Consider the following 111283-nt stretch of genomic DNA (forward strand, 5'->3'; position numbering starts at 1 on the left):
GGATCAAGCTTTGGCCGCCTGACCTCGGCCGTCCGTCGGTAGCCCGGTGGCACCGAGAAGGTCATCATCTTCGCAACCGTGTCACGCGAGATGTTGAACACCCGCGCCGCTTCCCGCTGGCTCATGCCTTCCGCGCAAGCCTGGCGAACTCTCAGATATAGGTCCACGCTGTAAATCCTCACGCCCTCCCTGCCGCCGCAGAAAGGGAATAGGTGGACGACTTTTACGCCGCCCGCAGCAGCACCAAGCCACCGCTACCGTGGACGAATTTCTCACCGCCGTTCTCACCCTTTCCTCGAACTCGTCAATGTCAGGTATCAGAGGCATGGCAGCCCCACCTTCTCGACGATCTCGCGCTTCTGCTCATTGCTGATCCCGGCGGAGTAGATGCCGTAAGTCATCCTGTTCTCCGACCGTGCCGACTGGTGCCCGACGATGGATGCCGTGAAATGCTCCGGCACCCCTGCCCGCTCGCACTGCGTCACGAACCATTTCCGGGTGGAATGGAACACGACACCGGGCCGGTCCAGCGCCAGAGCTTTCCGCATGGTGGCGAACCGCTTGGTCACGACCGAAACCGTCAGATCAGGAAACAGCCGCCCCTGCCTCGGCAGCCTTTCCAGAACCGGAGTCAGGGCTGAATGCAGCGGGACAAAGCGTTCGGCAGCATCGGTTTTCAGGGTCCTCACCGCATTGGGCCTGACCCAGACGAAGCAGCCCAGATTGCCCTTCCAGACCAAATCCTCCCTGACCAGCCCAACAGCTTCACCGGCTCGCATCCCGGTCAACAGGCAGAACAGCAGGACGTCACCGATCCGGGAATCGTCTAAGCCCACCAGCTTCCCGACCTCGGCGTCCGTCAGTGCCGCGTAGCTGCGGTTTTTGCCCTTGGCCTCCACCCGCACGGTCTTGAAGGGATTCGCCACCAACTCGCCTTCGTACACCGCCCAGTCGAGAAAATGCGCGACCTGACTAACCGTCCGCCGCTGCGTCCGGGCAGAAATACGATCGCCACGACTGGCCTGAATGAGTTGGTCCAGCCCATAGCCACGGGTTCGCCACGACTTCCCGGCATGACAGCCGAGCAGCGCCACCTTCCGCACGAAGGCCACGGCATCGTCGCGTGTGACGGCCCCGATCTGCCTCGTCCCATAGGCCGACACGAACAGCCCGACCGAGAATCTGACTGACTTGAACCCGCCATGCCGAAGTTGCCGCGACCGTTGATTGAGATAAGTCTGGGCAAGTTCCTTGACTGTCCTGCGCCCTACCAGCACCACGGGCGAGAACACTGGCGGCGCCACCATCACGGGCACCGGCTTCTCCACCACCTGCCCCGCCCTCGCCTTCGCCAACACCTCCTCATACTTGGCATTGACCTCGGCGGCCCGTGCCTTGCGATGCGGGCATCCCCGGTCTTCAGCGACTGCTTCATGGCCTGCCCCAGAACAGGCTGGAGTTCCTTGGGGTAGTTCCTGCGATACAGCCAAGTCTGTTGCTTGAGATATGCGTATTTGATCCGCACAGACATGCGACCTCCATCTGGGGCATCCGCCCCATTCCTCTAGTGTTTCTGATTTTTCCGATTGGTTGCTTTGGCTTAGAGGGACTGCTGAGTTCCCAGCCGAGCCTCGTCGTTCTCAATGACCCTGCGAATCATCGAGACGTCTGGTTCTCTGTATTCCCCACCAGCGGACCAGTGAGGGCAATTCCTGTCACATGGTCTTCCAGCACCCGCTCGATCTGGAACAGGTGTTCCGGCACGTCATCGAGGGCGGCAATGACCACCACGTCACCGGGTTGCATCGTACCAGCCTGCCTTGAGCGCCTCGGTGTAGATTGCCATGGCGAGTTCACGACTGATCCGAGACGATACCCAAGAGATCAGCATAAGGGTCAACCAGCGTCTGACCGTGCGGAAGGCACGCTTGACAAGCTGCTGAAATGTAGTTCTGTTCATTAGATAAGCTCCTGTTTCTGCTTTCTATTTCAGATACAGGAAGTTTCTCAGTTCACCCCCTGACAGGCAGCAGGATCGTCGTGCACGGGCATCCCTGGAGGGGCAGACCGCACGTGATCCGGCCAGGGGAACTTAGCCGAAACTCCAACTGCAGACGATCCGGTGACCAAGCGGCAGAGCATCGGCCTGCGCTGTCATGCGCCTACCGTCTCCGTCGGGCCGCCCCACATGAGCGCCTTGCCCTTCCCGTTCGACTTGGCGTGATACAGCGCCGAATCCGCCATGTCGAACAGCAGATCGGGCCGGGGCTGGGACAGCAGGTCGGAAACCGCCACGCCGATGCTGGCAGAGACCCGGGCCGAGGACGGATGAAAGCGCATCGCCTCGATCCTTTCGATGATCCGCCGGCAGACCCGCAATATGTCCGCGCGCGCGCGATGCGAAAAGATCAGCAGCAGGAACTCGTCCCCGCCGACGCGGCAAACCTTGTCGCTGGCCCGGACCTCGGAGGACAGGACCGCCGCGACCTCGGTCAGCACACGGTCGCCCGCGGCATGGCCGAGACGATCGTTCACCTCCTTGAAATGGTCGAGATCCAGATGCACGAGCGCGAAGGGGTTGTCCTCGCGCTGCTCGAAGGCCCTCGCGAATTCGGCCTCGAACCCGCGCCGGTTCAAAAGGCCGGTCAGGGGGTCGGTAATCGACAGGATCTGCGCATTCTCCCGCGCCCGTTCCAGGCGGGCATTGACCCGGGACAATTCGGACAGCGCGGCGCGGTTGGCCTCATGCAGGAACAGGAATTCGATGGCCAGATCCGAGGGCGGGAAATCGGAATCCGTCAGCCCGAACTCGCGGACGGCCAGGGACAGCGCGATGCCGAATCCCAGGTTCAGGACGATCAGGTCGCACGACAGCGCGACCCCCTGGCCGCGCAGCGAAATGCCCTGATGGCGCTTCATCTGCAGAAACACCCGCTCTCCCGAGCCCAGCCGGGCGAATGCCCGATCAAAGCCGATGCTCTGGCCGATCTGGTCGGTGCAGGCGAAGACCTCGTCCAGCCTCGCGGCATTGCCCACCACCTTCTCCAGGGTCTTGCCCCGGGACAGGATGCGGCCGCGCCGGTCTATGGCCAGATGCATCGGCATGAGGGCCGCCACCTGCCGAAGAATATCGAGCCGGACCTCGATCAAGGCGCCACCTGCGGATGGGAAAGCGCGAAGCGGCGTTTCCCGGAATAGTCGGACAGGGCGACGTCGATGTCTATGCAGTCGCGCATCACGGAAATGATCGCCAGCGCGCCATAGTCATCCGCCATGCCGCGCAGCATGCCTGCGACCACGCGCAGCAGGCCAGGCTGATGCGCGCTTGCCGCGATGTGATAGCGCCCGGCCGTCGGCGAGGTGACCGCCAGGGCCGGGATCTGGAAATCCGGGATCACCAGCCTGATGCGACCGGGCAGTTCCCGCAGGGATTCGACGAATTCCTCGAAGGTCGAACCGCTGAAGCGGAGCAACCTGCGGATATCCTCCTGCCGGGTCAGCCAGGCCCCGATATCCTCGAGAAATTCGCCCACGGATTTTTCCAGCAATCGGGCCGAGGCGATCACGATCGAATAGGTGACCTTGTCGGGGCCGGTGCTCCAGGTCAGGAAGCCCTCCGGATCGACGCCGACCTCGCACGTGACCTTTTCCCAAAGGCCCGGACCGTAAGTGCCCCGCATGAACAATTCGATGCAACGATTGACGAGACCATGCATTTCTTCAGATCCGGTTGAAAATCCGCCATTGCGGCATGTCAGTGCCAAAGCCGTCCGCGCCCCGTTCCATCGGCCGAGACAAGCGCAAGCCCATCGGCGCCGAGAAATATCGCCGAGGCGCCGTGCCGCCGCAGATAGGCGGTGTCGAGAACCAGGCATGGCGGGGAACCGGCGCCTGTCGCGAGATTGCCGTCCGCCACCAGAATGCCGCCCGGAGGGCAATGGGTTTCGGCATCGCCCCGCGCAGCCTTGCCGGTCAGATGCCGGATCGGCACCCGCCCGTCGGGTCGCCCGAGCTCTGCCCAGCGGTCCGAGGCCGTGCCTTGCCAGAGCGGCCGCGCCGCCGCGGCGGCCTGGTCTGCGGCATCGCCATCGGCTTCGAGCCAGTTGGCAACCGCGAAGCTGCCCCCTCGCGGTTTCGAGGGCGCCCTGCCCGCCGGCGTCATCACCGCCACTGCGTCGCCCTCGGCCGAGATCAGGATGTCGGGCCGCTTCGCGCCCAGCCAGAGCAAAGCCGAGGCGACCAGCAGCACGCCGCCCGTTGCGCGCCGCAGCAGCAGGAACGCGCGCCGCCCGCCGCCGCCGACCGGCCCCAGCAGGATCATCGCTGCCCCGGCCGCCATCAGCGGCAGGACGAGCCGCGGCGCGGCCGGGACCAATGTGACCGAGCCCTCCAGCTCCGATATCCATTGCGCGACCGCCAGCATCCAGCGGGTGCCCAGCCCCATCAGCCACAGCGCCGGCTGTGCCAGGCCCAGCGGCGCCAGCAACGCGGCGAAGACGCCGCCGGGCATCACCAGCACCCCGACCACCGGCACGACCATCATGTTGGCCAGCAGGCCGTACTGCGTCATGCGGCCGAAATGCGCGGCCGCGATGGGCGCGGTCGCCATGCCGGCCACGAAGGAGGAGACGAAGAGCATCAGCGCCGGCCGTGTCCACCAGGGCAGCCGCGTGGAAAGCCGCATCCAGGGCTCCTGCATCAGGATCAGCGCCACCGTGGCGGCAAAGCTCATCTGGAAGCCGGGCTCGGTCAGCGCCTCGGGGGTCAGCACCAGCACGATGCCTGCGGCGACGGCGACGGTGCGCAGCGACACCGCGCGGCGGTCGGCGATGATCGCCAGCAGCATCACCGCCACCATGATGAAGGACCGCTCGGTCGCCACCCCGCCGCCCGAAAGCCAGAGATAGAGCGCCGAGGCGCCAAGCGCCCCCGCCGCTGCGAGCTTGTGCGCCGGCAGGGCGCGGGGGCCGCCGACCCCCTGCATCGCCACGCCCGAGAGCCGCAGCGCGGCATAGACGAATCCGGCCAGCATGCTCATGTGCAGGCCCGAGATCGACACGATGTGATAAAGATTCGAATCGCGCATGATCTGGTTGGTCCGCTCGGCGATGCCCGAGCGGTCGCCGGTCATCAGCGCCGCCGCGACCGCGCCGGCCTGGCCGCCGATCCGCTCGCGCATGGCCTCGGAAAGCGACATGCGGATGCGATGCAGCGCCAGGGTGCCACCCTCGGCGGGCCGCTCGACGGTCAGGACCGGCGTGCGGGCATAGCCCACCGCCCCCAGCCGCGCGAACCAGGCCAGGCGACGGAAATCGAACCCGCCCGGCTCGGATGGGCCGGAGGGCGGCCCGAGATGCGCGGTCAGCATCACGCGCTGGCCGGGAACCGGCAGGTCCCCCGGCTCAAGCAGCGAGATCCGCACCCGCGCCGGCGTCCGCCCGGGCGGCACCCGCTGCAGCTGCACCTGATCGAGCAGCAGGCGCATCCGGTCGCGCGCCGAGCGGTCGATGCCGATCACCCGCCCCTCGACCGGGCCGTAATAGCGGAATTCCAGCACCGGGGCGGCGACCATATGCGCCCGCAGCCCGGCAAGCCCGGCCCCGACGGCGACCACCAGCAGCGCCAGGGCCGCAAGCCGCAGCCGGTCGGTCCAGATCCAGCCGAGCCGTCCGGCATCGGCCAGCCGCATCGCCAAGGCCGGCAGCAGCAGGCACAGCCCGCCGACCAGCACCAGCGCCGAATAGAATCCGGCGCCGGGCTCGTCCGGCAGCAGGAACCAGCCGCCGATGCCCAGCGAAAGCCAGACGGGCATCCAGGGCAGAAGCCCGGCCCGGATGGTGACCGAAGGCCGGCGCGCCGCCGCCGCCCGCCGCCCGCCGCGAGCAGGCGATGCCGGCCGCCGTATCAGCGAGGCGTTCATCGATTCCGTCACCGAAACTTGTCCTTGTCGTGCCACTTGCGTATCTCTGGCGCCAAGATTGGCATGCCGTCCCTTTCGAAACGGTTAACGGCACAGCCAATGCCCCTGTTTTCTGGACTGACCGGACCCCCGATGACTGATTCCCGCCCCGTCGTGACCCGTTTCGCCCCCTCGCCCACCGGCTACCTGCATATCGGCGGGGCGCGGACGGCGCTGTTCAACTGGCTTTATGCCCGCGGCCGGGACGGAAAGTTCCTGCTGCGCATCGAGGATACCGACCGCGCCCGCTCGACCCCCGAGGCGACCGAGGCGATTCTGCAGGGCCTGCGCTGGCTCGGCCTCGACTGGGACGGCGAGCCGGTCAGCCAGTTCGCCGGGCGCGAGCGCCACGCCGAGGTCGCCCGGGCCATGCTGGAGAACGGCACGGCCTACAAATGCTTCTCGACCGCCGAGGAGATCGAGGCGTTTCGCGAACGGGCCAAGGCCGAGGGCCGCTCGACCCTGTTCCTGTCGCCCTGGCGCGACGCCGATCCGGCAAGCCTTCCCGATGCGCCCTATGCGATCCGGCTGAAGGCGCCGCGCGATGGCGAGACGGTGGTGCATGACGCGGTGCAGGGCGACGTGACCTTCGGCAATGCGCAGCTCGACGACATGGTGCTGCTGCGCTCGGACGGGACGCCGACCTACATGCTGGCGGTGGTGGTGGACGATCACGACATGGGCGTGACCCATGTGATCCGCGGCGACGACCACCTGACCAATGCCGCGCGGCAGACCCAGATCTATCAGGCGATGGGCTGGGAGATCCCGGTCTTTGCCCATATCCCGCTGATCCACGGCACCGACGGCAAGAAGCTGTCCAAGCGCCACGGCGCCGTGGGCCTGCACGAATATGCGGCGATGGGCTATCCGGCGGCGGCCATGCGCAACTATCTCGCGCGGCTGGGCTGGAGCCATGGCGACGACGAGCTCTTCGACGACGCACAGGCCCGGGCCTGGTTCGACCTCGACGGCATCGGGAAGGCCCCCGCCCGGCTGGACTTCAAGAAGCTGGAACATGTCAGCGGCTGGCATATCGCGCGGATGAGCGATGCCGAGCTGCTGGACGAAATCGCCGCCTTCCGCGTCGCAACCGGCGCCGAACCGCTGAACGACCGGCAGATCTCCTGGCTGCGCCCGGCGCTTGGGGCGCTGAAGGCCAAGGCGAAAACCCTGCCCGCGCTGCTGGATCAGGCGCATTTCGCGCTGATCGGCCGCCCGGTCCAGGTCGAGGAGAAGGCGGCAGCCGCGCTGGATATTGTATCCCGTCGTATACTGAACGAATTGACTGCCGCGGTGCAGAATGCTAGCTGGGAGCGCGACGAACTCGAGGCGGCGGCCAAGCGGATTGGCGAGTCGCACGGGCTGGGGCTGGGCAAGGTGGCGGCGCCGCTTCGTGCGGCCCTCGCGGGGCGCAGTTCGACCCCCAGCGTGTTCGATATGATGTTGGCGCTTGGCCGCGATGAAACGCTGGCCCGGCTGCAGGATCAGGCGGGCTGAGACCCGCGCCCATCACCCGGCCCGAGGGCCGGAGACAGGTGAAAGGAACTGGGAATGGCAGAACAGAAAGCCGCAAGACTGCATCTCGCGGGCAAGGACTACGAACTCGCGGTCCTGTCCCCGACTGCGGGACCGGATGTCCTCGACATCCGCAAGCTCTACAGCGAGGCGGACGTCTTCACCTACGACCCCGGCTTCACCTCGACCGCATCCTGCGATTCGACGATCACTTATATCGACGGCGACAAGGGCGAGCTGTGGTATCGCGGCTACCCGATCGAGCAGCTGGCCGACCAGTCCCATTACCTGGAAGTCTGCTATCTGCTGCTCTACGGCGAACTGCCCACCCAGGACCAGCTGGTGGATTTCGAGACCCGCGTCACGCGCCACACCATGGTGCATGAGCAGATGCACAACTTCTTCCGCGGCTTCCGCCGCGACAGCCACCCGATGGCGACCATGGTCGGCGTCGTCGGCGCCATGTCGGCCTTCTATCACGACTCGATCGACATCAACGACCCGGTGCAGCGCGAGATCGCCTCGATCCGGCTGATCGCCAAGGTGCCGACCATCGCCGCCATGGCCTACAAGTATTCGCTGGGCCAGCCCTTCGTCTATCCGCGGAACGAGCTGGATTATGCCAGCAACTTCCTGCACATGTGCTTCTCGGTCCCGGCCGAGCCCTATCATGTCGATCCGGCGCTGTCTCGCGCCATGGACCGCATCTTCACGCTGCACGCCGATCACGAGCAGAACGCCTCGACCTCGACCGTGCGGCTGGCCGGTTCCTCGGGCGCGAACCCGTTCGCCTGCATCGCCGCCGGCATCGCCTGCCTCTGGGGGCCGGCGCATGGCGGCGCCAACCAGGCCTGCCTGGAGATGCTGCGCGAGATCGGCTCGGTCGAGCGCATCCCGGAATTCATCGCCCGCGCCAAGGACAAGAACGATCCGTTCCGGCTGATGGGCTTCGGCCATCGGGTCTATAAGAACTTCGACCCGCGCGCCAAGGTGATGAAGGAATCGGCCGACGAGGTGCTGGACCTGCTGGGCGTCCAGAACAACCCGACGCTGCAGGTCGCCAAGGAGCTGGAGCGGATCGCGCTGGAAGACGAGTATTTCGTCTCGAAGAAGCTCTATCCGAACGTGGATTTCTACTCGGGCATCATCCTGGAAGCCATGGGCTTCCCGACCTCGATGTTCACGCCGATCTTTGCGCTGTCGCGCACCGTCGGCTGGATCTCGCAGTGGAAGGAGATGATCGCCGATCCGCAGAACAAGATCGGCCGGCCGCGCCAGCTCTACGTCGGCTCGCCGCGGCGGGACTACAAGCCGCTGGACGCCCGCTGAGCGAGCGGGAACAGGATCAGGACCGGCCCCGGAACAGTTCCGGGGCCGTTCTGCTGCGCCCGCATCACGTGCTTTGCGCGATCGGCTGGCGGGGCAGCGGCTATTCGCCGGAATTCACCGAGAACATGAACGCCATCGTGCTGGGGCGGCTGCGGGCTGATCCGCAGACGCCGGTGGTCTTCACCGTCATGGCCGATGCGATCTGCCGTCCCTGCCCGTCGCGGCGCGGCATGGGCTGCGCCGCGGACGACCGGATCGGCCGGCTCGACAGGCGCCATGCCGCCGCGCTCGGCATCCGTTCGGGCCAGCGCATGACCTGGGCCGAGGCGCAGGCCCGCGCCACCGCGCGGTTGCGGCCCGGGGATCTCGGCCGGATCTGCTCGGGCTGCCAATGGCTCGATCTGGGCATGTGCCAGTCGGCGCTGGCGGATCTGCAGCGGGCCGAGGCCGGCCGGGGAATTTTCCCGCCGGATCAGCCTGCTGCCCGGGACGGGCACGATGACGCACCCGCCGCGAAGGCCGCGCTTCGGGGCTTGCGCGACCGCTGCGCGGATGCGAAATCGGCGCCATGACCGAGCATGACAAAATCGCGCTGATCACCGGCGCCTCGCGCGGCCTTGGCGCCGCTTTGGCCGAAACCCTTGCCGGCCGGGGCTGGCACATCCTGGCCGTCGCCCGCACCACCGGCGCGCTGGAGGAACTGGACGACCGCATCCGCAAGGCCGGCGGCGCGGCGACGCTGGCGCCGATGGATGTCGGCCAGCCCGAGGCCATGGTGCAGATGGTGCAGGCCGTCATGGGCCGCTGGGGCGGGCTGGACCTTTGGGCGCATTGCGCGATCCATGCCGCCCCGCTGTCGCCGGCCGGGCATATCGACGGCAAGGATTTCCAGAAATCGGTCGATCTGAACCTCGTCGCCACGCGCGGGCTGATCGGGCTGATCGAGCCGCTGCTGCGCGCCCGCATGGGCACGGCGCTGTTCTTCGACGACAGGCGGGCGGGGCAGAAGTTCTTCGGCAGCTACGGCGCCACCAAGGCCGGGCAGATCGCGCTGGCCCGCAGCTGGCAGGCCGAGAACGAGACGCTCGGTCCCCGCGTGGTCATCGCCGAGCCTGCGCCGATGCCGACCGCGCTGCGCGCCCGCTTCTTCCCCGGCGAGGACCGCGCCCGCCTGACCCCCTGTCAGGTCGAGGCCGAGCGCATCCTGGCCGAGATCCTCTAGCGCGCCAGCGCGAAAAGCGCATCGATGTCCAGATGCGCTTCCAGATGCACGGCCAGCCGGTCCAGAACATCCTCGACGCCGGCGCCGTAATCCAGCGCCGAGGCGGCGCCGAACCCGGCCAGCCAGGCGGCGCGGAAGGCATCGCCGGAAAACAGCCCGTGCAGATAGGTGCCGGCGACGCGGCCGTCGGGGCTGGTGGCGCCGTCCGGCGCGGGGATATGGGCGAAGGGGCGGGCGCAATCAGGCCCCTCGGTGCGGCCCATATGGATCTCGTAGCCCTCGACCGGCTGGCCGAAGGCCGTGCCTGCGATCCGCGTCAGCCGCTTCTCGGACGCCATGCGGGTCTCGACCTCCAGCAGGCCCAGGCCGGGGGTGCTGCCGGGGTCGCCGTCATGGCCGCCGGGGTCGTGGACCCAGCGCCCCAGCATCTGATAGCCGCCGCAGATGCCCAAAACCCGGCCGCCGCGCCGCAGATGCGCGAAAAGATCGATGTCCCAGCCCTGCGCGCGCAGGAAGGCCAGGTCGCCGCGCGTCGATTTCGTGCCCGGCAGGATCACCAGATCGGCATCCCCCGGCAGGGCCCGACCGGGCGGCACCATGGTCAGCCGCACGCCCGGCTCGGCCGCGAGCGGGTCGAGATCGTCGAAATTGGCGATGCGCGACAGCATCGGGCAGGCGATATGCAGCCCGCCCATGCCCGAGATGCGGCGCAGGTCGACCGCATCCTCGGCCGGCAGAAGCGCGGCATCGGGGAACCAGGGCACAAGGCCGAGGTCCGGCCAGCCGGTGCGCTCGGCGATGAAGGCGCGGCCGGCATCGAAGAGGGACGGATCGCCGCGGAAGCGGTTGATCAGGAAGCCGCGGATCATCGCGGCATCCTCCGGGTCGATCACGGCCTGCGTGCCAACGACCTGCGCGATCACGCCGCCGCGATCGATGTCGCCGGCCAGCACCACCGGCACGCCGGCGGCACGGGCAAAACCCATGTTGGCGATGTCGCGGGCACGCAGGTTGACCTCGGCCGGGCTGCCCGCGCCCTCGACCAGCACCAGATCATGCGCGGCGCGCAGCCGGGCGAAACTGTCCAGCACCGCGCCCATCAGCTGCGCCTTCAGCGCGCCGTAATCCGCCGCCGCCGCCCGCGTCACGGCACGGCCCTGCACCACCACCTGCGCGGCCCGGTCGGTCTCGGGCTTCAGCAGCACCGGGTTCATGTGGACCGAGGGCGCCAGCCCCGCCGCCCGCGCCTGAAGGGCCTGCGCCCGGCCGATCTCGCCCCCGTCCGGGGTCACGGCGGCATTGTTCGACATGTTCTGCGGCTTGAAGGGCGCCACGGCGATTCCGCGCCGCCTTGCCGCCCGGCACAATCCCGCCACCAGCAGGGATTTTCCTACATTCGACCCGGTGCCCTGGATCATCAGCGCGCCCATGCCCGCCCCCGCTTGCCAATCCGTGCCTTGGTGACTAGATAGGCGCGTCGCTGAATGAAAGGCCCCGTGGTGGAAAACGTCGTTCTTACCGTGCATCTGATCCTCGCCGTGCTTCTGATCGGGGTGGTGCTGCTGCAGCGGTCCGAAGGTGGCGGCCTTGGCATGGGCAGCGGCGGAGGCAGCGGCGTGATGACCGGCCGCCAGGCAGCGAACGCGCTGTCGCGCCTGACCTGGATCTTTGCCATCGGCTTCATCATCACCTCGATGACGCTGACCCTGATCGCCGCGCAGAACGCCTCCAGCGGCTCGATCGTGGACCAGCTGAACCTCGGCGGCTCGCAGCCCGCGCCGGCGACCAGCCTGCCCGGCATCGGCGACTATGCCCCGCCGCCCGGCGCGGGCCAGCCCGTGGTTCCGGGCGCCGGCCAGCCGGTGACGCCGCCCACGCCCGCGACCGAGACCCCGGCCCAGACGCCCGCCGCGCCCGCCGAGGGCGAGGGCAGCGCGCCCGCGACCGCCCCGGTGACGCCGCCGGCGGCAGAGGCTCCGGCCGAGACGCCGACCCCGGACGCGCCAGCGGATGCGCCGGCCCCGGCCAATAACTGACACCACAACTTGGGGGCGCGACAGGCGCCCCTTACAACAACTTGCGGTCCGTTGCGGCCACGGGACAAATCGGATATGACTCGAGTCCCGTGATGCCGCCCAGATTCGGGCCGCGATCTTCTATTGGATTTCTCACGGGGGCCTCGATGGCGCGTTACATCTTCATCACCGGCGGTGTGGTTTCTTCGCTCGGCAAGGGGCTGGCATCGGCGGCGCTGGGGGCGCTGTTGCAGGCGCGCGGCTTCACCGTCCGGCTGCGTAAGCTCGACCCCTATCTGAACGTCGATCCCGGCACGATGAGCCCCTTCGAGCATGGCGAGGTCTTCGTCACCGACGACGGCGCCGAGACAGACCTGGACCTGGGCCATTACGAACGCTTCACCGGGGTCTCGGCGCGCAAGACCGACTCGGTCTCCTCCGGCCGCATCTATTCCAACGTGCTGGAGAAGGAGCGCCGCGGCGCCTATCTGGGCAAGACCATCCAGGTCATCCCGCACGTCACCAACGAGATCAAGGACTTCCTCGCCATCGGCGAGGACGAGGTCGATTTCATGCTCTGCGAGATCGGCGGCACGGTCGGCGACATCGAGGGCCTGCCCTTCTTCGAGGCGATCCGGCAATTCGCGCAGGACCGCCCGCGCGGGCGCTGCATCTTCATGCACCTGACGCTGCTGCCCTGGCTGGCCGCCAGCGGCGAGCTGAAGACCAAGCCGACCCAGCATTCGGTCAAGGAGCTGCGCTCGATCGGCATCGCCCCGGACGTGCTGGTCTGCCGCAGCGAGCAGCCGATCCCGGAAAAGGAACGCGCCAAGATCGCGCTGTTCTGCAACGTCCGCCCCGATGCGGTGATCCCGGCCTATGACCTGAAGTCGATCTACGAGGCGCCGCTGGCCTATCACCGCGCCGGCCTCGACCAGGCGGTGCTGGACGCCTTCCAGATCAGTCCCGCCCCGCGCCCCGACCTGAGCCGCTGGGAAGACGTGATGGACCGGCTGGAGAATGCCGAGGGCCAGGTCCGCATCGCTGTGGTCGGCAAATATACCCAGCTGGAAGATGCCTACAAATCCATCGCCGAGGCGCTGACCCATGGCGGCATGGCCAATCGCGTCCGGGTCAAGGCCGATTGGGTGGACAGCGAGAAGCTGGAGGGCGAGGGCGCGCATCTGTTGGACGGCTATCACGGCATCATCGTGCCCGGCGGCTTCGGCGAGCGCGGCACCGAAGGAATGATCGCCGCGGCCCGCTACGCGCGCGAGAAGAAGGTGCCCTATCTCGGCATCTGCCTGGGCATGCAGATGGCGGTGATCGAGGCGGCGCGGAACCTCGCCGACATGCCCGACGCGGGCTCCGAGGAATTCGACCACGAGGCCGGAAAGACCCGCTTCACGCCGGTCGTCTATCACCTCAAGGAATGGGTGCAGGGCAATTACACCGTGCAGCGCAAGCTGACCGACGACAAGGGCGGCACCATGCGGCTGGGCGCCTATACCGCCGTGCTGCAACCGGGCTCGAAGATCTCGGAGGTCTATGACGGCGCGCTGGAGATCGAGGACCGCCACCGCCACCGCTACGAGGTGGATGCGAAATACCGCGAGCAGCTCGAGGCGGCGGGCCTCAGCTTCTCGGGCATGTCGCCGGACGGGCGGCTGCCCGAGGTGGTGGAATACCGCGACCATCCCTGGTTCATCGGCGTGCAGTCGCATCCCGAGCTGAAGTCGAAGCCCTTCGAGCCCGCGCCGCTGTTCGCCGGCTTCGTCCGCGCGGCGATGGAGAACGAGCGGCTGGTCTGAGCCGCCGCGCCGCGCCATAATGCCGTGACCCAGACGAACGGTCCCGACATGCGCCTTGCCCTGCCGATCCTGATGCTTTGCGGCGCCCCCGCGCTTGCGGATGCGCCGCTGTTCCTGCTCGACCAGACGCGCCTGCCCTTCGACCTTGGCCCCGGCGCGCCGCAGAACCAGCCCGCGCGGCAATCGAACTCGCCGCATGCGGCGGCGAATTCTGCGGCCAGCTCGGCCAACAGCGGATCGAGCTATGCCAATTCGCCGCGCAACCCGGCCAATGAGAAGCGGGTGATCTTCACCTCGGACGGCACGGTGGTGGGCTATTACGCGCCGAACGGCGCGGGCACGCTGAACCTGTTCACCGTGACCGGCAAGCGCGTCGCCTACCGGCCCAGGGGCAGCAAGAGCCTGTTTTCCAGCGACGGGCGCTGGTGCGGCACGGTGGCGGATGCCAGCGGCGGCGGCTTCGCCTTCGGCATCATCCGCGACTGCGCCGGGCTGTTCTAGCCGGGCCGCGCGGCCATGACACCGGATTGTCACATTGCAAGGCTAGATCGCGGGCAAGCGCAGCAGGAGATCCCCATGCAGGACCAGACACCCAAGGATTGGCTCGAAGCCGAGCTTCAGGACACGCTCGACGAGGATTTCGAGATCGAGATGGAGGACGCCGTCCTGTCGCAGGAGATCGCGCGCATCTATCGCCAGACCCATCCCGACCAGATGCCGCGCGCCGATTATTTCCGCGAGCTGCTGCGGCTTCAGGCCGAGATGATCAAGCTTCAGGACTGGGTGGTGCATCACAAGGAAAAGGTCGTGGTCATCTTCGAGGGCCGCGACAGCGCCGGCAAGGGCGGCGCGATCAAGCGCATCACCCAGCGGCTGAACCCGCGCGTCGCCCGCGTGGTGGCGCTGCCCGCGCCCTCGGACCGCGAAAAGACACAATGGTATTTCCAGCGCTACGTGCCGCACCTGCCGGCGGGGGGCGAGATCGTGCTGTTCGACCGCAGCTGGTACAACCGCGCCGGGGTCGAGCGGGTGATGGGCTTCGCGACCGAGGACCAGGTGCAGCAATTCTTCGACGACGTGCCGGAATTCGAGCGCATGCTGGTGCGTTCCGGCATCCGGCTGGTGAAATACTGGTTCTCGATCACCGACGAGGAACAGCAGATGCGCTTCCTGATGCGCATCCACGACCCGCTGAAGCAGTGGAAGCTGTCGCCGATGGACCTGCAATCCCGCGTCCGCTGGGAGGATTACACCAAGGCCAAGGAAGAGATGTTCGAGCGCACCAACATCCCCGAGGCCCCTTGGTATATCGTGCCCGGCAACGACAAGAAGCGGGCGCGGCTGAACTGCATGGCGCATCTGCTGACCATGGTCCCCTATGAGCCGGTGCCGCATGAGGAGATCACCCTGCCCGACCGGGTCTTCAACCCGGATTACGAGCGCGAGGTGCTGCCGCCCGAGCTATACGTGCCGCAACGTTACTAGGGCGGGATCGGGCTTGCGGCTGCGCCCTTGCGCGGCATGATCGGCGCGCAACAGCCCCAAGGAGCCAGCCATGCCCAAAGCCTATTGGATCGGCCATGTCACGGTCGACGACCCCGCCGCATACGAGGCCTATCGCCAGGCCAATGCGGCGGCCTTCCAGAAATACGGCGCGCGCTTCCTGGTGCGCGGCGGCGCGCTGGAGGTGGTCGAGGGCCAGATGCGGCCCCGCACCGTGGTGGTCGAATTCGCCGACCTGGAGACCGCCCGCGCCTGCTATCACAGTCCGGAATACCAGGCGGCGCTGGCGCTGCGGCAGCCCTGCTCGGTCGCCGACCTCGCCATCGTCGAGGGCTGGGAACCTGCCTGACAAATTTCGCCCGCCATATTGTTGCGGCGCGAAAATGCCTTAATATCCGGCCATGTTCCGCAATCTTCTAAGCCGCCTTTTCATCGACGCCCCCGAATCCTCGCACCTGCACGGGCAGGATGCCGAGGTCGCCGTCGCATCCCTGCTGGTCCGCCTGGCCCGCGCCGACGATCACTACGGCAAGGCCGAGCAGCAGCGCATCGACCAGGTGCTGGCCCGGCGCCGGGGCCTTGGCGCCGCCGAGGCGGCCGAACGGCGCGCGGCGGCCGAGATGATCGAGGCCGAGGCCCCCGATACCGTGCGTTTCACCCGCATCATCAAGGAACGGGTGGACCTGCTGGACCGGCAGGAGATCATCGCCGCCATGTGGGAGGTCGCCTATGCCGACGGAAACCGCAACGCCGACGAGGAATCGCTCGTGCGGCTGGTCGCGGGGCTTCTGGGCGTGAACGACCGCGATTCGGCGCTGGCCCGGCAAAGGGCGCTGGTGGGGCTGGGCCTGTCCGAGGAATGAGCCCGCATCCCCGCCATCCGCCCGTCGCCGGCCCTCCCCGGGTCCCCCCGGCCCCGACAGGAAAGCCGGCGAGGAAAGCGTTGCAATCGCCCGGCAAATATCGCCTCATATCCGCATGAGCCAGACAGAACCGACCATGGCCGCCACCGATCCCGCCGCCCATCCGGCCCCCGCTTCGGCCCCCGCTTCGGCCCGCGTGCCGGTGATAGAAATCCGGGACCTGCACAAGGCCTATGGCCCGCTGCAGGTCATCAAGGGCGTCAGCCTGACCGCCCCGCGCGGCCATGTCATCAGCCTGATCGGCTCTTCCGGCTCGGGCAAGTCGACGCTCTTGCGCTGCTGCAACCTGCTCGAGGACAGCCAGCAGGGCGAGATCCTGTTCGAGGGCGAGGCTGTGCGCTGGCGCGGCACCGGGCTGGCGCGGGTGCCCGCCGACCGCGCCCAGGTCACGCGGCTGCGCACCAACCTGTCCATGGTGTTCCAGCAGTTCAACCTGTGGTCGCACATGACCATCCTGCAGAACGTGATGGAGGCGCCGGTCCATGTGCTGAAGCGCAGCCCGGCCGAGGTCGAGGTGCGGGCGCGCGAATTGCTGGCCAAGGTCGGCATCGGCGACAAGGCCGACGCCTGGCCCGCGCAGCTATCGGGCGGCCAGCAACAGCGCGCCGCCATCGCCCGCGCGCTCTGCATGGAGCCCAAGGCGCTGCTTCTGGACGAGCCGACCAGCGCGCTGGACCCGGAATTGCAGCAGGAGGTGGTGCGCGTCATCAAGGCGCTGGCTGCCGAGCATCGCACCATGCTGCTGGTCACCCATGACATGCGGCTGGCGGCCGATGTCAGCGACCACGTCGTCTTCCTGCATCAGGGCCGGATCGAGGAAGAGGGGCCGCCGGCGCAGCTTTTCGGCGCGCCGCGCTCCGAACGGCTGCGCCAGTTCCTGAGCGCGTCCATGGCCGAATGAAAAACCAACAGGAGAGTTGAAATGAAGAAGATCATGCTTGCAGCCGCGGCGCTGGCCCTGACCACGAGCATGGGCATGGCGCAGACGGTGCGCATCGCCACCGAGGGCGCCTATCCTCCCTACAACTTCATCAACGATCAGGGTCAGGTGGCCGGGTTCGAGGTCGAGCTGGGCAATGAGCTGTGCCAGCGCGCCGAACTGCAATGCACCTGGGTCAAGAACGACTGGGATTCGATCATCCCGAACCTCGTCTCGTCGAATTACGACGCGATCATGGCGGCGATGAGCATCAACGAAGAGCGCAAGCAGGCCATCGCCTTCACCGAGAACTATCTGCCCCCCGCGCCCTCGTCCTATGTCGCGCTTGAAGAGGGGGCCAATCTGGAAACCGGCATCGTCGCGGTCCAGATCGGGACGGTCCAGGCCTCTCATATCGCCGATACGCAGGCCACGATGCTGGAATATCCGAATATCGACCAGGTCTTCGCCGCCGTCCGCAATGGCGAGGCCGACGCGGCCTTCGGCGACCACGAGGTCATGCGCCCCTTCGTCGAGGACAGCGAGGACCTGATCTTCGTCGGCGAGCAGGTCCGGCTGGACGAGGGCATCGGCATCGGCGTGCGCCAGTCCGACAACGAGCTGCGCGAAAAGCTGAACGCGGCGATCGGTGCAATGAAGCAGGACGGCAGCCTGAACGAGCTGATCAAGAAGCATTTCGGCGAGGACGCGCAGACCTACGAATGACCTGACGCCGCCGCGGCAATCCCGCGGCGGCCCAACCGGCGGCACGATGTTTTCCTACTGCACCGACCCTTCCGCCCTGCAAGGGCTTGCCTGGTTGTCATGCTATCTGACGACCGGCAATCACATGCTGTTCTACCTGTCCTTCGGCACGGTGCTGCTGCTCCTGGCCGTCACCGCGCCGGCGGCGCTGCTTTTCGGGTTCGGCGGCGCGCTGGCCGCGCGCTCGCGCATGACGCCGCTGCGCTGGTTCGGGCGCATCTATACCTCGATGGTGCGCGGCGTGCCCGACATCATCTTCTTCCTTTTCGTGCCCATCGCGCTGGACCAGGGCCTGGAATGGCTGCGCTCGCGCGTCTATTGCGACCCTTCGGTGCCGGTGCGGCAGGGCAACGAGTTCATCGTCTGCGCGGCGGCCAAGCTGCCACTCTCGACCTCGCCGGAATGGGTGCATCAGCTCTATGGCATCTTCCTGGCGGTGATCGCCTTTTCGGTGGTCTTCGGGGCCTTCGCCGCCAATGTGCTGCATGGTGCGATGAACGCCGTGCCCCGCGCCCAGCTGGAAACCGCCGAGGCCTATGGCATGAGCCCGCGGCAGGTGAACCGGCGCATCCTGATCCCGCAGATGTGGACCTATGCCCTGCCCGGCCTCGCCAATCTGTGGATGATCCTGATCAAGGCCACGCCGCTGCTGTTCGTGCTGGGGGTCGAGGACATCGTCTACTGGGCGCGCGAGCTGGGCGGCGCCAAGACCCGCGCCTATGCCTATCCGCATCCCGACTGGCGGCTTTACTATTTCCTCGCCATCCTGGTGTTCTACCTGCTGATGACCTGGGGCTCGGAACGGATCTTCGACCGTATCCGGGCGCGGCTCTCGGCCGGCCAGGCCACCGCCGCCGGCGAGGCGATGCGAAAGGCCGCGACATGAGCCAGTGCCTGCAGACCATCCAGGATTACGGGCTGCGCGCCATCGGCATCGGCGAAAGGCTCTTGCCGCGCAGCGGGTTCACGCTTTGCGAGCAGGTCACGCTGATCGGCTCGGGGCTGATCTGGAACATCTATTTCGCGGCGCTGGCGCTGTTTTTCGGCTTCTTCCTCGCCAATCTGCTGGCCGTGGCCAAGGCCAGCGGCAATCGCTGGGTCCGCAAGCCGGCCGAGTGGTTCATCTTCCTGTTCCGCGGCAGCCCGCTCTTCATCCAGTTCTTCCTGGCCTATGAGCTGCTGGTGCAGCTGCCGCGCGCCGGCATCGACGTCTTCGGCATCACCGTGCAGACCAGCTGGATGACGCGCGCCTGGGCCGGGGCGCTGCTTGTGCTGGTGCTGAACACCGCCGCCTATTCGGCCGAGATCTTCTACGGAGCGCTGCGCAACCTGCCCAAGGGCGAGCTGGAGGCCGCCGACGCCTATGGCATGACCGGCTGGACCCGCTATCGCCGCGTGGTCTGGCCGACCGCGATGCGTCTGGCCTGGCCCGCCTATACCAACGAGGCGATCTTCCTGTTCCATGCCACGACGCTGGTGTTCTTTTCGGGTTTTCCGGCCTTTCAGCAGCGGGGCGACGCGCTTTATTACGCCAGCTATTTCGCTGACAAGACCTTCAATCCCTTCATCGCCTATCCGATCGTCGCGGCCTATTTCGTCCTGCTGACGATCGGCCTGATCGCGCTGTTCGGTCTCGCCAACCGCAGGCTGAACCGCCATCTTCCCGGCGCGGCGAAGAAGATCCGTTACAGGCCCAATCTCATCAGGTGATCCATGGACTGGCTGCGCGAGCATCCCGACGTCAAGACCATCCGCATCGCGGCCGCCGACCTCAACGGTGTGGCGCGCGGCAAGCGGGTTCCGGCACGTTTCGCCGACAAGGTTCTGACCGAGGGCACGAAATTTCCGTTCTCGGTGCTGAACATGGACATCTGGGGCGAGGATATCGAGGACAGCCCGCTGGTCTTCCAGGCCGGCGACCCCGACGGCTTGCTGCTGCCGACCGAGCGCGGCTTCATGCCCATGCCCTGGCTGGAGGCGCCGACCGGCCTTCTGCCGATCTGGATGTTCCACCTGGACGGCCGCCCCTATGAGGGCGACCCGCGTCAGGCGCTGGCCCGCGTCGTGGATCGCTACAAGGCCGCCGGCCTGACCCCGGTGGTGGCGACCGAGCTGGAATTCTTCCTGATCGACGATTCCGGCGGCCAGCTGCGCGTGCCGCCCAGCCCGCGCTCGGGCAAGCGCCGCACCGGGGCCGAGACGCTGAGCCTGCGGGCCCTCGACGCCTTCGACCGCTTCTTCACCGCGCTCTATGACGCCTGCGAGGCGATGGACATTCCCGCCGACACCGCGATCTCGGAAGCCGCTCCGGGCCAGTTCGAGATCAACCTGATGCACCAGCCCGACCCGCTGAAAGCCGCCGACGACGCCTGGCTGTTCAAGCTGCTGGTCAAGGGGCTGGCGCGGCAATACGGCTTTGCCGGCTCCTTCATGGCCAAGCCCTACGAGGAATGGAACGGTTCGGGCATGCACATGCATTTCTCGGTGCTGGACCGGCAGGGCCGCAACATCTTCGACAATGGCGGCGACGAGGGCTCGGAGGTGCTGCGCCATGCCGTCGCCGGCTGCCTGGCGGCCATGCCCGGCTCGACCCTGCTGTTCGCCCCGCACGAGAACAGCTATGACCGGCTGGTGCCCAACGCCCATGCGCCGACCGGCATCGGCTGGGCCTATGAGAACCGCACCTCGGCCATCCGCATCCCCTCCTCGGGCCCCAAGGCGCGGCGGATCGAGCATCGCGTGGCCGGCGGCGACGTGAATCCCTATCTGACCGTCGCGGCGGTGCTGGGCGCGGCGCTGAACGGCATCGAGGACAAGGCCGAGCCGCCGCCGCCGATCAAGGGCAATGCCTATGAGCTGGGACTGGAACAGCTTCCCGGCAGCTGGGGCGAGGCCATCGACGCCTTCGCCGCCTCGCCCGAGATCAAGCGCGTCTTTCCGGCGCATCTGATCGAGAATTTCGTCATGACCAAGCGGCAGGAACTGCGCTACATGGCCGAGCTTTCGGACGAGGAGACGGTCGAGCTTTATCTCGACACCGTCTGAAGACGGCTGCGGATCAAGCCGCAGCCAAGCCGGCCGTGGCCGCGTCAGGGATTCGAGCCTTCAGGGAACGAGGAAGCCGGGGCGCGACGCCCCGGCCTTCTCTGTTTTGCAAATACCCGAATCCCGAGGCGCGCTCAATGCGTCCAGGGCGCGCGGCGGTCGCTGGCGAAATTCTCGCCATAGCCGCGGGGCCGGATGTTCGGGGCGCGGGTATGCGGCTCGATCACCTCGTAGTCCAGGCCATGCTCGCGGGCATAGTCCTCGGCCTGCTTGCGGGTTTCGAAGCGCAGGCGAACCTGGCTCTGGGTGTCGTCGCTGCTGGTCCAGCCCATCAGCGGATCGATGGCGCGCGGATCGGCTGGCGGAAAGTCCAGAACCCAGTTCTTGCTGCGGGCCGTGCCGGATTGCATGGCGTTGCGGGCGGGCTTGTAGATGCGGACACGCATGGCGGGAACCCTCTGTTCTTGCTTGTCGCCTTATCCCCGATGCGGCGCGGGCGATCAAGATGCTCGTCACGCGATTCCAACCATGCCGGCCGGCCTGGCGCGGCGAAACTGCGCAATATTCGCGTCCCGGGGTTGCATCGCGGCGCGAATGCGCCAGATTCACCCGGGCAGGAACAAAGGTGAAACCATGGGTCACAACAACACCAACGCCCCCATCGCGCGCTTTCCCGAGGTGACCCGGCCCAAGCTCGAGGGCGGCAGGCGCTTCGTCATGCGTTCCGAATTCCAGCCCGCCGGCGACCAGCCCACCGCCATCGCCGAGCTGGCGCAGGGCGTGATGGCGGGCGAGCGCGATCAGGTGCTGCTGGGCGCCACCGGCACCGGCAAGACCTTCACCATGGCCAAGGTGATCGAAGAAACCCAGCGCCCCGCCATCATCCTGGCCCCGAACAAAACCCTGGCCGCGCAATTATACGGCGAATTCAAGGGCTTCTTTCCCGACAACGCCGTGGAATATTTCGTCAGCTACTATGACTATTACCAGCCCGAAGCCTATGTGCCGCGCTCCGACACCTATATCGAGAAGGAATCGCAGATCAACGAGGCCATCGACCGGATGCGCCATTCGGCCACCCGGGCGCTGCTGGAACGTGACGACGTGATCATCGTCGCCTCGGTCAGCTGCATCTACGGCATCGGCTCGGTCGAGACCTATTCGGCGATGACCCAGGACATGGTGGTCGGCCAGCTCTACGATCAGCGCGAATTCCTGGCCGAACTGGTGGCGCAGCAATACCGCCGCCTCGACGCCGCCTTCCAGCGCGGCGGCTTCCGGGTGCGCGGCGATGTGATCGAGGTCTGGCCGGCCCACCTGGAAGACCGGGCCTGGCGCTTCGACTTTTTCGGAAACGAGCTTGAATCGATTACCGAATTCGATCCGCTGACCGGCGCCAAGACCGACAGCTTCCAGCAGATCCGCATCTATGCCAACAGCCACTATGTCACCCCGCGCCCGACATTGCAGCAGGCAATCAAAGGGATACGCGCCGAACTTCAGGCACGGCTGAAACAGCTGACTGACGAGGGCAAGCTGCTGGAAGCCCAGCGGCTGGAGCAGCGCACGAATTTCGACCTGGAAATGCTTGAAGCGACAGGCGTTTGCAACGGGATCGAAAACTATTCCCGCTATCTGACCGGCCGCGCGCCGGGCGAGCCGCCGCCGACGCTGTTCGAGTTCATCCCCGACAACGCCATCGTCTTCGCGGACGAATCGCATGTCTCGGTGCCGCAGATCGGCGGCATGTATCGCGGCGACTTCCGGCGCAAGTTTACCCTGGCCGAGCATGGCTTCCGCCTGCCCAGCTGCATGGACAACCGGCCGCTGAAATTCGAGGAATGGGACGCGATGCGGCCGCAATCCGTCTTTGTCAGCGCCACGCCCGCGCAATGGGAGCTGGACCAGACCGGCGGCGTCTTCACCGAGCAGGTCATCCGCCCCACCGGCCTTCTGGATCCGCAGGTCGAGATCCGCCCGGTCGAGATGCAGGTGGACGATCTGCTGGACGAGGTGCGCAAGGTCGCGGCGCAAGGCTATCGCACGCTGGTCACCACGCTGACCAAGCGCATGGCCGAAGACCTGACCGAATACCTGCACGAACAGGGCATTCGCGTGCGCTACATGCACAGCGACATCGACACGATCGAGCGCATCGAGATCCTGCGCGACCTGCGGCTGGGGGCCTTCGACGTGCTGGTCGGCATCAACTTGTTGCGCGAGGGGCTGGATATTCCCGAATGCGGGCTGGTGGCGATCCTCGATGCCGACAAGGAGGGGTTCCTGCGCTCGGAAACCTCGCTGATCCAGACCATCGGCCGGGCGGCGCGCAACGCCGACGGCCGCGTCATCATGTATGCCGACCGCATCACCGGCAGCATGGAACGCGCCATGGCCGAGACCGAGCGCCGGCGCCAGAAGCAGATCGCCTATAACGAGGCGCATGGGATCACGCCGCAGACCGTGCGCAAGAATGTCGAGGACGTGCTGGCCGGGCTGTGGCAGGGCGATACCGATCAGGCGCGCATCACGACGCGGGTCGATAAGCCGCTGGTCGGCGCCAATCTGGCGGCGCATCTGGACGCGCTGCGGGCGCAGATGCGCAAGGCGGCCGAGAACCTGGAATTCGAGGAGGCCGCGCGGCTGCGCGACGAGGTCAAGCGGCTGGAGGCGGTGGAGCTGGCCGTGGCCGACGACCCGCTGGCCCGGCAATCCGCCATCGAGGAGGCGGCCGCGGCGGCGGTCAAATCCTCGGGACGCTCGACCGCCGGGCGGGCCGGCCAGCGCGGCGGCAACAAGCGGTCGCGCCGCCGCAGCTGATCCGCGGCCGCGTCGGGGCGGGCCTTTCCCGAACCCCGCTTCCGCCGGTCAAGGCACCGGAAGCTGGTCCGGCGGCGCAGGGCCGGTCAGCTGCAGCTGACCGAAAGCAGCTTGCCGCGGTTGTCCACGATGAAGGTCAGGCGATCCTGGATCATCTCCATGGTCATCGGCTGATCCTCGCGGGCGATGCGATACATCTGCCCTTCGGGCACGGTGATGGTGGGCGAGGTCTGGCCGATCAGGTGGCTGTAGCGCGCCGCGCCGCAGGGGTCGGCCGAGGCCAGCGGCGGCTCGGGCGGCGGGGCTTCCGGGGTGCAGGCGGCCAAAGCGAGCGGAGCTGCCAGAACGGCAAGGGAAAGCGGGAGTTTCATCTTGACCTCATGAGAGTCTGGACTTGCTGCCCCGCCAACGCCCAAGCGCAGCCTATGGTTTCCCGCCCCCGCCCCGGCCGGCGGATTTCCGCGGATGGCGGCCCAGGCTCAGCCCAGGCTCGCCAGCACCTCTTCGGCCAGCGCATCGATCTCGGCCCGGGCGGTGGCGTTGCGCGCCCGCTCGCCCGCACCCAGCCCCTGCCCCAGCGCCTCGGCATAGGCGACGCGGTTGGCGAGCTGCGCCGCCGCCACATCGGCCCCCAGAGCGGCGGCCCCCTCGGCCACCTCGCCGGTCAGCCGGGCATGCGAGCGGGTCCGGTTCAGCACGATCAGCGTGTCGCATTTCTCGCGCCGGGCCAGGTCCAGCACGCCCTCGGTCGCCCACAGGTCGACATGGCTGGTCGCCACCGGCACCAGCACCAGATCGGCCACGCGCAGCGCCGGGCGCAGGTCGCTGTCGATCTTGGGCGGCGTATCGATGATGACGAAATCGAAGCGTTTCTTCAGCTTGTCGGATTCGTAGCTGGCGCCCCAAGCCGAGGAGGTGGTGAATTCCAACGCCTCGTCTTCGCCAAGCCGCTCCAGCCGCTCCAGGAACCAGCGCCCCATGCTGCCCTGCGGATCGGTGTCCAGCAGGGCGACGGAATGGCCGCGCCCGCGCAGCGCCACCGCCAGGTTGACCGCGATGGTGGTCTTGCCCGAGCCGCCCTTCTGCTGGGCAATGGTAATGATGCGTCCCGCCATGAGCCCCTCCGTTCCGGCTTCCGCCCGACTGATTTCCGCCAGACTAGGGGGTAAGCCGGCGCAATGCACGGCTTTTTCGCAGCCGCAGCATCAGCCGTGGCCATGTACCTGCCAGGTATCGACCACCTCGTACATCACCGGCTCGAAATGGCGGCACATGCCGTGAATGGCGCGGTTGCGGCTGCGCATCTCGGGGTGGCGCAGCATGGCCTGATAGTCGCGCCGGTCGCGCCACTGCGAATAGGTGCAGATGCGGGTCTGGGCGTCGTTCAGATGCACCGCGCCCGAGACGTAGCCGGGCTGATGGCGGATCACCTGGTCATAGGCATCGTTCAGCGCGTCCAGCACGTCATGCGCGGTTCCGGGCGTCACCTCGAAGGTGCAGATCACGGTCTGGCCGGAGAATTCCTTGTCGATGCGGGTCATGGCTTTGGGCTCCTGCTTGCCTGGCTGTGGCCCCAGCTTACGGCGAAGCGCGGCAGGTTGCAGCGGTTTTCCGTTCGCGCCATGGTGGCGGCGCCCCAGCAAGAAGGAGATGCCATGATTCCGGTCTTCGACGGTCACAACGATTTCCTGCAGCGCATGGTGGCTGCGGGGCCCGGCCGCGACCGGCTCTGGCTTCAGGGTGACGGAGCCGGCCACCTGGACCTGCCACGAACGAAGGCGGGCGGCTTCGCCGGCGGCTTCTTCGCCATCTGGACGCCCTCGCCCGCCGGGCCCGACGACGCGGTGGCGGCAATGCTGAAGAAGAACCCGCCCTTCGCCCTGGACCTGCCGCCCGAGGTGCCGGCCGCCGAGGCCCTGCCCCATGCCATCGCCCAGGCCGGGCAGCTGATGGCGATGGCGCGGAGCGGCACGCTGGACATCTGCCGCACGGCCGCAGAACTGCGCGCCAGCATCGAGGCCGGCCGCATCGCCGCGATCCTGCATATCGAGGGGGCCGAGCCGATCCCCGACCTGGACGCGCTGCATGTCTGGCACGCGATGGGCCTGCGTTCGCTGGGGCCGGTCTGGTCGCGGCCGACGCGCTACGGCCATGGCGTGCCCTTCGCCTTCCCCGCCTCGCCCGATACCGGGCCGGGGCTGACCGAGGCGGGCAAGGATCTGGTGCGCGAATGCAACCGGCTGCGCATCATGCTGGACCTGTCGCATCTGAACGAAAAGGGCGTCGACGACGTGGCGCGGCTTTCGGATGCGCCGCTGGTCGCCAGCCACAGCTGCGCCCATGCCGTCGCGCCCAGCTCGCGCAACCTGACCGACCGCCAGCTGCGGATGATCGCCGAATCGGGCGGGCTGGTCGGGCTGAATTTCGCCGTCGGCTTCCTGCATCCCGAGGGGCGGCGCGAGCCGATGCAGGGGTTCGGGATCATGCTGCGCCATCTGGACCATCTCCTGTCCTTGCTGGGCGAGGACGGCGTCGCGCTCGGCTCGGATTTCGACGGCGCCGACATGCCCGAGGACCTGGCCGACGCCTCGGCGCTGCCGAAGCTTCTGCAGGCGATGCAGGCGCATGGCTACGGCCGCGACCTGGTCGAAAAGATCGCCTGGAGGAACTGGCTTTCGGTGCTGGAAAGGACCTGGGGCGCCTGAACGCCCCGCCCTCGTCACCGCCCTCGCCGGCCGGAAGTCGTCGGGGGCTGTCGATCCGAAACCAGACACTCGGCAACAACACCGGGATCGTCGCCCCCGTGAGCGCAGGAATGCCACGAGCGGCCGGTGCGGGGAAGTTGTCGGTTCGGACAGGATGGCGACCGCGAGAGGCCGGCCGGTCAGCCCTGCGTCACCACCGGCGCGACTCCCAGCGCCTCGGCCAGCGCGCGGAACCGCGCCTCGGCCACCTCGCCCAGCAGCGCCCGGCCGGTCCGGGTCAGCTTCAGCTCCAGCTGCTTCTTCCTGGGCTGCAGCTTCAGCGTCCCCGCCTCGGCCGGGTCCTTGACCGAGAACATGGCGCCGAAGCGCATCGCCTTGCCCAGAACCTCGGCCTCGCGGATCTCCTTCTCCGAGAGCAGCGCGAAAAGCGGCGCCATGGGCGAGTTGGCGCGGCTGTTCTTGTAGCGATGCAGCAGCGACAGGCCCAGGAACACCCGCTCGGGATGCGACAGCGCCGCCATGTTGGCCCGCGTCACATTGTCGAAACAGGCATCGGCGCGATAATCGGGATGCGTGCGCCAGGTGGTGTCGTGCAGCAGGCAGGCGGCCTTGACCAGCCGGTCGCGCTCGGCCGGCAGGTCGCCGAACAGCGGCTCGAGGAACTGATAGAGCCGCTTGCCGAAGCCCGGCATCCGCGCCATCTGCCGCTCGGCGAAGCGCGCCGCCTCGATCAGCGGATCGCGCGAGCGCAGCCCGGCCGGCATCTGCTCGTAGAGCAGCCCCTCGCGGATGCCATAGGACGAAACGGCCAGCGATTTCGGCTGCATGCTCTGCACCAGCTGGCGCAGCACCTGGCTGGCCAGCGGCACCAGCTCCATCCGGCTTTGCGAGATGCCGGTCATCGCCCGCATCTCGGATACGGATTTGCCGGCGATCCACTTCACCGTTTCGGCGACGGCATCGGGCGACATGCGATATTCGTGCAGCACCGTCATCGGATATTTCGCCCGCTCCATGTCCAGCCGGGCGATGGCGCGCCACGAGCCGCCAACCAGATAGATCTGGTCGTGCCCCCGGCCCAGCCGGGCGGCGGCCTTTTCGATGGTGTCGCGGATATGGTCGCGCAGGCCCGAGGCGCCGCCCTTGACCTGCTGCAGCCGGAACGGGCCCAGCGGCGTCGAGATGCGGCGGCCGACCTTGCCGTTCGCCACCTCGGCCAGCTCCATCGAGTTGCCGCCGATGTCGCAGACCAGGCCCCTGGCATCCGGCCAGCCCAGCAGCACGCCCTGGGCCGACAGCCGCGCCTCTTCCTCGCCGTCGATGACCAGCAGCTTCAGCCCCGTCTCCTTCTCGACCGCCTTGCGGAAGGCGGGGCCGTCCTCGGCCTCGCGGACGGCGGCGGTGGCGACGCAGGTCAGCGGCTTGATGCCCATGCTGTCGGCCAGCACGGCAAAGCGGCGCAGGGCCGCCATGCCGCGGCGCACGCCCTCGGGATTCAGCCGGCCGGTGCTGGCCAGCCCCTGCCCCAGCCCGGCCATGACCTTTTCGTTGTAGAAATAGGCAGGCGAGCGCGCCGCGCCGTCGAACACCACCATGCGGATCGAGTTCGAGCCGACATCGACCACGCCCACCCGGCTCAGCGCCCGTTCCGAGGCCCGCTCGAACAGCGAGCGCCCGAAGGGTTCGATGGTTTCTCCGCTTGCGGTCAAGATGCCGTTCATCGGGTTCCTCTCGATTCCGTTACCGCGCCGGGCGCGCGCCTTGGATGGGGCAATTGCCCCCTTCGCGTCAATCCGTCGAGTGCATCAAAGCCGGAACGTCACGGGCACCCGCGCTGCCGCGTCCCGACAATGAGGGGTTTTCCATGAAGAACCTGTGACAGCAGAACAGGTCGTCCCGCCCGGCCGGCAGATAGCGCAGATAGCGTCCGTCGGGTTGCAGAAGCCAGCTTTGCGCCTCGTCCGCCATGTTCGCGGCCATGACCTGGCTGGTGATCTGCGCCTTCACCGTCTCGTTGAAGCATTCGATCAGCGTCTCGACCCGGCGGTTCAGGTTGCGGCCCATCCAGTCGGCCGAGCTGATGAAGACCCGGGCGCGCTTGGAGGGCAGGCCGAAGCCGTTGCCGAAGCAGACGATCCGCGAATGTTCCAGAAAGCGTCCGACGATGGATTTCACCCGGATGTTTTCCGACAGGCCGGCGATGCCGGGCCGCAGCCCGCAGATGCCGCGGATCACCAGGTTGATCCGGACGCCCGCCTGGCTGGCGGCATAAAGCGCCTCGATCACGTCCTTTTCGATCAGGCTGTTCATCTTGGCCCAGATCTCGGCCTGCCGGCCGCGGCGGGCGAACTCGGCCTCGCGGGCGATCAGCTCCAGCAGGGTCTCCTTGAGATCGATGGGCGAGATCGCCATGTTCTCCAGCCCGTCCGGCTGCACATAGCCGGACAGGAAGTTGAACACCTTGGAGGCGTCGCGCCCCAGCGCCGGATCGCAGGTGAACAGCGACAGGTCGGTATAGATGCGCGCGGTGATCGGATGATAGTTGCCGGTGCCGAAATGGGTATAGGTCACCAGCTGGTCGCCCTCGCGCCGCACCACGGCGCTGATCTTGGCATGGGTCTTGTATTGCATGAAGCCATAGACGACATGCGCGCCCGAGCGTTCCAGCCGCCGCGACTGGCGGATGTTGGCGGCCTCGTCGAAGCGCGCCTTCAGCTCGACCAGCGCCGTCACCGACTTGCCCGATTCGGCCGCCTCGCAAAGCGCGTCGACGATCGGACTGTCGCGCGAGGTGCGGTAGAGCGTCTGCTTGATCGCCAGCACGTCCGGATCGCGCGCGGCCTGCGCCAGGAAGCGCACCACCATGTCGAAGGTCTCGTAGGGGTGATGCAGCAGCATGTCCTTTTGCCGGATGGCCGCGAACATGTCGCCGTCATGGTCCTGCACCCGTTCCGGCACCCGCGGGGTGAAGCTGGGCCATTGCAGGTCGCGGCGGCTGTCCAGCACCAGTTCGCGCAGGTCGGCCATGCCCAACAGGCCCTCGACCTCGACCACCTCCTCGGGATCGACGTCCAGTTCCTCCATGATCAGCCGGCGCAGCCGGTCGGGGGCGCCGGCGGTGATCTTCAGCCGGATGACGCTGCCGCGGCGGCGGCGCTTCAGCGCGGTCTCGAATTCGCGCACCAGGTCCTCGGCCTCTTCCTCGACCTCAAGATCGCTGTCGCGCAGCACGCGGAAGGCGCAATGGCCGATGTCGCGATAGCCGGGGAACAGGCTGGGCAGATGCATGAGCAGCAGGTCTTCCAGCCGCAGGAACCGCTTGCCGCCCGGCAGCGGGATGAAACGGGCGATCTGCTGCGGGATCGGCAGCAGCGCCTGCATCTGCTGGCCGTCGCTTTCCCGCGCCAGCTCCAGCGCCAGCGAAAAGCCCGCGTTCGGGATGAAGGGAAAGGGGTGCGCCGGGTCGATGGCCAGCGGCGACAGCACCGGGAACACCTGATCCATGAAATGCCGGCGCAGGAATTCCTCCTCGGCGCGGGTCACGCGGCCGCGCGACAGGATGGCGATGTCGGCTTGCTCCATCTCGCGGCGCAACCCGTTCCAGACCGCCTGCTGCGCGCCCATCAGCCGGCGCGCATCGGCATTGACCAGCGCCAGTTGCTCGGCCGCGGTCAGCCCGTCATCGGAAAGGGTGGTGTTGCCCTCGCGCACCAGTTCGCGCAGGCCGGCGACGCGGACGGTGTAGAACTCGTCCAGATTGGTGGCCGAGATCGACAGGAAGCGCAGCCGCTCCAGCAGCGGCACGCGCGGGTTGCGCGCCTCGTCCAGCACCCGCCAGTTGAAGGCGAGCCAGCTGATCTCGCGGTTGAAGAAGCGCGCCGACCCCTCGGGCGTGCCGTCGGGCAGCGCGCGCGGGGCGGGAAATGGGGATTTCAGGAAATCGGCTTGGGTCATGTCACTGCGGGCTAGGGAAATGCCGGCGGATCATGCGTCGGCAGGGGTGAGCTTGTCCAGAAGCTCGGCGGCCAGGCGCCGGGTGATGGCGCGGCGGTCGGCCAGCGATTCGCGGTCGATGGCGGCAACCAGGCGGCGGGCCAGGCCCAGGTCGCGCTCCATGCGCAGCGCCAGCCAGTCCACCACTTCGGGCGCGACCTGGATCTGGCGGTCCGCGAACAGCTTGACCAGCACCGCCGGCAGCAGCGCGTCGTCGGGCGGGCCGAGCACCGCCTGCGCCGCGGTTTCCAGCCGCGAGCGCAGGTCGGGCAGCGCCACGCCCCAGTCGCGCGGCGCCGTGCGCGCGGTGATCAGCAGCAGCGCCTGCCGCGCGCCGGCGAGGTTCCACAGATGGAACAGCCCCTGCTCGGCCGTGGCGTTGCCGCCGATCTCATGCGCGTCCTCGACGACCAGAGCGCCGCCCGGCCGGACCAGCTCGTCCACGGTGTCGGGCGACAGCGTCCAGCCGTGGCTGACGGGGGCACCATGTTCGGCCGCCCAGAAGCCGACCAGATGCGACTTGCCCGATCCGGGGCCCCCGATCAGCAGCAGACGCCCCTGCGGCCAGCGCTCGGGCGCGTCCAGCATGGCCAGCGCGTCGCGATTGGCGGCGGTGATCAGGAAATCGTCGCGCGACGAGGCCGGCGGCATCGTCAGGTCCAGGGTCAGCTGCCTTGCCACCGTTCAGCCGCCCTTGCCTTCCCGGCTCTCGCGGGCCTCGGCCCAGAGTTCCGAGGGCGAGGGCGGACCTTCGGCATCGGGGACCGCGCCGGCCTCCTGGCGATGCTGGTGCTCCTCCAGCAGATGCGCCAGATGCTCCTCGCGCTGGATCTCGGCCACCGCCACGTCGCGCGACATCTGCGCCAACTGGCGCGCGCGCTCGGAGGTGCCGCGCGGCACCAGTTCGACCAGCGTCGGCGGCGGGGGCGGCGAGGGGACCTCGCGCCCGGTGTAAAGCGCGCTTTCCTTGTAGCGACCGACGCCGAAGCGCACCAGCACGCCAAGCGCCGCCGCCGCCGGCACCGCGACCAGAAGGCCGACGAAGCCGAAAAGCGTGCCGAAGACGGTCAGGGCCAGCATCAGCCAGACCGGATGCAGCCCGACATGGCCGCCGACGATCTTGGGCTGCAGGTAGTTGCCCTCGACGATCTGGCCCAGGACGAAGACCGCGATCACTGCGCCGATCCAGACCGGCTCGCCCCAGAAGGAAAACAGCGCCACGCCGATGGCGGTCACGCCGCCGATCACCACGCCGACATAGGGGATGAACGAGAGCGAGGCGGCGATCACCCCGATCGCCACCCCGAAGGGCAGACCGATCAGGCCCAGGCAGACCGAATAGAAGGTGCCCAGGATCAGGATCACCATGCCCTGCCCGCGCACGAAACCCGACAGCGCCGCATCGATCTCATGCCCCAGGCGGCGGATGGTGCCGGCATGCTCGCGCGGCAGCAGCTCGTCCAGCCGGTCCACCATGTTGTCCCAGTCGAGCAGCAGGTAGAAGGCCACGACCGGCACGATCACCACCAGCATGACCATGCTGACCACGCCCATGACCGAGCCCAGCACGGTGCTGACCAGCTGACCGCCGCGCTCGCTGATCTGCTGGCCCATGTTGGTCAGCGCGGTGTTGACCGGGCTGCCCTCGGTGAAGATCTCGGGAAAGCGGGTCATCAGGAACCGCTGCAGCTGCTGGAACATCTGCGGCGCCGTCTCGATCAGCGCCGTGGTCTGGCGCACCAGCACCGGCACCAGCAGCAAAAACAGCGCCACCACCAGCAGCAGGCCGCAAAGCGTGATGATGACGACCGCGGCGGTGCGCGACAGGCCCAGCCGCTCCAGCCGGTCGGCCAGCGGGTCGAAGAGATAGGCCACCGCCGCGCCCATGATGAAGGGCATGATGGCATTGCCCAGCCCCCAGAGCGCCAGCAGCAGGACGGCCAGCGCCCCGCCCCAATACAGGATCTGTTTCTGCACCGGCAATTGCATGGGTCTTGTCGCTCCCGTCCTCGCGTCCGCGTTCCTATGTGGACGGTCCCGCCGCCGCTTGCAAGGAAGGGCGTTGCCCCGCCGGACGCTCTGCGCTAACCCGTGCCGGCCATATCGAGGATTTCGCCATGCGTCTCACGCGCTATTTCATGCCCGTCCTGAAGGAAGACCCCAAAGAGGCCCAGATCGTCAGCCACCGGCTGATGCTGCGCGCCGGCATGATCAAGCAGCAGGCGGCGGGCATCTATTCCTGGCTGCCGCTGGGCTTCAAGGTGCTCAGGCGCATCGAGCAGATCGTGCATGAGGAACAGGCCCGCGCCGGCCATATCGCCATGCTGATGCCGACCCTGCAGGCGGCCGACCTGTGGCGCGAGAGCGGCCGCTATGACGATTACGGCGAGGAGATGCTGCGCATCAAGGACCGCCACAAGCGCGACCTGCTCTATGGCCCCACGAACGAGGAGATGATCACCGACATCTTCCGGTCGCATGTGAACAGCTACAAGGACCTGCCGCTGACGCTGTATCACATCCAGTGGAAGTTCCGCGACGAGATCCGCCCGCGCTTCGGCGTCATGCGCGGCCGCGAATTCCTGATGAAGGACGGCTACAATTTCGACCTGACGAAAGAGGACGCGCTGCACGCCTATAACCGCCACCTGGTCAGCTATCTGCGCACCTATGAGCGCATGGGGCTGCAGGCCATCCCGATGCGCGCGGACGGCGGCCCGATCGGCGGCGACTATACCCATGAATTCCTGGTGCTGGCCGAGACCGGCGAATCCGAGGTCTTCTACGACAGCGAGATCACCGACCTGAAATTCGGCGACCGCACCATCGACTACGACGATGTCGCGCAATGCCAGGCGGTGCTTGAGGAATTCACCAGCCGCTACGCCCGCACCGACGAGACCCACGACCCGGCGCTGTTCGAGCAGGTTCCCGAGGCCCGCCGCCGCCAGGCGCGCGGCATCGAGGTCGGGCAGATCTTCTATTTCGGCACCAAGTATTCCGAGCCGATGGGCGCCACGGTGGTCGGCCCGGACGGCCAGCGCGTGCCGGTGCATATGGGTTCGCACGGCATCGGCGTCAGCCGCCTGCTGGGCGCGATCATCGAGGCCAGCCATGACGACAAGGGCATCGTCTGGCCCGAGGGCGTGACACCCTTCCATGTCGGCATCGTCAACCTCAAGCAGGGCGACGCCTCGACCGACGGGGCCTGCGAGGCGCTTTACGCCGAGCTGAAGGCGCAGGGGCTGGACCCGCTTTATGACGACCGCGACGAGCGCGCAGGGGCGAAATTCGCCACCATGGACCTGATCGGCCTGCCCTGGCGGATCACCGTCGGGCCGCGCGGCCTGGCTGCGAACAAGGTCGAGCTGACCGCGCGCCGCACCGGCGAGTCGATCGAGATGTCGCCGCAGGAGGCGGTGGCGCGGCTGAAGGAGATCTACCGGCCGGTCTTCGACGCGGCGCTATGAAGATCGGGCGGCCGTGCCGGTGGTGCGGCCGCGGGAGTATTTGAAAAACGGTGAAAGCGGGCGCCGGGCAGAAGGATCTTGGGGCCGCGCCTGTGTCTTCTTTGCTCTGAAAATACCCGGAGGACAGCGAAGCTTGCGCGGTCGCATGGGTATTTGAAGAGCAAAGAAGCCCGGCCAGGAGGATGGATGGTGAAGAAGGCGCTCATCACCGGGGTGACCGGGCAGGACGGCTCCTATCTGGCCGAGTTCCTGCTGGAAAAGGGCTATGAGGTGCATGGCATCAAGCGCCGCGCCTCGTCCTTCAACACCCAGCGCATCGATCACATCTTCCAGGACCCGCATGAGGCCGCGCCGCGCTTCTTCCTGCATTACGGGGATCTGACCGACAGCTCCAGCCTGACCCGGATCATGGCCGAGGTGCGGCCCGACGAGGTCTATAACCTGGGCGCGCAGTCCCATGTCGCGGTCAGTTTCGAGGCGCCGGAATATACCGCCGACGTGGATGGGCTGGGGGCGCTGCGGCTTCTGGAGGCGATCCGCTTCCTGGGGCTGGAGGGGGTGACGCGCTATTACCAGGCCTCGAGCTCGGAGCTTTACGGGCTGGTGCGCGAGACGCCGCAGACCGAGCGCACGCCCTTCCATCCCCGCAGCCCCTATGCCGTGGCCAAGCTTTATGCCTATTGGATCACGGTGAACTATCGCGAGGCCTACGGGCTTTTCGCCTGCAACGGCATCCTGTTCAACCACGAAAGCCCGCGCCGCGGCGAGACCTTCGTCACCCGCAAGATCACCCGCGGGCTGGCGAATATCGCGCAAGGGGTGGAAAGCTGCCTCTACATGGGCAACCTGGACGCGCTGCGCGACTGGGGCCATGCCCGCGACTATGTGCGGATGCAATGGCTGATGCTGCAATGCGACGCGCCCGACGATTACGTCATCGCCACCGGCGAGCAGCATTCCGTGCGCCAGTTCCTGATCTGGGCCGCGGAAGAGCTGGGCATCGCGCTGGAGTTCCGCGGAGCGGGCGTGGACGAGGTTGCCGTGGTCGCCTCGGTTTCCGGCGACCTCGCGCCGGCGGTCGGGCCGGGCGACGTGGTGATGCGGGTCGATCCGAAATATTTCCGCCCCGCCGAGGTGGCGAGCCTGCTGGGCGACGCGGCCAAGGCGCATCAGCGGCTGGGCTGGCGGCCCGAGACCGGCCTGCGCGAGATGATCGCCGAGATGGTCGCCGCCGATCTGCAGGTGGCGCGCCGCCATGCGCTGCTGAAGCGTCACGGGCTGGGCCTGCCGGTCTCGGCCGGGGGGCGCTAGATGGCACGGCTGTTCGTCACCGGCGGAAACGGCATGGTCGGGCGCAACCTGCGCGCCCATCCGGGCATCGCCGCCTGGGAGCTGCTGGCGCCCTCGCGGGCCGAGTTGGACCTGTGCGACGACCGCGCCCTGCGCGACTGGCTGGCGCGGCATCGCCCCGACGCGGTGGTCCATGCCGCGGGCGTGGTCGGCGGCATCCAGGCCAACATGGCCGAGCCGGTGCGGTTCCTGGCCGAGAACGCCCGGATCGGCCTGAACCTCATCACCGCCTGCCGCGAAGCAGGGGTGCCGGTGCTGATCAACCTGAGTTCGAGCTGCGTCTATCCGCGCGAACTGGGCCGCGACCTGTCCGAGGAACAGATCCTGACCGGCGCGCTGGAGCCCACCAACGAGGGCTATGCGCTGGCCAAGATCCTGACGATGCGGCTGGTGGACTATGCCTGCCGCGAGGATCGCGGCCTGCAATGGCGCACGCTGATCCCCTGCAACCTCTATGGCCCGCATGACAAGTTCGACCCCCGGCAGTCGCATCTGCTGCCGGCGATCATCCACAAGATCCACCGTGCCCGGGTCGAGGGCCATGAGACGGTCGAGATCTGGGGCGATGGCACGGCGCGGCGCGAATTCATGTATGCCGGCGACCTGGCCGAGGCGATCCTGCGGGCGCTGGCCGATCCCTCGGCGCTGCCGCCGGTGATAAATGTCGGGCCGGGGGACGATCACGCCATCGCCGATTATTACCGCATCGTGGCCGAGGTGATCGGCTGGCAGGGCCGCTTCACCCACGACCTGGGCAAGCCGGTGGGCATGCGGCGCAAGCTCCTGTCCGTGGCACGGCAGGCGGAATGGGGCTGGGCGCCGCGGACCGGGCTGCGCGAGGGCATCGCCGCCACCTATGCCTGGTATCTGGAGCAGCAGCCATGAGCCGTTTTCCCCTTGCCACCTCCAGCTGGGACGAGGCGGAACGGGCGGCGCTGCAGCGGGTGATCGATTCGGACCGCTTTTCCATGGGGGGCGAGGTGGCGGCCTTCGAGGCAGAATTCGCCCGCTTTACCGGCAGCCGTTACGCGGTGATGGTGAATTCGGGTTCCTCGGCCAATCTCGCCATGGTGGCGGCGCTGCGCCATACCCAGAACCCCGCCCTGCGGCTGGCGCCGGGGGACGAGGTGATCGTGCCGGCGGTCTCCTGGTCCACGACCTTCTTTCCGCTGCACCAATACGGGCTGCATCTGAAATTCGTCGATATCGACCGCGAGACGCTGAATTATGACCTGGCCGCGCTGGCCGGGGCGATCACCGAGCGCACCCGCGCCGTCATGGCGGTGAACCTGCTGGGCAATCCCAACGACTTCGACACGATCCGCGCCCTTATCCGCGGGCGCAGCATCGTGCTGATCGAGGACAATTGCGAATCGATGGGCGCCACCTTCGGTGGCCGGCAATGCGGCACATTCGGGGTGATGGGGACGTTTTCCACCTTCTTCTCGCACCATATCTCCACCATGGAGGGCGGGCTGGTCGTCACCGACGACGAGGAGCTTTACCATATCCTGCTGGCGCTGCGGGCGCATGGCTGGACGCGCAACCTGCCGAAATTCAACCGCGTCACCGGCGAGAAGAGCGACGATCCCTTCGAGGAAAGCTTCCGCTTCGTCCTGCCCGGCTACAACCTGCGCCCGCTGGAGATGTCGGGGGCGCTGGGGCGGGCGCAGCTGGCCAAGCTGCCGCGGCTGATCGAGGGGCGGCGCGCGAACGGCGCGCTGTGGCAGCAGGCGATGGCGGATCATCCGCTGTTCCGCATCCAGCGCGAGACCGGCGAAAGCAGCTGGTTCGGATTTTCGCTGGTGCTGCGGCCGGAAACGGGCCTTGCGCGGCGCGAGGTTCTGGGCCGACTCGAGGCGCTGGGATTCGAGACCCGGCCCATCGTCAGCGGCAATTTTACGAAAAATCCCGTGCTGCGGATGATGGATCACAGCCTGCACGGGCCGATGACCCATGCCGAGGAGATCGACCTTAACGGTTTCTTCATCGGCAATCATCATTATGACATCCGGGACGCGGTCGGGATTCTGGCCGGGTTCCGCGCCTGACCGGGCGCTGGACTTGCCGGCAGGGCCTGGTCAGGATCGTGAATGCGGGCGGCGGATGGGTGGTCATGAGTGCGGGACGGATGAAACGGATCGGCGCCGGGGTTTTCGGCCTGGGGCTCGCCGCGCTGGTCGCGTTTGTCCCCTGGCCAGAACCGCCGCGCCCGGCGACGCCGGTGCCGCAGCTCCTCCTCGCCGAAGGCCTGGGCTTCCAGGCGCGGCTGGTCGCGCCACAGCCCCGGTTGACCGCCCTGCCTGCCCAGGTGACGGGCCGCGTGGCGGCCGATTCCTCGGGCGAAGGCTATCGCCACGAATGGCCGGGGTTCCACGCCTCGGCCCGGTTCGCGGGGACGGGAATCACCCTGCGCTTCGACGATGCGGTCAATCGCTGGCGGGTGATCCTGGACGGCGAGGCGGTCGAGCTTTCGCGCCCGGGCCGGCAGGACTTGCGCATCGAGGGGCTGGCCCCCGGCCCGCATGTGATCCGCGCCGAAAAGATCAGCGAATCCTGGGAACCGGCGCTGTTCGGCGGCTTCTTCCTGGAGGGCTCGGCCGCGGCGCTGCCTCCGCCCGAGCCCGCCCCGAGGCTGATCGAGTTCATTGGCGATTCCGACACGCTGGGCTTCGCCAATACCGCCGAGCGCCGCGATTGCAGCGAGGAGGAGGTCTATGCCGCCACCGATACCAGCCGCAGTTTCGGCCCGCAGGTGGCGGCGGCGCTGGATGCGGATTACCGGATGGTCGCCCGCTCGGGCATCGGGCTCTTGCGCAACTATGGCGGCGCCGACCCCGAGCGCACCATGGAGCGGCTCTATCCGCTGGCGCTGCCGGGGGATGCCGAAGCGACCGCCCTGCCCCAGCGCCAGGCCGATATCGTCGTCATCGCGCTCGGCTCGAATGTCTTCGGCTCGTCGCTCGCTCCGGGCGAACGCTGGAGCGACCCGAGCCAGCTGCGCCGTGATTTCGCCCCGGCGCTGGCCGATTTCGCCGCCGCCCGCATGCAGGAAAATCCCGGTGCGCAGATCGTCCTGCTTGCCTTCGGCGAATACGGGCCCGAACTGGTCGAGGCGCATCGCAGCGCCTCGGACCTGCTGACCGCCGGGGGCATCGCCAACCGGCTGGTCGTTCTGGGCGACCCGAAACGCAATGCCTGCCTGTGGCATCCTTCCGCCGCAGACCATGCCATGATCGCCAGGACGCTGATCCAGGCGTTGACGGCGCCGGATTCTGGCGGAAGCGGCTGATCCCGCTTGCACGCGCCGCCTTGCGACCTCAAACTCGTCCCGAACCTGCCCAGCCGAGCCGCCATGCATTCCCTCAGACCGATCCATAACCGCCTGCGTCGTCTTTTCGGTCTGGGCCAGGCGGATTTCTTCGACACCGCCGTCGAACGCTGGGAGATCTGCCCCGCCGAGGTGGTCGAGATCACGCCGGGCATCTGGCTGCCCGACCAGATCGACCATATCGCGCGCACCGAATTCGGCGCCCTGCCCGACATTCTGGCGCAGATGCAGGGCGACCCCGCCGAGCGCACGCCGCCGACCATGGGCTACCGCTTTCGCGACGTCGATTTCGTCGACGGCGTGCTGCATGCCCTGGGGGGCGAGCGTCACCTGCGCCAGCGCAGGCATTCCGGCCTGACCTATGCCCGCCCGCGCGAAAGCCTGTCGGGCGCGCTTTACGAAAGCTGGATCGGCAACCGCTGGTTCGGCAACTGGCTCTTGAACGACTGCCTCGCCTATCGCCTGGCCGAGGCGGCCGGCGCGCCCGCGACCTCTGCCCCTGCCCGCGGCGGCCATATCGCGCGTTACGAGGAATTGCTGGACATGACGCCCCGGCGCATCGGCGATGCGCATTTCGACGAATTGATCCTGTTCGACGACCTGCACAACAACAGCCACCGCCGCGCCCGCGCGCAAGAGAATCGCGCCCGCATCCTCAAGGACCGCGCGCTGAAGCCCCTGCCCGGCGTCTTCATCTTCCGCGGCGCCAGCGGCGATGCCCGCATCCTGGAGAACGAGGCCGAGATCGCCGAGCGGCTGGAGGCCGAATACGGTTTCCGCACGCTCTATATCGACCGCCACGACGCCGACCAGATGGCCGAGGCGGCGGGCGCCGCCCGGCTGGTGGTGGGCGTCGAGGGCAGCCAGCTCGCCCATGGCGTGATCGCCATGGCCCCGGGCGGCACGGTGCTGACGCTGCAGCCGGCAGACCGGGTGACGACCTCGCTGAAGCTGCTGACGGATTGCTGGCAGCAACGCTACGCCATGGTGGTCGGCGAGGGAACGGCGGGCGGCTACCGGGTCGAATGGGACCAGATTCGGCGCACCCTCGACCTGATCGCCGTCGAAAACCCCTGAAACCCGTCCTAACAGTCAGGTTGAGTTTGCGGCGAGACATCGGAATATGGGGCCGGGCGAGCTTATTTCCCGCCGAAGTCATTAAACAAGTGTATGGTGATGTTTGAAACTCTCCGGGACGACTACAGACGACACGGCCGTTCGCTGACCGAACCCGCCTTCGTCTCGCTTGCCGTCTATCGCTACGGCCGTTGGGCCATCGGGCTGAAGAATCCGCTGCTGCGCTGGCTGGCCAGCAAGCCCTACGCGCTGATGAAGGTACTGATCCTGAACGTGACCAAGGTCTGGATCCCGCCGCAGGTGCGGCTGGGCAAGGATTTCCACATCATCCATGCCGAGGGCTCGCTGTCCATCCATCCCGACGTGGTCATCGGCGACCGCTGCGGGGTGATGCACAACGTCACCATCGGCACCAACATGGGCCCGGGCGCGCCGGTGATCGGCGATGACGTGTTCATCGGCGTGAATTCCTGCGTGCTGGGCCCGATCACCATCGGGGACCGGGTGCGGATCGGCGCCAATACCGCGGTGACGACCAATGTGCCGCCGGATTCGGTGGTGATCGGCTCTCCCGCCAAGATCTATCCCAGCCTGCCGATCTTTGCCGCCAGGAAGAAGGCCCCCGCCCATGAGTGACGATTTCGACCGCAGCATGTGGCGCCTGCTGGCCGACAACCTGCCCGCCCGCCCGGGCAAGACCGCCGCCGTGGATCAGGGCCGCGCGGTCACCTATGCCGAATTGGCGGCCGAGGCCGGGCGCGTCGCCGACTGGCTGGTCCGGCGCGGCATCCTGCCCGGCGACCGGGTGATCGTGCATCTGCGCAAGGGCATCGACGAGGTCGCGGCCATGTTCGGCGCCTGGAAGATGGGCGCCGTGGTCGTCAACGTGAACATCCGCTGGACACCCGCGCAGCTGGCCTATGTCGCCCGCGACAGCCGGGCGCGCGCGGTGATCCTGCCCCGCAACGCGCTGGAGGCGCTCGTGGGCGAACATGCCTTGCCAAAGGGCACGGCCTATCTTGTTCAGGGCAAGGCCGAGGGCCTTGTCCAGGGCGCGGACCCCTGGGGGGCGCTTGCCGCCGACCAGGCTTCCGCGCCCGACGAACCCGACCCGCGCGGATTGGCGATGATCATCTACACCTCGGGCTCGACCGGCGCGCCCAAGGGGGTGATGCTCAGCCACCGCAACATCCGCGTGGGCGCCATCTCGGTCGCGGACTATCTGGGGCTGGACGAAAGCGACCGGCTGCTTTCGGTGCTGCCCTACAGTTTCGACGCCGGGCTGAACCAGCTGACCACCATGCTGCTGACGGGCGGGACGGTGGTGCACCAGCCGCTGACCATGCCGGCCGAGATCATCCGCATGGCCCAGGCCGAATCGGTGACGGGAATCGCCGGCGTGCCGCCCCTGTGGAACCAGATCGTGCGGCTGCTGGTGGACCGCCCGACCGACCTGCCGGCGCTGCGGCGCATCACCAATACCGGCGGCAAGATCCCCCCGAACATCCTGGAGCTGCTGCCGCAGGTATTCCCGGGCGTCGACATCTACCTGATGTATGGGCTGACCGAAGCCTTCCGCTCGACCTATCTGCCGCCCGAGAAATTCGCGGCCAAGATGGGCTCGATCGGCCGCCAGATCCCGAACGCGCAGGTCTTCGCCGTCAAGCATGGCGAGGGCGTGGCCGGTCCCGGCGAACAGGGCGAGCTGGTCCATGCCGGCCCGCTGGTCAGCATGGGCTATTGGGAAAAGCCCGAGGTGACGGCACAGAAGATCCGCCCCTGCCCCGAACTGGCGCATCTGCTGGGCGACGAACCGGTGGTCTGGTCGGGCGATCTGGTGCGCGTCGACGAGGATGGCGACCTGTGGTTCGTCAGCCGCATGGACGAGATGATCAAGACGCTCGGCTTTCGCCTGTCGCCGACCGAGGTCGAGGATGCGATCTCGCAAAGCGGGCTGGTGACCGACGTGGTGGCCTTCGGGGTCGAGGATGCCGATCTGGGCCAGGCGGTTCACGCGGTCGTGACCTATCTGCCGCAGGCCGACGAAACCGCGCTGGCCGCGCATTGCGCCCGGGCGATGCCGCATTACATGCGTCCGCAGCGATACCATCCCTGGCAGGGCGCCATGCCGCGCACCGCCAGCGGCAAGCTGGACCGCCCCGCCATCATTTCCGCCGCCAAGGCCGCATTGCAGAACTGACCAGAAAGGCATTGAATCCATGAGCCTGAGCAAGGACGAGCTGATCCGCTACATCCGCAGCGAGCTGAACATCGACACGCCGCTGGAGGGCGATACCGAACTCTTCTCGACCGGGATGCTGGATTCGGTGGCGATGGTCGGGCTGATTTCCTTCGTCGAGCAGCATGCCGGCGTGCGGGTGCAGCCCGGCGACGTGACGCTGGACAATTTCGACACGGTCGACGCCATCCTCGCCTATGTGCAATCCCTTGACTGATGCGGCGACTGATCCGGCGACCGATCCGGCCGCGCTGGACCGGCAGCTGGCCGAGGCCGCCGCGCGTTTCGGCACCCCCGCCTATGTCTATGCCACCGACGAGATCGAGGCCCGGCTCGCGCATCTGCGCGCGCATCTGGGGCGCTGGTTCGCCGTCAGCTTCGCGGTCAAGAGCAACCCGAACCCGGCCCTGCTGGACTGGATGCGGGGCCGGCTGGACTATCTCGACATCTCCTCGGGCGGCGAATTCGCGCTGAGCCAGGAGGCGGGCTGGGATGCGGCGAAGGTCAGCTTCACCGGCCCGGCCAAGCGCGATGCCGAGCTGCGCCCCGCCATCGGGGCGGGCCTGGGCGAGCTGGTGCTGGAAAGCCTGCGCGAGGCGCGGCTGGCCGATGCCATCGCCGCCGAGCTGGGCCGCGTCCAGCCGGTGCTGATCCGCCTCGCGCCGGCGCGGGTGCCCAAGGGCTTCGGCGACCAGATGGCCGGCCGGCCCAGCCCCTTCGGCATCGATGTCGAGGACGCGGCCGAGATCCTGCCGCAGATCGCCGCCCTGCCGAACCTGCGCATCATCGGGCTGCACATCTATTCCGGCACGCAATGCCTCAAGCCCGAGGCGATCTGCGAGAACTGGCGCATCTTCATGCAGGTGTTTTCTGACACCTGCGCGGCGCTGGACCTGAACCCCGAGAAGCTGATCTTCGGCGCCGGGCTGGGCATCCCCTACCACCCCGGCGACAGCGCGCTGGACCTCGCCGCCATCGCGGCCGAGATCGGCCCCGAACTCGACGCCTTCGCCGCGCATTTTCCCGCGACCCGGCTGGTGCTGGAACTGGGCCGCTACCTGGTCGGGCCGGCGGGCCGGTTCCTGACCCGCGTGGTCTCGGTCAAGCAATCGCGCGGCACGCGAATCGCCATCTGCGACGGCGGGCTGAACGGCAACCTGGCGGCTTCGGGCAATTTCGGCATGGTGCTGCGGCGCAATTACGTCATGCACCGGGTGGGCGGCGACGAGAACGGCGCGCGGCCCGAGGAGAAGCAGGATATTTCCGGCCCGCTCTGCACCTCGATCGACAAGCTGGGCGGCAGCGTCACGCTGCCGCGGCTGGAGGAAGGCGACCTGATCGCCATCCATGCCTGCGGCGCCTATGGGCCGACCGCCAGCCCGCTGCATTTCATCAGCCATCCCACACCCGTCGAGGTGCTGGTCACCGGCGGGCAGATGCGCGACGTGACGCGAATCCGGGACCGCTAGGCCCCGGCGCGGCGCCTCGCGCGGCAGCGCGATAAAATATTCCTGATCTTGGATTTTTGCGTCGTTTTTCTCGACCCGGTCGGTTGTGTTTTCCGGGCCTGCGCGTCTATTATCTGCGCGCACCCCGAACCGGAAAAGGAACACGATGGTCGAACAGAACCTGTTGCTCTTGCTTGTTCTGACGCCATTCGTGTCGGCCGCCCTGGCGGCCACGCTTCCCATAGGGGCACGCAACGCCGAAGCCTGGCTGGCCGGGCTGACGATGATCGTCGTCCTAGTGATCCTGGGCGTGCTCTATCCCGCCGTGACCGAGGGGCAGCACATCACCGGCACCTTCCACTGGGTCAGCTCGATCGGGCTGGACCTGACCTTCCGGATCGACGGCTTTTCCTGGCTGTTCATGGTGCTGGTGGCGGGGATCGGCTTTCTCGTCATCCTCTACGCGCGCTATTACATGTCTCCCGACGACCCGGTGCCGCGGCTTTATTCCTGCCTGCTGGCCTTTTCCGGCGCCATGTCGGGGCTTCTGCTGTCGGGCAACATCATCATGCTGGTGGTGTTCTGGGAACTGACCAGCATCGTGTCCTTCCTGCTGATCGGCTACTGGTTCCAGCGGCAGGACGCCCGCGACGGGGCGCGGATGTCGCTGATCGTGACCGCCTCGGGCGGGCTGTGCCTGATGGTGGCGATGATCATCCTGGGCCAGATCGCCGGCAGCTACGACCTGGACGCGGTGCTGGCCGCGGGGCCGCAGATCACCAGCCACCGGCTTTATCCCGCGGTGCTGATCCTGTTCGTGCTGGGCGCCTTCACCAAATCGGCGCAGTTCCCGTTCCATTTCTGGCTGCCCAACGCCATGGCGGCGCCGACTCCGGTCTCGGCCTATCTGCATTCGGCGACCATGGTGAAGGCCGGGGTCTTCGTGCTGCTGCGCTTCCATCCGGCGCTGGGGGGCACGGATGCCTGGTTCCAGATCGTCACCGGCATCGGCATGACCACGCTGCTGCTGGGCGCGGTGGTGGCGCTGTTCCGCCACGATCTCAAGGGACTGCTGGCCTATTCGACCATCAGTCACCTGGGCCTGATCACCGCGCTGGCCGGGATCGGCAGCCCCTTCGCGCTGATCGCGGCGGTGTTCCACATCGTCAACCATGCGGTCTTCAAGGCCTCGCTGTTCATGGCCGCAGGCATCATCGACCACGAGACCGGCACCCGCGACATGCGCCGCCTGTCGGGCCTGGCCCGGGTGATGCCGGTCACGGCGACGCTGGCGATCATCGCCTCGGGCGCCATGGCCGGGGTGCCGCTGCTCAACGGCTTCCTGTCGAAGGAGATGTTCTTCGAGGCGACCTATGTCTGGAACAACGGCGGCTCGCTCGACAATTTCGCGCCCTATGTCGCGGTGCTGGCCGGGGCGTTCAGCGCCGCCTATTCGCTGCGCTTCATCGTCACCGTGTTCTTCGGCCCCACCGCCACCGACCTGCCGCGGGAACCGCACGAGCCGCCGCTGCTGATGCGCCTGCCGGTGGCGATCCTGGTGGCGATCTGCCTTGCGGTCGGCATGTTCCCGCAGCAGGTGCTGGGCATCTGGCTGCAGACCGCCAGCATGGCCGTGGTCGGCCCGGAACTGCCGCATTTCAGCCTGAAGGTCTGGCACGGCGTCACCCCGCCCCTGATCATGAGCCTGATCGCCATGTCGCTGGGCGCGCTGCTCTATCTGCTGCCGCGCCGGCTGATCGATTCGGGCGAGGACGGCACGCGGCTGATGCGGCGGCTGGACTTCGCGCGCGGCTTCGACTGGCTGCTGCAGGTCTTCACCATCCGCCTGCCGCGATTCGCGTTGCGGGTGCTGTCCACCAACACGCTGCAGACGCAGCTGCGGGTCATGGTGCTGCTGTCGCTGGCCGGGTCCTGGTTCGTGCTGCGCCTGCTGGACTGGAACGTGCCGATGCCCGAGATCGGCGCCAGCGAGCTGGTCTTTGCCCTGTTGTGGCTGGTCGGCGGCACCTGCGCCGTCGGCGCCGCCTGGCAGGCCAAGTATCACCGTTTCGCGGCCCTGGTGCTGATGGGCGGCGCCGGGCTGGTGACCTGCGCCACCTTCGTCTGGCTTTCGGCCCCCGACCTGGCCGTGACCCAGCTGCTGGTCGAGATCGCCACCACCACGCTCTTGCTGCTGGGCCTGCGCTGGCTGCCCAAGCGCGACGAGGAGATCCCCGGCGACAACACGCTGGTCGCCCGGGCACGCCGCAGCCGCGACCTGCTGATCGCGCTGGCCTGCGGCACCGGCATGACGGCGCTGGCGCTGGCGGTGCTGCTGACCCCGCCCGGCGCCTCGGTCGGCGACTGGTTCCTGCGCAACGCCTATGTCGAGGGGGGCGGCACCAATGTCGTCAACGTCATCCTGGTCGATTTCCGCGCCTTCGACACCTTCGGCGAGATCACCGTGCTCGCCATCGTCGGGCTGACGGTCTATGCGCTCTTGCGCCGCTTCCGCCCGGCGCCGGAAAGCGTCGAGCGCCCGCGCCCGCAGCTTGACGCCGAGGAACAGGCGCTGGAGGCCTATCTCTTCGTGCCCTCGGTGCTGATGCAATGGATGTTCGCGCCGATTATCGCGCTGTCGGCCTATCTGTTCTTCCGCGGCCATGACCTGCCGGGCGGAGGCTTCGCCGCCGGCGTCACCCTGGCGGTGGGCCTGCTGCTGCAATATGTGGCCGCCAATGTGCGCTGGGTCGAGGCGCGGATCACCGTGCTGCCGGTGCGCTGGATGGCCTCGGGCCTGACCATCTCGGCGGCGGTGGGGGCCGGGTCCTGGATCTTCGGCTATCCCTTCCTCAGCGCGCATGCGCAGTATCTGGACATCCCGGTGATCGGCAAGGTGCCGTTCTCGACCGCGATGCTGTTCGATTTCGGGGTGTTCTCGCTGGTGCTGGGCGCCATCGTGCTGATGCTGATCGCCATCGCCCACCAGTCGCTGCGCGTCGCCCCCCGCGCCCGCACGGCCGAAGCCAGCGAGGAGACGAGCGAATGGAACTGATCCTGGCCCTTGCCATCGGCGTGCTGGTCGGCTCCGGCGTCTGGCTGCTGCTGCGCCCGCGCTCCTATCAGGTCATCGTCGGGCTGTGCCTGCTGGCCTATGGCGTGAACCTGTTCATCTTCGCCATGGGCCGGCTCTATGTCGGCGCCGCGCCGATCATGCCCAAGGGCGGCTTTGTCGATCCGACCGCCTATGCCGACCCGTTGCCGCAGGCGCTGGTGCTGACCGCCATCGTCATCAGCTTCGCCACCACCGCGCTGTTTCTCGTCCTGATGATCGCCTCGCGCGGGGTAAGCGGCACCGACCATGTCGACGGCAGGGAGCGCGAATGATGAACAACGGCACCACGCCCGACCATCTGATGATCGCGCCGATCCTGATCCCGCTGGTGGCGGGGGCGATCATGCTGTTCTACAGCGACCGCAACCGGCAGACCAAGCTGATCATGGGGCTCGTGGCGGTCGGGCTGACCTTCCTCGCCTCGGTCGAGCTGATGGCCGACGTGAAATCCGCCACCGAACAGGGCGGCACCGTGGTCGGGCTCTACCGGCTGGGCGACTGGCCGGTGCCCATCGGCATCGTGCTGGTGCTGGACCGGCTGTCGGCGATGATGGTGATGCTGACGGCGCTGCTGGCTGCGCCCTCGCTGATCTATGCCGCCGCCGGCTGGCACGGCAAGGGCCAGCATTACCACAGCATGTTCCAGTTCCTGCTGGCCGGGGTCAACGGTTCGTTCCTGACCGGGGACCTGTTCAACCTCTTCGTCTTCTTCGAGGTGATGCTGGCCGCCTCCTACGGTCTGATGCTGCACGGCTCGGGCCCCGAGCGGATCAAGGCCGGGCTGCATTACCTGGCGGTGAACCTCGCGGCCTCGCTGTTCTTCCTGATCGGGGTGGCGCTGGTCTACGGCACCACCGGCACGCTGAACATGGCCGATATCGGCCGGGCCCTCTACTGGCTCAACGATGCCGAGCGGCTGCTGTTCCATGCCGCCGCCACCTTTCTGGGGCTGGCCTTCCTGATCAAGGCGGCCGCCTGGCCGCTGTGCTTCTGGCTGCCCTCGACCTATGGCTCGGCTTCGCCGCCCGCGGCGGCGATCATGGCGATCATGACCAAGGTCGGGATCTATGTCATCCTGCGGCTGTCGCTGCTGGTGCTGGGGCCGGATGCGGGACCCTCGGCGGGGTTCGGCGCGCCGGTGCTGATGATCGGCGGCGTGCTGACCATGGGCTTCGGCATGATCGGCATCCTCGGCACCCCGGACCTGTCGCGCAAGGGCGGCTATCTGGCGATCATCTCCTCGGGCACGGTGCTGGCCTCGATCGGCTTCGCCCAGGCCGGCGGCGGCAGCTCGATGCTGGGGGGCGCGCTTTACTACATGGTCGGCTCGACCGCGGCGATCTCGGCCTTCTTCCTGATCGCCGAGCCGGTCAGCCGCAACGACGAGGGCGACGACGACGCCCCAACCGAGGGGGACGGCTTCGACCCGCTCAGCGAACGCTGGGCGCCGATGGGCCTGGACACGGTCGAGGACGCCCCGGCCCCGGCCAGCCATCGCACGGTTAGCTGGCTGACCATGGCCATCTGCTTCAGCCTGGTGGCGGCGATGATCGCCGGCCTGCCGCCGATGCCCGGCTTCATCGGCAAGTTCGCCATCCTGCGCGGTGCGGTGCAGGACAACCTGCCCGCCGCCGGCCATCTGCCGCTGATCCTGTGGACCTATGCCGCCATGCTGATCCTGTCCGGCCTCGGGGCGCTGATCTCGCTGATGCGCTTCGGCATCCGGCGCTTCTGGGCCGAAGAGGGTCCGACGCCGCGCATCCTGGCGCTCGAGGTCGTGCCGGTGGTCATGCTCTTGGGCATGATCGCGGTGCAGACCGTGCGGTCCGAGGCGCTGCTGGGCTATACCAGCGCCACCGCCAGCGCGCTGCTCGAGCCCGGCGTCTATCGCAAGGCGGTTCTGGCCGAGGCGCAGGACATTCGCTCGGCCCCCGCGCAGAACCTTGCCCCCGATCCGCAGCCCGGCAACGACGGGGAGGAGACGGAATGAGCCGGCTCGTTCCCCATCCCCTGCTCTCGGCCGCGCTGGTGGTGATGTGGCTGTTCCTGACCGCCTTCACCCTGGGCCATCTGCTGCTCGGCACGCTGATCGCGCTGGGGGCGGGCTGGTCGGTCGAGCATCTGCACCCGCCGAAGCCGGCATTCCGGCGCTGGCTGGCGATCCCGAAGCTGATGGCGATCGTGGCGGTGGACATCCTGCGCTCGAACATCACCGTGGCGCGGGTGCTGCTCCTGGGGCCCGACCATCCGAAATACAACTCGGGCTTCGTCGAGCTGACCCTGGCCCTGCGCGACCCCAATGCCATCGCGGTGCTGGCGATCATCCTGACCGGCACGCCCGGCACCGCCTGGATCGAGTTCGACCAGGAGGAAGGCCGGCTGCTGCTGCATGTCCTCGACCTGCGCAGCGACGCCGACTGGCAGAGCCTGATCCACGACCGCTACGAGACGCTGCTGATGGAGATATTCGAATGACCGCCGAGATCCTGCGTTTCGCCCTGGGCTATGCCCAGATCGCCCTGATCCTGGCGCTGGCGCTGGCCTGCTGGCGCATGCTTTGCGGCCCGCGCGCCCAGGATCGCGTGCTGGGGCTGGATACCATGTATATCAACGCCATGCTGCTGTTTCTGGTCATCGGCATGGTCAACGGCAATGTCTTCTTCTTCGAGGGCGCGCTGGTCATCGCCGTGCTGGGCTTCGTCACCACGGTCTGCGCGGCCAAGTTCCTGATGCGCGGCGAGGTGATCGAATGACGCATCTGCACCAGCTGCCGCCCTGGGCCGCGCTTGTCGTGGCGCTGTTCGTGGTGATCGGGGCCACGCTGACCCTGCTGGGCGGGGTCGGGCTGGTGCGGCTGAAAAGCTTCTACCAGCGGCTACACGCACCGACGCTGGGCTACAGCTACGGCACGCTGCTGATCATCCTCGCCTCGATGCTGATGTTCTCGCTGGCCGAGGGGCGGGCGGTGGTGCACGAGCTGATGATCGGTATCTTCATCATGGCCACCACCCCGATCACCCTGCTGATGCTGGGCCGCGCCGCGCTGCGCCGGGACCGCGACCGCAAACTGGGCCATAACGAGGCGGTGCCGCCCCGCCGCCGCACCGAACCGCCGCCCCTCGACGATATCGAGGCCGAAGCCGAGGCGGGAACCGATGCGGAGGCCGAGGCCGAGACCGGAGAGCCGCGCCCCTAGCGCGAGTCCGCCAGGACCTGCCGCAGCAGCGCCGGCTGGACCGCATCGGTGACGAAGGCCTGGCCGATGCCGCGCGCCAGGACGAAGCGCAGCTTTCCGTCCTGCACCTTCTTGTCCTGCGCCATCAGCGCGATCAGCGCCTCGTCATCCGGCAACTCGCCCGGAATGTCGCGGATGCGCGCCGGCAGGCCCATGGCGGCGAAATGCGCGGCGACGCGCGACGGCGCCTCCTGGCTGCACAGGCCCATCCGCGCGGACAGCTCGAAGGCCAGGGTGCAGCCGATGGCCACGCCTTCGCCATGCAGCAGCCGGTCGGAATAGCCGGTCGCCGATTCCAGCGCATGGCCGAAGGTATGGCCCAGATTCAGCAGCGCGCGCTCGCCCTGCTCGGTCTCGTCGCGCTGGACGATGCCGGCCTTCATCGCCACCGAATGGCGCACGGCGCACTGGCGCAACGCCGGATCGCGGGCCAGCGCCGTGGCATTGGCCTCGAGCCAGCCGAAGAAATCCTCGTCGCCCAGAAGCCCGTATTTCGCCACCTCGCCATAGCCGGCGCGGAAATCGCGCGGCGCCAGCGTGCCCAGCACGTCGATATCGGCCAGGACCAGCGCCGGCTGGTGGAAGGCGCCGATCAGGTTCTTGCCCTGCGGGCTGTTGATGCCGGTCTTGCCGCCCACCGAGCTGTCAACCTGCGCCAGCAGCGTGGTCGGAATTTGCACGAAGCGCACGCCGCGGCGCAGGATCGCGGCGGCGAATCCGGCCAGATCGCCGATCACCCCGCCGCCAAGCGCGATGACCAGATCCTTGCGCTCGACCTTCTGCGCCAGCAGCCATTCCACGGCGCGGCCCAGCTCGGCCCAGGATTTCGTGGCCTCGCCCGCGGGCAAGGCCAGCGCCGGCGCGGCGATGCCGTGCCGGGCCAGCGCCTCGCGCAGCGCCGGCAGGTGCAGGCCGGCGACCGTCTCGTCGGTCAGGATGGCGACGCGGCGCTTGCCGGCCAGCGCGACGATCTCGTCGCCGGCGCGCGCCAGCAGGCCCTGGCCGATGCGCACGTCATAGGAACGCGCACCCAGATCCACGTGAACGGTGTCGATGCTCATTTATCCTCCAGGATCGCCGGATCATGCGCGCCGATGGCGGCCAGCACGCGATTTGCCGTCTGCTCGATGCTGTCGCCGCGTTGCGCGGGGACGCGGATATCGGCCAGCGCATAGACCGGGCTGCGCTCGGCCAGCAGCCGCTCGAGCGTGCCGCGCGGGTCGGGAGTCTGCAGCAGGGGCCGGGTCGGCCGGTGCCGGACCCGGTGCCAGAGCGTCTCGAGATCGCAGTCCAGCCAGACCGAGACGCCTTCGCCGCCGATGCGGGCACGGTTCTCGGGGCGCAGCCAGGCGCCGCCGCCGGTCGAGACGATGCCGGGGCCCGAGGCCAGCACCCGGCCCAGCACCTCCGATTCGCGGGCGCGGAAGAACTCCTCGCCGTCGCGGGCAAAGATTTCCGGGATGGTCATTGCGGCGGCGCGCTCGATCTCGGCGTCGGTGTCGTGGAACGGCCGGCGCAGGCGGCGCGCAAGCTCGCCCCCGATCGCGGTCTTTCCCGCCCCCATCATCCCGATCAGCACGATGTTACGCCGCATCACCACCCGCATCCCGCCTTTTGCAACCGGAGTGACTGATGGCGTGATCTTTCGGGAAATGCCATATATATTTCGCGCGAGCCGGCAGCAGACCGGCATTCCTGATCGAGGCGGAAGGGGCATTTCATGCGGCTTTTGAAGGTGGTGGTGGTTCTGGTCATCCTGATTCTGGCGGGCCTGGCCGGCTATGCCTATTTCGGCGACATGAGCTCGGACCCGCGCGAGATGCGGATGCCGGTCGAGCTGGACCTGGGCGCCGAGACCCCGGCCCCGGCCGCCGAGCCCGCCGCCGGCAATCCTGCCGGAGCCGCAACCGCCGCGGCGACCGGCGATGCCGGCCCGTCCGGGGCCGATGCGGGGGCTGGGCAAGATGACCTCGACTGACAGCTCCGGCCTGGCCCGCGCCCTGATCTGCGCCGTGGCGGCGGGGCTGGCGCTGGCCCAGCCGGCCGGGGCCAAACCGCCGCTTTCGGCCAGCGACTGGCTGTCGGGCAGCGTGCAGGAGCCGGGCAGCATCTCCTCATGGCGGCCCGGCGATCCGCGGCCGCCCGAGCTCAAGCGCCGGTCCAAGCGCGACATTGCCCCGACCGGCGCGGTCGAGCCGGTCGGGGTGACCCGGCTGGGCGAGGGCAATCCCGACGGCAAGGGCACCGTCTCGCCCCGGGCGGCGGGACTGCCGGCGGATCTCTGGGGCGACAGCGACGCGGCGGTGCTGGTGCGGCTGATCCGCAGCTCGAACCCGCGCCTGCCGGCGCTGCGGCGGCTGGAGCGGCGGCTGCTGGCCGCACAGCTGCGCCCGCCCCGGACCGAGGCCGGGCAGGAAGGCGCGCTGTTCCTGGCGCGGGTGGACAAGCTTCTGGACATGGGCGCGACCGGCGCCGCCAAGGAGCTGCTGAAGGCGGCCGGTCCCGGCGATCCGGAACGCTTCCGGCGCCTTTTCGACATCGCGCTGCTGTCCGGCGACGAGGCGCATGCCTGCGAGATCATGGACCGCACCCCCGGGGTCGCCCCCAGCTTCCCGGCACGGATCTTCTGCCTGGCGCTCGGCGGCGACTGGACCGCCGCCGCGCTGGTCTTTCACGGCGCCGAAACCATGGGCCGGATCGACCCGCAGATGGCGGCGCTGCTGGCGCAATATCTCGACGACGGCTATTCCGACAGCAGCGAGGAACTGGTGCCGCCGCAGGTGGTGACGCCGCTGGAGCTGCGCCTGCACGAGGCGATCGGCCAGCCCCTGCCCTCGTCCAGCCTGCCGCTGGCCTTCGCCCTGGCCGACCTGGACCAGAACGAAGGCTGGAAGGCCCGGCTGGACGCGGCCGAGCGGCTGGCGCGGGCCGGCGCCATCCCGGCCTCGCAGCTGCGCATGATCTATCTGGAGCAGAAGCCCGCCGCCTCGGGCGGGGTCTGGGACCGCGCCGCGGCCGTGCAGGCGCTGGCCGATGCGCTGCTGCTGCGCGACGCGGATGCGGTGGCGCGGACCCTGCCCGCCGCCTTCGACGCCATGGTCCAGGCCGGCCTCGGCCCGGCGCTGGCCGATATGGTCGGGGCCGAGGTCGGGGCGCTGGGGCTGGACGGCAGGCCCGGGCAGATCGCGCTCTGGCTGGCGCTGCAGGCCGCGCAGCCGCAGGTGGCGCAGAACCCGCCCGCCGATGCCGAGCCCTTCGACCTGTGGCTCTTGCGCTTTGCCGAGGGCGAGCCCGAATCCGCGCCGCCCCCGGGCGAGGGCGAGCCGCGCGCGGCGCAGCTTTTCCCCGCCTTTCTGGGCCCTTCGGAACAGGACCTGCCGCAGGGCGCGGCGCAGCTGATCCTGGCAAACCGCCGGGGCGAGGCGCTGCTGGCCGCCCTTGCCGACGTGGATGCCGGGCTTGACGGCGACCTGCCGCGCGCGGCGCAGGGCCTGCGCGTGCTGCGGGTGCTGGGCCAGCAGGAGATCGCGCGTCAGGCCGCGGTCGAGCTGGTCCTGGCCCCGGTGATGACGCCCGGACCGGGCGGCGGCGCACCGTGAGCGGCGGCCGGCTTGGCGATCAGGGCCGGATCTCGGCCTTTCTCGACGCGCAGGCGGCCGAGGCGGGGGCGGCGCGCAACACGCTGCTGGCCTATGGCCGCGACCTGAAGGATTTCGCCGGCTGGCTTGCGGCGCGCGGCGGCAGCCTGCTGACCGTCACCCGCGACGGGATCGAGGACTACCTGCTTCATTGCGACGCCCAGGGCCTGTCGCGGGCGACGCGGGCGCGGCGGCTGTCGGCGATCCGGCAGCTGTTCCGCTTCGCGCTCGAAGAAGATTGGCGCGAGGACGATCCGGCCTGCCGCATCAGCGGGCCGGGCCGGATGCAGCGCCTGCCCAAGGTGCTGGACCGCGCCGAGGTGCAGGCCATGCTGGACGCCCTGCCCCGCATCGGCCGCAACGAGACCGAGCGCGCGCGCAACCTGGCGCTGGTCGAGCTGATCTATGCCACCGGCATGCGGGTGAGCGAGCTGGTGTCGCTGCCGGTCGGCGCCTGCCGGGGCGATCCGGCGCTGCTGCTCATCCGGGGCAAGGGCGGCAAGGAGCGCATGGTGCCGCTGAGCGATCCGGCCCGCCGGGCGCTCGCCGCCTGGCTGAAGCGCCGCGACGAGGCCCCCGCCGAAAGCCCGCTGGGCCGGCTGGTCGCCGGCAAGGGCGCGCGCTGGCTGTTCCCCGCCGCCAGCCGCGAAGGGCACATGACCCGGCAGGCGATGAACAACCTGCTGGGCCAGCTGGCGCTGGCGGCCGGGATCGACCCGGCCCGCGTCTCGCCGCATGTGATCCGCCACGCCTTCGCCACGCATCTTCTGGAAGGCGGCGCCGACCTGCGCGCCATCCAGACGCTGCTGGGCCATGCCGATCTGGGCACGACCGAGATCTATACCCATGTCATGGACGGGCGGATGCGCGATCTGGTGCTGAACCACCATCCGCTGGCGCGGCGCGGCCGCAACGGGAAAGCGCCATGATCGCCCTGGCCACGGCAGCGGCCGCCGCCGTCCCTGCGCCTGCCGCCGGGTCGGCGTATTACGACCTGGCCTTCTGGCTGACCGGCGCGGCGATCCTGGTGCTGCTGGCCCTCTCGGCCTTCTTCTCGGGCTCCGAGACCGCTTTGACCGCCTCGAGCCGCAGCAAGCTGCGGGCGCGCGCCGACAAGGGCGATGCGGGCGCGCAAAAGGCGCTGGACGTGACCGAGGACAGCGAAAGCCTGATCGGCTCGATCCTGCTGGGCAACAATGTCGTCAACATCCTGGCCGCCAGCCTGGCGACGGCGCTGTTCACCCGGCTGCTGGGCTCGGGCGGCGTGGCGGCGGCGACGCTGGTGATGACCGCGCTGGTGCTGGTCTTTTCCGAGGTGCTGCCCAAGACCTATGCCATCCTGGCGCCCGAGGACCTGGCCAGCCGGGTCGCCCGCCCGATCGGCATCAGCACCCGCATCCTCGCCCCCGTGGTCATGGTGGTGCGGCTGGTGGTGCGCGGCATCCTGGCGCTGTTCGGGGTGCGCGCCGACGATTCCGGCCCCGTCTTTTCCGTCCAGGAAGAGATCGCCGGTGCGCTGGCCATCGCCCAGTCCAGCGGCGCCGTGCAGAAGGAGGAACGCGACCGGCTGATGGGCGCGCTGGACCTTGGCGACCGCTCGGTCGAGGAGATCATGCTGCACCGGTCGCGGATCGAGATGATCGACGCCGACCTTTCCGCCGATGAGGTGCTGGACCGGGTGCTGAAAAGCCCGCATACCCGCCTGCCCGTCTATCGCGGCGAGCGCGAGAACGTCGTCGGCGTGATCCATGCCAAGGACCTGTTGCGCGGGGTGCGCAAGGCGCTGCAGGACAGCGGCCCCGAGGCGCTGCGCAACTTCGACGTGCTCAGCACCGCCATGCCGCCCTATTTCGTGCCCGACACCACCTCGCTGGACGAGCAGATGCGCGAATTCCTGAAACGGCGCACGCATTTCGCGCTGGTGGTGGACGAATACGGCAGCCTGCGCGGGCTGATCACGCTGGAAGACATCCTCGAGGAGATCGTGGGCGAGATCACCGACGAGCATGACATGGAGGCCGCGCAGTCGCTGGTGCCGAACGCCCAGGGCGACTATCTGGTCGACGGCGCCATGACCATCCGCGACCTGAACCGGGCGCTGGACTGGTCGCTGCCCGACGACGAGGCCAATACCGTCGCCGGCCTGGTGATCCACATGGCCCAGTCGATCCCGACGCCGGGCCAGGTGTTCTCGTTCCAGGGCTACCGTTTCGAAGTCGTTGCGCGGCGCGAGAACCGCGTCACCCGGCTGCGCATCCGGCCGCTGGCCGAGACGGCCCCGACCGGCGAGCCCGCCGCCGATCAGTGATCGGCCATGCTGGCGGCGCGCTTGGCGTCCTCGACATCGCCGCCGGTGCCGTTGAAGAAGGCATTCAGCGCCACCGCCGCGATGGTGGCCAGCAGGATGCCCGATTCGACCAGCGGGTGGATGGCATGCGGCATCCATTGCTTGAAATCGGGCGCGATCAGCGGGATCATCCCGAAGCCAAGCGCCACCGCCACCACGAACAGGTTGTTGCGGTTGCCGGCGAAATCCACCGTCGAGAGGATGCGGATCCCCGTCGCCGCCACCATGCCGAACATGACGAGCCCCGCCCCGCCCAGCACCGGGGTCGGCAGCGATTCCACCGCCGCGCCCATCTTGGGCACCAGCCCGAACAGGATCAGGATCAGCCCGCCGGCGACGCAGATATAGCGGCTCTTGATGCCGGTGACGCCGACAAGGCCGACGTTCTGGCTGAAGGAGGTATAGGGGAAGGTGTTGAAGATGCCGCCGATCAGCGTGCCGAGGCCGTCGGTGCGCAGCCCGGCGCTCAGCCGCTGCGGGGTGATCTCGCGGCCGGTCATGTCGCCGAGCGCCAGGAACATGCCCGTCGATTCGATCATCACCACGATCATCACCAGAACCATGGTCACGATCAGCACCGGATCGAAGATCGGCGTGCCGAAATGGAAGGGGGTGACGATGCCGAACCAATGCGCCTCGGCGACCTTCTCGAAGGTCATCTGGCCCAGGGCGATGGTCAGCGCCGCGCCGATCAGCATGCCCAGCAGCACCGCGATATTGGCGACGAAACCGCGGCCGAAGCGCGCGATCAGCAGGATCGCCACCAGCACCACCCCGGAGATGACGATGTTGACGGGCTGGGCGTAAAGCGGGTTCTGCACGCTGGGCGCCGGGGCAAAGCCGTCCGGCAGGGCCGGGACGGCGCCGGTCCCGGCCAGCTCCTTCAGCTGGTTCAGCCAGCCCATGGCGACCGGGTCCACGACCTTGGGTGCGGTCGGCCCGACCGGGTTGCCAAAGATCCAGTTGATCCCCACCCGCATCAGCGTCACGCCGATCACCAGGATGATCGTGCCGGTGACCAGCGGCGGAAAGAATTTCAGCATCCGGCCGACGAAGGGCGCCAGGATCATGGCGACGATCCCCGCGCCGATGATGGCGCCGAAGATCATCCGCGCGCCCTCCGGTCCCGGATAGGCATTCGCCATCGCCACCATCGGCCCGACCGAGGCGAAGGTCACCCCCATCATCACCGGCAGCTGGATGCCGAACCAGCGCGTCATGCCCAGCGACTGGATGATGGTGGCGATGCCGCAGCAGAACAGGTCGGCCGAGATCAGGAAGGCCACGTCCTCGGGCGAGAGCTTCAGCGCCCGGCCGACGATCAGCGGCACGGCCACCGCGCCGGCATACATCACCAAGACGTGCTGCAGGCCCAATGTCGCCATGCGGACCGGCGGCAGGATCTCGTCGACCGGGTCGACCGCGGATGTCGCAACTCGTGCCATCATTTCCCCCTGTTGCCGAAAGGCATTGCTTTTTCTGCCAGATTGCTTGGCCAGCGGGGTTTTGGCAAATCCTTTGTGACGCAGACGCGGTCAGCCCGGCGTCGCGCCGGGTTCTGCGGCGCAGGCGGGCGCGCCGGCAGGCATCTGCCTGCGCAGCGCGCGGCCCAGGGTCTCGGTCAGGCCCAGCCCGGGCCAGGCCGCCCGGGCCGCCTGCAGATGCGCCTCGGCGCGCGCGCCGTCCTGCGCCTTGGCGGCGCGCAGGGCGGCGGACAGGCGCAGCAGCGGCTGGTCGGGCGCCAGCGCCAGCGCCGAGCCCAGCCAGCGGTCGCCGGCCTTGCGATTGCCGGCGGCGAAGCAGGCATCGGCCAACCGCTTGTGGGTCAGCATCTGCGCGGGCCGCGCCGCATCCAGCCAGTGCAGCAGCGCGAAGGCCCGGTTCAGCCGGCCATGCAGCCGCAGGACCGAGGCGCAAAAGCCCAGCCAGGCCGCATCCCTTTCGTCAAGCCCAGGGTTTTCGCCCCGGGCCAGCGCCGCCTCGATCTGCTGCAGCTTTTCCGCCCCCGGCGCGATCTTGCGCCACAGGTCGGGCCAAAGCAGCAATTCGCGCTGCGGGCCGGGGTCGCGGACGAATTCCGACCAGTCGATGCGCAGCGTCCAGAGCGGCAGCAGCCTTCCCTTGCCGTCCTCCGGATCCGGCTGGGCATGGATGGGCAGCAGGTCGGGCGCATAGCACAGCGCCCGGGCGGCGGGGCCGCCGCCGCGGATCAGCCGATGCGCCAGCGCCGGCATGATCGGGCCCTCGGCCGCGCGGCCGGTGAAAAGCATGCCAAGAAAGTCGGCCTCGAGCTCCGGCCCCTGCTCGCCGGTCACCAGCAGCACCTGCCGGCATTGCGGCTTGTCGCGGTTGCGCATCAAGGGCGCGTCAAGGCCCTGCTGCGCCAACCGCCGCGCCTTCTGCCTGCGCCGCGCCGACCAGGCGGCCAGGGCCAGCTCCCTGTAAAGAAACGGGAACCGCTCCAGCAGGTCGCGGCGCCCGGCCAGCGCGTCGACCAGTTCGCCGCCGCGCCCGCAGCTTGCGGCATGGCGCGCGGCATAGCTGACGCTCTGCGCCAGATCGCCGGGCGCGAAGAAAGTGTCGGGCCGCGCGATCACCCGGTCCAGAAGCGCATCATAGGCCGCAAGCCGCGGCCCGGCCTGCAGCGCGGCCGGCAGGGCCACGATGCGGCAATGCCCGATCATCGCCGCCGCACGCGAGAATGCGCTGTGGCTGGGCGCCCCGACCTCGGCGCAGCCGGCCATCAGCAAGAGCTCAAGCAGGTCGCGCTCGGCCGCGGACAGGGCGCCGGCCTTCAGCAGCTCGTGCACGGGCACCAGGCGCGGATCGCCCTGGCGCAGATGCTCGACCGCCGCAGGCGTGTCGGAAAACGCGATGACCGGCCCTTCGGCGCGGGCGACGAAGGCGCGGAAGAACTCGTCGGGCACATATTTCGACGCCCAGGAGGAATAGGACCAGGGATCGCCGTCCAGGATGTCGCCGCGCCGCACATGGATGGCGGCGGGCTGGCCGCCGCCGGCCTGCGCCAGGATGCGCCGGGCCCGCGCCAAGGCACGCGTCAGCCGCGGCGACAGGGCAAGCTCCGCCGCGGCCGCGCGCAGGCCCTCTGCGGCTTCCGCCTCGGTTTCGTCCATGAAGCGGATGATCTCGGACATGGCGTCGCATTCATAGCGCCGTCCCTCGGCCAGGCTGCGGGCGAAGCCGGCGCTGTTCATGCCCGGCGCCACGGCGGGAAGGTTGCGCAGGCCCGTCCGGCCGGGCGGGCGCGCGACGATGTCGATATGCGCGGCCACGAAATCGGGGGCCAGGAAATCGCGGGGATCGGCCAGTTCGGGATAGGGACCCTCGGGCTGCGAGAGCCAGAGATAGCGGCCGGGGACGCCGAACTTGCGCGACAGGCGCATGACATTGAGCAGGCAGATCAGCCGCGCGCCGATCCGATCCTGCCGGAAACCGATGATGGCATGGTCCTTCGTCATGCGAAACCGCCCCTTCGCCGCCCTTGCGGCTTGCAACCGCCCGCCCTCCTGCCTATCAGGGCGTGCCGCCACACAACAGCACGGAATCCCGATATGGACATCGCCGCCCGCCGCAAGGCCGATCCCGCTCACTGGCGCCTCGCAAACGCCATCCGCGCCCTCTCGATGGACGCCGTCGAGGCCGCGAATTCGGGCCATCCCGGCATGCCGATGGGCATGGCCGACGTCGCCACGGTCCTGTTCCGCAACCACCTGAAGTTCGACGCCGCCGCGCCGAACTGGTTCGACCGCGACCGCTTCGTGCTGTCGGCCGGCCACGGTTCGATGCTGATCTATTCGCTGCTCCATCTGACCGGATACGAGCAGATGTCGATCGACCAGATCCGCAATTTCCGGCAATGGGGCTCGATCACCGCCGGCCATCCGGAATTCGGCCATGCCGAGGGCGTCGAGACGACGACCGGCCCGCTGGGCCAGGGCATCGCCACCGCCGTCGGCTTCGCCATCGCCGAAGAGGCGATGCGCGCCCAGTTCGGCGAGGCGCTGTGCAGCCACAAGACATGGGTCATCGCCGGCGACGGCTGCCTGATGGAGGGCATCAGCCAGGAAGCCGTCGGCCTGGCCGGCCACCAGAAGCTGAAGAACCTGATCGTGCTCTGGGACAATAACGACATCACCATCGACGGCCGGGTGTCGCTGTCGGATTCGACGGACCAACTGAAACGCTTCGAAGCCTCGGGCTGGCGCACGCTTTCCTGCGACGGCCACGACCCCGCCGATATCGAGCGCGCGCTGGCCGATGCCGCCAGCGGCAAGGACGACCGCCCGGTCCTCGTCGCCTGCAAGACCATCATCGGCTACGGCGCGCCGAACAAGCAGGACAGCTCGGGCGTGCACGGCTCGGCCCTCGGCGCGTCCGAGATCTCCGCCGCGCGCGAGGTGCTGGGCTGGGATTCGCCCGCCTTCACCGTGCCCGAGGACATCCTGGCCGACTGGCGCGCCATCGGCGCCCGCGGCCGGGCCGAGCGCGAGGCCTGGGCGGCCCGCGTCGATGCGGCCGAGAACCGCGACGAATTCGCCCGCCGCATCTCGGGCGGCGTCAGCGACCGGCTGGCGCCCACCATCGCGGCGCTCAAGGAACAGGCGCTGGCCAGCAAGCCCAAGGTCGCGACCCGCAAGGCCAGCGAGATGGTGCTCGAGGTGGTGAACCCCGAACTGCCCGAGACGCTGGGCGGCTCGGCCGACCTGACCGGCTCGAACAACACCAAGACCAAGGATCTGGGCATCTTCACCCCGGAAAACCGCAAGGGCCGCTATGTCCATTACGGCATCCGCGAACACGGCATGGCCGCGGCGATGAACGGCATCTGGCTGCATGGCGGGCTGCGCCCCTATGGCGGCACCTTCATGTGCTTCACCGACTATGCGCGCGGCGCCATGCGGCTTTCGGCGCTGATGGGCCTGCCGGTGACCTATGTCATGACCCATGACAGCATCGGCCTGGGCGAGGACGGCCCGACCCACCAGCCGGTCGAGCATCTGGCGATCTGCCGCGCCACGCCCAACACGCTGACCCTGCGCCCCTGCGACCTGATCGAGACCGCCGAGGCCTGGGAAATCGCGCTGTCGAGCGAATCGACCCCGACGGTCATGGCGCTGTCGCGCCAGAACCTGCCGCTGCTGCGCGAGGATGCGGGCGAGAACCTGACCGCCAGGGGCGCCTATGTGCTGCGCGAGGCCAGCGCCGCGCCCCGGGTGATCCTGATGGCCTCGGGCTCCGAGGTGGAAATCGCCGTGGCCGCGCGCGAGACGCTCGAGGCCGAGGGCGTGCCGACCCGCGTGGTCTCGGTGCCGTCGATGGAGCTCTTCCGCGACCAGGAGGCTGAATATCGCCAGCAGGTGCTGCCCGCCGGCACCGTGCGCATCGCCATCGAGGCCGCGGTGCGCCAGCCCTGGGACTGGCTGCTTCTGGGCGAGCGCGGGCGCGAGGAGACCTCGGGCTTCATCGGCATGACCGGTTTCGGCGCCTCGGCCCCGGCGCCCACGCTCTACAAGGAGTTCGGCATCACCGCCGAGGCCGCCGTCGCCGAGGCTCGCCGCCTGCTCGGCTAAGCACTTACAGGCCGCGCCCGCCCCGGCGCGGCCCCCTCCCATCCCGCCGGCCCCGTCCCATCCCGCCGGCTTCTTCGTTCCCCCGAATACCCATGCCCCCGGCGCTCCGGGAAAGCCGCCGCGGCTGCCTTTCACCGTTTCCCAAATACTCATGGGACGGCGCGGCCCGGCCCTCGCGCCGCCCCCCATGGACCCTGCCGCCGCCCGCGGGCATAACCCCGGGGACAAGAGGGACCCGCCATGACACCGCCCCAACCCAGCCCCGGCGCCTTGCCGCCGATCCTCGCGCCCGCGGGCGATCCCGCGCGGTCCACGCAGCTGCGCGGCATCCTGCTCCTGCTGCTGGCGATCTTCCTGTTCACGCTGATGGATGCGACCGGCAAGCATCTCTCGACGCTCTACCATCCGGTGCAGGTGGTCTGGGTGCGCTTCGTCACCAACCTGGCCATCGTCGCGGTCATCTTCGCGCCGCGGCTGCGCAGCGCCCTGGCCACCCGGCGCACGGTGGTGCAGTTCTTCCGCGGCGTGACGCAGCTCGGCTCGATCCTGCTGTTCTTCAGCGCCTTGCAATTCATCGGCCTGGCCGAGGCCACCGCGATCATGGACATCAACCCGGTGCTGATCACGCTGGGCGCCGCGATCTTCCTGGGCGAATCCATCGGCATCCGGCGCATCCTCGGCATCCTTGCCGCGCTTTGCGGCGCGCTGATCATCATCCGCCCCGGCGCCGGGGTCTTCCATCCCGCGGCGCTGCTGGCGCTGGTCGCGGCCTTCACCTATGCCGCCGGCGCGATCCTGACCCGCATCGCGCGCAGCGATTCCACCGCGACCTCGGTCCTCTGGTCGGCGCTGGTCGGCTCGATCCTCACTACCCTGGCGGTGCCGTTCTTCTGGCAGCCCATCGCGGCGGGCGACATCTGGGCCTTCCTGCTGCTCGGCGGGCTCGGCACCGCGGCGCAGACGCTGCTGATCCGGGCCTTCTCGCTGGCCGAGGCCGCCGCCATCGCCCCCTTCGGCTATACCGGGCTGATCTGGGCCGGGCTCTGGGGCTGGCTGGTCTGGGGCACCCTGCCCGACCTTTGGACCCTTGTCGGCGCGTTGATCATCGTGGCCGCTGGCATATATGTCTGGATGCGCGAGGCCCGCGCCATGCACCGGCCCGCGTGAATCGAAGCCCAGAAGGCAGGACCGCGATGAGCGAGACCGAAACCCCCGAGCCCATCAGCCTGCGCGACCGCATCGCCAACGGCGCCTTTCTGGCGCTGATGGGCCTGGCCCGCATCCTGCCCTACGAACGGCGCATCCCGGTCATGGGCTGGTTCTTCGCCCATGTCCTGGGCCCGCTTGCCGGCTGGCGCAGGCGCATCCGCGCCAATCTCGCCATGGCCTGCCCCGACCTGCCCCCGGCCGAGATCCGCCGCCTGACCCGCGCCGTGCCGGACAATGCCGGCCGCTCGCTGGCCGAGACCTATTCGGGCGAGGAGTTCACCGACCGCATCCGCGCCTCGGATCCGCTGACCGGGCCCGGGCTTCCGGCGCTGGAGCAGGCGGCCGCGGCGGGCCGGCCCGTCATCCTGGCCGCCGCGCATTTCGGCAATTACGACGCCATGCGCGCGGCGCTGGCCGGGCGCGGCTGGCCGGTCGGCGCGCTCTACCGGCCGATGAACAACGAGGCCTTCAACCGCCATTACATCCCGGCGCTGAACGCCATCTCGCAGCCGATGTTCCCGCGCGGCCGCGCCGGGCTGGCCGCGATGCTGCGTTTTCTGAAGGGCGGCGGCTGGCTGGCCCTGGGCTTCGACCAGTTCGACGATCACGGCGCCGAGCTGCGCTTCTTCGGCCTGCCGTCCAGGACCGTGCTGACCCCGGCCGAGCTGGCGCTGCGCTATGACGCGCTGATCCTGCCCATCGCCGGGGTGCGCCAGCCCGACGGGCTGAGCTTCCGGGTCGAGGTCGGCGCGCCGGTGCCGCATGGCGAAGCCGCGGCCATGATGCAGGCGCTGAACGACGATCTGGAGCGGCTGGTCCGCGCCCATATGGAGCAATGGTTCTGGGTGCACCGGCGCTGGAAACGCAGGGGCTAGGCGGCGAATCCCTTTCCCTTGGGTTGTCCACCGGTCTATAAGAACGCCCAAATCCGCCGCGCAAGCAGAACGCGGGCCCCGACAACGACATCCAGAGGACGGCATGAGCGACGAATCCAAGAACGCTGGTCACGAGAAGCGCCATCACGAGGGCGATGTCGCCTTCATCCAGGCCCTGGCCGAACTGCTCAATCGCAACGAGCTGACCGAGCTGACCGTCAAGCGCGAATATGACGAGAACGACCGGCTGACCGTCAGCCTCTCCAAGCAGAACAAGCAGATCATCCAGGCCATGGCCGCGCCCGCCGCCGCCCCGGCGCCCGCCGCTCCGGCCGCCCCCGCAGCCGCCGCCGCCCCGGCCCCGACCGGCAACGAGGACCCGGCCAGCCTGCCCGGCGTCGTCACCTCGCCCATGGTCGGCACCGCCTATCTGGCGCCCGAGCCCGGCGCGACGCCCTTCGTCAGCATCGGCCAGCAGGTCAAGGAGGGCGAGACGCTGATGATCGTCGAGGCGATGAAGACCATGAATCACATCCCCTCGCCCCGCTCGGGCACGGTCAAGCGCATCCTGGTCGACGACGGCAGCCCGGTCGAATTCGGCGCCCCCCTGATGGTCGTCGAGTGAGGCCGGGATGTTCGACAAGATCCTGATCGCCAACCGCGGCGAGATCGCGCTTCGCGTGATCCGCGCCTGCCGCGAGATGGGCATCGCCTCGGTCGCGGTGCATTCCACCGCCGATGCCGATGCCATGCATGTGCGCATGGCCGACGAATCGGTCTGCATCGGTCCGCCGCCCTCCACCGACAGCTACCTGTCGCAGCCGGCCATCATCTCGGCCTGCGAGATCACCGGTGCCCAGGCCATCCATCCCGGCTATGGCTTCCTCTCCGAGAATGCCGGCTTCGTGCAGATGGTCGAGGATCACGGCATCACCTTCATCGGCCCTTCGGCGGAACATATCCGCATCATGGGCGACAAGATCACCGCCAAGGAAACCGCGAAATCGCTGGGCATTCCGGTGGTGCCCGGCTCGGACGGCGGGGTGGCGGACGTGGCCGCGGCCCGGCAGATCGCCGCCCGGATCGGCTATCCGGTCATCATCAAGGCCACCGCCGGCGGCGGCGGGCGCGGCATGAAGGTCGCCCATGACGAGGCCGCGCTGGAAAACGCCTTCCGCACCGCCCGCGCCGAGGCCAAGGCGGCCTTCGGCAATGACGAGGTCTATATCGAGAAATACCTGCAGCGCCCGCGCCATATCGAGATCCAGGTCTTCGGCGACGGTCGCGGCCGCGCGGTGCATCTGGGCGAGCGCGACTGTTCGCTGCAGCGCCGCCACCAGAAGGTGCTGGAGGAAGCCCCCGGCCCGGTCATCACCGCCGAGCAGCGCGCCCGGATCGGCGGCATCTGCGCCAATGCCATGGCCAAGATCGGCTATCGCGGCGCCGGCACCATCGAGTTCCTGTTCGAGGACGGCGAATTCTATTTCATCGAGATGAACACCCGCCTGCAGGTCGAGCATCCGGTGACCGAGGCGATCTTCGGCGTCGATCTGGTGCGCCAGCAGATCCTGGTCGCCGCCGGCGAAGAGATGGAGTTCCGCCAGGAGGATCTGAAGATCTCCGGCCATGCCATCGAGGTGCGGATCAATGCCGAGAAACTGCCGAACTTCACCCCCTCGCCCGGCACCATCTCGCAATATCACGCGCCCGGGGGGCTGGGCGTGCGGATGGATTCGGCGATCTATGACGGCTATCGCATCCCGCCCTTCTACGACAGCCTGATCGGCAAGCTGATCGTGCACGGCCGCGACCGGGAGGAGGCGCTGGCGCGGCTGAACCGGGCGCTCGGCGAGCTGATCGTGGACGGGATCGACACCACCGTGCCGCTGTTCCGGGCGCTGATCGAGAATCCCGACATCCAGCGCGGCGATTATTCGATCCACTGGCTGGAACGCTGGCTGGCCGAGATGGCCGCCGCCTGACCGATGCGGCTGCCGGCGCGACAGAGGCCCTGCGCATGAGCGGGGGCCTGACCGCCGAACGGATGCTGGCCGCCTATGCCCAGGGCGTGTTCCCGATGGCGCAATCCGCCACGGATTCGCAACTCTACTGGTTCGAGCCGGCGCTGCGCGGCATCCTGCCGGTGGGCGGGGTGCATGTCTCGCGCTCGATGCGGCGCTTTCTGCGGCGCTGCGACTGGCGGGCGACCATCGACCAGGACTTCGCGGGCGTCGTCGAGGGCTGCGCCGACCGGGCCGAGACCTGGATCAACGCGCCGCTCTTCGCGCTCTACCAAGACCTGTTCCGCATGGGACACGCGCATTCGCTGGAGATCCGCGCCGGCGACGCGCTGATCGGCGGCATGTTCGGGCTGACGCTGGGCGGGGCCTTCTTTGCCGAAAGCATGTTCTCGCGCCGGACCAATGCATCGAAGGCGGCGCTGATCTGGATGTCCTCGCATCTGGCGCGCTGCGGCTTCACGCTGTGGGACACGCAATATCCCAGCCCGCACCTGGCCTCGATGGGCGGGCAGACCATCATGCGGATGGATTATCGCCGGCGGCTGGCGGCGGCGCTGCAGGTCCGGGCGGATTTCACCGCGCATGCGCTGCCCGGGCTTCAGGCCCTGGTGCAGGAAATCACCCAGACATCGTAACGCGAATCGTCCAGCGCCGAGAGCGCCGGGGACGAGGCGATCATCCAGCCGGCGAACAGCCGCGCATTGGCCCGGCTGTCGGTGATCGTCAGCTCGGCATAGGCGTCCGAGGTCGGGTCGGCGGCCGGATAGCGGCATTCGGCCAGGCTGACCTCGAGCCGGCCGAAGGCGACCGATTCCCCCACGGTCAGGGTGAAATCCTCGGTCCTGCCGGTGATCTTGTCGAGCCCGCGCAGTTGCGCGCCGCTGCCGCGCGCGGTTTCCGGGCCGCGGGCCTGCTCGGCCGCCCGCTGGCGCTCGGCTGCCGAGGGTTCGGCCGGGACCACCGCCTCGGGGTCGTCGCTGAAGGCCGGATCGACCATCAGCTGCTGATCCTCGGCCAGGTCCTCCTCCTCCGGAGACTGGGCCAGGGCGGGGCCGGCGGCCAGCAGCAGGCACAGGCAGGCGCGGGTCAGGATATGCGTCATTGGCCGTCCTCCGAACTTTGCGAATCCACGAATTTCATCATCAGCGAGATCAGGCTGACCGCGCCCTGCACATCCTCGATCTCGGCGCCGGGCTCGAGGTCCTCGGGCGCCCCGCCGGGCTGCAGCTCGATATAGGCGCCGCCCAACAGCCCGTCCGACTGGATCAGCGCGGCGCTGTCGGCGGGCAGCCGGATGGATTCGGGCAGGCGCAGCCGCGCCTCGGCCAGATAGGTCTGCGGGTTCAGGTCGACGGCGACGACCCGCCCGACCCGGACGCCCGCCACCCGCACATCGGTGCCGACCTCGATGCCGTCGACATTGGGAAAGGCCGCGCGCAGCTCATAGCCGCCGCCCAGCTGCGCGGCGAGCCGGCTGCCGCCCGAGGTGGACCAGACCAGAAAGCCGGCCGCCACGGCCAGAACGGCCGCGCCAACCCAAAGCTCGGCTCGTTCCGCGGCGCTGTTCATGGGCTTACTCGGGCTGCCAGGCGTCGTAGTCGCGGCGCTCGACCGGCTGGGCACGATAGAGCGAGCCGGCCGGATGATAGGCCGCCGGCGTGCCGGTCTGGTTCGGCTCATGCGGCTTTTCCCAGGGCTTGTGGGCCAGCGGCTCGCTGGTCGGTGGCTCCTGGAAGGTGTGGTGCAGCCAGCCGTGCCATTCCGGCGACACCCGGCTCGCCTCGGCTTCGCCGTTATAGATTACCCAGCGCCGCTTGCCGTCGCGGGACTGGTAATAGATGTTGCCCTGATCGTCCTCTCCGACCTTTGCGCCGTAAAGCTTGGTCCAGACCTGGGTGTTCAGGGTCTGGCTGTTCCACCAGGTCAGAAAGCGAAGCAGAAACGACATGGGTGCGAACCTCTTCATAGGGTGTCGGCCGAGATATGGCGCAAGTTGCGGCCAAGGTCCAGAGAGGCTTGGACCGCCAGCCGCCGGCGGACGGATCGCCGCAGGGCCTCGCCGGCCGCGAGCCCCGACAAGCGGTGCCCGCCCTGCCCGTTACGGCGCCGAGGCGTTTCGCCTGTCCCAATCCCGAAACGCGGCCGCGCCGCCACAGTAAACCCCGAAGCGGCAGCCGACCGCGCGGCGCCGCGAGCGGCAAAGCGATCCTGACCCAAGACCGGTCGCATCCTTCATCGGCGGCGCGGCGGCTGCGGTTTCTCGGCAAGCTCAGCACCCCGCCCACAGCCTGCGGCCGCGACATGCGGCGCCTGCCGTGCTGACCATCCACGCGATCGACACGCTTGCGCGAACAGCCGGCAATGCGGGCGGCACGGCCGATGATGGCGCGGGCCCTCCCGGCGCCCTGGCAAAGACCGTTGCCGCACCTCGGCCGCGCCCTGCCGGCCAGCCCGTCTGGCCCGTTGCTGCGCCTTGCGCGTCAGCCCGCGGTCGCGGTTTCCTTTTTCGCATCCGTGTGGATCAGCAGCGGCTTGGCCGTGGGATTGTCCACCGCCTCCTCGTTGACCACCACCTCCTCGACGCTGTCCATGCCGGGCAGGTCGAACATGGTGTCGAGCAGGATGTCCTCCATGATCGAGCGCAGCCCGCGGGCGCCGGTCTTGCGCTTGATGGCGCGGCGGGCGATGGCGGTCAACGCGTCCTCGGTAAAGGTCAGCTTCACGCCCTCCAGATCGAAGAGCCGCTGATACTGCTTGACCAGCGCGTTCTTGGGCTGGGTCAGGATGGTGATCAGCGCCGATTCGTCCAGGTCGCCCAGGGTGGCGATGACCGGCAGGCGGCCGACGAATTCCGGGATCAGGCCGAATTTCAGCAGATCCTCGGGTTCGAGCTGCTTGAAGAGCTCGCCCACGCCCTTGTCGTCGTCTTCCTTGACCGCGGCACCGAAGCCCATCGCCGTGCCCTTGTTGCGCTGCGCGATGATGCGGTCCAGCCCGGCGAAGGCGCCGCCGCAGATGAACAGGATGTTGGTCGTGTCCACCTGCAGGAATTCCTGCTGCGGATGCTTGCGCCCGCCCTGGGGCGGCACCGAGGCGACCGTGCCCTCCATGATCTTCAGCAGCGCCTGCTGCACGCCCTCGCCCGAAACGTCGCGGGTGATCGAGGGATTGTCGGACTTGCGGGTGATCTTGTCGACCTCGTCGATATAGACGATGCCGCGCTGCGCCCGCTCGACGTTGTATTCGCTGGCCTGCAGCAGCTTCAGGATGATGTTTTCCACATCCTCGCCGACATAGCCTGCCTCGGTCAGCGTGGTGGCGTCGGCCATGGTGAAGGGCACGTCCAGGATGCGCGCCAGCGTCTGGGCCAGCAGCGTCTTGCCGCAGCCGGTCGGGCCGATCAGCAGGATGTTCGACTTCGCCAGCTCGATATCGCTCTTGGAGCTGTGGTTCAGCCGCTTGTAGTGGTTGTGCACCGCGACCGAGAGCACGCGCTTGGCATGTTCCTGGCCGATGACGTAATCGTCCAGCACGTTGCAGATCTCGCGCGGGCTGGGCACGCCGTCGCCGGACTTCAACGCCGAAGTCTTGGTCTCTTCGCGGATGATGTCCATGCAAAGCTCGACGCATTCATCGCAGATGAACACGGTCGGACCGGCAATCAGCTTGCGCACCTCATGCTGGCTCTTGCCGCAGAAGCTGCAGTAGAGCGTGTTCTTGCTGTCGCCGCCGGTCGGATTGGCCATCAGTTCATCCTCGTATTGCCCCGGAGGCCCGGCAAAAGCGCCGGACGACCGCCTGTTTCGGACGTGGTCGGACCACGTCCCGCGTCGCCATCATGTTACGAGCCACCCCGGCCCGTCACAATCCCCAAAACGCCAGCCCCGGCAGCTTCCCGAAGCCGTGATCACTTGTCCGGCTCGGCCTTGCCGCGCGCCGTCAGGATCTCGTCGATCAGACCCCAGTCCTTGGCTTCCTGGGGCGACATGAAGCGGTCGCGCTCCAGCGCCTCCTCGACCTCCTCCAGGGTGCGGCCGGTATGGGCGACATAGATCTCGTTCAGGCGGCGCTTGAGCTTTTCGGTCTCGCGCGCGTGGATCAGGATGTCGGTGGCCTGGCCCTGGAAGCCGCCCGAGGGCTGGTGCACCATGATGCGGCTGTTCGGAAGCGAGAAGCGATGCCCCGGCTGGCCGGCGCACAGAAGCAGCGAGCCCATCGAGGCGGCCTGCCCGACCACCAGGGTCGAGACGCGCGGCTTGATGTATTGCATCGTGTCATAGATCGACAGGCCCGCGGTCACCACGCCGCCGGGGCTGTTGATATACATGCTGATGTCCTTGGTCGGGTTCTCCGCCTCGAGGAACAGGAGCTGCGCCGAGATCAGCGTCGCCATGCCGTCATGCACCGGGCCGGACAGGAAGATGATCCGTTCCTTCAGCAGGCGCGAGAAGATGTCATAGGCGCGTTCGCCGCGGCTGGTCTGTTCGACGACCATGGGGACGAGCGTGTTCATGTAGAATTCTGCCGGATCGTGCATGTCTGTCCTTGCTTTTGTCCCTGCCTGGCCTGCCCGTTTCGCGATTCGTCCCAAGGGCCTTGCCCCCTGGGACCGCTCTTAGACGCGAAAGGTTGACAGAGTCTTAGTAACGCCGGGCCGCGAGGACAAGAGAGCGATAAAATTTGCCCCTTTCCGGCCAGCCCGGTAATCTGGCGCCCGAGCGACGGAGAGACGCATGAAACTGATCGTCGGCCTGGGCAATCCGGGCGCGAAATACGCAGCCAACCGGCACAATGTGGGCTTCATGGCGGTGGAGCGCATCGCCTCGGACCACGGCTTCACCCCCTGGCGCAGCCGCTTCCAGGGCGAGGTTTGCGAGGGCCGGCTGGGCGAGGAGCGGGTCGCCCTGCTCAAGCCCGGCACCTTCATGAACCTGTCCGGCCAGTCGGTCGGCGAGGCGATGGGCTATCTGAAGCTCGCGCCCCAGGACGTGATCGTGCTGCATGACGAGCTGGACCTCGCGCCGGGCAAGGTGCGGCTGAAGACCGGCGGCGGACATGCCGGGCATAACGGGCTGCGCTCTCTGCACCAGCATATCGGCGAGGGCTATCGCCGGCTGCGCATCGGCATCGGCCATCCCGGCGACAAGGACCGCGTCGCCGGCTATGTGCTGTCGGATTTCGCCAAGGCCGAGCAGGCCGGGCTGGACGACCTGCTGCGCGGCATCTCGGACGGGGCGGCGGCGCTGGCCGCCGGCGAGGATGCGCGCTTCATGAACGCGGTCGCGGCGCGGGTGGCGCCGGCGCGCAACAGCGGCACGCGGCCTGACCTTCCCGGCAAGGCGTCGCCGGCCAAGCCCGCGGCGAAACCCGCCAACGATTCCGCCGCCGAGCCGCCCAGCCTTTCCGACCGCCTGAGGGCGCTGACCGAGCGGTTCCGGTGACCGCCTGGCGCGCGGCATTCGCCCTGCAGGCCGAAGCCTGCCGCGCGCTCGGCTCTCCCCTGACGGCGCGGGTCTGCGAGCAGCTGGCGCTGATCCTGGCCGGGGATGACGGGGCGCTGGCGCGCCGGGTGCGGACATGGCCCGGCGATGCCAGCCACCGCGCCGACTCGGTGCCGCTGCGGCTTTGCGGGGCGCTGCACGCGCTGGTCCTGACCGGACGCGACCCGGAACTCGCCCAGGCCTATGCCGAACCCGACGATGACCGGCTGCATGACAGGATTTCACAGGCAATTCATCACGATGAAGCGCATATGCTCGAATGGGTCGAGCATGCGCCGCAGACCAACGAGGTCGCCCGGGCCGCGGCGCTGATCGCGGCCTGCTGGTTTATCGGCGCCCTGCTGCCCGGGCGCCGCTTCGACCTGCTGGAGCTGGGCGCCAGCGCGGGACTCAACCTGAACTTTCCACGATACCGGCTTGGGGATGCAGAGGAATACGCCCCGTCCCTGCTGGCCGACGAGGGGGAGTCCGTCTGGCTGAACCCGCAATGGCGCGGCGCGGCCCCGCCCCCTGCGGCGCTGGCGATCGGCGCGGCCCGCGGCGTGGACCTGAACCCGCTGGACCCGGCGCGGGACGGGCTGCGGCTGCTGGCCTATGTCTGGGCGGATCAGCGGGCGCGGCTGGAGCGGATGCAGGCGGCGCTGGCGCTGGCCGGGCGGCATCCGCCGCGGGTGGATCGCGGCGATGCCGGCGCATGGCTCGCGGCCCGGCTTGCCGAGCCTTGCGCGCATGGCAGGCTTGTCTATCATACCGTGGCGGCGCAGTATTTTCCCGCCCCCACGCGGGCGCTCGTCGAATCCGCGCTGCGGGCCGCCGGGGACGGGGCAAGTCCCGACCGGCCGCTGGCGCATCTGTCGATGGAGGCCGATGGCGGCGAGGGCGCGGCGCTGGTCCTGCGACTCTGGAGCGGCGGCGGGATGCGCGAATGGAGCCTCGGCCGGGCGGATTTCCACGGCCGCTGGATCGGCTGGCAGCCGAAGGAGACCCTGTGATGGACCCCGCGCTCAACGTTCTTGGCGGCAGGCTCGAGACCTGCTCGACCGCGCCGCTGACCGGATTCTTCCGCGACGGCTGCTGCAATACCGGCCCCGAGGATCGCGGCCGGCACACGGTCTGCGTCATCGTCACCGCCGAGTTCCTGGCGCTGTCGAAATACCTGGGCAACGACCTGAGCACGCCGCGGCCCGAATTCCGCTTTCCGGGGCTGAAGCCGGGCGACCGCTGGTGTCTTTGCGCGGCCCGCTTCCTGCAGGCGGCGCAGGAATTCGCCGCGCCCGAGGTGGTGCTGGAGGCCACCCATGCCCGCACGCTGGAGATCGTGCCGCTGGAGCTGCTGCAGGCCCATGCGGTCGGACGCGAAGGCTAGCGCCCGCTTTGCGCCAGATAATGCCGCACCGCATCGACGACGTGGCGAAAGCGGTCGCCGCCCAGATGCTTGCCGCCATACCAGCGCGTCACGATCACCACATGGTCGGTCAGCCCGGCGCGTTCCAGCATCTGCAGGATGATCTGGCCGGCGCCGCTTTCGCCGTCGTCGTCGCGCAGCGCCTCGCCCGACAGGATCGCGGCCCAGCTGTTATGCGTGGCCTTGGCGAAACGCTTGTTGCGCTTCAGCTCGGCCAGCAGCGCCTCGGCCTCGGCCCGGGTCCGCGCCGGCCCGCCCGACACCGCATAGCGCGAGCCACGATCCGAGATGATCTTGTCGAAGACCGTCAGGCTCATCGGCGGCGCCGGACGTAAAGCTCCAGCCGGTGGCGGACGATCTCGTAGCCCATCTCGGCGGCGATCTCGGCCTGCAGCCGCTCGATGCGCTCGTTGACGAATTCCATCACCTCGCCGGTCTCGACGTCGATCATGTGGTCGTGATGGGTGCCGTCGGCGGGCTCGAACCGCGCCGGCTCGCCCTCGAATTCCAGCTTCTGGATCACGCCCTGCGCCTCAAGCGCGGAAAGCGTGCGATAGACCGTCGCCAGCGACACCCCTGCCCCGGCGGCCGTCGCCCGCTGATGCAGCTGCGTCGCGTCGGGATGATCCTCGGCCGCCGCCAGCACCCGCAGCAGCGCGGCGCGCTGACGGGTGATGCGCACGCCGGCACGGCGCAGCGCGTCCTCGAAGGCTTGGGCACGGGTCTCGATCTCCATGCGGTTTTCTGGCCCAGATGCGAAGAAATTGCAACTGGCTTGACAGTTGAGAATCATTCGCAGATAACAGCGGCAGAACGAGGCCCAGAGCAGAAGAATCGGATCATGAAACGCAGAACATTCCTGACCACGGCCCTTGCCGGGCTTGCCGCCCCCGCCATCCTTCCCGCCCCGGCGCTGGCGCAGGCAGGCCGGCTCAAGGTGGCGACCACCTTCACCATCATCGCCGACATGGCGCGCAACGTGGCGGGCGACCGGGCCGAGGTGGTCTCGATCACCAAGCCGGGGGCCGAGATCCACAATTACGAACCGACGCCCAGCGACCTGATCGGCGCCCGCGACGCCCGCCTGATCCTGCGCAACGGGCTGAACCTCGAGCTGTGGTTCGAGCAGTTCCTGCGCAACCTGGGCGACCTGCCCTCGGCCACGCTGACCGAGGGGATCGAGCCGATGCCGATCTCGGGCGGGCAATACGACGGCAAGCCCAACCCGCATGCCTGGATGGCGCTGGATACGGCGCTGGTCTATGTGGACAACATCGCCGCCGCCCTGTCCCAGGTCGATCCCGAGGGCGAGGGCAGCTATCGCGCCAACGCCGGCCGCTACAAGGGCGAGATCGCGCGCACCATCGGTCCGCTGCGCGACGCCGCCCGCGCCCTGCCCGAGGAGCGGCGCTGGCTGGTGACATCGGAGGGCGCCTTCTCTTACCTTGCGCGCGATTTCCACCTGAACGAGCTGTTCCTGTGGCCGATCAACGCCGATGCCCAGGGCACACCCCAGCAGGTGCGCCGCGTCGTCGATGCGATCAAGCAGCACCGGATCCCGGTGGTGTTCTCGGAAAGCACCGTCTCGGACCGCCCGGCCCGGCAGATCGCCGCCGAGACCGGGGCGCGCTATGGCGGCGTGCTTTACGTCGACAGCCTGTCCGATCCGGACGGGCCGGTGCCGACCTATCTGGACCTGCTGCGCGTGACGTCCGAGACCATCGTCAAGGGGCTGTCCGATGGATGACGCCCCCGGCATCGCGGTATCCAACCTGACGGTGGCCTATCGCAACGGCTTCACCGCCTTGCGCGATGCCAGCTTTTCGGTGCCGCAAGCCTCGGTCACGGCGCTGGTGGGGGTGAACGGCTCGGGGAAATCCACGCTGTTCAAGGCGCTGATGGGCTTCGTGCCGGCCGCCGCCGGCAAGGTGCGGGTGCTGGGCCTGACCGTGCCGCAGGCGCTGCGCCGGAACCTGATCGCCTATGTCCCGCAGGCCGAGGAGGTGGACTGGACCTTCCCGGTGCTGGTCGAGGATGTGGTGATGATGGGCCGCTACGGCCATATGGGCTTCCTGCGCCGCGCGCGGCCCGAGGACCGCCGCGCCGTGGACGAGGCGCTGGCGCGCGTGAACATGCAGGATTTCCGCCACCGCCAGATCGGCGAGCTTTCGGGCGGGCAGAAGAAGCGCGTCTTCCTGGCCCGGGCCTTGGCGCAGGGCGCCCGGGTCATCCTGCTGGACGAGCCCTTCACCGGCGTGGACGTCAAGACCGAATCCGCCATCATCGCGCTGTTGCAGCAGATGCGGGAGGAGGGACGGGTCATGCTGGTCTCGACCCACGACCTCGGCTCGGTGCCGGAATATTGCGACCGGGTGGTTCTGGTGAAGAACACCGTGCTGGCCTATGGGCCGACGGCCGAGGTCTTTACCCCCGACAACCTGCGCCTGGCCTTTGGCGGCGTGCTGCGGCATTTCGTGCTGGGCGGGCGGCGCCTGCATGACGACGACGATCCGCGCGCGCTGACCGTGCTGTCGGACGACGAGCGGCCGCTGGTCTTCTACGACGACAGGCAGCGCAGCGCGCGCGAGGAAGAGGCGGCCTCGAAATGATCCGCACGCTGCTGGTGCCCTTCGAATACGGCTACATGACCAATGCGATCTGGGTCTCGGCCCTGGTCGGCGGGGTCTGCGCCTTCCTCTCGGCCTATCTGATGCTCAAGGGCTGGTCGCTGATCGGCGACGCGCTGTCGCATTCCATCGTGCCGGGCGTCGCCGGGGCCTACATGCTGGGCCTGCCCTTCGCGCTGGGGGCGTTCCTGTCGGGTGGGCTTGCCGCGCTGACCATGCTGTTCCTGAACAAGCGCAGCGGATTGCGCGAGGACGCGATCATCGGGCTGATCTTCACCGGCTTCTTCGGGCTGGGGCTGTTCATGGTCTCGCTTAATCCGATGGCGGTCAGCGTGCAGACCATCACCATGGGCAACATCCTGGCGATCACCCCCGGCGATACGCTGCAGCTGGCGCTGATCGGCGGCCTTTCGCTGCTGATCCTGGCGGCGAAATGGCGCGACCTGATGGTGGTGTTCTTCGACGAGAGCCATGCCCGCACCGTCGGGCTGAATCCGCAGGCGCTGAAGGTGCTGTTCTTCACCCTGCTTTCGGCCTGCACGGTGGCGGCGATGCAGACCGTCGGCGCCTTCCTGGTCGTGGCGCTGGTGGTGACGCCGGGCGCGACCGCCTATCTGCTGACCGACCGCTTTCCGCGGCTGATCCTGATCTCGGTGGCCATCGGCTCGACCACCTCGGCGCTGGGGGCCTATGTCTCGTTCTTCCTCGACGGCGCGACCGGCGGGGTGATCGTCTGCCTGCAGACGCTGATCTTCCTGGCCGTCTTCCTGCTGGCGCCCAAGCACGGCCTGCTCGCCGCCCGCCGCCGGGCCCGCGCGGCGCTGGAGGAGGCCGCATGATGGACTGGCTGCTGCCGTTTTCCTTTCCCTTCATGCGCGACGCGGCGCTGATCGGGCTGATGATCGCCCTGCCCGCCGGGCTTCTGTCCTGCTTCCTGGTGCTCAAGGGCTGGTCGCTAATGGGCGATGCCGTCAGCCATGCGGTGCTGCCGGGCGTGGTGCTGGCCCATGTCGCCGGCCTGCCGCTGATCCTTGGCGCCTTCCTGGCCGGGCTGGGCTGCGCCATGCTGTCGGGCTGGCTGCAGGGCAACAGCCGGGTCAAGGCCGACACGGTGCTGGGCGTGGTCATGTCGGGCATGTTCGGGCTGGGGGTGGTGCTTTACACCGCCATCCGGACCGACCTGCACCTGGATCACATCCTGTTCGGCAACATGCTGGGCGTCGGCCCCGAAGACCTGCGGCTGGCCGGCGGCATCTCGGCCGTGGTCGGGCTGGTGCTGGTGCTGAAATGGCGGGACTTCGCGCTTCTGGCCTTCGACCCGGTGCAGGCGCGGGTCTCGGGGCTGGCGCTGGCCGTGCTGAATTACGGGCTGCTTGCCATGATCTCGGCCACCGTCGTCGCCATGCTCAGCGCGGTCGGCATCATCCTGGCGGTGGCGCTGCTGATCGCGCCGGGGGCGGTGGCCTTCCTGGTCACGCGGCGGCTGCCGGCCATGCTGGCCACCGCGGTCGGCGTCGCGGCCTTCGCGGCGGTCAGCGGGGTCTGGGCCAGCTTCTGGCTGAACAGCGCGCCTGCACCGACCATCGTGCTGGTGCTGACGGCGCTGTTCGTGCTGGCCTTCCTGTGGCGCAGCATCGCCACGCGGCGCGCGCAGGCAGCGGGCTAGACCGTCCGCCCGCCATCGACCTCGAGGATGACGCCGGTGATGAAATCGGCCTCGTCCGAGGCGAGGTAAAGCGCCGCGTTGGCGATGTCGCGCGGCGTCGACAGCCGGCCCAGCGGGATGGTGGCAAGGAAGCGGGCGCGGTTCTCGGGCGTGTCCTCGCAGCCCATGAACCGCTCCAGCATCCCGGTCTCGCCCATCACCGGGGCGATGGCGTTCACCCGGATGCCCTCGGGCGCCAGTTCCGCCGCCAGGCTGCGGGTCAGGGTGTTCACCGCGCCTTTCGAGGAGTTGTACCAGCTCAGCCCCGGACGCGGCCGGATGCCGGCGGTCGAGCTGACATTGATCATCACCCCCTGCCCGCGCGCCCGCCAATGCGGCAGCACGGCATGGGTCATGTGAAAGATCGACAGCACGTTGATGTCGTAGATCTTGCGGAACGCCGCCTCGTCCGTGTCGAGCAGCGGGCCGTTCGGCGTGGTCCAGCCGGCATTGTTCACCACGATGTCGAGGCTGCCGAAGCTTTCGCGCGCCTTCTCCACCGCCGCCCGGACCTGATCGCCTTGGCTCACGTCGCAGGAGATGGCGAGGCCCTCGATGCCCGAGGCCACCGCCCCGGCGGTGTCGGCGTTGATGTCCAGCACCGCCACCCGCGCCCCCTCGCGCGCGAAACGCTCGGCAATGCCGCGCCCGAAGCCCGAACCGCCGCCGGTCACCAATGCCGTCTTGCCCTGAAGCCGCATGATCTCTTCCCCTTTTTTATGCGAAACGATGAACGACGGTTTTCAGCCGCGAGAATTCGTAAAGCGCGACGAAGCCCTTTTCGCGCCCATGGCCGGATTTGCGCACCCCGCCGAAAGGCAGTTCGATCCCGCCCCCGGCGCCGTAGCCGTTGATGAAGACCTGCCCGCAGCGCATGGCGCGGGCCATGCGCGCCTGCCGGTCGCCGTCGCGCGTCCAGATGCCGGCGACCAGCCCGTATTCGGTGCCGTTGGCGATGGCCACCGCCTCGGCCTCGGTGTCGAAGGGGATGGCGGCCAGCACCGGGCCGAAGATCTCTTCCTGCGCCAGCGGGCTTTGGGGATCGACCGGCCCGAACAGCGCCGGCGCGACATAGAAGCCCGCCGCCGGCGCGTCCGCGGCCACGGCACCGCGCGCGATCAGCGGGGCTGCGGCCTCGGCGATGTAACGTTCGACCCGCGCCTTCTGCCGGGCCGAGATCAGCGGGCCCAGCAGCGCGCCCTCGGCCGGCCCGGCCACGACCGCGGCGAAGCGTTCGGCCAGCATCGCCATCAGCCGGTCCCAGATGCCGCGCTGGATCAGCACGCGCGAGCCGGCCGAGCAGGTCTGGCCGCCGTTCTGCACGATGGCATTGACGATGACCGGGGCCGCGGCCTCAAGATCGGCATCCTCGAAGACGATCTGCGGCGACTTGCCGCCCAGTTCCAGCGTGCAGGGAATGTGGTTGCGCGCCGCCGCGATCTGGATGGCCTGCCCGGCCTCGGGCGACCCGGTGAAGCTGATGAAATCGACGCCGGGATGCTCGGCCAGCGCCTGGCCCGCCACCGCGCCGCGCCCGGTGACGATGTTGATGGCGCCGGGCGGAAAGCCGGTTTCGGCCGCCAATTCGCCGATGCGCAGGATGGTCAGGCAGGCATCCTCGGCCGGCTTGGTCACCGTCGCGTTGCCCATGGCCAGCGCCGCCCCGACCGAGCGGCCGAAGATCTGCACCGGATAGTTCCAGGGGATGATATGACCGGTGACGCCATGCGGCTCGCGCAGCGCCGTCACGTCATAGCCGTTCAGGAACGGGATCACCTCACCATGCAGCTTGTCCGCCGCACCGCCGTAATATTCGAAATAGCGCGCCAGCGCCGCCATGTCGGCGCGGGACTGGGCGACGGGCTTGCCGTTGTCGTGGGTTTCCAGCCGGGCAAGCGCCTCGGCCTCGGCCTCGATGCGCAGGGCCAGGCGCAGCATCAGCCGGCCGCGCTCGGCGGCGGTCAGCCGGCCCCAATCGCCCTCGAAGGCGGCGCGGGCGGCGCGGATCGCGACGTCGACATCCTCCGGCCCGGAATCGGCGATGGTGGCGAAGGGCCGGCCGTCGATGGGCGAGATCATCGGCATCTCGCGTCCCGAGGCGGCCGGCAGCCAGGCGCCGCCGATCAGGTTCCGCGCGGGCGGCAGGGTCGGGCCGTGCTGCATTCTTGCCTCCTTTTCGGCGGGATTCGTCCGCCGCCAGCGTGACGGCGCCGGTCGCGGGACGCAAGGCTGGCAAATGCGGTCCGGGCCGTTAAGCTGGCCCGAAACAGCAATAGCCGAGGACCCCGATGACCCAGCCGAGCGCCCATCCCGACGATCCGCATTACGTCAGCCGCATGGGCTGGCTGCGCGCCTCGGTGCTGGGGGCGAATGACGGCATCGTCTCGGTGGGGGCGCTGATCGTCGGGGTGGCGGCGGCCGATCCGGGGCCCGAGGCGATCCTGATCGCCGGGCTGGCCGGGCTGGTCGCCGGGGCGATGTCCATGGCCATGGGCGAATATGTCTCGGTCAGCTCGCAATCGGATACCGAGCGCGCCGATATCGCCCGCGAGCATGCAGCCCTGCGCGAGATGCCCGAGGAAGAGCTGCACGAGTTGGCCGCGATCTACGAATCGCGGGGCATGACGCCCGGCACCGCCCTGCAGGCCGCGCGCGAGGTGACCGAGCATGACGGGCTGGCTGCGCATGTGCGCGACGAGCTGGGGCTCAGCGAGGCCTCGAACGCCAATCCGCTGCAGGCGGCGCTGGCCTCGGCCGCGACCTTCAGCATCGCGGCGGCGGTGCCGCTGCTGGCGGCGATCCTGGCGCCGGGCGGCGCGGTCATCGCCAGCGTGCTGGTCGCCGTGGTGGCGGCGCTGGGGGTGCTGGGCGCGCTGGGGGCCTGGGCCGGCGGCGCACCGCCCGGCCGGGCGGTGCTGCGGGTGATCCTGGGCGGCATCGTGGCGCTGGCGGTCACCGCCGGGATCGGCAAGCTGGTCGGGGTGGCGGTCTAGGCGTCGCGGCTGTAGCCGGTGCTGGCGGCGATCAGCGCCCGGGCGTAATCGCCCTGCGCCCGCTGGGCGCGCAGGGCGGCGGCATCCATCTCTTCGACGATCCGGCCTTCGCGCATCACCGCCAGCCGGTCGCACATATGCGCCACCACCGCCAGGTCGTGGCTGACCATCACATAGGTCAGCCCGCGTTCGGCCCGGATATCGCAGAGCAGGTTCAGGATCTCGGCCTGCACGCTGACATCCAGCGCCGAGGTCGGCTCGTCCAGCAGCAGAAGCTGCGGCTCCGCCGCCAGCGCCCGGGCGATCGCGACGCGCTGGCGCTGGCCGCCGGAAAGCTGATGCGGATAGCGGAAGCGAAAGCCCTGCCCCAGCCCGACCTGGTCCAGAAGCCGGGCGATGCGCCGGTCGATGCCGTCCATGCCCTGCAGGCGCAGGGTTTCCGACAGGACCCGGTCCACGGAATGGCGCGGATGCAGGCTGGCATAGGGATCCTGGAACACCATCTGCACCGTCTTGTGGAAGCCGCGCGAGCGGCGGCGGCCGGCGATGACCTCTCCCGCCACCTCGATGCGGCCGGACCAGCTGTCGATCAGCCCGGCGACGGCGCGCAGGATGGTCGACTTGCCCGAGCCGCTTTCGCCGACGAGGCCGAAGCTTTCGCCCCGCGCGACGGTAAAGCTGGCGGATCGGACCGCATCGACGCGCTCGGGCGCATGGCCGAACCAGACGTCCAGATTCTCGACCGTCAGCATGGGCGGCACCGGTGCGGATGAGTATTTGGAAAACGGTGAAGGGCCATCACGGGGCTCCCGCCGGCGGGGCGTCGCGCCAGTCCTGTTGCCTTTGCAGGACCGCGAGCCGGTCCACCGGCCGGTCAAGCCGCGGCAGGCTGTTCAGGAGGCCCTGGGTATAGGGGTGTTTCGCGGCATGCAGATCGCGGGCGGGCAGTTCCTCGACCACGCGGCCCGCATACATGATGAGGACGCGGTCGCAGAACTGCGCCACCAGGTTCAGGTCGTGGCTGATGAAGATCAGCCCCATGCCGCGGGCAGAGACCAGCCGGTCCAGGATGCGCAGCACCTCGTTCCTGACCGAGACGTCCAGCGCCGAGGTCGGCTCGTCCGCGATCAGGATCTCGGGGTCCGGGGCCAGCATCATCGCGATCATGATGCGCTGGCCCATGCCGCCCGAGACCTCGTGCGGATAGGCGTGAAAGACTCGCTCGGGATCGCGGATCTGCACGGCGCGCAGCATTTCCAGCGCCTTGTCGCGGGCCGCGGCGCGGCTTTCGCCGCTATGCAGCCGGTAGCCCTCCATGATCTGCCGGCCCACGGTCATCACCGGGTTCAGGCTGAACTTGGGGTCCTGCATCACCATGCTGATGCGCGCGCCGCGCAACCGGCGCATGCGCCGCTCGGGCAGGTTCAGGATCGATTGGCCGCCAAGCTCCATGCGCCCGGCCGCGACCGTGCCCGGCGGGCGCACCAAGCCGAGGATGGCGCGGCCGGTCATCGACTTGCCCGAGCCGCTTTCGCCGACCACGCCCAGCCTTTCGCGGCCAAGGTCGAAGCTGACGCCGCGCACCGCCTCGAAACGGCCCGAGCGGGTCGGGAAGCTGACGCGCAGGTCCCGGACGGAAAGCAGCGGGGTCATTCCCGGCCCCCCTTGGGGTCCAGCACGTCGCGCAAGCCGTCGCCGAGCAGGTTGAAGGCCAGGCTGACGACGAAGATCGCCATGCCGGGCATGGCCGCGACCCACCAGAAGTCCAGGATATAGGTGCGCCCGTCCGAGATCATCGCGCCCCATTCCGGCATCGGCGGCTGCGCGCCGAGGCCGAGGAAGCCTAGCCCGGCGGCGGAGAGGATGATCCCCGCCATGTCCAGCGCCACCCGTACGATCAGCGAGCTGACGCAGAGCGGCCAGACATGGCCGATCAGCAGCCGCAGCGGCCCTGCGCCCTGCAGCCGGGCGGCGGCGATATAGTCGGTATTGCGGATGGTCAGCGTCTCGGCCCGCGCCAGGCGCGCATAGGGCGGCCATGAGGTGATCGCCAAGGCCAGCACCGCGTTGCCGATGCCGGGGCCGAGCGCCGCGACGAAGGCCAGCGCCAGGATCAGCTTGGGAAAGGCCAGGAAGATGTCGGTGATGCGCATCAGCACCTGATCGACCCAGCCGCCGGCGAAACCCGCCACCGTGCCGACGAAAAGCCCGATCACCGGCGCGATCAGCGCCACCGTGCCGACGATGAACAGCGTCACGCGCGAGCCGTGGATCAGCCGCGACAGGATGTCCCGCCCCAGCGCGTCCGTGCCCAGCCAGTGCTGCGCCGAAGGCGGCTTCAGCCGCTCGGCCAGGTTCTGGGCATAGGGATTCTGCGGCGCGATCCAGGGCGCGAAGGCGGCGACCAGCACCAGCAGGACCAGGATCGCCAGCCCGACCATGGCCAGCCGGTTGGCGCGAAAGGTCAGCCAGCCCTGGTAGATCGCCCCCAGACGCGCCTGCCGCCGGGTCTGCGGCGCGTCGGACAGAAGCCATGCGCGGGTCGTCTCGGTCATGTCGCCCTCGGGTCCAGCAGGCGGTAGAGGATGTCGGACAGCAGGTTCAGCGCCACGAAGCAGGTGCCGACCACCACCGTGCCGCCCAGCACCGCGTTCATGTCGCCGGCCAGCAGCGCCTTGGTGATGTATTGGCCGATGCCGGGCCAGGAGAACACGATCTCGGTCAGCACCGACCCTTCCAGAAGCGAGCCGAAGCTGAGCGCGATCACCGTGATCAGCGGCACAAGGATGTTGCGGAAGGCATGGCCCCAGACCACCCGCCGCTCGGACAGGCCCTTGACGCGGGCGGTGACGACATATTCCGCCGAAAGCTGCTCCAGCATGAAGCTGCGCGTCATGCGGCTGATATAGGCGAGGCTGAAATAGCCGAGCAGACTGGCCGGCAGCACGATATGGCTGAAGGCGTCGCGGAAGGCGGCCCAGTCGCCGGCGACTAGGCTGTCGACCAGGATCAGCCCGGTGACCGTCGGCACCATGCCGTCGTATATGATGCCCTGCCGGCCCGGCCCGCCGACCCAGCCGAGGATGCCGTAGAACAGCAGAAGCCCCATCAGCCCCAGCCAGAAGATCGGCATGGAATAGCCCACTAGCGCCACCACGCGGGCGATCTGGTCGATCCAGCCGCCCCGGCGCGCCGCGGCGACCACGCCCAAGGGCACGCCCACGCAGACGCCGATCAGCGTGCCCAGCGTCGCCAACTCGACCGTCGCCGGGAACACCCGCCGCAGGTCCTGCGCCACCGGATGCCCGGTCGAGATCGAGCGGCCGAAATCGCCCTGCAGCACCTCGGCCATGTAGCGCAGGAACTGCTGCCAGATCGGCTTGTCCAGTCCCATGGCCTGGAAGGCCGCGTCATATTGCGCCTGTGTCGCGCGCTCGCCCACCACCTTCAGCACCGGGTCGATCGGCATGACCCGGCCGATGACGAAGGTGACCAGCAACAGGCCGAGCAGCGTCAGCGCCAGCGACAGCAGGATGCCGCCCAGGCTTCGCGCCCGGCGCCGCAGCCGCGCGCCCGGGCCGGGGGTTGCGCCGCCCGCCGGGGGCGGCGCGCCCTGTCCCGGCGGATCGGTCAGGTCGGGATGGACCACGACTTATTCCTTCGTCACCTGCCGATAGTTGACCGAGGTGACCGAACCGCCCGAGGTCCAGTTCTGCACGTTCTGCTGCATCGCCACCTGCTCGATCTTCTGGAACATCGGGATGATCGGTGCGATCTCTCGATACTGGCTCTGGATGTCCAGATACATCTGCACGCGCTTGTCGGTGTCGCCCTCCAGCGTGGCGGCCTCGACGGCGCGATTCATCTCCTCGGGCACCGCCCAGCTGTTGCGCCAGGCCAGCTGCGACAGGCCGGCATCGTCGGCATTGTTGGGATTATGGGCGAAGGTCGAGGCATTGGTGTTCGGGTCGGCGTAATCCGGGCCCCATTCGCCGATGAAGATCGGCACCTGCCGGGCGCGATAGGCGTCGAGCACCTGCGCCCCGGTCATCTGCTGGATCTCCAGCGTCAGGCCGACCTGCGCCATGGCCGCCTGCAGGGTCTGGGCCGCGTCGACATATTCGCGGATGTCGCGCACGATGGTCTTGACCGTGCCCGAGGTGATGCCGGCATCGGTCAGGATCTGGCGGGCCTTCTCGATGTCATGGGTCCAGGGGTTCTCGTCCGAGGCGCCCAGATAGCCCTCGGGCAGGAAGTTCTGGTGCACCTTCCACTGGCCCTTGAGGAAACTCGACTCCATGCCCGCGTAGTCGATCAGGTATTTCATCGCCTCGACCATCTCGGGCCGGGACAGCAGCGGATCCTTCTGGCTCAGCCCCATGTAGAGGATGCGGCCGCGCAGCTCGTCCGCGACCTTCAGCCTGTCGTTGCCGGCGATGCCATCGACATCCGTCGGGGTCAGGTTGCGGGCCACGTCGATATCGCCCTGTTCCAGCAGCAGCCGCTGGGCGCTGCTCTCCTGCACATGGCGCACGATCACTCGCTTCATCACCGGCGCGCCCTGCCAGTATTCCTCGTTGGCGGCCAGCTGCACCGCCTCGTTCGGCCGCCAGGCGGTCAGGGTGTAGGGCCCCGACCCCGCGCCGTTGGTGGACAGCCAGGCATTGCCGAAATCCTCGCCCTCGGCATGGCTCATCGCGGTTTCCTTGTCGATGACCGAGCCGACCTCGGAGGCCAGGCAGTTCAGCACGAAGCTTTGCGCATAGGGCTGGTCCAGCTGCAGGATCAGCCTGTTGCCGTCGAAGGTCACGCGCTCGTCCACGTTCTCGGCGGTGAAGCCGAACTGGTTCAGGATGAAGGCCGGCGACTTGTTCAGCTTGACGGCGCGCTGCAGCGACCAGGCGGCGTCCTCGGCCCGCACCGGGTTGCCGGAATGGAACTTCACCCCCTCGCGCATGGTCAGGGTGATGGTCTTGCCGTCCTCGCTGACCTCCCAGCTTTCCGCGAGGCTGGGCTTGATGCCGGCATTCAGGTCCAGCGGGTCGAAATCGACCAGCCGGTCATAGAGGCTGTGAACCACGTCCTGCCCCGAGAATTCGAAGCTCTGCCCGGGATCGAGGCTGATGATGTCGTCGATCTGATGGGCGATGACCAGCGTGTCGGCGGGGGTCTCGGCCCAGGCGGCCGGCGCCGCCACCCCCAGAGACATGGCCGAAGCCAGAAGCAGCGCGCGAAGCGGGAAACGGTTCTGCATGATGGATCATCCCTGTTGTCGCGCCCCGTCGCTCGCGGGGCTGGAATGGTAGCAGATTGGCGCGAAGCCCGGCCTGCCGCAAGCCCCGCGTGCCGGTGCCGAGATTTTCCCGCGCCGCGCCGCCACCGCCGTCCGGCGCGCTTCCGGTCCCGACGGGCCGGCGCTGGCCGGGTCCGGCCGCGGGCGGAGGCCGCGACGGATAACCGCCCCGCCTCGCGGCGCCTTGCCGCGCCGGCCGCCGGGCCCGCGTCGGCGGACCGCGCCCGAAAATCGCCATGCGGGGTTGCGCCCGCCCGGCCCACCGCCCTATCTCGGGCGGAAGGAGAGACCATGGAAAAACGCACCCTTCCCGAACGGCCCGGCTGGCGCGACGAGGCCAAGGAGCTCGGCTTCACCTTCGCCGACATGGGCGGCGAGCCCTATTGGGACGAGACCAGCGCCTATCGCTTCACCCTGCGCCAGATCGAGGAGGATATCGAGGCCCCCGCCACCGAGCTGCATGCGCTGTGCCGCGAGGCGGTGGACCGCGCCGTCCGCGACGAGGCCTGGCTGACCCGGCTGGACATCCCGCGCCAGCACTGGGACCTGATCGCATCGAGCTGGGCGCGCGGCGAACCCGAACTCTATGGCCGCATGGACCTCGCCTATGACGGCAGCGGCCCGGCGAAGCTACTGGAATACAATGCCGACACGCCGACCTCGCTTTACGAATCCGCCAGCTTCCAGTGGCTCTGGTTCGAACAGCAACAGGCGGCGGGGGTGCTGGGCGAGGATTGCGACCAGTTCAACAGCATCCACGAGGCGATCGTGGCGCGCTGGACGCAGATCTGCGCCGACGGCGAGGAGGTGCATTTCGCCGCCGATCCCGACAACCCCGAGGATTACGCCACCGTCGAGACCCTGGCCTGGGCCGCGCGCGAGGCGGGCCTGGGCGCGCATTTCACCGCGCTCCGGCAGATCGGCCTGACCGAGGAGGGCCAGTTCGCCGACGAGCAATCCCGGGTCATCGGCACGCTCTTCAAGCTCTACCCCTGGGAGGACATGCTGCGCGACGATTTCGCCGCGCATCTGCAAAGCTCGGGCACCCGCTTCATCGAGCCGCCCTGGAAGGCGATCCTGTCGAACAAGGCCATCCTGCCGCTGCTCTGGCAGATGTTCCCCGGCCATCCGAACCTGCTGCCGGCCTTCTTCCTCGCGGATGTGCAGGACGCGCTGTCCGGCGGCAGCCCCGCCCCCGCCGTGGCCCAGGCCTTCGAGGCGGCGCGCGACGCGCTGGCGCGCGGCCATGTGACCAAGCCGATCTTCTCGCGCGAGGGCGCGGGGGTCGTCATCCACGAACAGGGCCGCGAAACGGCGCGCACCGGCGACGACAGCTATTCGCACCACCCGATGATCCTGCAGGGCCTGGCGCCCCTGCCGGATTTCGGCGGCTTCCACCCGGTGCTCGGCGCCTGGATCGTCGGCGAAAACTGCTGCGGCCTCGGCCTGCGCGAGGATCGCTCGCGCATCACCCACAACCTGTCGCGCTTCAAGCCGCATTTCATCGAGGGCTGATCCATGACCGACGCATTTTCCCGTTCCAACCCCGTCCCCCGCCCCGCCCGCAGCCACAGCCTTCGCAAGCGCGGCCGCCATGTCGCGCTGGTGCTGGCCGGAACCGCCACCCTGGCGCTGGCCGGCTGCGAGGACGACCGCATGGACGCGCAAAGCTTTCCCGACCTGGAAAGCTGCATCGCCGCCAGCAAGCAGGAAACCCTGTGGTTCACCGAGGAGGACTGCCGCCAGAACTTCGCCGCCGCCCGGCAGGAATTCCTGGAAACCGCGCCGCGCTACGAATCGAAGGAACTGTGCGAGCAGGAGCATGGCGCCGGCAATTGCGGCGGCGACCCAACGCAGACGCAGGAGGCGCAGAATTCCGGCGGCGGCTTTTCCTTCATGCCGCTGCTGGTCGGCTACATGATGGGCTCGATGCTGTCGCGCGGCGGCGGCATCTCCTCGCAGCCGATGGTGAACACCGCCGACGGGCGCTATTCGACCCCCAAGGGCGACCAGAGCTTCGCCAGCAACCGCGGCGCCGGCAAGGTGCCGGCCACGACCTTCCAGCGCGCGCCCTCGACCATCGGCAAGCCGCCGATGAGCGCGGCCCAGGTCAGCCAGCGCGGCGGCTTCGGCGCCTCGGCCACCGCACGCTCGGGCGGGCGCAGCAGTTTCGGCGGCTGAGGGTTTCTTTCTTGCCGAAATATCCTCGGGGGTGAATTGCGGCGCCAGCCGCAAGAGGGGGCGGACAGCCCCCTTCCCCGGCAAAGCCGCCGACCAGGACGGCAGTTAACGCTAACACGAGCCCTTGCGCAACCGCGCGGAAAAGCGCAACCTGCCGGCAGTTTCCGCAAGAACGAGGCCCGCCATGACCCCCGAGACCCAGTCCCAGAACACCCGCGCGCTTTGCGAACTCGCCCCGGTGATCCCGGTCCTGGTCGTGGGCGATGCCGGCCGCGCCGAGGGGCTGGCCACGGCCCTGGTGGCCGGCGGCCTGCCGGTGCTCGAGGTGACCCTGCGCACCCCCGCCGCGCTCGACGTCATCCGCGAAATGGCCAAGGTCCAGGGCGGCCATGTCGGCGCCGGCACGGTGCTGACCCCCGAGGACGCAAGGCGCGCCAAGGATGCCGGGGCCAGCTTCGCCGTCTCGCCCGGCCTGACCGAGCGGCTGGCCCGGGCCTGCGAGGAGATCGGCCTGCCGCTGCTGCCCGGCGCCGTCACCGCCTCCGAGGTGATGCGGGCGATGGAACTGGGCTATTCCATGCTGAAATTCTTCCCGGCCGAGGCGGCGGGCGGGGCGAAATCGCTGAAATCCCTGGCCGGGCCGCTGCCGCAGGTCAGCTTCTGCCCGACCGGCGGCGTGACCCCGCAGAACGCCCCGGACTACCTGGCGCTGCCGAACGTGGTCTGCGTCGGCGGCAGCTGGATCGCGCCGGATGCCGATGTCGCCGCCGGCGATTGGGCGGCCATCGAAACCCGCGCCCGCGAGGCTTTCGGGCTGAGATGAGCCTGCGATGACCGCCCCCGACGCGACCACCCCCGGCGATGGCCAGCCGGTCCTGACCGGTTCAGACGCCATGCGCCGCGCCCGGCGCAATGTCGTCGTGCTGCTGCTGGCCCAGGCGCTTTTGGGGGCGCAGATGTCGATGATCTTCATCGTCGGCGGGCTGGCGGGCCAGATGCTCAGCCCCAACCCCTGCATCGCCACCCTGCCCCTGTCGATGATGATCCTGGGCTCGGCGCTGTCGGCCCGGCCGCTTTCGGGCTTCATGCGCCGGCATGGGCGGCGGGCGGGGTTCCTGCTCTCCTGCGGCTCGGCGGCGCTGGGGGCGGGTATCGCCGCCTATGCGCTGTCGGCGGGCAATTTCTGGCTTTTCACCGCCAGCGCGCTGTTCACCGGGGTCTATATGGCGGCGCAGGGCTTCTTCCGCTTTGCCGCCACCGATTGCGCCCCGCCCGAGTTCCAGTCGCGTGCCATCTCCTGGGTGCTGGCCGGGGGGCTTGCCGCCGCCTTCACCGGCCCGGTCCTGGTGCGCCTGACCGCCGAGCTGACTGCCATCCCCTTCCTGGCCACCTATGCCGCGATCATCGGGCTGAACCTGCTCGGGCCGGTGATCTTCGCCTTTCTCGACATCCCGCGCCCGCCGGCGCCCGCCAGGGGCCGCGCCCAGGGCCGGCCGCTGGGCGCGCTGCTGCGCGTGCCGCAGATCGCCGTGGCGATGATCTGCGGTATGGTCTCCTATGCGCTGATGAACCTGGTGATGACCTCGGCGCCGCTGGCGGTGGTCGGCTGCGGCTTCGCCACGGCGGACGCGGCGAACATCGTCTCGGGCCATGTGCTGGCGATGTTCGCGCCCTCGTTCTTCACCGGCCATCTGATCGCCCGTTTCGGCGCCACGCGCATCGTCATGCTGGGCCTGGCGATCCTGGCAGGCGCCGGCGCGGTGGCACTGTCGGGGGTGGAGCTCTCGCATTTCTTCCTGGCCATGATCCTGCTCGGGCTGGGCTGGAACTTCGGCTATATCGGCGCCACCGCCATGCTGACCCGCGCCTATCGCCCCGAGGAGCGCGAGCGGGTGCAGGGCCTGAACGACGCCGTGGTATTTTCCGGCGTGTTCCTGGCCTCGCTGTCCTCGGGCGGGCTGATGAACTGCATGGGCGGCTCGGCCCAGGCGGGCTGGAGCGCGGTCAACCTGGCCATGCTGCCCTTCCTGGTGCTGGCCGGCGGGGCGCTGCTCTGGCTGATGCTGCGGCCGCGGGAGGTCGCGCGGTAAGGGGGGCTCTGCCCCCCGCGCCTGCCGCACCCCTCGACGGGGTGCGCCAGGCGCTCCCCCCGGGATATTTGGGCAAGAAAGAAGCTAGAACAGGGATTTCTGGTCCCTGGGCTGCCTTGGCCTGCGGGCCGGCTTGGCCGGGGGCGCGTCGGGGCGCGCCGCCATGCGGCCATCGAGGAACTCGATCTCGAAGCGCGGGGTTTGCGCCGCCTCGGCAGCGGCGGTGATCAGGCCCGCGGGGCCGTGGACGACCGCGAAGCCGCGGCGCAGGGTCTCGCGATAGCCCAGCGTCTGGCGTAGGCGGTCCAGCCGCTCCAGCGCCTCGCGCCGCGGCGGCAGGAGGCGCGCGGCGCCGGCGGCAAGCCGCGCCGCGAACTGGTCAAGCGCCGCGCGGTCGCGGGCGAGCTGGCGGGCGCTGTCGGCCAGCATCCGCGACCGGGCGCGTTCCAGCCGCTGGCCCCGATCGGCCAGGCGCTCGGCCTTGCGCTGCCGCAGCCGGGCCAGGCAGAGCGGCAGGCGCTGCCGATGGGCCTGCAGCGCCTCGCGCCGGTTGCGCAGCATGGCGCGCAATGCCGAGAGCGACAGCGGCAGCGCGTTCAGCCGGTCGCGGCGGGCGCGCACGAAGCCGCGCAGCGCCGGTTCCAGCCGTTCGGCGAACAGGTCGAAGCGCTGCCGCGCCGGATCGGTCAGCGCCTGCGGCCGGCCGAGCGCCCGGCCCAGGTCGGCCAGCCGCTGGCGCTGGCGCTGGTTGCCGGTCTGGGCGGCGCGCATGATCCGCGCCCGCATCTCGGCCAGCCGGGCGGCCAGTTCGGCGCGCACCGGCACCGCCATCTCGGCGGCCGCGGTCGGCGTCGGCGCCCGGCGGTCCGCGGCGAAGTCGATCAGCGTGGTGTCGGTCTCGTGCCCCACCGCCGAGATCAGCGGGATGTCGCTGGCCGCCGCGGCGCGGACCACGGCTTCCTCGTTGAAGCCCCAGAGATCCTCGAGGCTGCCGCCGCCGCGCGCGACGATGATCAGCTCGGGGCGCGGGATCGGCCCTTCCCCGGGCAGCGCGTTGAAGCCCTGGATCGCGGCGGCGACCTGCGGCGCGCAGCCCTCGCCCTGCACCGCCACCGGCCAGATCAGCACCCGCGTCGGGAAACGGTCCCGCAACCTGTGCAGGATGTCGCGGATCACCGCGCCCGAGGGCGAGGTCACGACGCCGATCACCCGCGGCAGGTAGGGCAGCGGGCGCTTGCGCGATTCGTCGAACAGCCCCTCGGCCGCCAGCGCCTTGCGGCGCTTTTCCAGCATCATCATCAGCGCGCCGGCGCCGGCGGGCTCGATCTCCTCGACGATCAGCTGATATTTCGACTGGCCGGGAAAGGTGGTCAGCCGGCCGGTGGCGATGACCTCGATCCCCTCCTCGGGGCGGGTCGAGAGACGCGCGGCCTGGCCCTTCCAGGTGACGGCGGCGATGCAGGCGCGTTCGTCCTTGAGGTCGAAATAGAGATGCCCCGAGGAGGGGCGCGAGACGCGGCCGATCTCGCCGCGCACGCGGACGCGGCCGAACTCGCCCTCGATCACGCGCTTCACCGCGCCCGAGATTTCCGAGACGGTGAATTCATGGGCGTTGCTGGCGGGCGTGTCTTCGAAAAGCTCCATGGCCCGGTTGTGGCGCGGGGCGCGGGCGGGATCAAGGGGCTTGGGGGATTGATCCGGGCCGGGCCAGTTCCTAGAAGGCGCGGGACCATTCGCAAAGGGGCCTTTCCGCATGAACATCCTGATCCTCGGCAGCGGCGGGCGCGAACATGCGCTGGCCTGGGCGATCCGGCAGAATCCGAAATGCGACCGGCTGTTCGTCGCGCCGGGCAATGCCGGAATGGAGCCGCTGGCGCGGCTGGCGGATCTGGACATCCTGTCCGGCCCCGCCGTGATCGGCTTTTGCGAGGAGAACGCCATCGACCTGGTGGTGATCGGCCCCGAGGCGCCCCTGGCAGCGGGCGTCGCCGACGAGCTGCGGGCGGCGGGCATCCCGGTCTTCGGCCCGTCCAGGGCGGCGGCGATGCTGGAAGCCTCGAAAGCCTTCACCAAGGAGGTTTGCGACGCCTGCGGCGCGCCGACCGCCGCCTGGGCGCGCTTCGACGCCGCCGAGCCGGCGCGGGCCTATATCCGCGCGCAGGGTGCGCCCATCGTCGTCAAGGCCGACGGGCTGGCCGCCGGCAAGGGCGTGACCGTGGCCATGACCGAGGCCGAGGCCATCGCCGCCGTCGATGACGCCTTCGGCGGCGCCTTCGGCGCGGCCGGGGCCGAGGTGGTGATCGAGGAATTCATGGAAGGCGAGGAGGCGAGCTTCTTCGTGCTTTGCGACGGGGTGGACTGCCTGCCGATCGGCACGGCGCAGGACCACAAGCGCGTGGGCGACGGCGATACCGGACCGAATACCGGCGGCATGGGCGCCTATTCCCCGGCCCCGGTGCTGACGGCGGAGATCCAGGATGCGGTCATGGCCGAGATCGTGCGCCCGACCGTGGCCGAGATGGCGCGGCGCGGCACGCCGTTCCAGGGCGTGCTTTATGCCGGGCTGATGATCCGGGACGGGCGGGCGCGGCTGGTGGAATACAATGTCCGCTTCGGCGACCCGGAATGCCAGGTGCTGATGATGCGGCTGGGCGCCCAGGCGCTGGACCTGATCCTGGCCTGCGCCGAGGGCCGGCTGGGCACGGCCTCGGTCAGCTGGGCCGACGACCATGCCCTGACCGTGGTGCTGGCCGCGAAGGGCTATCCCGGCAGCCATGAGAAGGGCAGCGCCATCCGCGGGCTCGACGCGCTGGCCGAGGACAGTTTCCGCATGGTCTTCCATGCCGGCACCGCGCGCCGCGACGGGCAGATCGTCGCCACGGGCGGCCGGGTGCTGGCGGCAACCGGGCGCGGCGCCACCCTGGCCGAGGCGCATGCGCGCGCCTATGCGCTGGCCGATGCCATCGACTGGCCGGGGGGCTTCTGCCGCCGCGACATCGGCTGGCGCGCGCTTTGAGCTGCCGCACCGGCGGCACGGGCGCAGGAGTATTTGGAAAACGGTGAAGCAGGCGGCGGTGCGGGGCGGCAACGCCCGTGCCGGCTGCGGGGCGGGAAATTGCTGCGGCAGCGTGTTTTTCGTCTTTTCAAGCCGGTGGCGCGGGTCTTATAGTTCGCGCCATGACTCGGATGCAGCAGATCATTGCCACGGCCCCGCACGCGCATGATGGCGCGCGTATTGCCGTGAACCTCCGCGGTCTGCTTCTTCTTACGCTGCGCTGAGCGGGTCTTCCGGGCCGCCGCTCAGTCTGGTTCGCGCCCGGCTTGGCTTCTGAACCCCGAATTCCCGCGTAAGAAAGAACCGACATGACCGATCCGAACCGCGTCTTGATCTTTGACACCACCCTGCGCGACGGCGAGCAATCGCCCGGCGCCACCATGACCCATGCCGAGAAGCTGGAAATCGCCCAGATGCTGGACGAGATGGGCGTGGACATCATCGAGGCGGGCTTTCCCATCGCCTCGGAGGGCGATTTCGCCGCCGTGAGCGAGATCGCCAAGCAGGCGCAGAACAGTGTGATCTGCGGCCTGGCCCGCGCCCAGTTCCCCGATATCGACCGCTGCTGGGAGGCGGTGAGGCACGCCAAGCGCCCGCGCATCCACACCTTCATCGGCACCTCGCCCCTGCACCGGGCCATCCCGAACCTGGACATGGACCAGATGGCCGAGCGGATCGAGCAGACCGTGAGCCATGCCCGCAACCTGTGCGACGACGTGCAATGGTCGCCGATGGACGCCACCCGGACCGAGCACGACTACCTGTGCCGGGTGGTCGAGATCGCCATCAAGGCCGGCGCCACCACCATCAACATCCCCGACACCGTGGGCTATACCGCGCCGCGCGAATCGGCCGCGCTGATCCGCATGCTGCTGGAACGGGTGCCGGGCGCCGACGGGGTGGTCTTCGCCACGCATTGCCACAACGACCTGGGCATGGCGACCGCCAATGCCCTGGCCGCCGTCGAGGCCGGCGCGCGCCAGATCGAATGCACCATCAACGGGCTGGGCGAGCGGGCCGGCAACACCGCGCTGGAAGAGGTGGTGATGGCGCTGAAGGTGCGCCACGACATCATGCCCTATACGACCGGCATCGACACGACGAAGATCATGGGCATCTCGCGTCGGGTCAGCCAGGTCTCGGGCTTTCCGGTGCAGTTCAACAAGGCCATCGTCGGCAAGAACGCCTTCCTGCACGAATCCGGCATCCACCAGGACGGCGTGCTGAAGAATGTCGAGACCTTCGAGATCATGCGCCCCGCCGATATCGGCCTGAACGAGGCCAATATCGCCATGGGCAAGCATTCGGGCCGCGCTGCGCTGCGCTCGAAGCTGCGCGACCTGGGCTATGAGCTGGGCGACAACCAGCTGAAGGACATCTTCGTGCGCTTCAAGGCCCTGGCCGACCGCAAGAAGGAGATCTACGACGACGACCTGGTGGCGCTGATGCAGGACAGCGCCGCCAATACCGAGCACGATTACCTGCAGGTGAAGCACCTGCGCGTGGTCTGCGGCACGGACGGGCAGTCGGCCGACCTGACCATGACGGTCGGCGGCGAGGAGAAGACCGTCCATGCCACCGGCGACGGCCCGGTCGATGCCTGCTTCAACGCCGTCAAGGCGATCTGGCCGCACAAGGCGCATCTGCAGCTGTATCAGGTCCATGCGGTGACCGAGGGCACCGATGCCCAGGCCACCGTCAGCGTGCGCATGGAGGAGGAAGGCCGGATCGCCACCGGCCAGGCCTCGGATACCGACACCATCCTGGCCAGCGTGAAGGCCTATGTCGGCGCGCTGAACCGGCTGAAGGTGCGCCGCGACATGGTCGGCGAAGGTGCGGACGCCAAGCAGGTCAGCATGTATTCGCACTGATCCGCCGCGGAATGGCGTAAGAGGGGGCGGCTGTCAGGCCGCCCCCTTGCGTTCCACGAAGCCCAGGTCGACGCCCTGCAGGAAGGGGAAATCCTCGGCCAGCGCCTGCTGGAAGGCGTCCGGGTCCAGCCGCTGGAACCATTTCGGGAATTTCGCGACGATCGTGGCGACGGAATCGCCCTCGTCCCAGCGGGTCTGCAGATAGCCGAGCCCGCCGATATCGGTGAAGGCCGGGAAATGCTTGGGCAACTGGAAATGGTTGTAGGCATAGATGCAGCGGCCCGCGCCGCGCATCCGCACCGCCGCGCCGGCGCCCAGGAAGGGCTGATGCGCGCGCCAGTAGCTGATCGGCTCGCCCTCGTAGCTGCCCATGACCAGGCCCTGCGGATAGCTGATTGCGAAGGCCGGCAGGTCTGAAAAGCGCCTTGCATGGCCGCGGATGCGGGCGACATGGTGGCGGCTGAAGGCGTCGTCGTCGTCGACGCGGAACTGGATCACCGGCCGGCCGGCCGCATCGGCCGCCTCGCGCAGCGGCTCGCGCAGCGCGTTCACCGTCTCGCGCTTGTCCGAGACGATCAGCCGGATCTGCGGCAGGCCTGCGCAAAGATCGCGCAGCCGCTCCAGCCATTCGCGCGGCATCTCGGGCGAGGTCAGGATCCAGAAGCGGAAATCCGCGTCGGTCTGCGCCCTGACCGAGGGCAGGCAGAGCGTCTCGAAGGCGGCGAAGCGGCGCGCCAGCCGCTCGGGCGCGTAGAGCATGGCGCGGCGCCGCGCCATCAGCGCGGGGGCGTTGCCGCCCTGCCCGGCAGTCTCGGCCCAGTCGCATTTCCCCAGGAAGGAAAAGCGGCAGATCCCCACGATATCGTCCCGCAAACCCTGCCCCTTCCTGGCGACCAGAACCGGCGGCAGCCTAGCAGGCGGCGCTGCCCGGTCAAGCGGCGCGGCAGGGCCCGCGGATCGCCGCCACGACATCGGCGGAATGGAATTTTCTGGTTTTCCCCAGCCCGGCCCCGGCCTATATGTCCAACACCTTGGCGGGGGCGACTCGCCGGGGCAATCGGGCAATGTCCGTTCGCAAAGAACGGCGAAAACGGCCGTCATGGCAGGGACGGCAGAAGGGGTAGTCACATGGCCTTTGGCGGGTTGTTTTCCACCGATATCGCGATCGACCTGGGGACCGCGAACACGCTGGTCTATGTCAAGGGCAAGGGCATCATCCTGAACGAGCCTTCGGTCGTCGCCTATCACGTCAAGGACGGCAAGAAGCAGGTGCTGGCCGTGGGCGAGGACGCCAAGCTGATGCTGGGCCGCACTCCGGGCAGCATCGAGGCCATCCGGCCGATGCGCGAGGGCGTGATTGCCGATTTCGACAGCGCCGAGGAAATGATCAAGCATTTCATCAAGAAGGTGTTCAAGCGCACCACCTTCTCGAAGCCGAAGATCATCGTCTGCGTGCCGCATGGCGCCACCCCGGTCGAGAAGCGCGCCATCCGCCAGTCGGTGCTCTCGGCCGGTGCCCGCCGCGCCGGGCTGATCGCGGAACCCATCGCCGCCGCCATCGGCGCCGGCATGCCGATCACCGAGCCGACCGGCAGCATGGTCGTGGATATCGGCGGCGGCACCACCGAGGTCGCCGTGCTGTCCCTGGGCGACGTGGTCTATGCCCGTTCGGTCCGCATCGGCGGCGACCGCATGGATGACGCGCTGATCAACTACCTGCGCCGCAACCACAACCTGCTGATCGGCGAATCGACGGCCGAGCGGGTCAAGACCCAGATCGGCACCGCCCGCATGCCCGACGACGGGCGCGGTGCCACGATCATGGTGCGCGGCCGCGACCTTCTGAACGGCATCCCCAAGGAGATGGAGATCACCCAGGCCATGGTCGCCGAGGCGCTGGCCGAGCCGGTGCAGCAGATCTGCGAATCGGTGATGGTGGCGCTGGAGGCGACGCCGCCGGATCTTGCCGCCGACATCGTGGACCGCGGCGTGATGCTGACCGGCGGCGGCGCCATGCTGGGCGAGCTGGATCTGGCGCTGCGCGAACAGACCGGGCTGATGATCAGCCTGGCCGACCAGCCGATGAGCTGCGTGGCGCTGGGCACCGGCAAGGCCCTTGAATTCGAGAAGCAGCTGCGCCACGTGATCGATTACGACAGCTGAGCGGGTTCGGCCCATGGCGCGCAAGGGCCCTGATTACGCGGCTCCGGTCCGCCGCATCCTGGTTTCGCTGCTGGTGCTGTTCCTGCTGGCGGTGTTCCTGTTCTGGCAGATCGACAGTCCCAGGGCCGAACGCATGCGCGCGGCCTTCATCGACCGCTTCGTGCCCAGCTTCGACTGGGTGATGGCGCCGGTGACCCGGGTCTCGCGCATGGTGGCGGGTTTCCAGTCCTATGCCCGGCTCTACGAGCAGAATCAGGAATTGCGCCGCGAGCTGCAAAAGATGTCGGCCTGGAAAGAGGCCGCCGTGCAGCTGGAGCAGGAAAACGCCAAGCTGCTGGCGCAGAACAGCGTGCGGATCGACCCGGCCCTGACCTCGGTCTCGGGGGTGGTGCTGACCGACAGCGGCACGGCCTTCCGGCAATCGGTGCTGCTGAACGTCGGCGCGCGCGACGGCATCCTGGACGGCTGGGCGACCATGGACGGGCTGGGGCTCGTCGGGCGCATCTCGGGCGTCGGGCAGACCACCAGCCGGGTCATGCTGCTGACCGATCCCTCCAGCCGCATCCCGGTGACCATCCTGCCCTCGGGCCAGCACGCGCTGCTGACCGGCGACAACACGGCCTTGCCGGCGCTGGACTTCATCGAAAGCCCCGAGAACCTGCGCCCCGGCGACCGGGTGGTCAGCTCGGGCGACGGCGGCGTGTTCCCGCCCGGCCTGCCGGTCGGCCAGGTGGCGCTGGCCAACGACGGCCGGCTGCGGGTGCGGCTGGCCGCCGATTACGGGCGGCTGGAATTCCTGCGAGTGCTGCGCAGCCACCCGGCCGAGCAGCTCTCGGATACCGGACTGCTGATCCCGCCGCCGAGCGCGGATTTCATCGGCCCGCCGCTGCCGCCGCTGTCCGACCTGCAAGCGGCCACCGCCGAGGCCGAGGCCGCGGATGATTGAGCCGGCCCGCCGCCAGCGGCTGCTGGGACAGGCGCTGTTCGTGGCGCTGTTCCTGGCGATCCTGTTCTGGCGGCTGCTGCCGCTGGCGCCGGGCCGCATCGGCTGGCCGGGGCCGGACCTGGGGCTGTGCCTGGCGCTGGTCTGGGTGCTGCGCCGCCCCGAACAGGTCCCGGTGCTGACCATCGCCGTCCTGTTCCTGATCGAGGACATCCTGCTGCTTCACCCCATCGGGCTGGGCGCCGCGCTGGCCGTGATCGGCACCGAGGCCGCCCGCAAGCGCGAGCAGCGTTGGCGAGAGCTGCCTTTCATGGTTGAATGGTTGCGCGTGGCGATGCTTCTGGCCTTGATAATGGTGGCGAACCGCTTCCTGCTGGCGATCTTCTTCCTGCCCCTGCCGCCCTTCGGGCAGGTGATCCTGCAATACATCGCCACGGTCGCGGCCTATCCGCTGGTCGCGGGGCTTGCCGGCTGGGTGCTGGGCCTGCCGCGCGGCCGCGCCGAACGAGACACGAGGCATCGCTGAGCCATGCGCAAGTCGGAACGCGAAATCGCCGAAAGCAGCCGCCTCATCACCCGCCGGGTGCTGATGCTGGGGGCGATCCAGGCGGCGGTGGTCTCGGCGCTGGGGCTGAAGCTGCGCTCGATGCAGATCGAGCATGCCGACCAGTATCGCATGCTGTCGGACGGCAATTCGATCAAGATCCGGCTGCTGCCGCCGGCGCGCGGGCTGATCCTGGACCGCAACGGCACGATCATCGCCGGGAACGAGCAGAACTACCGCGTCACCCTGACCCGCGAGGAGGCCGGCGACGTCTCGACCGTGATCGCCCGGCTGCGCCACATCATCCCGATGTCCGACCGCCAGGCCGCCGAGATCCTGGAAGAGATCCGCAAGCGCAGCGCCGTCACCCCGGTGCTGGTCGCCGACCGGCTGAGCTGGGCCGAGTTTTCCTCGATCGCGCTCAACGCCCCCGCCCTGCCCGGCGTCACGCCCGAGGCGGGCCTGTCGCGCAGCTATCCGCGCGCCGGCGATTTCGCGCATGTGCTGGGCTATGTCGGCCCGGTCTCGGATTACGACCTGTCGAAGATCGAGGATCCGGACCCGGTGCTGCGCCTGCCCGAGTTCCAGCTGGGCAAGGTCGGCATGGAGGCCAAGCTGGAGGAGTCGCTGCGCGGCAAGGCCGGCTCGCGCCGGGTCGAGGTGAACAGCGCCGGGCGCGAGATGCGCGAGCTGTCGCGGCAGGAAGGCCAGCAGGGCGCCACGGTGCAGACCACGCTGGACGCCGGGCTGCAGAATTACGCCACCCAGCGGCTGGGCAACGAAAGCGCCGCCGCCGTGGTGATGGACGTGACCAATGGCGACATCCTGGCCATCTCGTCCTCGCCGGTCTTCGACCCGAACAAGTTCGTGCGCGGCATCTCGGGGCCGGATTACCGGGCGCTGATGAACCACGACCACCGGCCGCTGGCCGACAAGACCGTGCAGGGCGTCTATCCGCCCGGCTCGACCTTCAAGATGGTGACGCTGCTGGCCGGGCTGGAATCCGGGGTGATCAATCCCGGCTCGCGCTTCTTCTGCCCGGGCTATACCCAGGTCGCCGGCCGCCGCTTCCATTGCTGGAGCCGGGGCGGCCACGGCACCATCGATGCGGTGCGCAGCCTCGAACAGTCCTGCGACGTCTATTACTACGAGCTGGCGCAGCGCGTCGGCATCGACCGCATCGCCGCCATGGCGCGCAAGCTGGGCATCGGCGTGCGCCACGAGCTGCCGATGTCCGCCATCGCCGAGGGCATCGCCCCCGACCGCGCCTGGAAGCGGGCGCGCTATTCCCAGGAATGGCAGGTCGGCGATTCGCTCAACGCCTCGATCGGCCAGGGCTATGTGCTGGCCTCGCCGCTGCAACTGGCGGTGATGACGGCGCGGGTGGCGACGGGGCGGGCGGTGGCGCCGCGGCTGGTGCGCGCCATCGACGGCCAGGCCGAGCCGCTGCCGGAATGGCCGGAGCTGGACATCAACCCGCTGCACCTGCGCACGGCGCGGGCCGGCATGGACGCGGTGATGAACGGCAGCCACGGCACGGCGCGGCGCTCACGCATCATCGCGCCGGAATGGCAGATGGCCGGCAAGACCGGCACCTCGCAGGTCCGCAACATCACCGCCGCCGAACGCGCCCGCGGAGTGATCTCGAACGAGCAGCTGCCCTGGAACCGGCGGGATCATGCGCTGTTCGTCTGCTTCGCGCCCTATGACATGCCGCGCTATGCGGTCTCGGTGGTGGTCGAGCATGGCGGCGGCGGCTCGGCCGTGGCCGCGCCCATCGCCCGCGACATCCTGCTTTACGCGCTGGCGGACGGGCTGCCGCCGCTTTCCGCCTATCCCGAGGGCGAGCGCGCCAAGGTGCAGGAGATGTGGTCGCGCATGAACCTGATCCCCTCGGCCCGCAAGGGGCAAGAGCGCGCAAAGGCCTGACGCATGAGCTATCTCGACTATCACGTCGCACAGGTGCCGACCGGCTGGCGCAAGATCCTGCATCTGAACTGGCCGCTGGTCTTTCTGGTCACCGCCGTCAGCTGCATCGGTTTCCTGATGCTCTATTCCGTCTCGGGCGGCGAGATGGACCGATGGGCCGGGCCGCAGATGGAACGCTTCGCCGTCGGCATGGTGCTGATGTTCGCGCTGGCCTTCGTGCCGATCTGGTTCTGGCGCTCGATCTCGGTGGCCTCTTACGTGATCTGCGTGGGCCTGCTGATCCTGGTCGAGGTGATCGGCCATGTCGGCATGGGCGCGCAGCGCTGGCTGGTGCTGGGGCCGATCCGCATCCAGCCGTCCGAGCTGACCAAGGTGGCCTTCGTGATGACGCTGGCCGCCTATTACGACTGGCTGCCGGTCGAAAAGGTCTCGCGCCCGTTCTGGGTGCTGATCCCGGTGATCCTGATCCTGCTGCCGACCGGGCTGGTGCTGATGCAGCCCGACCTCGGCACCTCGATCATGCTGATCGCCGGGGGCGGCATCGTGATGTTCGCCGCCGGCGTCAGCCTGTGGTATTTCGCCGGCGTCGTCGCCATCGTCGTCGCCGGCATCACCGCGGTGATGGAGAGCCGGGGCACCGACTGGCAATTGCTGCACGATTACCAGTTCCGCCGCATCGACACCTTCCTCGACCCAAGCTCGGACCCGCTGGGGGCCGGCTACAACATCGCCCAGGCGCAGATCGCGCTGGGATCGGGCGGCTGGTCGGGGCGCGGCTTCATGCAGGGCACGCAGTCGCGGCTGAATTTCCTGCCCGAGAAGCATACCGACTTCATCTTCACCTCGCTGGCCGAGGAATTCGGCTTTGTCGGCGCCGGCTCGCTGCTGATGCTCTATGTGCTGATCCTGGGCTTCTGCATGTATTCGGCCCTGACCAACCGCGACCGCTTCGCCAGCCTGATGACCATCGGCATCGCCGGGACGTTCTTCCTGTATTTCTCGATCAACATGGCCACGGTGATGGGGATGCTGCCCGCCAAGGGCTCGCCCCTGCCGCTGGTCAGCTATGGGGGGACCTCGCTGATGATCCTGCTGATGGCCTTCGGCATCGTGCAATCGGCCCATGTCCACCGGCCGCGGGGCTGACCGGATGCGGGTGCTGTTCGCCGCCCCTGCCCGGCTGTGGGACGCCTGGGCGCCCGCCCTGCGCGCCGCCTGCCCCGAGATGGATCTGCGCCGCGACGGCGATCCGGCCGGTTTCGACGCGCTGATCTACGCGCCCGGCTATCCCGAGGACGGCGCCAGGCTGGATTTCACCCCCTTCACCCGCGCCCGCGTCGTGCAAAGCCTCTGGGCGGGGGTCGAGCGCATCGTGACCAACCCGACCCTGACGCAGCCATTGTGCCGGATGGTCGATCCGGGGCTGGCGCAGGGCATGGTGGAATATTGCACCGGCTGGGCGCTGCGGGCGCATCTGGGCATGGACCGCCATGCGCAGGACGGGGTCTGGCGCAACCACCTGACCCCGCCGCTGGCCGCCGGGCGCGGCATCACCGTGCTGGGCATGGGCGAACTGGGGCGGGCCGTGGCCTCGGCCTTGGCGGGGCTGGGGTTCCGGGTCACCGGCTGGTCCGCATCCGGCCGCGCCGTGCCGGGGATCGAGGTCCTGCCCGGCGCGGCCCTGCCCGAGGCCCTGCGCCGCGCCGAGATCCTGGTCTGCCTTCTGCCCGACACGGCCGAGACCCGCGACCTGCTGAACGCCGAACGGCTGGCGCTGCTGCCAGCGGGTGCGACGATCATCAATGCCGGGCGCGGCACGCTGATCGACGAACCGGCGCTGATCGCGGCGCTGGACCGCGACCCGGCGGCGCGCGCGGTGCTGGACGTGTTCCGGCACGAACCCTTGCCGCCAGAACATCCGTTCTGGCGCCATCCGCGCATCACCGTCACCCCGCATGTGGCGGCCGAGACCCGGCCCTCCAGCGCCGCGCCGGTCGCGGCCGAGAACCTGCGCCGCGCCATGCGCGGCCAGCCGCTGCTGCATCTGGTGGACCGGGCGCGGGGCTATTGACCGGCGGATTTGCCGCTTCGGGCCCGGCATGCTATTCCGGGGACCACGCCCCGCCGCCCTGACGGTTTGCGCAAGTTGCGCACGAAAGGCTGCCGGCGGATAACGAAAGCGGATGAAACGGCCTCCGGGCCGATGGAGCGATTTTCATGACGATCACCCCTGTTCTGCTGGCCGGAGGATCGGGCACCCGGCTGTGGCCCGTCTCGCGCAAGAGCTTTCCCAAGCAATTCGCGCCCTTGGTGGGCGAGGAAAGCCTGTTCCAGGCCTCGGCCCGCCGGCTTCACGGTCCGCGCTACGGCGCGCCGCTGGTGATGACCAATGCCGATTTCCGCTTCATCGTCGCCGAGCAGCTGGACCAGATCGGCATCGCGCCCGCGGCCATCCTGATCGAGCCCGCGGGCCGCAATACCGCGCCCGCCATCCTGGCCGCCGCGCTGAGCGCCGCCGAAAAGGACCCCGATGCGGTGCTGCTGGTCGCGCCCTCGGACCATGTGGTGCCCGATGCCGAGGCCTTCGGCCGCGCCGTCGATCTGGGCCTGCCCGCCGCGCAGGCGGGCCGCATCGTCACCTTCGGCATCGCCCCCACCCGGCCCGAAACCGGCTATGGCTACATGGAGGCCGAGGACGAGGGCGAGGGCCCGCTGGTGCTGAAACGCTTCGTCGAGAAGCCCGATGCCGAGAAAGCGGCGCAGATGATCGCGCAGGGCAATTTCCTGTGGAATGCCGGGATCTTCCTGTTTGCCGCCCGGACGATGGTCGAGGCGTTCAGGGCCCATGCGCCGGAATACCTGCCCCCCGTCGAGGCGGCGCTGGCCGAGGCCCAGACGGATCTCGGCTTCCTGCGGCTGGCGCCCGAGCCCTGGGAGCAGCTGCCCGACCGCTCGGTGGATTACGCGGTGCTGGAAAAGGCCGACAATCTGTCGGTGGTGCGCTTTTCGGGCTATTGGTCGGATCTTGGCGGCTGGGACGCGGTCTGGCACGAGGCACAGGCCGCCGCGCCGGCCGAACGCGGCGCCGTCACCGACCGACGCTCGACCGCCATCGATTGCGACAACGTGCTGCTGCGCTCGCAGGACGAGGGGATGGAGGTGGTGGGCATCGGGCTGAAGGACGTGATGGTCGTCGCCACCAAGGACGCGGTGCTGGTCGCCGGCATGGACCGCGCGCAAGAGGTCAGGAAGGCGGTCTCGGCGCTGAGGGCCAAGGGCGCCCGGCAGGCCGAGACCTTCCTGCGCGACCACCGCCCCTGGGGCTGGTTCGAGACGCTGGCGCTGGCCGACCGCTTCCAGGTCAAGCGCATCGTGGTCAATCCGGGCGGCGCGCTGTCGCTGCAATCGCATTTCCACCGTTCGGAGCACTGGATCGTGGTCAGCGGCACGGCGCGGGTGACGGTGAACGACACCGAGACGCTGGTGACCGAGAACCAGTCGATCTATGTGCCGCTGGGCGCCGTGCACCGGATGGAGAATCCCGGCAAGGTGCCGATGGTGCTGATCGAGGTGCAGACCGGCGCCTATCTGGGCGAGGACGACATCGTGCGCTACGAGGACATCTATTCGCGCGACTGACGCCGCTCGCGGCATCGTGCGGCGCGATTGCTTGCGCCGCTGAACCGGGCCGTCTAACCATGGCCGGCGATGAGACGGATGACGAAATCCCTGCTTCCCGCCCTGGCCCTGACGCTGGCCGCGCTGACTGCACGGGCCGGGGAACTGACCGTGCAGCTGCGCGGCCCGGCCCTGGCGGAATCCGCCGGCTTTCTGCTGGCCGAGGCGCGCGGTCATTATGCCGAGGAAGGGCTGACCGTCACCCTGCGCCCCGCCGACGGCGCCCCGCCCTTCGAGGCGCTGGCGCGGGGCGAGGCGGACCTGGCGGTGGAATGGCTGCCCACCGCGCTGGTGGCGCGGGAAAACGGCCTGCCGGTGGTCAATATCGGCCAGATCTTCGCCCATCCGGCGCTGCGGCTGACCTGCCTGCGCGAGACGGGCGTGGCCGGCGCCGCCGATCTGCGCGGCAAGACCATCGGCAGTTGGTTCGGGGGCACGGACTATCCGCTGCGGGCCTGGCTGAACCGGCTGGGACTGGTCCCCGACGACAGCCTGTCCGGCGTCGCGCTGCTGGCGCAATGGCCGGGCGCCGAGATGCTGCGCCAGAAGCAGGCCGCCTGCATCAGCACGCTGAGCTACGACCCGTTGCCGGGCGAGGGCCTGATCGAGCTCGACCCGCGGGACCAGGGCGCCTCGGTGCTTGAGGACGGGCTTTACGTTCTTGCCGGCCAGCTGGCCGGGCCCGAGGCCGAGGCGCAACTGGCGGGCTTTCTGCGCGCCAGCATGAAGGGCTGGCGCGAGGCGGCGGAAAATCCCGTGGAAACCGCGCGGCTGATCCTCGGCCCCGATCCGGACGAGGCGGCGGTGCAGCGGCAGGCCGCAATGCTGCGCCGGATCGGCCCGCTGCTTTCGGCCGGCGGGGCGCTGGACGAGGCGGAATACCGCCGCACGGTCGAGACCCTGCGCGTCGGCGGGTCCCAGGCCGTGCTGCGCCGCGACCCGAGCGACGCCTTCACCGCCCGGATCTCCCGAAGGGCCGCCCCGGCCGAGGCTGCCGCCGTTGCCGCCGAGGGACCCGACGTCACGCCCCTGCGCTGATCCGTCCCAGCCCGCCCCCCTTGCCGCCCCTCGCCGCCGCGGGCAAGAGGGGCGGATGAGCGACACATCTCCCCGCCGCCACAGTCCGATCGAGGACGCGCAAGGTCTGGCCTATGGCAGCTTCATGGCCGCGACCGGCGTGCTGCTGCTGACCCATCTGGGCTTCGTCACCGGACAGACGGCGGGGCTGGCGATCCTGATCTCCTATGCCACCGGCTGGGGCTTCGCGCCGGTGTTCTTCGTGGTGAACCTGCCCTTCTACTGGCTGGGCTACCGGCGGCTGGGGCTGGGCTTCATGCTCAAGACCTTCACCGCCGTGGCGGCGATGTCGGTCCTGGTCGCGGTCCTGCCGGCCGGGCTGGAATTCGGCCATGTCCATCCGGCGGTGGGCGCCGTCCTGGTCGGCTTCCTAACCGGTTCGGCGCTGCTGGCGCTGTTCCGGCACGGCGCCTCGTTGGGCGGGATCGGCATCGTGGCGCTGTATCTGCAGGACGCGACCGGCTTTCGCGCCGGCTGGACGCAACTGATCTTCGACGCCTGCCTGTTCCTGGCGGCGCTGATGCTGCGCGACTGGCAAAGCGTCGCCTGGTCCTTTCTGGGCGCGCTGGTGCTGAACCTGGTGATCGCGATCAACCACCGCCGCGACCGCTATGTCGTGTGAAGGGCGGCCTAGGCCGCCACCCCCAGCGCGCGCTTGACGTTCGCGGTCCAACCCAGCAGGCGCTTGTCGTCCTGGACGATGGCCGGGCGCTTCATCAGCGAGGGCTTGGCCGACAGCATCTGCAGGGGCGTGCCGGCGCGCTCCTCCTCGGACATGCCGCGCCAGGTCAGGCTGGCGCGGTTGACCAGCTTCTCGCCGAACTCGGCGATCATGCGCTGCCATTCCTCCCGGTCCAGCGGCACCTTGGCCACGTCGCGGAATTCGACCTGCCAGCCTGCGGCCTCCAGCTCGGCCTGCGCCTTCTGGCAGGTCGAGCAATGGCCGAGGCCATACATCATGAGCCGCCCCGCCATCAGACGAAGGGCACCAGGGGCACGCCGCAGGCCGCAAGGGCCAGCACCGCGCAAAGGGAAAGGGCCTGTCTCACCGATTCTCTCCTTCTTCGGGTCACGGATTGCGCGCCTTATCGGCCAAGCCCGCGGCCGGCGCTAGTGGCCGCTGCCGTCATGCAGCCGCGCCCGGATGCGCCGCATGCCCAGCCAGACGCCAAGCACCGCGACCGGCGTCAGCGCCGCGACCAGCACCGCCTTGTCGATATGCAGCGCATGGGCCAGCGGATAAAGCGCATAGCCCAGCAGGCCGACCGCGTAATAGCTGATCGCCACGACCGACAGCCCCTCGACCGTGTGCTGCAGCCGCAATTGCAGGTCGGCGCGGCGGTCCATGCGCTGCATCAACTCCTGATTCTGGGCGCTGCGCTGCACATCGACGCGGGTGCGCAGCAGCTCGCCGGCGCGCTCGCTGCGGTCCAGCATGGCCGAGAGCCGCTTCTCGGCCGATTTCGCGGTCCGCATGGCGGGCAGATAGCGCCGCGCCATGAACTCGGTCAGCATCTGCCCGCCGAGAAAGCGCGACTCGCGCAGCGAGGCGACGCGGTCCATGACGATGGCCTCATAGGCCGCATTGGCGCCGAAGCGGAAGGCGTGCTGGGTCGCCGCGCTCTCCAGCCGGGTCGAGACCGAGAGCAGGTCTTGCAGCACCGCGTCGGCGGGGCGGCTGTCGTCGCTCATGCCCTGGACGATGTCGCTGAGCTGCGGGTCCAGCGCGTTCAGCTGCCGGGTCAGTTCACGGGCGCGGCCCAGGCCCAGCATGGACATGGCGCGATAGGTCTCAAGATCCAGCAGGCGCTGGACGATGCGGCCGATCCGGCCCGATTGGGTACCGGGCTTGACGAACAGCGCAAAGCGCATCCAGCCGGCCGGATCGATGCGGAAATCGCCGGCCACCACCGCCGCCTCCTCCAGCACCCAGACCGAGGCCATGCTGTCGGCCGCGAACCATTCCGACAGGCGCGGCAGGATGTCGGCCGGATCCTCCGGCAGGATATCGACCTGGATCATCACCGCGGCAATGCGCTTGCCCGGCGCGTGGTGCTGCCAGTCATGCGGAAAGATCGCCCCGGCCGAGGGGTCGAAGGGCCGCGGCGGCAGGCCGGGCGCGAAGGCGGCATAGGTGACGAACTCGGTATGGCTTTCCCAGCGCAGTTGATGGCGGCCCAGCTGCGCCGCGTAATGCCCGGCGCTGGTGTCGGGGCGCGGCGCGCCGTGCCGGGCGCAAAGCTCGGCCAGATGCGCCACGTCCCGGGCCCGGTCGCGGTTGGCGGCGTCGCGCGGCTCCTTGATCGCCAGAAAGACCGCGGTGCAGGGCGCCCGAAGCCGCGGCGAGGGCCGGGCATGCAACTCGTTCACCAGGGCGTAACGCTGGGGGTGTTCGTCTTCGTCGTTCATGGCCGCATGATTAGCCGCGGCCATCTTTCCCGCAACAGGAAAGCCCGGCGATTTCGCGGCGCTGGCAAATCTGCCACGCCGCCGCCCGGCGCATCAGGATTTCGTGAAGCCTGCCGCATTGCCCAGCGGGCGCGGGACAGGCAAAATAAGGCAAAACACCGGATCGAGGGCATCGCATGACAGGCTGGCTGAGTCGCATCTGCGCCATCGCGCTTATCCTTGGGCTTGCCGCCTGCGCGCCCAGCAAGTTCAAGACCTATTCCGGCCCTCCGGTCACGCAGGTCGTGGTCAACAAGGGCGCGCGGCAGATGCTGCTGCTCAGCGGCAATACGGTGCTGAAAGCCTATCGCATCGGGCTGGGCAACGAGCCCATCGGCCACAAGCAGTTCGAGGGCGACGGCAAGACCCCCGAGGGGCTCTATTTCATCGACCGCCGCAATCCCGACAGCCGCTACCACCTGTCCATCGGGATCTCCTATCCCAATGCGCAGGACAAGGCGCTGGCGGCGGCCATCGGGCGCAGCGCCGGCAGCGACATCTTCATCCATGGCCAGGGCCCCGAGGGGCGGGCGCTCTCGAAGCTGCGCCACGACTGGACGGCCGGCTGCATCTCCGTCACCGATGCCGAGGTCGAGGATATCTACGCCATGGTGCGCGACGGCACGCCGATCCTGATCACGCCCTGAGCCTTTCGGCCAGCGGACGAACCGGGCCGGCGCGATACGCGCATGGCTTGTATGGCAGACCTGTTCAAAAGGGCATATACTCATCGCGGCCGCCGCGGATTAACACATGGCTGAAATGTTGATCCTCGAATGCCGGCACCCATGTATCTGCCCCCCATCATCCACGACGCCCTGATCGATTCGGCCGAGACCGAGGGCTATGTGCCCGGCACCATCGAAAGCATCATGCGTTTCGGACCGCATTCGCGCTGGCGGGCGGGGGCCATCGCCCAGTCGGGCGAGGGCTCGCTTGCGCTTGCCACGCGCTGCGCGCTGCTGATCCCGCGCAAGGGCAAGCGCACCCGCAAGCTGGCGCTGCATCCCGCCCTGCCCACCGATGTCATCAAGTCGATGCTGGATGCGATCTGAAGCCGGGACCCGGGACTAAAGGCGCGGATATGAAAAAAAGCGGGCCTCGCGGCCCGCTTTCGTCATTTCCCCCCCCCTCACTCGATCATGGGCAGGAGCTGGTCGATGGATTTCTTTGCGTCGCCGTAGAACATGCGGGTGTTTTCCTTGTAGAAGAGCGGGTTCTCGATGCCGGAATAGCCGGTGCCCTGGCCGCGCTTGCTGACGAAGACCTGCTTGGCCTTCCAGACCTCCAGCACCGGCATGCCGGCGATGGGGCTGTTGGGGTCCTCCTGCGCCGCCGGGTTCACGATGTCGTTCGAGCCGATCACGATCGCCACGTCGGTCGAGGGGAAATCCTCGTTGATCTCGTCCATCTCCAGCACGATGTCATAGGGCACCTTGGCCTCGGCCAGCAGCACGTTCATATGCCCCGGCAGGCGGCCCGCCACCGGGTGGATGGCGAAGCGCACGGTCTTGCCCTTGGCGCGCAGCTTGCGGGTCAGTTCCGACACCGATTGCTGCGCCTGCGCCACCGCCATGCCATAGCCCGGCACGATGATGATCTCGTCGGCATCGTTCAAGGCCGCCGCCACGCTGTCGGCGTCGATGGCCACCTGCTCGCCCTCGATCTCCATCGCCGGGCCCGCCTCGCCGCCGAAGCCGCCCAGGATCACGCTGACGAAATTGCGGTTCATCGCCTTGCACATGATGTAGCTCAGGATCGCACCCGAGGAGCCGACCAGCGCGCCCACCACGATCAGCAGGTCGTTGCCCAGCGTGAAGCCGATCGCCGCCGCCGCCCAGCCGGAATAGCTGTTCAGCATCGACACCACCACCGGCATGTCGGCGCCGCCGATGCCCATGATCAGGTGATAGCCGATGAAGAAGGCCAGCAGCGTGATCAGCAGCAGCCACGGCACCGCCGGCCCGATCCCGGCGCAATAGAGGACGCCCAGCAGCACCGACAGCGCCGCCGCGCCGGCGTTCAGCATATGCCCGCCCGGCAGCTTGCGGGGCTTGCCGTCGATCTTGCCCGCCAGCTTGCCGAAGGCCACCACCGAGCCGGTGAAGGTCACCGCGCCGATGAAGATGCCCAGGAAGACCTCGACCTTCAGCATGGCGATCTCGGCCGGGGTCTTGTGCGCCAGCACCGCGGCGAAGCCCTCGAAATGCGCGGCGGCATCCGTGGCGCGGGCGCGGATCACCCGCGCCAGCTCGAACTGGGCGTTGAAGCCGATCAGCACCGCGGCGAGGCCGACCAGGCTGTGCATGGCCGCGACCAGCTGCGGCATCTCGGTCATCTGCACCCGCTTGGCGACATACCAGCCGACGCCGCCGCCGATGGCCAGCATGACCAGCGTCAGCCCCCAATTGCCATAGCCCGGCCCGATCAGCGTCGCGACCACCGCCAGCGCCATGGCCGCGATGCCGTACCAGACCGCGCGCTTGGCGCTTTCCTGGCCCGAGAGCCCGCCCAGGGACAGGATGAACAGCACGGCCGCGACCACATAGGCGGCGGTGGTGAATCCGTATTCCATGCGCCCTCTCCCCTTACGACTTCTGGAACATGGCGAGCATCCGGCGCGTGACCAGGAAGCCGCCGAAGATGTTGACGCCCGCCATCAGCACCGACAGCGCCGCCAGAAGCACCACCAGCCAGCCGCCCGAGCCGATCTGCAGCAGCGCGCCGACGATGATGATCGAGGAGATGGCATTGGTGATCGCCATCAAGGGCGTGTGCAGCGAATGGCTGACGTTCCAGATCACCTGGAAGCCGACGAAGACCGCCAGCACGAAGACGATGAAATGCGACAGGAAGCTGGCCGGGGCGAACAGGCCCACCAGCAGCATCAGCACCGCCCCCGCGCCGAGCAGCGTCACCTGGCTGCGGGTCTGGGCGCGGAAGGCGGCGATTTCCTGCGCGCGCCGTTCCTCGGGGGTCGGCTCCTTGGGCTTTTCCTTGGGCTTCGCGGCGGCGATGGCCGCGACCTTGGGCGGCGGCGGCGGCCAGGTCACGTCGCCGTCATGGGTGACGGTCGAGCCGCGGATCACGTCGTCCTCCATGTTCTGGACGATGACGCCGTCCTTGCCCGGCGTCAGGTCCGAGAGCATGTGGCGGATGTTGTTGCCGTAAAGTTCAGAGGCTTGCGCCCCCATCCTCGACGGGAAATCGGTATAGCCGATCACCACCACGCCGTTTTCGGTGACGATGCGCTCATCCGGGACGGTCAGCTCGCAATTGCCGCCGCGCTCGGCCGCCAGGTCGACGATGACCGAGCCGGTCTTCATCGCCGCGACCATGTCGGCGGTCCACAGCTTCGGCGCGTCGCGGCCGGGGATCAGCGCCGTGGTGATGACGATGTCCATCTCGGGCGCCAGTTCGCGGAACTTCTCGAGCTGCTTTTCGCGGAACTCGGGCGAGGAGGGCGCCGCATAGCCGCCGGTGGCGGCCCCGTCCTGCACCTGGTCCTGGAAGTCCAGGTAGACGAATTCCGCGCCCATCGATTCGATCTGCTCGGCCACCTCGGGGCGCACGTCGAAGGCATGGACCTGCGCGCCCAGGCTGACCGCGGCGCCGATGGCGGCAAGCCCGGCGACGCCGGCGCCCACCACCAGCACCTTGGCCGGCGGCACCTTGCCCGCCGCCGTCACCTGGCCGGTGAAGAAGCGGCCGAAATTGTTCGCCGCCTCGATCACCGCCCGGTAGCCGGCGATATTGGCCATCGACGACAGCGCATCCATCTTCTGCGCGCGCGAGATGCGCGGCACCATGTCCATGGCGATGGCGGTGACGCCCTGCTCGCGCGCCAGCTCCAGCAGGTCCGGGTTCTGCGCCGGCCAGAAATGCGAGATCAGCACCTGGCCGCGCCGCATCTGCCGCAGTTCCCCGGGCTCGGGCGGCCGCACCTTGACCACCACGTCCACCGCGCCGATCAGCGCCGCGGCGTCCGGCAGCACCGCGACCCCGGCCGCCTCATAGGCCGCGTCCGAAAACCCCGCACGAACCCCGGCGCCCGCCTCGACGTAAACCTCATGCCCAAGCTTCTGCAGATGCGCCGCAGAGGACGGAGTCACCGCAACACGCGCCTCACCCCCAAAACGCTCTCTCAATCCGCCGATCTTCACCAGGCGATCTCCCCTGTTAGCGACTTCCAACGTCCCCCATAGCAGAGCGCAATAATCTTTCACAAGGGCGTGACGGCGGGAGCGATCCGGAAATGTTACGTCACGTCAGAATCGTAATCGCTGACCAGAAGGTGCAGCGGCGCC

The 111283-nt window shown here is 68.7% G+C and carries 108 protein-coding genes (1 of these 108 cut by a window edge); 68 read left to right on the forward strand and 40 right to left on the reverse strand.

Translation table 11 applies throughout. The features are described 5' to 3' along the window. Positions 1-317 precede the first annotated feature (317 nt). The 6 genes from PARJ55_RS21280 to PARJ55_RS0100030 all read right to left on the reverse strand — a co-directional run bounded on the left by PARJ55_RS21280 (position 318) and on the right by PARJ55_RS0100030 (position 5932). Complete coding sequence (locus PARJ55_RS21280; protein WP_371257416.1) at positions 318-1307, reverse strand: tyrosine-type recombinase/integrase; 990 nt, start codon at positions 1305-1307, stop codon at positions 318-320. Continuing rightward, entirely contained in the window at positions 1307-1531 is a 225-nt protein-coding gene (locus tag PARJ55_RS24845; RefSeq protein ID WP_371257413.1) for a DUF6538 domain-containing protein, read from the reverse strand. The genes PARJ55_RS21280 and PARJ55_RS24845 overlap by 1 nt, the downstream gene beginning before the upstream one ends. A gap of 125 nt (positions 1532-1656) precedes the next feature. After that, positions 1657-1806 carry a hypothetical protein gene (locus PARJ55_RS21285; protein ID WP_232215637.1) on the reverse strand — a complete coding sequence of 50 codons (150 nt, stop codon included), beginning with the start codon at positions 1804-1806 and terminating at the stop codon, positions 1657-1659. Positions 1807-2154: 348 nt separating this feature from the next. Beyond that, the gene (locus PARJ55_RS0100020; RefSeq protein ID WP_051416121.1) at positions 2155-3105 is read right to left on the reverse strand and encodes a GGDEF domain-containing protein; all 951 of its coding nucleotides are present in this window, start codon (positions 3103-3105) and stop codon (positions 2155-2157) included. A gap of 41 nt (positions 3106-3146) precedes the next feature. Beyond that, complete coding sequence (locus PARJ55_RS0100025) at positions 3147-3716, reverse strand: heme NO-binding domain-containing protein (protein WP_028711102.1); 570 nt, start codon at positions 3714-3716, stop codon at positions 3147-3149. Between the two features lie 38 nt (positions 3717-3754). Further along, positions 3755-5932: a ComEC/Rec2 family competence protein gene (locus tag PARJ55_RS0100030; RefSeq protein WP_371257414.1), complete on the reverse strand. Its 2178-nt coding sequence runs from the start codon at positions 5930-5932 to the stop codon at positions 3755-3757. A gap of 120 nt (positions 5933-6052) precedes the next feature. Here PARJ55_RS0100030 and gltX point away from each other — a divergent pair, with 120 nt between their 5' ends. The 4 genes from gltX to PARJ55_RS0100050 all read left to right on the forward strand — a co-directional run bounded on the left by gltX (position 6053) and on the right by PARJ55_RS0100050 (position 10028). Further along, a complete protein-coding gene (gene gltX / locus PARJ55_RS0100035) occupies positions 6053-7459 on the forward strand; it encodes a glutamate--tRNA ligase (protein WP_028711104.1) in 1407 nt (468 codons plus the stop codon). A gap of 54 nt (positions 7460-7513) precedes the next feature. Continuing rightward, positions 7514-8806: a citrate synthase gene (gene gltA / locus PARJ55_RS0100040; RefSeq protein WP_028711105.1), complete on the forward strand. Its 1293-nt coding sequence runs from the start codon at positions 7514-7516 to the stop codon at positions 8804-8806. A 68-nt stretch (positions 8807-8874) separates the two neighbouring features. Further along, the gene (locus PARJ55_RS23160) at positions 8875-9378 is read left to right on the forward strand and encodes a DUF1284 domain-containing protein (RefSeq protein WP_084637744.1); all 504 of its coding nucleotides are present in this window, start codon (positions 8875-8877) and stop codon (positions 9376-9378) included. Continuing rightward, entirely contained in the window at positions 9375-10028 is a 654-nt protein-coding gene (locus PARJ55_RS0100050) for an SDR family oxidoreductase (RefSeq protein WP_028711106.1), read from the forward strand. Before PARJ55_RS23160 ends, PARJ55_RS0100050 begins: the two co-directional genes overlap by 4 nt. On the opposite strand, the gene PARJ55_RS0100055 is transcribed toward PARJ55_RS0100050, so the two are convergent. Continuing rightward, the gene (locus PARJ55_RS0100055) at positions 10025-11458 is read right to left on the reverse strand and encodes a cobyric acid synthase (RefSeq protein WP_028711107.1); all 1434 of its coding nucleotides are present in this window, start codon (positions 11456-11458) and stop codon (positions 10025-10027) included. The genes PARJ55_RS0100050 and PARJ55_RS0100055 overlap by 4 nt on opposite strands. Before the next feature lie 69 nt (positions 11459-11527). On the opposite strand from PARJ55_RS0100055, the gene secG reads away from it, so the two are divergent. From secG to PARJ55_RS0100110, 11 genes are all read left to right on the forward strand, one after another. Beyond that, a complete protein-coding gene (gene secG, locus PARJ55_RS0100060) occupies positions 11528-12064 on the forward strand; it encodes a preprotein translocase subunit SecG (protein WP_028711108.1) in 537 nt (178 codons plus the stop codon). A gap of 146 nt (positions 12065-12210) precedes the next feature. After that, positions 12211-13854, forward strand: a complete 1644-nt coding sequence (locus PARJ55_RS0100065; RefSeq protein ID WP_028711109.1) for a CTP synthase — start codon at positions 12211-12213, stop codon at positions 13852-13854. Positions 13855-13878: 24 nt separating this feature from the next. After that, on the forward strand, positions 13879-14355 hold the full coding sequence (locus tag PARJ55_RS0100070; protein ID WP_232215639.1) for a hypothetical protein: 477 nt from the start codon (positions 13879-13881) through the stop codon (positions 14353-14355). 75 nt (positions 14356-14430) lie between these two features. After that, positions 14431-15339, forward strand: coding sequence for a polyphosphate kinase 2 (ppk2, locus tag PARJ55_RS0100075; RefSeq protein WP_028711111.1), 909 nt, complete (start codon positions 14431-14433; stop codon positions 15337-15339). A gap of 70 nt (positions 15340-15409) precedes the next feature. Then, positions 15410-15706, forward strand: a complete 297-nt coding sequence (locus PARJ55_RS0100080; protein ID WP_028711112.1) for a DUF1330 domain-containing protein — start codon at positions 15410-15412, stop codon at positions 15704-15706. 52 nt (positions 15707-15758) lie between these two features. Continuing rightward, positions 15759-16220 (forward strand): TerB family tellurite resistance protein, encoded by a 462-nt coding sequence (locus PARJ55_RS0100085; RefSeq protein ID WP_028711113.1) that lies wholly within the window; start codon positions 15759-15761, stop codon positions 16218-16220. A 136-nt stretch (positions 16221-16356) separates the two neighbouring features. Then, positions 16357-17181 (forward strand): ABC transporter ATP-binding protein, encoded by an 825-nt coding sequence (locus PARJ55_RS0100090; RefSeq protein ID WP_051416104.1) that lies wholly within the window; start codon positions 16357-16359, stop codon positions 17179-17181. 21 nt (positions 17182-17202) lie between these two features. Then, entirely contained in the window at positions 17203-17925 is a 723-nt protein-coding gene (locus PARJ55_RS0100095) for a transporter substrate-binding domain-containing protein (RefSeq protein WP_028711115.1), read from the forward strand. A gap of 46 nt (positions 17926-17971) precedes the next feature. After that, positions 17972-18850: an ABC transporter permease gene (locus PARJ55_RS0100100; RefSeq protein ID WP_028711116.1), complete on the forward strand. Its 879-nt coding sequence runs from the start codon at positions 17972-17974 to the stop codon at positions 18848-18850. Next, positions 18847-19674 carry an ABC transporter permease gene (locus PARJ55_RS0100105; RefSeq protein ID WP_028711117.1) on the forward strand — a complete coding sequence of 276 codons (828 nt, stop codon included), beginning with the start codon at positions 18847-18849 and terminating at the stop codon, positions 19672-19674. The genes PARJ55_RS0100100 and PARJ55_RS0100105 overlap by 4 nt, the downstream gene beginning before the upstream one ends. A gap of 3 nt (positions 19675-19677) precedes the next feature. Continuing rightward, on the forward strand, positions 19678-21009 hold the full coding sequence (locus PARJ55_RS0100110; RefSeq protein WP_028711118.1) for a glutamine synthetase family protein: 1332 nt from the start codon (positions 19678-19680) through the stop codon (positions 21007-21009). 134 nt (positions 21010-21143) lie between these two features. Here PARJ55_RS0100110 and PARJ55_RS0100115 read toward each other — a convergent pair whose 3' ends face one another. Further along, positions 21144-21455 (reverse strand): ETC complex I subunit, encoded by a 312-nt coding sequence (locus PARJ55_RS0100115; RefSeq protein WP_028711119.1) that lies wholly within the window; start codon positions 21453-21455, stop codon positions 21144-21146. A gap of 187 nt (positions 21456-21642) precedes the next feature. On the opposite strand from PARJ55_RS0100115, the gene uvrB reads away from it, so the two are divergent. Next, a complete protein-coding gene (gene uvrB, locus PARJ55_RS0100120) occupies positions 21643-23829 on the forward strand; it encodes an excinuclease ABC subunit UvrB (protein ID WP_028711120.1) in 2187 nt (728 codons plus the stop codon). Positions 23830-23915: 86 nt separating this feature from the next. Here the strand turns inward: uvrB and PARJ55_RS0100125 are convergent, their stop codons facing one another. The 3 genes from PARJ55_RS0100125 to PARJ55_RS0100135 all read right to left on the reverse strand — a co-directional run bounded on the left by PARJ55_RS0100125 (position 23916) and on the right by PARJ55_RS0100135 (position 25370). Continuing rightward, complete coding sequence (locus tag PARJ55_RS0100125) at positions 23916-24200, reverse strand: I78 family peptidase inhibitor (protein ID WP_028711121.1); 285 nt, start codon at positions 24198-24200, stop codon at positions 23916-23918. Between the two features lie 108 nt (positions 24201-24308). Next, positions 24309-24944, reverse strand: coding sequence for a ParA family partition ATPase (gene parA, locus PARJ55_RS0100130; RefSeq protein WP_028711122.1), 636 nt, complete (start codon positions 24942-24944; stop codon positions 24309-24311). A 90-nt stretch (positions 24945-25034) separates the two neighbouring features. Beyond that, complete coding sequence (locus PARJ55_RS0100135) at positions 25035-25370, reverse strand: antibiotic biosynthesis monooxygenase (RefSeq protein WP_028711123.1); 336 nt, start codon at positions 25368-25370, stop codon at positions 25035-25037. A 114-nt stretch (positions 25371-25484) separates the two neighbouring features. On the opposite strand from PARJ55_RS0100135, the gene PARJ55_RS0100140 reads away from it, so the two are divergent. Continuing rightward, positions 25485-26534 (forward strand): dipeptidase, encoded by a 1050-nt coding sequence (locus PARJ55_RS0100140; protein WP_028711124.1) that lies wholly within the window; start codon positions 25485-25487, stop codon positions 26532-26534. Between the two features lie 179 nt (positions 26535-26713). Here the strand turns inward: PARJ55_RS0100140 and ppx are convergent, their stop codons facing one another. The 4 genes from ppx to PARJ55_RS0100160 all read right to left on the reverse strand — a co-directional run bounded on the left by ppx (position 26714) and on the right by PARJ55_RS0100160 (position 32504). Further along, positions 26714-28255 carry an exopolyphosphatase gene (gene ppx / locus PARJ55_RS0100145; protein ID WP_028711125.1) on the reverse strand — a complete coding sequence of 514 codons (1542 nt, stop codon included), beginning with the start codon at positions 28253-28255 and terminating at the stop codon, positions 26714-26716. Positions 28256-28322: 67 nt separating this feature from the next. Next, on the reverse strand, positions 28323-30488 hold the full coding sequence (locus PARJ55_RS0100150) for an RNA degradosome polyphosphate kinase (protein ID WP_028711126.1): 2166 nt from the start codon (positions 30486-30488) through the stop codon (positions 28323-28325). Between the two features lie 30 nt (positions 30489-30518). Then, positions 30519-31208 (reverse strand): DnaA ATPase domain-containing protein, encoded by a 690-nt coding sequence (locus PARJ55_RS0100155; RefSeq protein WP_028711127.1) that lies wholly within the window; start codon positions 31206-31208, stop codon positions 30519-30521. A 3-nt stretch (positions 31209-31211) separates the two neighbouring features. Beyond that, entirely contained in the window at positions 31212-32504 is a 1293-nt protein-coding gene (locus PARJ55_RS0100160) for an AI-2E family transporter (protein WP_232215640.1), read from the reverse strand. Positions 32505-32644: 140 nt separating this feature from the next. Between PARJ55_RS0100160 and proS the strand changes: the two genes are divergently transcribed. The 16 genes from proS (at position 32645) to mnhG (ending at position 49753) form a co-directional block, all read left to right on the forward strand. Further along, on the forward strand, positions 32645-33997 hold the full coding sequence (proS, locus tag PARJ55_RS0100165; protein WP_028711129.1) for a proline--tRNA ligase: 1353 nt from the start codon (positions 32645-32647) through the stop codon (positions 33995-33997). Positions 33998-34183: 186 nt separating this feature from the next. Beyond that, positions 34184-35308, forward strand: coding sequence for a GDP-mannose 4,6-dehydratase (gene gmd / locus PARJ55_RS0100170; protein ID WP_028711130.1), 1125 nt, complete (start codon positions 34184-34186; stop codon positions 35306-35308). Next, positions 35309-36232, forward strand: a complete 924-nt coding sequence (locus PARJ55_RS0100175) for a GDP-L-fucose synthase (protein WP_028711131.1) — start codon at positions 35309-35311, stop codon at positions 36230-36232. Then, positions 36229-37398 (forward strand): DegT/DnrJ/EryC1/StrS aminotransferase family protein, encoded by a 1170-nt coding sequence (locus PARJ55_RS0100180; RefSeq protein ID WP_028711132.1) that lies wholly within the window; start codon positions 36229-36231, stop codon positions 37396-37398. Before PARJ55_RS0100175 ends, PARJ55_RS0100180 begins: the two co-directional genes overlap by 4 nt. Positions 37399-37478: 80 nt before the next feature. After that, positions 37479-38639, forward strand: a complete 1161-nt coding sequence (locus PARJ55_RS0100185) for an SGNH/GDSL hydrolase family protein (RefSeq protein WP_232215641.1) — start codon at positions 37479-37481, stop codon at positions 38637-38639. A gap of 63 nt (positions 38640-38702) precedes the next feature. Then, on the forward strand, positions 38703-39755 hold the full coding sequence (locus tag PARJ55_RS0100190) for a glycosyltransferase family 61 protein (protein ID WP_028711134.1): 1053 nt from the start codon (positions 38703-38705) through the stop codon (positions 39753-39755). A gap of 99 nt (positions 39756-39854) precedes the next feature. After that, positions 39855-40391, forward strand: coding sequence for a serine O-acetyltransferase (locus PARJ55_RS21295; RefSeq protein ID WP_230375663.1), 537 nt, complete (start codon positions 39855-39857; stop codon positions 40389-40391). Next, entirely contained in the window at positions 40384-41955 is a 1572-nt protein-coding gene (locus tag PARJ55_RS0100200) for an AMP-binding protein (RefSeq protein ID WP_028711135.1), read from the forward strand. Before PARJ55_RS21295 ends, PARJ55_RS0100200 begins: the two co-directional genes overlap by 8 nt. Positions 41956-41974: 19 nt before the next feature. Next, positions 41975-42211, forward strand: a complete 237-nt coding sequence (locus PARJ55_RS0100205) for an acyl carrier protein (RefSeq protein ID WP_028711136.1) — start codon at positions 41975-41977, stop codon at positions 42209-42211. Next, positions 42204-43463 (forward strand): type III PLP-dependent enzyme, encoded by a 1260-nt coding sequence (locus PARJ55_RS0100210; protein ID WP_232215642.1) that lies wholly within the window; start codon positions 42204-42206, stop codon positions 43461-43463. The genes PARJ55_RS0100205 and PARJ55_RS0100210 overlap by 8 nt, the downstream gene beginning before the upstream one ends. 145 nt (positions 43464-43608) lie before the next feature. Next, on the forward strand, positions 43609-46497 hold the full coding sequence (locus PARJ55_RS0100215) for a monovalent cation/H+ antiporter subunit A (protein ID WP_028711138.1): 2889 nt from the start codon (positions 43609-43611) through the stop codon (positions 46495-46497). Further along, positions 46488-46829, forward strand: a complete 342-nt coding sequence (locus PARJ55_RS0100220) for a Na+/H+ antiporter subunit C (RefSeq protein ID WP_028711139.1) — start codon at positions 46488-46490, stop codon at positions 46827-46829. Before PARJ55_RS0100215 ends, PARJ55_RS0100220 begins: the two co-directional genes overlap by 10 nt. Beyond that, a complete protein-coding gene (locus PARJ55_RS21300; RefSeq protein ID WP_371256014.1) occupies positions 46826-48547 on the forward strand; it encodes a monovalent cation/H+ antiporter subunit D in 1722 nt (573 codons plus the stop codon). The genes PARJ55_RS0100220 and PARJ55_RS21300 overlap by 4 nt, the downstream gene beginning before the upstream one ends. Beyond that, positions 48544-49032 (forward strand): Na+/H+ antiporter subunit E, encoded by a 489-nt coding sequence (locus PARJ55_RS0100230; RefSeq protein ID WP_028711140.1) that lies wholly within the window; start codon positions 48544-48546, stop codon positions 49030-49032. Before PARJ55_RS21300 ends, PARJ55_RS0100230 begins: the two co-directional genes overlap by 4 nt. Next, the gene (locus PARJ55_RS0100235; protein ID WP_028711141.1) at positions 49029-49310 is read left to right on the forward strand and encodes a K+/H+ antiporter subunit F; all 282 of its coding nucleotides are present in this window, start codon (positions 49029-49031) and stop codon (positions 49308-49310) included. The genes PARJ55_RS0100230 and PARJ55_RS0100235 overlap by 4 nt, the downstream gene beginning before the upstream one ends. After that, a complete protein-coding gene (gene mnhG / locus PARJ55_RS0100240) occupies positions 49307-49753 on the forward strand; it encodes a monovalent cation/H(+) antiporter subunit G (RefSeq protein ID WP_028711142.1) in 447 nt (148 codons plus the stop codon). The genes PARJ55_RS0100235 and mnhG overlap by 4 nt, the downstream gene beginning before the upstream one ends. Here mnhG and aroB read toward each other — a convergent pair. Continuing rightward, complete coding sequence (aroB, locus tag PARJ55_RS0100245) at positions 49750-50853, reverse strand: 3-dehydroquinate synthase (RefSeq protein WP_028711143.1); 1104 nt, start codon at positions 50851-50853, stop codon at positions 49750-49752. The two genes, mnhG and aroB, sit on opposite strands and share 4 nt — an antisense overlap. After that, positions 50850-51398, reverse strand: a complete 549-nt coding sequence (locus PARJ55_RS0100250) for a shikimate kinase (protein ID WP_256380452.1) — start codon at positions 51396-51398, stop codon at positions 50850-50852. Before PARJ55_RS0100250 ends, aroB begins: the two co-directional genes overlap by 4 nt. A gap of 114 nt (positions 51399-51512) precedes the next feature. Here PARJ55_RS0100250 and PARJ55_RS0100255 point away from each other — a divergent pair, with 114 nt between their 5' ends. From PARJ55_RS0100255 to PARJ55_RS0100270, 4 genes are read left to right on the forward strand one after another with little or no spacing between them, the layout of a single operon-like run. Then, entirely contained in the window at positions 51513-51770 is a 258-nt protein-coding gene (locus PARJ55_RS0100255) for a hypothetical protein (protein WP_028711145.1), read from the forward strand. Continuing rightward, positions 51757-53391 (forward strand): hypothetical protein, encoded by a 1635-nt coding sequence (locus tag PARJ55_RS0100260; protein WP_036699140.1) that lies wholly within the window; start codon positions 51757-51759, stop codon positions 53389-53391. The genes PARJ55_RS0100255 and PARJ55_RS0100260 overlap by 14 nt, the downstream gene beginning before the upstream one ends. Beyond that, a complete protein-coding gene (locus PARJ55_RS0100265; protein WP_028711147.1) occupies positions 53388-54359 on the forward strand; it encodes a tyrosine recombinase in 972 nt (323 codons plus the stop codon). The genes PARJ55_RS0100260 and PARJ55_RS0100265 overlap by 4 nt, the downstream gene beginning before the upstream one ends. After that, complete coding sequence (locus PARJ55_RS0100270; RefSeq protein ID WP_036699125.1) at positions 54356-55738, forward strand: HlyC/CorC family transporter; 1383 nt, start codon at positions 54356-54358, stop codon at positions 55736-55738. The genes PARJ55_RS0100265 and PARJ55_RS0100270 overlap by 4 nt, the downstream gene beginning before the upstream one ends. Here PARJ55_RS0100270 and PARJ55_RS0100275 read toward each other — a convergent pair. Both PARJ55_RS0100275 and PARJ55_RS0100280 read right to left on the reverse strand, forming a co-directional pair. Continuing rightward, positions 55732-57222 carry a nucleobase:cation symporter-2 family protein gene (locus tag PARJ55_RS0100275; RefSeq protein WP_028711149.1) on the reverse strand — a complete coding sequence of 497 codons (1491 nt, stop codon included), beginning with the start codon at positions 57220-57222 and terminating at the stop codon, positions 55732-55734. The two genes, PARJ55_RS0100270 and PARJ55_RS0100275, sit on opposite strands and share 7 nt — an antisense overlap. Before the next feature lie 90 nt (positions 57223-57312). Beyond that, the gene (locus PARJ55_RS0100280; protein ID WP_028711150.1) at positions 57313-59256 is read right to left on the reverse strand and encodes a hypothetical protein; all 1944 of its coding nucleotides are present in this window, start codon (positions 59254-59256) and stop codon (positions 57313-57315) included. A 93-nt stretch (positions 59257-59349) separates the two neighbouring features. Between PARJ55_RS0100280 and tkt the strand changes: the two genes are divergently transcribed. From tkt to aat, 6 genes are all read left to right on the forward strand, one after another. Continuing rightward, a complete protein-coding gene (gene tkt / locus PARJ55_RS0100285; RefSeq protein ID WP_028711151.1) occupies positions 59350-61368 on the forward strand; it encodes a transketolase in 2019 nt (672 codons plus the stop codon). A 240-nt stretch (positions 61369-61608) separates the two neighbouring features. After that, positions 61609-62535, forward strand: a complete 927-nt coding sequence (locus PARJ55_RS0100290) for a DMT family transporter (protein ID WP_028711152.1) — start codon at positions 61609-61611, stop codon at positions 62533-62535. A 26-nt stretch (positions 62536-62561) separates the two neighbouring features. Further along, positions 62562-63452: a lysophospholipid acyltransferase family protein gene (locus tag PARJ55_RS0100295; RefSeq protein ID WP_051416105.1), complete on the forward strand. Its 891-nt coding sequence runs from the start codon at positions 62562-62564 to the stop codon at positions 63450-63452. 103 nt (positions 63453-63555) lie between these two features. After that, a complete protein-coding gene (gene accB, locus PARJ55_RS0100300) occupies positions 63556-64077 on the forward strand; it encodes an acetyl-CoA carboxylase biotin carboxyl carrier protein (RefSeq protein ID WP_028711154.1) in 522 nt (173 codons plus the stop codon). Positions 64078-64084: 7 nt separating this feature from the next. After that, positions 64085-65434 carry an acetyl-CoA carboxylase biotin carboxylase subunit gene (gene accC, locus PARJ55_RS0100305; protein WP_028711155.1) on the forward strand — a complete coding sequence of 450 codons (1350 nt, stop codon included), beginning with the start codon at positions 64085-64087 and terminating at the stop codon, positions 65432-65434. A gap of 35 nt (positions 65435-65469) precedes the next feature. After that, positions 65470-66108 carry a leucyl/phenylalanyl-tRNA--protein transferase gene (aat, locus tag PARJ55_RS0100310; RefSeq protein ID WP_028711156.1) on the forward strand — a complete coding sequence of 213 codons (639 nt, stop codon included), beginning with the start codon at positions 65470-65472 and terminating at the stop codon, positions 66106-66108. Here the strand turns inward: aat and PARJ55_RS0100315 are convergent. The 5 genes from PARJ55_RS0100315 to PARJ55_RS0100335 all read right to left on the reverse strand — a co-directional run bounded on the left by PARJ55_RS0100315 (position 66072) and on the right by PARJ55_RS0100335 (position 70010). Continuing rightward, positions 66072-66575 (reverse strand): DUF2155 domain-containing protein, encoded by a 504-nt coding sequence (locus tag PARJ55_RS0100315; protein WP_028711157.1) that lies wholly within the window; start codon positions 66573-66575, stop codon positions 66072-66074. The genes aat and PARJ55_RS0100315 overlap by 37 nt on opposite strands. After that, positions 66572-67042 (reverse strand): outer membrane lipid asymmetry maintenance protein MlaD, encoded by a 471-nt coding sequence (gene mlaD / locus PARJ55_RS0100320; protein WP_028711158.1) that lies wholly within the window; start codon positions 67040-67042, stop codon positions 66572-66574. The genes PARJ55_RS0100315 and mlaD overlap by 4 nt, the downstream gene beginning before the upstream one ends. Before the next feature lie 4 nt (positions 67043-67046). Then, the gene (locus PARJ55_RS0100325) at positions 67047-67421 is read right to left on the reverse strand and encodes an NADH:ubiquinone oxidoreductase subunit NDUFA12 (RefSeq protein ID WP_028711159.1); all 375 of its coding nucleotides are present in this window, start codon (positions 67419-67421) and stop codon (positions 67047-67049) included. A gap of 532 nt (positions 67422-67953) precedes the next feature. Next, on the reverse strand, positions 67954-69219 hold the full coding sequence (gene clpX / locus PARJ55_RS0100330; RefSeq protein ID WP_028711160.1) for an ATP-dependent Clp protease ATP-binding subunit ClpX: 1266 nt from the start codon (positions 69217-69219) through the stop codon (positions 67954-67956). 161 nt (positions 69220-69380) lie between these two features. Then, complete coding sequence (locus PARJ55_RS0100335) at positions 69381-70010, reverse strand: ATP-dependent Clp protease proteolytic subunit (RefSeq protein ID WP_028711161.1); 630 nt, start codon at positions 70008-70010, stop codon at positions 69381-69383. A 196-nt stretch (positions 70011-70206) separates the two neighbouring features. Here PARJ55_RS0100335 and pth point away from each other — a divergent pair, with 196 nt between their 5' ends. The 3 genes from pth to PARJ55_RS0100350 are packed head-to-tail and all read left to right on the forward strand — an operon-like array spanning position 70207 to position 72340. After that, on the forward strand, positions 70207-70914 hold the full coding sequence (gene pth, locus PARJ55_RS0100340; protein WP_028711162.1) for an aminoacyl-tRNA hydrolase: 708 nt from the start codon (positions 70207-70209) through the stop codon (positions 70912-70914). After that, positions 70911-71966: a DUF2332 domain-containing protein gene (locus PARJ55_RS0100345; RefSeq protein WP_028711163.1), complete on the forward strand. Its 1056-nt coding sequence runs from the start codon at positions 70911-70913 to the stop codon at positions 71964-71966. Before pth ends, PARJ55_RS0100345 begins: the two co-directional genes overlap by 4 nt. Further along, positions 71966-72340, forward strand: coding sequence for a DUF2237 family protein (locus PARJ55_RS0100350; RefSeq protein ID WP_156929395.1), 375 nt, complete (start codon positions 71966-71968; stop codon positions 72338-72340). Before PARJ55_RS0100345 ends, PARJ55_RS0100350 begins: the two co-directional genes overlap by 1 nt. Here PARJ55_RS0100350 and PARJ55_RS0100355 read toward each other — a convergent pair. Together PARJ55_RS0100355 and PARJ55_RS0100360 are read right to left on the reverse strand one after the other, a co-directional pair. After that, on the reverse strand, positions 72337-72696 hold the full coding sequence (locus PARJ55_RS0100355; protein ID WP_198019299.1) for a YigZ family protein: 360 nt from the start codon (positions 72694-72696) through the stop codon (positions 72337-72339). The genes PARJ55_RS0100350 and PARJ55_RS0100355 overlap by 4 nt on opposite strands. Continuing rightward, positions 72693-73115 (reverse strand): Fur family transcriptional regulator, encoded by a 423-nt coding sequence (locus PARJ55_RS0100360; RefSeq protein WP_036699121.1) that lies wholly within the window; start codon positions 73113-73115, stop codon positions 72693-72695. The genes PARJ55_RS0100355 and PARJ55_RS0100360 overlap by 4 nt, the downstream gene beginning before the upstream one ends. 105 nt (positions 73116-73220) lie before the next feature. Between PARJ55_RS0100360 and PARJ55_RS0100365 the strand changes: the two genes are divergently transcribed. From PARJ55_RS0100365 to PARJ55_RS0100380, 4 genes are read left to right on the forward strand one after another with little or no spacing between them, the layout of a single operon-like run. After that, positions 73221-74126, forward strand: a complete 906-nt coding sequence (locus PARJ55_RS0100365) for a metal ABC transporter substrate-binding protein (protein ID WP_051416106.1) — start codon at positions 73221-73223, stop codon at positions 74124-74126. Then, positions 74119-74988, forward strand: coding sequence for a manganese/iron ABC transporter ATP-binding protein (locus PARJ55_RS0100370; RefSeq protein WP_028711168.1), 870 nt, complete (start codon positions 74119-74121; stop codon positions 74986-74988). The genes PARJ55_RS0100365 and PARJ55_RS0100370 overlap by 8 nt, the downstream gene beginning before the upstream one ends. Continuing rightward, positions 74985-75845 carry a metal ABC transporter permease gene (locus PARJ55_RS0100375; RefSeq protein ID WP_028711169.1) on the forward strand — a complete coding sequence of 287 codons (861 nt, stop codon included), beginning with the start codon at positions 74985-74987 and terminating at the stop codon, positions 75843-75845. The genes PARJ55_RS0100370 and PARJ55_RS0100375 overlap by 4 nt, the downstream gene beginning before the upstream one ends. After that, positions 75845-76672 (forward strand): metal ABC transporter permease, encoded by an 828-nt coding sequence (locus tag PARJ55_RS0100380; RefSeq protein ID WP_084637745.1) that lies wholly within the window; start codon positions 75845-75847, stop codon positions 76670-76672. The genes PARJ55_RS0100375 and PARJ55_RS0100380 overlap by 1 nt, the downstream gene beginning before the upstream one ends. Here PARJ55_RS0100380 and PARJ55_RS0100385 read toward each other — a convergent pair. Both PARJ55_RS0100385 and PARJ55_RS0100390 read right to left on the reverse strand, forming a co-directional pair. Next, on the reverse strand, positions 76669-77412 hold the full coding sequence (locus PARJ55_RS0100385) for an SDR family oxidoreductase (RefSeq protein WP_028711171.1): 744 nt from the start codon (positions 77410-77412) through the stop codon (positions 76669-76671). The two genes, PARJ55_RS0100380 and PARJ55_RS0100385, sit on opposite strands and share 4 nt — an antisense overlap. Positions 77413-77428: 16 nt before the next feature. Next, positions 77429-78874, reverse strand: coding sequence for an aldehyde dehydrogenase family protein (locus PARJ55_RS0100390; RefSeq protein WP_028711172.1), 1446 nt, complete (start codon positions 78872-78874; stop codon positions 77429-77431). Between the two features lie 125 nt (positions 78875-78999). On the opposite strand from PARJ55_RS0100390, the gene PARJ55_RS0100395 reads away from it, so the two are divergent. Then, positions 79000-79704, forward strand: coding sequence for a VIT family protein (locus PARJ55_RS0100395; RefSeq protein WP_028711173.1), 705 nt, complete (start codon positions 79000-79002; stop codon positions 79702-79704). On the opposite strand, the gene PARJ55_RS0100400 is transcribed toward PARJ55_RS0100395, so the two are convergent. The 5 genes from PARJ55_RS0100400 to PARJ55_RS0100420 form a co-directional block, all read right to left on the reverse strand. Next, the gene (locus tag PARJ55_RS0100400) at positions 79701-80456 is read right to left on the reverse strand and encodes an ABC transporter ATP-binding protein (RefSeq protein ID WP_028711174.1); all 756 of its coding nucleotides are present in this window, start codon (positions 80454-80456) and stop codon (positions 79701-79703) included. The genes PARJ55_RS0100395 and PARJ55_RS0100400 overlap by 4 nt on opposite strands. Before the next feature lie 46 nt (positions 80457-80502). Continuing rightward, the gene (locus PARJ55_RS0100405) at positions 80503-81357 is read right to left on the reverse strand and encodes an ABC transporter ATP-binding protein (RefSeq protein ID WP_028711175.1); all 855 of its coding nucleotides are present in this window, start codon (positions 81355-81357) and stop codon (positions 80503-80505) included. Then, on the reverse strand, positions 81354-82259 hold the full coding sequence (nikC, locus tag PARJ55_RS0100410; protein ID WP_028711176.1) for a nickel transporter permease: 906 nt from the start codon (positions 82257-82259) through the stop codon (positions 81354-81356). Before nikC ends, PARJ55_RS0100405 begins: the two co-directional genes overlap by 4 nt. Beyond that, entirely contained in the window at positions 82256-83248 is a 993-nt protein-coding gene (locus PARJ55_RS0100415; RefSeq protein WP_028711177.1) for an ABC transporter permease, read from the reverse strand. Before PARJ55_RS0100415 ends, nikC begins: the two co-directional genes overlap by 4 nt. 108 nt (positions 83249-83356) lie before the next feature. Continuing rightward, positions 83357-84958, reverse strand: a complete 1602-nt coding sequence (locus tag PARJ55_RS0100420; RefSeq protein ID WP_051416107.1) for an ABC transporter substrate-binding protein — start codon at positions 84956-84958, stop codon at positions 83357-83359. Between the two features lie 330 nt (positions 84959-85288). On the opposite strand from PARJ55_RS0100420, the gene PARJ55_RS0100425 reads away from it, so the two are divergent. From PARJ55_RS0100425 to PARJ55_RS0100440, 4 genes are all read left to right on the forward strand, one after another. After that, positions 85289-86512 carry a glutathionylspermidine synthase family protein gene (locus PARJ55_RS0100425; RefSeq protein WP_028711179.1) on the forward strand — a complete coding sequence of 408 codons (1224 nt, stop codon included), beginning with the start codon at positions 85289-85291 and terminating at the stop codon, positions 86510-86512. A 3-nt stretch (positions 86513-86515) separates the two neighbouring features. Beyond that, a complete protein-coding gene (locus PARJ55_RS0100430) occupies positions 86516-87178 on the forward strand; it encodes a DUF1190 domain-containing protein (RefSeq protein ID WP_051416108.1) in 663 nt (220 codons plus the stop codon). Positions 87179-87362: 184 nt separating this feature from the next. After that, on the forward strand, positions 87363-88001 hold the full coding sequence (eda, locus tag PARJ55_RS0100435) for a bifunctional 4-hydroxy-2-oxoglutarate aldolase/2-dehydro-3-deoxy-phosphogluconate aldolase (protein ID WP_028711181.1): 639 nt from the start codon (positions 87363-87365) through the stop codon (positions 87999-88001). Between the two features lie 7 nt (positions 88002-88008). Then, positions 88009-89268, forward strand: coding sequence for an MFS transporter (locus PARJ55_RS0100440; protein WP_371256013.1), 1260 nt, complete (start codon positions 88009-88011; stop codon positions 89266-89268). Positions 89269-89352: 84 nt separating this feature from the next. On the opposite strand, the gene xseA is transcribed toward PARJ55_RS0100440, so the two are convergent. Further along, on the reverse strand, positions 89353-90912 hold the full coding sequence (gene xseA, locus PARJ55_RS0100445; RefSeq protein ID WP_028711183.1) for an exodeoxyribonuclease VII large subunit: 1560 nt from the start codon (positions 90910-90912) through the stop codon (positions 89353-89355). Positions 90913-91021: 109 nt separating this feature from the next. On the opposite strand from xseA, the gene purD reads away from it, so the two are divergent. Both purD and PARJ55_RS0100455 read left to right on the forward strand, forming a co-directional pair. Further along, on the forward strand, positions 91022-92284 hold the full coding sequence (purD, locus tag PARJ55_RS0100450; RefSeq protein ID WP_028711184.1) for a phosphoribosylamine--glycine ligase: 1263 nt from the start codon (positions 91022-91024) through the stop codon (positions 92282-92284). A 347-nt stretch (positions 92285-92631) separates the two neighbouring features. After that, positions 92632-94194 carry a 2-isopropylmalate synthase gene (locus PARJ55_RS0100455; RefSeq protein ID WP_028711185.1) on the forward strand — a complete coding sequence of 521 codons (1563 nt, stop codon included), beginning with the start codon at positions 92632-92634 and terminating at the stop codon, positions 94192-94194. 33 nt (positions 94195-94227) lie between these two features. Here PARJ55_RS0100455 and PARJ55_RS0100460 read toward each other — a convergent pair whose 3' ends face one another. Next, positions 94228-95067, reverse strand: a complete 840-nt coding sequence (locus tag PARJ55_RS0100460; RefSeq protein ID WP_028711186.1) for a putative rhamnosyl transferase — start codon at positions 95065-95067, stop codon at positions 94228-94230. Positions 95068-95322: 255 nt separating this feature from the next. On the opposite strand from PARJ55_RS0100460, the gene PARJ55_RS0100465 reads away from it, so the two are divergent. The 9 genes from PARJ55_RS0100465 (at position 95323) to PARJ55_RS0100505 (ending at position 105150) form a co-directional block, all read left to right on the forward strand. Continuing rightward, entirely contained in the window at positions 95323-96357 is a 1035-nt protein-coding gene (locus PARJ55_RS0100465; protein ID WP_028711187.1) for a rod shape-determining protein, read from the forward strand. 13 nt (positions 96358-96370) lie between these two features. Next, positions 96371-97303: a rod shape-determining protein MreC gene (mreC, locus tag PARJ55_RS0100470; RefSeq protein ID WP_028711188.1), complete on the forward strand. Its 933-nt coding sequence runs from the start codon at positions 96371-96373 to the stop codon at positions 97301-97303. Then, complete coding sequence (locus tag PARJ55_RS0100475; RefSeq protein WP_028711189.1) at positions 97296-97826, forward strand: hypothetical protein; 531 nt, start codon at positions 97296-97298, stop codon at positions 97824-97826. The genes mreC and PARJ55_RS0100475 overlap by 8 nt, the downstream gene beginning before the upstream one ends. Positions 97827-97829: 3 nt before the next feature. Beyond that, positions 97830-99773: a penicillin-binding protein 2 gene (gene mrdA, locus PARJ55_RS0100480; RefSeq protein ID WP_028711190.1), complete on the forward strand. Its 1944-nt coding sequence runs from the start codon at positions 97830-97832 to the stop codon at positions 99771-99773. Between the two features lie 3 nt (positions 99774-99776). Continuing rightward, positions 99777-100919 (forward strand): rod shape-determining protein RodA, encoded by a 1143-nt coding sequence (rodA, locus tag PARJ55_RS0100485; protein WP_028711191.1) that lies wholly within the window; start codon positions 99777-99779, stop codon positions 100917-100919. After that, on the forward strand, positions 100897-101844 hold the full coding sequence (locus PARJ55_RS0100490) for a glyoxylate/hydroxypyruvate reductase A (RefSeq protein WP_232215643.1): 948 nt from the start codon (positions 100897-100899) through the stop codon (positions 101842-101844). The genes rodA and PARJ55_RS0100490 overlap by 23 nt, the downstream gene beginning before the upstream one ends. Positions 101845-101990: 146 nt before the next feature. Beyond that, positions 101991-103412 carry a mannose-1-phosphate guanylyltransferase/mannose-6-phosphate isomerase gene (locus tag PARJ55_RS0100495; RefSeq protein ID WP_028711193.1) on the forward strand — a complete coding sequence of 474 codons (1422 nt, stop codon included), beginning with the start codon at positions 101991-101993 and terminating at the stop codon, positions 103410-103412. Between the two features lie 78 nt (positions 103413-103490). Beyond that, positions 103491-104489: an ABC transporter substrate-binding protein gene (locus tag PARJ55_RS0100500; protein WP_036699118.1), complete on the forward strand. Its 999-nt coding sequence runs from the start codon at positions 103491-103493 to the stop codon at positions 104487-104489. A 55-nt stretch (positions 104490-104544) separates the two neighbouring features. Continuing rightward, on the forward strand, positions 104545-105150 hold the full coding sequence (locus tag PARJ55_RS0100505) for a YitT family protein (protein WP_028711195.1): 606 nt from the start codon (positions 104545-104547) through the stop codon (positions 105148-105150). An 8-nt stretch (positions 105151-105158) separates the two neighbouring features. Here PARJ55_RS0100505 and PARJ55_RS0100510 read toward each other — a convergent pair whose 3' ends face one another. Both PARJ55_RS0100510 and PARJ55_RS0100515 read right to left on the reverse strand, forming a co-directional pair. Continuing rightward, positions 105159-105503 (reverse strand): arsenate reductase family protein, encoded by a 345-nt coding sequence (locus tag PARJ55_RS0100510; RefSeq protein WP_036699117.1) that lies wholly within the window; start codon positions 105501-105503, stop codon positions 105159-105161. A gap of 135 nt (positions 105504-105638) precedes the next feature. After that, the gene (locus PARJ55_RS0100515) at positions 105639-106937 is read right to left on the reverse strand and encodes a DUF3422 family protein (protein ID WP_028711197.1); all 1299 of its coding nucleotides are present in this window, start codon (positions 106935-106937) and stop codon (positions 105639-105641) included. 176 nt (positions 106938-107113) lie between these two features. On the opposite strand from PARJ55_RS0100515, the gene PARJ55_RS0100520 reads away from it, so the two are divergent. After that, entirely contained in the window at positions 107114-107623 is a 510-nt protein-coding gene (locus tag PARJ55_RS0100520; protein ID WP_028711198.1) for a murein L,D-transpeptidase family protein, read from the forward strand. A 141-nt stretch (positions 107624-107764) separates the two neighbouring features. Further along, positions 107765-108031 (forward strand): hypothetical protein, encoded by a 267-nt coding sequence (locus tag PARJ55_RS0100525; RefSeq protein WP_028711199.1) that lies wholly within the window; start codon positions 107765-107767, stop codon positions 108029-108031. A gap of 77 nt (positions 108032-108108) precedes the next feature. Here the strand turns inward: PARJ55_RS0100525 and PARJ55_RS0100530 are convergent, their stop codons facing one another. From PARJ55_RS0100530 to PARJ55_RS0100540, 3 genes are all read right to left on the reverse strand, one after another. Next, on the reverse strand, positions 108109-109551 hold the full coding sequence (locus PARJ55_RS0100530) for an NAD(P)(+) transhydrogenase (Re/Si-specific) subunit beta (RefSeq protein ID WP_028711200.1): 1443 nt from the start codon (positions 109549-109551) through the stop codon (positions 108109-108111). 13 nt (positions 109552-109564) lie between these two features. Beyond that, positions 109565-111139, reverse strand: coding sequence for a Re/Si-specific NAD(P)(+) transhydrogenase subunit alpha (locus tag PARJ55_RS0100535; RefSeq protein WP_028711201.1), 1575 nt, complete (start codon positions 111137-111139; stop codon positions 109565-109567). Between the two features lie 95 nt (positions 111140-111234). After that, positions 111235-111283, reverse strand: partial view of a D-lyxose/D-mannose family sugar isomerase gene (locus PARJ55_RS0100540; RefSeq protein ID WP_028711202.1) — the 3' end only. The gene runs 632 nt beyond the window's last position; 49 of the gene's 681 nt are visible here — the last part of the coding sequence; its start codon lies beyond the right edge, outside the window; the stop codon is at positions 111235-111237.

Source organism: Paracoccus sp. J55, assembly GCF_000513975.1.
GTDB lineage: Bacteria > Pseudomonadota > Alphaproteobacteria > Rhodobacterales > Rhodobacteraceae > Paracoccus.

What these genes read in the sequence shown, in the direction of transcription:
- PARJ55_RS0100510 (WP_036699117.1), bottom strand. Translation starts at nt 105,503, where the DNA reads ATGGCGGGGCGGCTCATGATGTATGGCCTCGGCCATTGCTCGACCTGC.
- clpX (WP_028711160.1), bottom strand. Translation starts at nt 69,219, where the DNA reads ATGGCCAATCCGACCGGCGGCGACAGCAAGAACACGCTCTACTGCAGC.
- purD (WP_028711184.1), top strand. Translation starts at nt 91,022, where the DNA reads ATGAACATCCTGATCCTCGGCAGCGGCGGGCGCGAACATGCGCTGGCC.
- PARJ55_RS0100105 (WP_028711117.1), top strand. Translation starts at nt 18,847, where the DNA reads ATGAGCCAGTGCCTGCAGACCATCCAGGATTACGGGCTGCGCGCCATC.
- PARJ55_RS0100365 (WP_051416106.1), top strand. Translation starts at nt 73,221, where the DNA reads ATGAAACGCAGAACATTCCTGACCACGGCCCTTGCCGGGCTTGCCGCC.
- PARJ55_RS21285 (WP_232215637.1), bottom strand. Translation starts at nt 1,806, where the DNA reads ATGCAACCCGGTGACGTGGTGGTCATTGCCGCCCTCGATGACGTGCCG.
- pth (WP_028711162.1), top strand. Translation starts at nt 70,207, where the DNA reads ATGAAACTGATCGTCGGCCTGGGCAATCCGGGCGCGAAATACGCAGCC.
- PARJ55_RS0100205 (WP_028711136.1), top strand. Translation starts at nt 41,975, where the DNA reads ATGAGCCTGAGCAAGGACGAGCTGATCCGCTACATCCGCAGCGAGCTG.
- PARJ55_RS0100360 (WP_036699121.1), bottom strand. Translation starts at nt 73,115, where the DNA reads ATGGAGATCGAGACCCGTGCCCAAGCCTTCGAGGACGCGCTGCGCCGT.
- PARJ55_RS0100290 (WP_028711152.1), top strand. Translation starts at nt 61,609, where the DNA reads ATGACACCGCCCCAACCCAGCCCCGGCGCCTTGCCGCCGATCCTCGCG.
- PARJ55_RS21295 (WP_230375663.1), top strand. Translation starts at nt 39,855, where the DNA reads ATGTTTGAAACTCTCCGGGACGACTACAGACGACACGGCCGTTCGCTG.
- PARJ55_RS0100180 (WP_028711132.1), top strand. Translation starts at nt 36,229, where the DNA reads ATGAGCCGTTTTCCCCTTGCCACCTCCAGCTGGGACGAGGCGGAACGG.
- PARJ55_RS0100050 (WP_028711106.1), top strand. Translation starts at nt 9,375, where the DNA reads ATGACCGAGCATGACAAAATCGCGCTGATCACCGGCGCCTCGCGCGGC.
- PARJ55_RS0100065 (WP_028711109.1), top strand. Translation starts at nt 12,211, where the DNA reads ATGGCGCGTTACATCTTCATCACCGGCGGTGTGGTTTCTTCGCTCGGC.
- eda (WP_028711181.1), top strand. Translation starts at nt 87,363, where the DNA reads ATGACCCCCGAGACCCAGTCCCAGAACACCCGCGCGCTTTGCGAACTC.
- PARJ55_RS0100355 (WP_198019299.1), bottom strand. Translation starts at nt 72,696, where the DNA reads ATGAGCCTGACGGTCTTCGACAAGATCATCTCGGATCGTGGCTCGCGC.
- PARJ55_RS24845 (WP_371257413.1), bottom strand. Translation starts at nt 1,531, where the DNA reads ATGTCTGTGCGGATCAAATACGCATATCTCAAGCAACAGACTTGGCTG.
- ppk2 (WP_028711111.1), top strand. Translation starts at nt 14,431, where the DNA reads ATGCAGGACCAGACACCCAAGGATTGGCTCGAAGCCGAGCTTCAGGAC.
- PARJ55_RS0100425 (WP_028711179.1), top strand. Translation starts at nt 85,289, where the DNA reads ATGGAAAAACGCACCCTTCCCGAACGGCCCGGCTGGCGCGACGAGGCC.
- PARJ55_RS0100455 (WP_028711185.1), top strand. Translation starts at nt 92,632, where the DNA reads ATGACCGATCCGAACCGCGTCTTGATCTTTGACACCACCCTGCGCGAC.
- PARJ55_RS0100100 (WP_028711116.1), top strand. Translation starts at nt 17,972, where the DNA reads ATGTTTTCCTACTGCACCGACCCTTCCGCCCTGCAAGGGCTTGCCTGG.
- PARJ55_RS0100475 (WP_028711189.1), top strand. Translation starts at nt 97,296, where the DNA reads ATGATTGAGCCGGCCCGCCGCCAGCGGCTGCTGGGACAGGCGCTGTTC.
- PARJ55_RS0100080 (WP_028711112.1), top strand. Translation starts at nt 15,410, where the DNA reads ATGCCCAAAGCCTATTGGATCGGCCATGTCACGGTCGACGACCCCGCC.
- PARJ55_RS0100520 (WP_028711198.1), top strand. Translation starts at nt 107,114, where the DNA reads ATGACAGGCTGGCTGAGTCGCATCTGCGCCATCGCGCTTATCCTTGGG.
- PARJ55_RS0100235 (WP_028711141.1), top strand. Translation starts at nt 49,029, where the DNA reads ATGACCGCCGAGATCCTGCGTTTCGCCCTGGGCTATGCCCAGATCGCC.
- PARJ55_RS0100055 (WP_028711107.1), bottom strand. Translation starts at nt 11,458, where the DNA reads ATGGGCGCGCTGATGATCCAGGGCACCGGGTCGAATGTAGGAAAATCC.
- PARJ55_RS0100390 (WP_028711172.1), bottom strand. Translation starts at nt 78,874, where the DNA reads ATGCAGCACGGCCCGACCCTGCCGCCCGCGCGGAACCTGATCGGCGGC.
- PARJ55_RS0100135 (WP_028711123.1), bottom strand. Translation starts at nt 25,370, where the DNA reads ATGACCCGCATCGACAAGGAATTCTCCGGCCAGACCGTGATCTGCACC.
- PARJ55_RS0100280 (WP_028711150.1), bottom strand. Translation starts at nt 59,256, where the DNA reads ATGACGAAGGACCATGCCATCATCGGTTTCCGGCAGGATCGGATCGGC.
- aroB (WP_028711143.1), bottom strand. Translation starts at nt 50,853, where the DNA reads ATGAGCATCGACACCGTTCACGTGGATCTGGGTGCGCGTTCCTATGAC.
- PARJ55_RS0100430 (WP_051416108.1), top strand. Translation starts at nt 86,516, where the DNA reads ATGACCGACGCATTTTCCCGTTCCAACCCCGTCCCCCGCCCCGCCCGC.
- PARJ55_RS0100395 (WP_028711173.1), top strand. Translation starts at nt 79,000, where the DNA reads ATGACCCAGCCGAGCGCCCATCCCGACGATCCGCATTACGTCAGCCGC.
- gltA (WP_028711105.1), top strand. Translation starts at nt 7,514, where the DNA reads ATGGCAGAACAGAAAGCCGCAAGACTGCATCTCGCGGGCAAGGACTAC.
- PARJ55_RS0100385 (WP_028711171.1), bottom strand. Translation starts at nt 77,412, where the DNA reads ATGCGGCTTCAGGGCAAGACGGCATTGGTGACCGGCGGCGGTTCGGGC.
- proS (WP_028711129.1), top strand. Translation starts at nt 32,645, where the DNA reads ATGCGTCTCACGCGCTATTTCATGCCCGTCCTGAAGGAAGACCCCAAA.
- PARJ55_RS0100325 (WP_028711159.1), bottom strand. Translation starts at nt 67,421, where the DNA reads ATGTCGTTTCTGCTTCGCTTTCTGACCTGGTGGAACAGCCAGACCCTG.
- PARJ55_RS0100215 (WP_028711138.1), top strand. Translation starts at nt 43,609, where the DNA reads ATGGTCGAACAGAACCTGTTGCTCTTGCTTGTTCTGACGCCATTCGTG.
- PARJ55_RS0100530 (WP_028711200.1), bottom strand. Translation starts at nt 109,551, where the DNA reads ATGGAATACGGATTCACCACCGCCGCCTATGTGGTCGCGGCCGTGCTG.
- PARJ55_RS0100490 (WP_232215643.1), top strand. Translation starts at nt 100,897, where the DNA reads ATGTCCACCGGCCGCGGGGCTGACCGGATGCGGGTGCTGTTCGCCGCC.
- PARJ55_RS0100140 (WP_028711124.1), top strand. Translation starts at nt 25,485, where the DNA reads ATGATTCCGGTCTTCGACGGTCACAACGATTTCCTGCAGCGCATGGTG.
- PARJ55_RS0100260 (WP_036699140.1), top strand. Translation starts at nt 51,757, where the DNA reads ATGACCTCGACTGACAGCTCCGGCCTGGCCCGCGCCCTGATCTGCGCC.
- PARJ55_RS0100440 (WP_371256013.1), top strand. Translation starts at nt 88,009, where the DNA reads ATGACCGCCCCCGACGCGACCACCCCCGGCGATGGCCAGCCGGTCCTG.
- PARJ55_RS0100420 (WP_051416107.1), bottom strand. Translation starts at nt 84,958, where the DNA reads ATGCAGAACCGTTTCCCGCTTCGCGCGCTGCTTCTGGCTTCGGCCATG.
- PARJ55_RS0100110 (WP_028711118.1), top strand. Translation starts at nt 19,678, where the DNA reads ATGGACTGGCTGCGCGAGCATCCCGACGTCAAGACCATCCGCATCGCG.
- aat (WP_028711156.1), top strand. Translation starts at nt 65,470, where the DNA reads ATGAGCGGGGGCCTGACCGCCGAACGGATGCTGGCCGCCTATGCCCAG.
- PARJ55_RS0100335 (WP_028711161.1), bottom strand. Translation starts at nt 70,010, where the DNA reads ATGCACGATCCGGCAGAATTCTACATGAACACGCTCGTCCCCATGGTC.
- gmd (WP_028711130.1), top strand. Translation starts at nt 34,184, where the DNA reads ATGGTGAAGAAGGCGCTCATCACCGGGGTGACCGGGCAGGACGGCTCC.
- PARJ55_RS0100095 (WP_028711115.1), top strand. Translation starts at nt 17,203, where the DNA reads ATGAAGAAGATCATGCTTGCAGCCGCGGCGCTGGCCCTGACCACGAGC.
- PARJ55_RS0100185 (WP_232215641.1), top strand. Translation starts at nt 37,479, where the DNA reads ATGAAACGGATCGGCGCCGGGGTTTTCGGCCTGGGGCTCGCCGCGCTG.
- PARJ55_RS0100025 (WP_028711102.1), bottom strand. Translation starts at nt 3,716, where the DNA reads ATGCATGGTCTCGTCAATCGTTGCATCGAATTGTTCATGCGGGGCACT.
- PARJ55_RS0100125 (WP_028711121.1), bottom strand. Translation starts at nt 24,200, where the DNA reads ATGAAACTCCCGCTTTCCCTTGCCGTTCTGGCAGCTCCGCTCGCTTTG.
- mreC (WP_028711188.1), top strand. Translation starts at nt 96,371, where the DNA reads ATGGCGCGCAAGGGCCCTGATTACGCGGCTCCGGTCCGCCGCATCCTG.
- PARJ55_RS0100500 (WP_036699118.1), top strand. Translation starts at nt 103,491, where the DNA reads ATGACGAAATCCCTGCTTCCCGCCCTGGCCCTGACGCTGGCCGCGCTG.
- PARJ55_RS0100370 (WP_028711168.1), top strand. Translation starts at nt 74,119, where the DNA reads ATGGATGACGCCCCCGGCATCGCGGTATCCAACCTGACGGTGGCCTAT.
- mrdA (WP_028711190.1), top strand. Translation starts at nt 97,830, where the DNA reads ATGCGCAAGTCGGAACGCGAAATCGCCGAAAGCAGCCGCCTCATCACC.
- accB (WP_028711154.1), top strand. Translation starts at nt 63,556, where the DNA reads ATGAGCGACGAATCCAAGAACGCTGGTCACGAGAAGCGCCATCACGAG.
- PARJ55_RS0100380 (WP_084637745.1), top strand. Translation starts at nt 75,845, where the DNA reads ATGGACTGGCTGCTGCCGTTTTCCTTTCCCTTCATGCGCGACGCGGCG.
- ppx (WP_028711125.1), bottom strand. Translation starts at nt 28,255, where the DNA reads ATGAACGGCATCTTGACCGCAAGCGGAGAAACCATCGAACCCTTCGGG.
- PARJ55_RS0100090 (WP_051416104.1), top strand. Translation starts at nt 16,357, where the DNA reads ATGGCCGCCACCGATCCCGCCGCCCATCCGGCCCCCGCTTCGGCCCCC.
- parA (WP_028711122.1), bottom strand. Translation starts at nt 24,944, where the DNA reads ATGGCGGGACGCATCATTACCATTGCCCAGCAGAAGGGCGGCTCGGGC.
- PARJ55_RS0100115 (WP_028711119.1), bottom strand. Translation starts at nt 21,455, where the DNA reads ATGCGTGTCCGCATCTACAAGCCCGCCCGCAACGCCATGCAATCCGGC.
- PARJ55_RS0100270 (WP_036699125.1), top strand. Translation starts at nt 54,356, where the DNA reads ATGATCGCCCTGGCCACGGCAGCGGCCGCCGCCGTCCCTGCGCCTGCC.
- PARJ55_RS0100505 (WP_028711195.1), top strand. Translation starts at nt 104,545, where the DNA reads ATGAGCGACACATCTCCCCGCCGCCACAGTCCGATCGAGGACGCGCAA.
- PARJ55_RS0100020 (WP_051416121.1), bottom strand. Translation starts at nt 3,105, where the DNA reads ATGCCGATGCATCTGGCCATAGACCGGCGCGGCCGCATCCTGTCCCGG.
- PARJ55_RS0100150 (WP_028711126.1), bottom strand. Translation starts at nt 30,488, where the DNA reads ATGACCCAAGCCGATTTCCTGAAATCCCCATTTCCCGCCCCGCGCGCG.
- mnhG (WP_028711142.1), top strand. Translation starts at nt 49,307, where the DNA reads ATGACGCATCTGCACCAGCTGCCGCCCTGGGCCGCGCTTGTCGTGGCG.
- uvrB (WP_028711120.1), top strand. Translation starts at nt 21,643, where the DNA reads ATGGGTCACAACAACACCAACGCCCCCATCGCGCGCTTTCCCGAGGTG.
- PARJ55_RS0100295 (WP_051416105.1), top strand. Translation starts at nt 62,562, where the DNA reads ATGAGCGAGACCGAAACCCCCGAGCCCATCAGCCTGCGCGACCGCATC.
- PARJ55_RS0100495 (WP_028711193.1), top strand. Translation starts at nt 101,991, where the DNA reads ATGACGATCACCCCTGTTCTGCTGGCCGGAGGATCGGGCACCCGGCTG.
- accC (WP_028711155.1), top strand. Translation starts at nt 64,085, where the DNA reads ATGTTCGACAAGATCCTGATCGCCAACCGCGGCGAGATCGCGCTTCGC.
- PARJ55_RS0100275 (WP_028711149.1), bottom strand. Translation starts at nt 57,222, where the DNA reads ATGGCACGAGTTGCGACATCCGCGGTCGACCCGGTCGACGAGATCCTG.
- PARJ55_RS0100190 (WP_028711134.1), top strand. Translation starts at nt 38,703, where the DNA reads ATGCATTCCCTCAGACCGATCCATAACCGCCTGCGTCGTCTTTTCGGT.
- PARJ55_RS0100350 (WP_156929395.1), top strand. Translation starts at nt 71,966, where the DNA reads ATGGACCCCGCGCTCAACGTTCTTGGCGGCAGGCTCGAGACCTGCTCG.
- gltX (WP_028711104.1), top strand. Translation starts at nt 6,053, where the DNA reads ATGACTGATTCCCGCCCCGTCGTGACCCGTTTCGCCCCCTCGCCCACC.
- PARJ55_RS0100465 (WP_028711187.1), top strand. Translation starts at nt 95,323, where the DNA reads ATGGCCTTTGGCGGGTTGTTTTCCACCGATATCGCGATCGACCTGGGG.
- PARJ55_RS0100400 (WP_028711174.1), bottom strand. Translation starts at nt 80,456, where the DNA reads ATGCTGACGGTCGAGAATCTGGACGTCTGGTTCGGCCATGCGCCCGAG.
- PARJ55_RS0100250 (WP_256380452.1), bottom strand. Translation starts at nt 51,398, where the DNA reads ATGCGGGTGGTGATGCGGCGTAACATCGTGCTGATCGGGATGATGGGG.
- PARJ55_RS0100405 (WP_028711175.1), bottom strand. Translation starts at nt 81,357, where the DNA reads ATGACCCCGCTGCTTTCCGTCCGGGACCTGCGCGTCAGCTTCCCGACC.
- PARJ55_RS0100200 (WP_028711135.1), top strand. Translation starts at nt 40,384, where the DNA reads ATGAGTGACGATTTCGACCGCAGCATGTGGCGCCTGCTGGCCGACAAC.
- PARJ55_RS0100525 (WP_028711199.1), top strand. Translation starts at nt 107,765, where the DNA reads ATGTATCTGCCCCCCATCATCCACGACGCCCTGATCGATTCGGCCGAG.
- mlaD (WP_028711158.1), bottom strand. Translation starts at nt 67,042, where the DNA reads ATGAACAGCGCCGCGGAACGAGCCGAGCTTTGGGTTGGCGCGGCCGTT.
- PARJ55_RS0100515 (WP_028711197.1), bottom strand. Translation starts at nt 106,937, where the DNA reads ATGAACGACGAAGACGAACACCCCCAGCGTTACGCCCTGGTGAACGAG.
- PARJ55_RS0100220 (WP_028711139.1), top strand. Translation starts at nt 46,488, where the DNA reads ATGGAACTGATCCTGGCCCTTGCCATCGGCGTGCTGGTCGGCTCCGGC.
- PARJ55_RS0100255 (WP_028711145.1), top strand. Translation starts at nt 51,513, where the DNA reads ATGCGGCTTTTGAAGGTGGTGGTGGTTCTGGTCATCCTGATTCTGGCG.
- nikC (WP_028711176.1), bottom strand. Translation starts at nt 82,259, where the DNA reads ATGACCGAGACGACCCGCGCATGGCTTCTGTCCGACGCGCCGCAGACC.
- PARJ55_RS21280 (WP_371257416.1), bottom strand. Translation starts at nt 1,307, where the DNA reads ATGGTGGCGCCGCCAGTGTTCTCGCCCGTGGTGCTGGTAGGGCGCAGG.
- xseA (WP_028711183.1), bottom strand. Translation starts at nt 90,912, where the DNA reads ATGGAGCTTTTCGAAGACACGCCCGCCAGCAACGCCCATGAATTCACC.
- rodA (WP_028711191.1), top strand. Translation starts at nt 99,777, where the DNA reads ATGAGCTATCTCGACTATCACGTCGCACAGGTGCCGACCGGCTGGCGC.
- PARJ55_RS0100315 (WP_028711157.1), bottom strand. Translation starts at nt 66,575, where the DNA reads ATGACGCATATCCTGACCCGCGCCTGCCTGTGCCTGCTGCTGGCCGCC.
- PARJ55_RS0100175 (WP_028711131.1), top strand. Translation starts at nt 35,309, where the DNA reads ATGGCACGGCTGTTCGTCACCGGCGGAAACGGCATGGTCGGGCGCAAC.
- tkt (WP_028711151.1), top strand. Translation starts at nt 59,350, where the DNA reads ATGGACATCGCCGCCCGCCGCAAGGCCGATCCCGCTCACTGGCGCCTC.
- PARJ55_RS0100230 (WP_028711140.1), top strand. Translation starts at nt 48,544, where the DNA reads ATGAGCCGGCTCGTTCCCCATCCCCTGCTCTCGGCCGCGCTGGTGGTG.
- PARJ55_RS21300 (WP_371256014.1), top strand. Translation starts at nt 46,826, where the DNA reads ATGATGAACAACGGCACCACGCCCGACCATCTGATGATCGCGCCGATC.
- PARJ55_RS0100085 (WP_028711113.1), top strand. Translation starts at nt 15,759, where the DNA reads ATGTTCCGCAATCTTCTAAGCCGCCTTTTCATCGACGCCCCCGAATCC.
- PARJ55_RS0100375 (WP_028711169.1), top strand. Translation starts at nt 74,985, where the DNA reads ATGATCCGCACGCTGCTGGTGCCCTTCGAATACGGCTACATGACCAAT.